The following is a 115343-nucleotide window of genomic DNA, read 5'->3' on the forward strand; positions in this document are numbered from 1 at the left end:
ATGAAGAATCTGCGGCTGGTGGTGATCAAGGGTGGGAGCGAGCCTGCTCGCGATGGCGGCGGCACATTCAACATCTCTGGTGACTGATACACCGCTATCGCGAGCAAGCTCGCTCCCACAGGGGATCTGTGGTGAATGAAGAATCTGCGGCTGGCGGCGATCAAGGGTGGGAGCGAGCCTGCTCGCGATGGCGGCGGCACATTCAACATCTCGGGTGACTGATACACCGCTATCGCGAGCAAGCTCGCTCCCACAGGGGATCTAAGGTGAATGAAGAATCTTCGGCTGGTGGCGATCAAGGGTGGGAGCGAGCTTGTTCGCGATGGCGGCGGCACATTCACATCTCTGGTGACTGATACACCGCTATCGCGAGCAGGCTCGCTCCCACATGGGGATTTGTGGTGGATGATCGATCGCGCCCAATACGCCACTGTTCCCGTCGGACGACGATGCAGGCAAGATGAAGGCCTGCAAGTCAGAACACAGGAAGCTGATCGTGACCGAAGCGTTTATTGTCGTTCAAACCGCCGAACAAGCCGTGGATCGTCTGGCGGCCCTGCACGAGCGTGCGACCACTGCGCTGAACCAGGCGCTCAAGCGGTACCTCAAGGATCGCATCGAGCCGGATGCCGAACAGCGGGCGTTGTTTCGCTATCCCGCCCTGCGCCTGACCTATCACTGCCATGGCGAAGTCCCGCAAACCACCCGCGCCTACGCCAAGGTCCAGTTGCCGGGCACCTACAGTGTCACCGTCACCCATCCGGCTGCGTTCCGTAAATACCTGCTGGAGCAGTTGGTCCCGCTGATGCACGACTTTACCGTCACCGTCGAAGTGGGTGTCAGCGAGCAGAACATCCCCTATCCCTACGTGGTGGAGCAGGGTGATGAACTGGCCGGCTCCGGTGTGACTGCCGCGGTGCTGGCGCGAGTGTTCCCCAGTACCGACCTGTCGGCCGCCACCGATGGCATTGCCGACGGCCTCTACGACTGGGAAAACACCGACCCGCTACCGCTGGCTCTGTTTGACGCGGCGCGGGTGGACTTTTCCCTGCGTCGGCTGGTGCATTACACCGGCAGCGACTGGCGCCATGTGCAGCCGTGGATCCTGCTGACCAACTATCACCGTTATGTGGATCAGTTCATTGTCCATGGCTTGGAGCAACTGCGCAGTGACCCGCGTTTTGTGCGCATGGTCCTGCCGGGCAACGTGATCATCGAAAAGAGCATGGACCACGGTGAAGCCTCGGCGATCGCCGCGGGCGTGGTCTGGCACCGCTACCAGATGCCGGCCTATCACCTGCAGGCCAGCGACGGCCACGGCGTGACCCTGGTGAACATCGGCGTCGGGCCGTCCAACGCCAAGAACATCACCGACCACCTGGCCGTGCTGCGCCCCCACTGCTGGCTGATGATCGGTCACTGCGGTGGGCTGCGGCAGTCCCAGACCATCGGCGACTACGTGCTGGCCCACGCTTACATGCGTCGCGATGGCATCCTCGACCGGGTCGTGCCGCCGAATATTCCGATCCCGGCCCTGGCTGAAGTGCAGATGGCCTTGCAGCAAGCGGCGGCGAATGTCACCGGTGAAAAGGGCGACGAGCTGAAGAAGCGCCTGCGCACCGGCACTGTGCTGACCTACGACGACCGCAACTGGGAATTGCGCTGGGCCCAGGAGCGTCCGTTGATCAACCTGTCCCGCGCCGTGGCGGTGGACATGGAAAGCGGCACCATCGCCGCTCAGGGATACCGCTTGCGGGTGCCGTACGGCACGTTGCTTTGTGTCTCGGACAAACCGCTGCACAGCGAGATCAAATTGCCGGGTTCGGCCAACGCGTTTTACGAACGGGCGGTCAACCAGCACCTGAAGATCGGCATCGCGGCGCTGGACCTGTTGCGCAACGAACTCAACTCGCTGCACTCGCGCAAGTTGCGCAGCTTCGACGAGCCGCCGTTCCGCTGATGAACTGATCCCGGTTGAAGGGGCAGTGGTTATTTAACGGTCGGGCCACTAGCATGGTCGGCCCAGACCGTTAGATGTTGTGTTTGCCATGCCTCGTCCGCCACGTCCCGCTTCCCGCCGCCCTGGCGCGAAACCTCCCGCATCCGCCCCGCGCCGTGTGGCCAAGGCCCCGCCGGCCGAGCCGAGGCTGATCCTGTTCAACAAACCCTTCGATGTGCTGACGCAGTTCAGTGACGATCAAGGGCGGGCGACGCTCAAGGACTTTATCGACGTGCCCGGCATTTATCCCGCCGGGCGGCTGGATCGCGACAGCGAAGGGTTGCTGCTGCTGACCAACGACGGGCAGCTGCAGGCCCGCATCGCCGACCCCCGGCACAAACTGGCCAAGACCTATTGGGTGCAAGTAGAAGGCGAGCCCAGTGCCGAGCAATTACAGCGTCTGTGCGATGGCGTGGAACTGAACGACGGCATGACCTTGCCCGCACAAGCGCGACAACTGGACGAACCGCAACTATGGCCGCGCAACCCGCCGGTGCGCTTTCGTAAGAGCGTGCCGACCAGTTGGCTGGAACTGGTGATTCGCGAAGGGCGCAACCGTCAGGTACGGCGCATGACCGCCGCGGTGGGCTTGCCGACATTGCGTCTGGTGCGGGTCAGGATCGGTGACTGGACGCTTGAAGGGCTGGATCAGGGACAGTGGAAGGAAGTGCCGGCGCGGTTATAAGGTGCCGGTCTCGATCAGGCCGATCACCACGCTCTTGATGACGAATGCCGCCACGCCCAGTCCCAGCACGAAAAACAGGATGAACGAGCCGAAACGCCCGGCCTTGGACTTCTTCGCCAGATCCCAGACGATAAAACCCATGAAAATGATCAGGATGCTGACAAGGCCAGTCATCATCCACTCTTCGAAAACCACAGGATCCATCGAAACACTCCGGCGTGGGCGAGGTTGAAAAGGCGGGGCGAGTATACGGCATGGAAAGAGGGCGAAGGATTGGGCTGCGACGGTGTGTCGCAGCTATTCATCGCCTGGGCTGACGCAGCGGTGTTCTCTTCAGTCGTGGTGGACGCCGGCCCGCTTGAGCATCTGTTTGCAGCGTTCGGACAAGTGAAACACCCGCAGGTGCTTGCCGGCCTTGCTATAGCGTTCACGCAGGGTCTTGAGCGCCGCGATGGCCGAATAGTCGACAAAGCTCAAGTGACGGCAGTCCAGGGTCACCTGGGACGGATCGTTGGCCGGGTCGAACTGGTTGAGAAAGGGCGTGGTCGAGGCGAAGAACAGGGTGCCGTGCAGGCGATAGAGCTTGCTGCCGTCCGCTTCCAGATGCGTATCGGCGTACAGCTCCCGGGCCTGTTGCCAGGCAAAGTTGAGCGCCGCAATGATAATGCCGCACAGCACGGCGGTGGCCAGATCGGTGAATACCGTGATGGTCGTCACCGCGATGATCACCAACACGTCATTGACGGGCACTTTGTTGATCACCCGCAGCGAGGCCCAGGCAAAGGTCTGCTGGGACACCACGAACATCACGCCTACCAGCGCGGCCAATGGGATGCGTTCGATCAACGGCGACAGAAACAACACGAACAGCAGAACCATCACCCCGGCAATCACGCCGGATAACCGGCCGCGCCCGCCCGAACTCAGGTTGATCACGGTCTGGCCGATCATCGCGCAACCGCCCATGCCGCCGAACAGTCCTGAGGCCATGTTGGCCGCGCCCAACGCTACGCACTCGCGGTCCGGGTAGCCGCGGCTCTCGGTGATCTCGTCGGTCAGGTTCAGGGTCAGCAGGGTTTCCAGCAGGCCGACCATCGCCATCACCACCGCATAGGGCGCGATGATCCGTAAGGTATCCAGGTTCCAGGGAATGTCCGGCCAGACAAAAGCCGGCAGGCCGCCGGCGATATGCGCCATATCACCCAGGGTGCGGGTCGGCAGCCCGAAAAAGTACACCGCTAGGCCAACCCCCAGGATCGCCACCAGGGCCGGCGGAACACTGCGGGTCAGGCGTGGCAACAGGTAGACGATGGCCATGGTCAGCGCCACCAGGCCGATCATCAGGTACAACGGGCCGCCGCTGAGCCAGGTCTCGCCACTCTTGAAGTGCTCCAGTTGCGCCAGCGCAATGATGATCGCCAGGCCGTTGACGAAACCGAGCATTACCGGGTGCGGCACCATGCGCACCAGTTTGCCCAGCCGCAACAGCCCGAACGCCATCATGATCAACCCGCCCAGCAGCACAGTGGCCAGCAGGTATTGCACGCCGTGTTGCACCACCAGCGCGACAATCACCACGGCCATCGATCCCGCCGCGCCAGACACCATGCCTGGCCGCCCGCCGAACAGCGCGGTCAGCGTGCAGATGATGAAAGCGCCGTACAACCCCATCAGTGGGTTGAGATGAGCCACCAGGGCGAACGCGATGCATTCGGGCAGCAAGGCAAAAGAAGTGGTGAGGCCGGCGAGGGCGTCGGCGCGAAGACGTGCTGGTTTCATGATTGTCCTGGCGGGGCAGCGCCTGAGAGTCGACTGCCGTGGGCGTGGTGCAAAAACAGGGTGGGGATGGTACGGAATTGAGTGCGGTGCGGCCAGTGGTTGGTCGTCGTGTGGATGATTTCGGGGCGGCTTCGCAGTGCGCAAGGCGCACGCTTCCTCGCCACGGGAGACGGCCAGGGATGAAAATCCTGCGCTGAATTTACATGGCAGGTGGTGAGCGATGTCCGTCAGCGACATTTCTTGTCTGTGTACGAAAATTACTTTCAGCGCGTTTGAAGATTAATCCTCGAAATGATTTATGAGTTTCACAAACACAACGACGTGACCCCATTCGAGGAGTAACGCATGGCCCCTGCATTCGGTTATTGGCTGTTGGTCTACGCGGCCATCGCCATCATTGCGCTGATCGTTTTGATCGCTCGATATCGGCTTAATCCGTTCATTGTCATTACGCTGGTGTCCATTGGCCTGGCGCTGCTGGCCGGGATGCCGCCGTCCAGTGTGGTCGGGGCGTATGAGGCGGGCGTGGGCAAGACCCTGGGGCACATCGCGCTGGTGGTGGCCTTGGGCACGATGCTCGGCAAGATGATGGCCGAGTCCGGCGGGGCCGAGCGCATGGCGCAAACGCTGATCGAGCGCTTCGGCGAGCGCAACGCCCATTGGGCGATGGTGTGCATTGCCTTCCTGGTGGGGCTGCCGTTGTTTTTCGAAGTCGGCTTCGTGCTGCTGGTGCCCATCGCGTTCACCATTGCCCGGCGCGTGGGCGTGTCGATCCTGATGGTGGGGTTGCCGATGGTCGCCGGTCTCTCGGTGGTGCATGCCCTGGTGCCGCCGCACCCGGCAGCGATGCTGGCGGTGCAGGCGTTCCAGGCCTCGGTGGGGCAGACCTTGCTGTACGCGATTCTGATCGGTATTCCTACCGCGATCATTGCCGGCCCTGTGTATGCCAAGTTCATCGTGCCGCGCATCCAACTGCCGGACGATAACCCGCTGGAGCGCCAATTCCTCGACCGCGAGCCCCGCGCCAATCTGCCAGGTTTCGGGATAACCCTGGGGACCATCCTGCTGCCGGTGGTGCTGATGTTGATCGGCGGTTGGGCCAACCTGATTTCCGAGCCGGGCAGCGGCTTCAATCAGTTCCTGCTGTTCATCGGCAACTCGGTGATTGCCTTGCTGCTGGCGACCCTTCTCAGCTTCTGGACGCTGGGCCTGGCCCAGGGCTTCAACCGTGAGTCGATCCTCAAGTTCACCAATGAATGCCTGGCGCCAACGGCCAGTATTACGTTGCTGGTGGGCGCTGGCGGTGGTTTGAACCGGATCCTGGTGGACGCCGGAGTCACTCAACAAATCGTCGGCCTGGCCCAGGAATTTCAATTATCGCCACTGGTCATGGGCTGGCTGTTCGCCGCCCTGATGCGTGTCGCCACCGGCTCGGCCACGGTGGCGATGACCACGGCCTCCGGTATCGTCGCCCCCGTGGCGATCGGTCTGGGCTATCCCCATCCCGAGCTGCTAGTGCTGGCCACCGGCGCCGGGTCGGTGATCTTTTCCCACGTCAACGACGGCGGCTTCTGGCTGATCAAGGAATACTTCAATATGACCGTCACTCAAACTTTCAAGACCTGGACCGTACTCGAAACGCTGATCTCCCTGGTTGCGTTCGGCCTGACCCTAGGACTTGCGCGCTTGCTTTAATCGCAGCGCTCCAACACAGGTGCCGTCATGGACATCCTTTACCAGATTCGCTCCCGTCAGGATTCCTTCAGCGCCGGCGAAGGAAGAATCGCCCGGCTGATGCTCGACGACGTAGGGTTCGCCGCCTCGGCCAGCCTGGATGAACTGGCCCAGCGGGCCGAAGTCAGCAGCGCCACGCTGTCACGGTTTGCCCGTACCGTTGGCTGCCGCGACCTGCGGGACTTGCGCCTGCAACTGGCCCAGGCCAGTGGCGTCGGCAGCCGGTTTCTCGACCCCGCCGGCGCGCCCGAGCAATCGGCGTTTTATGGGCAGATCGTCGGCGATATCGAGACGACCCTGCGTCAGCACCTGTCGGCATTCGAAGAGTCTCGGTTCAGCGACGCGGTCCGGATGCTCGGCAAGGCGCGGATGATTCACGCGTTCGGGCTCGGCGGTTGGTCGGCGTTGTGCGGCGAGGAGTTGCAGGTACGGCTGGTGCGTTTCGGCTACTCGATTGCCGCCTGCCGGGATCCGGTGATGATGCGCATCACCGCCACCTCATTGAGCCAGGAGCATTTGGTCATCGCCTGTTCACTCACCGGCATCACCCCGGAACTGCTCGGCGCGGTGGAACTGGCGCGCAGTTATGGTGCGCCCATCCTGGCCATCACCCGCGCCGACTCACCGTTGGCCCGACTGGCCGATGTAGTGTTGCCGCTGCAAGGCGCGGAAACCTCGTTCATTTATAAGCCCACGGCGGCGCGCTACGGCATGCTGCTGGCCATCGATGTACTCGCCACCGAGCTTGCGCTGGCCCACCCCGAAGACAATCAAGAGCGTCTGCGGCGAGTCAAACTCGCCCTGGACGATTACCGCGGCGGCGACGATCACTTGCCGCTGGGAGACTGAGATGCTGTACGACACGCTTATCCGCAACGCACGGGTCATCGATGGCAGCAACACTCCCGGTTACAGCGCCGACGTGGCGATCCGTGCCGGTCGCATCGAGCGCATCGCCGACCTGCGCGATGCCCGGGCAATCGAAGAAATAGACGCCGCCGGCCGGGTGCTGGCTCCAGGGTTCATCGATGTGCACACCCACGACGACACGGTGGTCATTCGCCAGCCGCAGATGCTGCCCAAACTCAGCCAGGGCGTGACCACGGTGATTGTCGGCAATTGCGGTATCAGCGCTTCGCCGGTGAGTTTGCGGGGCGAGCCGCCGGACCCGATGAATTTGCTCGGCACCGCCCAAGCGTTCGTCTATCCGCGTTTCGATGATTATCGTTCGGCGGTGGAAGCAGCCACGCCGGCGGTCAACGTGGCGGCGCTGGTGGGGCACACGGCGCTGCGCAGCAACCACATGGATGATTTGTTGCGCACCGCCAGCGTGAGAGAAATCGCCGCCATGCGTCAGCAACTGCGCGAAAGCCTGGAGGCCGGCGCGCTGGGGTTATCCACCGGCCTGGCCTACGCCAACGCATTTTCGGCCTCCACCGATGAAGTCATGCAACTGACCCAAGAGCTGAGCGCATTCGGTGCGGTCTACACCACCCATCTGCGCAGCGAATTCGAACCGGTGCTCGAGGCCATGGACGAAGCGTTCCAGATCGGCCGTCACGCTCGCAGCCCGGTGATCATTTCCCACCTCAAATGTGCGGGTGCCGGTAATTGGGGGCGCAGTCCGCAGGTGCTCGCGGCGCTGGAGAATGCGGCGAAAACCCATCCGGTCGGTTGTGATTGCTACCCCTATGCGGCCAGCTCCTCGACCCTGGATCTCAAGCAGGTGACCGATGCCCATCGCATCACCATCACCTGGTCGACGCCTCATCCGCACATGGGAGGGCGCGATCTGGCTGACATCGCCGCCGAATGGAATGTGCCGCTGCTGGAGGCCGCGCGGCGCCTGCAACCGGCCGGCGCGGTGTACTACGGCATGGACGAAAGCGACGTACGACGAATCCTCGCCCACCCGTTGTCCATGGTCGGCTCCGACGGTTTGCCGGAGGATCCGTTTCCGCATCCGCGCTTGTGGGGGGCTTTCCCGCGGGTGCTGGGGCATTTCAGCCGAGACATCGGGCTGTTTGCGTTGCACACCGCCGTGCACAAAATGACCGGCCTGTCGGCGGCGCGCTTCGGCCTGAAGGACCGTGGGGAAGTTCGGGAAGGGCATTGGGCGGATCTGGTGTTGTTCGATCCTCATACCATCAGGGATGTCGCCGATTTCAACGAGCCGCAACGGGCCGCCGAAGGTATCGATGGGGTTTGGGTCAACGGCGTCTTGAGCTACCGCGAGGGCCGGGCGAATGGGCGCAGGCACGGGCGGTTTCTGGCGCGAGAAGGGGATCTACGCCGTGGATTCAGTTCGTCACCCGGCGCTTGAGAGGTGGAAACACAATGGAATGCCCTTGTGATCTGCTTCTCAGTGGTGGCATTGCGATATTAAAGAAGCCGGTGATATAGCCGAAGCAATGAGTTCAACCCATCTAAACTGGGTCTTTTCAGGGAGCAACCCATGAGCTTCGGTAAAACCACCCCGATCCTGCGGATCTTCGATGAAACCAAGGCATTGGCGTTCTATGTCGACTTCCTGGGATTTACCGTCGACTGGCAACATCGCTTTGGTGACGATTTTCCGCTGTACCTGCAAGTCTCTCGCGACGGATGCGTGCTGCACCTGTCCGAACACCATGGCGACTGCACCCCGGGCTCGGCACTGCGTATCGAAACGGATGAACTGGAAGCTTTCCAGGCGCAACTGCTGGCCAAGCAATACCCCTTCGCCCGCCCTCAGATTCAGGCCATGCCGTGGGGTAGCCAGGACATGACGGTGGTCGATCCGTTTGGCAATCGGTTGGTGTTTACCAATGGGATTAGTGTGTAACGAGGTTGGATACATTGATGGGCGAGCGGGGGCGTTGGGCTAGATCTGCCGCCACGTGTCGAAAGAGCCAAGGTGATGGATCTTTTTGACTGATTGTAATGACATTGCGCAAAGCGCCCATTTCTTCCGGGAAATGGGCGCCTGCCATGATCAAACCCGGAAGTGACTCACCATCATCTGCAACTGATTACCCAAGCGGGCCAGTTCAACACTGGACGCTGCGGTTTCTTCGCTGGCGGCGGCGGTCTGTTCGGACACGTCGCGTACGTTGATGATGCTGCGGCTGATCTCCTCGGCCACGGCGCTTTGCTCTTCGGCGGCGGCAGCGATCTGCTGGTTCATCGACTGGATGTTCGACACTGTGCGGGTGATGTTTTCCAGTGAGACGCCGGCCTTGCGAGTCAGGGCTACGCTGCTGTCGGTGAGGCTGCGGCTGTTGTTCATCACGGCGGCCACTTGTAGGGTGCCGTTCTGCAGACCGGCCACCAGGCCTTCGATTTCCTCGGTGGACTTTTGGGTGCGCTGGGCCAGGCCACGGACTTCGTCGGCAACCACCGCGAAGCCACGACCGGCTTCACCGGCGCGCGCCGCTTCGATTGCCGCGTTCAGGGCCAACAGGTTGGTTTGTTCGGCGACGGCCTTGATCACGTCCATGACACTGCCGATCTTGTCGCTTTCCTGTTGCAGCACGGTCATGGCGTCGGTGGAGCGCTCCACTTCACTGGCCAGGCGCTCGATCTGGGCGATGGCTTCGTTGACCACCTGGTCGCCGGCACGGGCTTCACCGTCTGCCGCGGCGGCTGCCTGGGATGCCTCTTCGGCGTTGCGGGCAACTTCCTGAACCGTGGCGGTCATCTCGTGCATGGCGGTCGCCACCTGATCGGTCTCGACTTTCTGGCTGTTGACGCCGGCGCTGGTCTGCTCGGTTACTGCGGACAATTGTTCGGCAGCACTGGCGATCTGGGTCACGCCATCACGGATGCCGCTGATCAAATCGCGCAGGGTCACGCCCATGCGTGCGATGCCCTGTTGCAGTACGCCCAGCTCATCGCGACGGGTGACGATGAGGTTGTGCGAGAGGTCGCCACTGGCAATGCGATCGACCACGGCCAGGGTTTCGCGCAGCGGTCGGGTGATCTGGCGAGTGATGATGACCGCCGCGATGATGCCTACCAGCAACGCCAACAACGTGCTGACCAATTGCAGGGTGCGGGCCTGGGCGCTTTCGGCATCGCGACGGTCGAGCTGGATCTGATACAGCTGTTCGCTCAGGGAGACGATGGTCGTGCCCTGGTCGGTCATTTCCTTGCGAGCCTGCGCCGCCTCGGCAATGGCCAGGGTGAAAGCCTGGACGGAGCTGCGGTATTGAGTCAGGGCAGCTTCGAGCTGACGCAGCTCACCTTGCCGGGTGCTGGCGAAATACGCATTCAGCGGTTGGAGCGAAGCGAGGGCGGCGTCCAGTTGGGCGACGGCCTTGCGTTCGTTTTCGGGGTTGCTGTTGGCGGTGTAGCCGCGCACTTCATAGCGGGCCAACATGAACGCCTGCTTGGCCTCGGTGATGGCCTGGTACTGTTCCAGGCGCTGGTCGCTCGAGAGCATTTGCTGAACGTCGGTATTGATCGTCTCGATCAGCTGGTAAGCGGTCCCGGCGTTGGCGGTCATCGCGTCGCGGGCGGTGTTGGCGCTGCGGTAGGCGTTGCGCATTTTGTTCAGGGACACCTGATAGGCGCTGATCGTCGCGCTCTGCTCCTTGAGCAGCTTGACGTTTTCCGGGCTCTTGAAGCTGCTCAGCAGCGCGTTCTGTTGCGCAACGAAACTATCGAGGGTGGTTTGCACATTCTGTGCGGCGGTCTCGTCGCCATTGGTGAGCATGTATTGCAGGCGCACGACCCGAAGCTTGGTCAAGCCGGCATTGAGCTTGGTGATGTCGCTCATCCAGTTGCTGCGGTCGATCAGCCCTCCCAGGCTGGTCCAACTGGTCAGCGCCAGGACGCAGGTCAGTACCAGCACCAGGCCAAAGCCCAGGCCCAGTTTCATGTTGACGCTAATGTTGCCAAACCAGCTATTCATCATATTCCTCCAGGAACGTTGTGCTGCTTGATCGTCGGTACGCTGGAAGATTGTTGTTTTTGAGCCAGCTAAAACGTGTAACAGGGCTGTATCGGCTGCCGACTCTGGATCTGAAAGGATTTTTTTGGAGTGTCAGGCATTGGCTGGAGAACTTGCTGCGCGCCTCAGGGTTATCCTGAATTCCAGGCAAAAAAAAGCCCGCGGGAGGGCGGGCTAAAACCTTAGTTTCTTGAATGAGCGAGGGGACTTTACCCAATCACGCGAACGCGTGGGGTGAAGAAAAGTTCATGAGAGGCGGGTGGCAATGAGCAGAGAACGAAGCCCTCAACCTGGATCAGATTGAGGGCTTCTCTCAGCGCCTGACAACCTCACCTCAGATCAAACCGATCCAGGTTCATCACCTTGACCCACGCCGCGATGAAGTCGCTGACGAACTGCTCCTGCGCATCTGCGCTGGCATACACTTCGGCCAGGGCCCGTAGTTGGGCGTTGGAGCCGAAGACCAGATCGACACGAGTGCCGGTCCATTTGACCTGACCGGTCTTGCGGTCGCGGGCTTCGAACGTTTGCTGGTCGTCTGAGAGCGGTTTCCATTCCACGCCCATGTCCAGCAGGTTGACGAAGAAGTCGTTGGTCAACGCACCTGGCCGTTGGGTGAAAACCCCATACCGGGTTTGGCCGACATTGGTCTCGAGCACGCGCAGGCCGCCGATCAGTGCGGTCATTTCCGGTGCACTGAGGGTCAGCAGTTGCGCCTTGTCGATCAGCAGTGCCTCGGCGGATACGCGATACCTGCCCTTTAGGTAGTTGCGAAAGCCATCGGCGATGGGTTCAAGAAAGCCGAACGACTCGACGTCGGTCTGCTCCTGGCTGGCGTCCATACGCCCCGGCGAGAAAGGCACCGTCACGCTGAGCCCGGCATTCTTCGCCGCCTGTTCAATGCCGGCGCTGCCAGCCAGCACGATCAGGTCCGCCAGGGAGATTTTTTTACCACCGGACTGGGCACCGTTGAACTCGTCCCGGATTTTTTCGAGAGTCGCCAGCACCTGCGCCAATTGTTCCGGCTGGTTGGCCGGCCAATCTTTCTGCGGGGCCAGACGCAGCCGGCCACCGTTGGCACCGCCGCGCTTGTCGGAGCCACGGAAGCTGGACGCGGCCGCCCAGGCGGTGGACACCAGTTGTGAAACCGACAGGCCCGAGGCCAACAGTTTGCTTTTAAGGGACGCGATGTCGCTGTCGTTGACCAGAGCATGGTCCACTGCCGGGATAGGGTCCTGCCAGAGCAGCTCTTCGTTGGGCAGTTCCGGGCCGAGGTAGCGCGAGAGCGGGCCCATATCGCGGTGGATCAGCTTGAACCAGGCCCGGGCGAAGGCGTCGGCCAATTGGTCCGGGTTCTCCAGGAAGCGCCGTGAGATTTTTTCGTAGATCGGGTCGAAGCGCAGCGCCAGGTCGGTGGTCAGCATGGTTGGATTGCGACGCTTGGACGGATCGTGGGCGTCTGGGATGATGCCCGCGCCAGCACCGTTTTTCGGGGTCCACTGATGCGCACCGGCCGGGCTCTTGGTCAGCTCCCACTCAAACCCGAACAGGTTCTCCAGATAATTGTTGCTCCAGCGAGTGGGCGTGGTGGTCCAGGTCACTTCCAGGCCACTGGTGATGGTGTCGGGGCCTTTGCCGGTGCCGAATGCGTTCTTCCAGCCCAGGCCCTGTTGTTCCAGGCCGGCGGCTTCAGGCTCGGCGCCGACATTGTCCGCAGGCCCTGCGCCGTGGGTCTTGCCAAAGGCATGGCCGCCGGCAATCAGGGCCACGGTTTCTTCATCGTTCATCGCCATGCGGCCAAAGGTTTCGCGGATATCCAGCCCCGCAGCGACCGGGTCCGGTTGACCCTCGGGGCCTTCCGGGTTGACGTAGATCAGCCCCATCTGCACGGCGGCCAGCGGGTTCTCCAGATTGCGCCCCAGATCGGTACGGCTTTCTTCATTGCCCGGCTCGGCCACCAGTTGTCCTTCGCCGGGATCTTGCATCGCGGCTTTATCCGGCTTGCCGTAGCGGGTGTCGCCGCCCAACCATTTGTTTTCGGAACCCCAGTAGACGTCTTCGTCCGGCTCCCAGACGTCGGGACGACCGCCGGAAAAACCGAAGGTCTTGAAGCCCATGGATTCCAGCGCGACGTTGCCGGTGAGCACGATCAGGTCGGCCCAGGAGATGTTGCGACCGTACTTCTGCTTGATCGGCCATAACAGCCGGCGCGCCTTGTCGAGGCTGACGTTGTCCGGCCAGCTGTTGAGGGGCGCAAAACGCTGTTGGCCGGAGCCTGCGCCACCGCGCCCGTCGCCGGTGCGGTAAGTGCCGGCGCTGTGCCAGGCCATACGGACAAAGAGCGGGCCGTAGTGCCCGAAGTCCGCCGGCCACCAGTCCTGGGAGTCGGTCATCAACGCATTCAGGTCATTTTTCAGGGCCTGGAAATCCAGGCTTTTGAATGCTTCGGCGTAGTTGAAATCCTCGCCCATGGGGTCGGACAGCGGGGAGTGTTGGTGCAGGATTTTCAGATTCAGCTGGTTGGGCCACCAGTCACGGTTTGTGGTGCCACCACCCGCAGCATGATTGAACGGGCATTTCGATTCGTTTGCCATGAGGAGCTACCTTGGTCGTATTCATCCAGCTATCCAGCCCGAGCGGGCTCTATAGCGACAGGTGAAAATCAATACGTAGATGCAGGGCTCACAGTTCGCTCATGATCGTTCGGCCTTCCGGCAATCGACGTCGATTGCCCGCATCGTGGCCCACGGCAAGCCCAGTACGTTTCGAACGCTTTCGTATCTCTTATCAGGTCTGATCCGGCCAGCTTACGCTGGCGCTGAATCAAGGCTAGTCTTTCTGTGGCAGATCGCTAATAGCCGCAGTATTAATGGTTAATAGGCAGATTCTTTTACCCGGCTTGCCGGTCGAGGCAGATGATAGGGCCAGCGCTTGGTTACGGGAGAGGACCGGACCATGAACGAACGCCCCCGCAGCACGGCCATCCACGAAGCCGGCCACGCCTTGGCTTTTTGGTGGAACGGCCAGCCTATAAAACGCGTCACCGTACGCACCCGGGCTGAAGCCCGCGCGGGACCGATGTTCGACCTGCTCGGTCACCCGCAACACGCCGAAGGGTTAGTGGAGGCCGATTACCTCGTCCTGCGCCCGGCCTTCACCGCCCGGGGAATTGCTGAATATTTGCCATCGATGGTCGACTTTATTGAACGCGACCTGATCCATTGCTTTTCAGGGCCTGTGGCCGAAGCGATCTACCGACATCGCCAATCCGACCGGCTGTTCCGAAGCAGTGGCCGCGCAGACCTCGTCCGCGGGCATGAACTGATCAGCCTGCTGCCCCCACGCCTGTTGCTCGACGCCGAATCCCGAGCCATCGCCCGTAGCAGTTGCCTTGTGCATCGTTACTGGTTTGCCGTCCGCGCGGTGGCGGACCTTTTGCAGGAGCAGGGGGCGATCGAGGGAGAGACCGTCACCGCACTGCTGCACGAGATTACTGGGGAGGCGCCGGTGCGGTTGGGGAATGAGGTGAGGAGTCTTGATGCTTGAGTTGTAGCGGATGATGTAAAAGCTTGGTGATGCCGGGGTTTGTGGGGGGAGCGTTGGCTGTGGCAAGCGGCAACCGAGCGGCTTACCATGCCAAGTAGAGGCCAAGGGAGCGAACTCATGCAAACGCTCAAAGTTGCAATCGCCGGATTCGGCGGCGTCGGACGTGCCACAGCCGACCTGCTCCTGTCCCGACGCGAGCGCTATCGCCAGGTTTACGGCGTGGACGTTAGCCTGGTCGCGGTGTGCGGATCACGTGCAGGCCTGGCTGACGCGAACGGCCTGCACGCGCATCAGTTGAATGCACTGCAGGCGGGTCTTTCAGGGCCGGATTTCGTGATGGCGAGCGGCGCAGACGTTCTTATCGAGGCAGGGCCGAGCGATTTTCGCAGCGGCGAGCCGGGTCTTGCCTACCTTCGTACGGCGCTGTCGGCCGGTCTGGACTGCATCGTTATATCGAAGGGCGCTCTGGTCCACAGCGGGCGACAATTGCGCGAACTCGCGCAGGCCTCGGGGGCGATGCTCAAACTCAGTGGTGCAGCCGCTGCCGCCCTGCCGACACTCGATCTTCTCGACCATAGCCTGGCCGGCTGCAAGGTGCTCGCCCTCGAGGGCATCCTCAATGCCACGACCAACTACCTGCTTGACGCCATGAGCACACAGGGCCTCAGCTTCGATGCGGCGTTGCGTGAAGCGCAGGCAGGAGGGTTCGCCGAAGCTGACCCGCGCAACGACACGGAAGGCTGGGATACCGCGTGCAAGCTCCTGCTACTGGCCAACTTCGGTCTTGGTGCCGATCTGACGATGGACGACCTGGTGGTCGATGGCATTCAGTCAGTCACGGCAGAGCGCATCGAGGCGTGGCGCGAGAGGGGGCTCGTTCCCAAGCTGATCGCCAGCCTCACCTGCGCAGACGGTGTTATCCGCGCCAGCGTCGGCATCAAGGCCTATCCGCTGTCCGACCCGTTCGCCCACGTCAGCGCAAAGAGCAAAGCGATCCGTATCAGCAGCGACGCAATGGGCGAGACGCTGGCAATCGGCTGTGGCGCTGAGCCGATCGCCACCGCAGCGGCCGCGCTGAAGGACCTCGAACACATCCTCATGGCCAGGACTGCTCGGTACTCATCTCTTTCGCAACCCCCATCCTGACCCTGCGTACCTTGCCACTGTGCCGCAATCAGGCCTTCTCCCATGGGCCAAACGTACTCGGTCTGCAGTTTTTCATCCCGAAGTCCGTGGCGCACGATTCGAGCACTGGTTACTGGGGCATGCGAGTGGGCTGGCCACGTCAGGCATGGACCCTGTCAAGAAGGGCCCGTAGAAACCAACGGCCCTAAAGCCACACATTCACCGCATAAATGTTCCAGAACCGTAAGCCTGTCCAATTCGCAGGCATCCGCTCTGGAGATAGTACCCATGGCTTTCAGCAAGATTGAGGGACTGAGGGCCTACTAAAAATTGGCCTATCTACGACATCGCCATGACTGCAGCACTGCGTTTACGCCATGGCGATCATCAGCATTCACGCGCGAACACACCAGGTGATTGAAATGACCAATCCAAAACTCGAAGTGCTGACACCAAGCAATTGCCAAGTGATCTTCATCGATCAACAGCCGCAAATGGCATTTGGGGTACAAAGCATTGATCGGCAGACATTGAAGAACAACACCGTGGGCCTGGCCAAGGCCGCGAAGATTTTCTCTATTCCAACCATCATCACCACGGTCGAAACAGAAAGCTTTTCGGGTCATACCTATCCGGAATTACTGGCCGTTTTTCCTGAGGCACCGATCCTTGAGCGTACCTCGATGAACTCCTGGGACGACCAGAAAGTACGCGATGCGCTGAAAAAGAATGGCCGTAACAAGGTGATCGTCTCTGGCTTGTGGACCGAAGTCTGCAATACGACTTTCGCACTGTCCGCGATGCATGATGCCGGCTATGAAATTTATATGGTGGCCGACGCCTCTGGCGGTACCAGCCAAGCTGCGCACGATTACTCCATGCAACGCATGATTCAGGCTGGAGTTGTCCCAGTGACCTGGCAGCAAGTTCTGCTGGAGTGGCAGCGTGACTGGAAGAACCGCGATACCTACGACGCCGTTATGGCATTGGTCAAAGAGCACTCTGGCGCATATGGCATGGGCGTCGACTACGCCTACACCATGGTGCACAAGGCTCCTGAGCGGGTAACACACGGGCCGACGCTGGAGCCTGTTGCGGCGAAGATCTGACCTCTGTCGGGTCGGCACTATAGGTCGACCCGACTTCAAATCAGTTCGGGTCTACCCGCCGTAACGGAGCTGGCTGGATTCGAGTGATCGCCAGGCGCCTGGCTCAACCCACAACGCCACGAGGAATGATCATGAGTGAAGATCTGTCAGACAAAGGCCGTCGCCGGTTTCTCGCTACCAGCTCCGTTCTCGGAGCCGCGGGCGCACTCTGGTCTGCCCTGCCTTTTGCCGGCTCCGCCGGCAGCTCTTTCGCCAACCCTGCGGGAGGTTCCATGGAAGCCGATCTGATTCTTTACAACGGCCGTCTGCACACCGTGGATCGTGAAAAGCCGCAAGCAACAGCTGTGGCCATTAAGGACGGAAAGTTCATCGCCGTGGGCAGCGACGCAGAGGCCATGGCGGTCCGCGGTGATGCGACCCAGGTTGTCGACTTGCAAAAGCGTACGGTGATCCCAGGTCTCAATGACTCGCACCTGCACCTGATCCGTGGTGGCCTGAATTACAACCTGGAACTGCGCTGGGAGGGTGTTCCATCTCTCGCTGACGCGTTGCGGATGCTCAAGGATCAGGCTGATCGCACGCCTGCTCCGCAGTGGGTTCGGGTCGTGGGGGGCTGGAATGAATTCCAGTTTGCCGAGCGTCGCCTGCCTACCCTGGACGAATTGAACAAGGCCGCACCAGATACGCCGGTATTCGTTCTGCACCTTTATGACCGCGCCCTCCTGAATCGGGCGGCACTGCGCGTTGTCGGCTATACCCGCGACACGCCTAATCCGCCGGGCGGAGAGATTGTCCGCGACAGCAATGGCGATCCCACCGGCATGCTGGTAGCCAAACCCAACGCGATGATTCTTTATTCGACCTTGGCCAAGGGGCCAAAACTGCCGCTGGAATACCAGGTCAACTCGACACGCCAGTTTATGCGCGAACTTAACCGCCTTGGCGTGACCAGTGCCATCGATGCTGGTGGTGGTTTTCAGAACTATCCGGACGACTATGAAGTGGTCCGCGAGCTGGCCAAGCACAACCAGTTGAGCGTGCGCATCGCCTACAACCTGTTCACCCAGAAACCCAAGGAAGAGCTGACCGACTTCAAGAACTGGAGCGCCATGGTCAAGCCTGGCGATGGCGATAACTTCTTCCGGCACAACGGTGCCGGCGAGATGCTGGTGTTCTCTGCCGCAGACTTCGAAGACTTCCTTGAACCTCGGCCTGACCTTGCGCCGACTATGGAGCAGGACCTGGAACCCGTGGTCCGTCACTTGGTCGAGCAGCGCTGGCCGTTCCGGCTGCACGCGACCTACGACGAATCCATTTCGCGAATGCTCGATGTGTTCGAGCGAGTCAATCGCGACATTCCGTTCAATGGCCTGCCATGGTTCTTCGATCACGCTGAAACCATCAGTCCGAAGAACATCGAGCGGGTACGCACCCTTGGCGGTGGCATTGCCATTCAGGACCGCATGGCCTTCCAAGGCGAGTATTTCGTCGACCGCTACGGCAGCAAGGCCGCCGAACAGACCCCGCCAATTCAACGCATGCTGGCTGAAGGCGTTCCAGTTGGTGCAGGGACTGATGCAACTCGCGTCTCCAGCTACAACCCCTGGACCTCGCTTTATTGGCTGGTCAGCGGCCGAACCGTTGGAGGGCTGGAGCTGTACCCCAACGGCCTTTCGCGTGACACCGCCCTGCAGCTCTTTACCCATGGCAGTGCCTGGTTTTCGTCAGAGCAAGGCAAGAAGGGCCAGATCAAGATCGGGCAACTGGCCGACCTCACGGCCCTGTCGGCGGACTTCTTCAGTGTCGAGGAAGAGGCGATCAAGTGGATCGAGTCGGTGCTGACCGTCGTCGACGGCAAAGTGGTCTACGGCGCCGCGGAATTCGACCAGCTGTCGCCGCCGAGCCTGCCGGTCATGCCGGACTGGTCACCGGTTGCCAAGGTACCCGGCCACTGGCGTCCCGCTTCACCGCTGCTGACTCAGGTGCATCAATGCTCAGGCCCTTGCGCGGTGCATGCGCATAGCCATGACAAGGTGCGTCGGTCATCCGTACCCGTCAGTGACTACCAAGGTTTCTGGGGTGCCTTCGGCTGCTCCTGCTTCGCTTTCTGAACATGGACACGACTATCGAAAAGCGCTCCCCCTGGAGCGCGCTGCGCCATAGCACTTTCCGCTGGCTATGGCTGGCCAGCATTGCCTCCAACATCGGCACTTGGATGCACGAAGTAGGGGCCGGCTGGTTGATGACGACGCTGTCAGCCAGCCCCATGCACGTTGCCTTGGTGCAGGTTGCAGGCTCCGCGCCGATGTTCTTTCTTGCTCTTCCAGCGGGAGCCATGGCCGACATCGTCGACAAGCGTCGCTACCTGCTTATGGTGCAAGTGTGGATGGCCGCGGTGGCGATGCTCCTGGCTCTGCTCACGCTAAACGGCATGATGACCGTCGCGCTGCTGCTCCTCCTGACCCTGAGCATGGGCGTGGGGACTGCACTGATGATGCCGGCCTGGTCAGCTTTGACGCCCGAACTGGTCGACAAGCGCGACCTCGGTTCGGCCATCGCCCTGTCCAGCCTTGGCATCAACGTCGCCCGGGCAATCGGACCGGCAATTGCCGGGGTACTGGTCAGCCTCACCGGCCCCTGGGCCACCTTCGCGCTGAACGCCGTATCGTTCCTCGCGGTGATGGCGGTGCTGTATACCTGGAAACGCGAGCAGACACCTGCGTTGTTCCCGGCGGAACGGCTGCTCGGTGCCATGCGCGCAGGCTGGCGCTACAGCCGCAGCTCCCAGCCGTTGCAAGCGGTGCTGGTGCGGTCGGCGGCGTTCTTCGTCGGTGCCAGTGCCGGCATGTCGCTGCTGCCGCTGATCGTACGCGCTGAACTGAACGGCAGCGCCAGCGATTTCGGTCTGCTGCTCGGCAGTGTCGGCGTCGGTGCAGTGCTCGGCGCTACTTTACTGCCGCGCATCCGTGATGCGGTGAACCCCGATCACCTGGTGGCCGGCTCCAGCCTGCTCTACGCCCTGGTGCTTTGCGCGCTGGCCGGGGTGCGCAACCTGTACTGGCTTATACCGGTGATGATGATCAGTGGCGCGGCCTGGATCGCCGTGTTATCGAGCCTGCAAATGGCAGCACAGACTTCCGTACCCAACTGGGTGCGGGCGCGGGCACTGTCGGTATACATCCTGGTGTTCTTCGGCAGCATGGCGGCCGGCGGCGCGCTGTGGGGCTTCGTCGCCAGCCACCTGTCGATCAGCCTCACCCTGCTGATCGCTGGCGGGGTTCTGCTGGTGGGCATCGTACTGACCCTGCACTTCCATTTGCCGGTCACCGAGACCGAAGACCTGGCCCCGTCCCTGCACTGGCCTGCACCGATCCTTGCCGATGACCAGGACCAGGAACGCGGTCCAGTGATGGTCACCCTTGAGTATCAAGTCGACCCGTCGCAGGCAGAACAGTTTCGCCTTGCCATGCTGGATGTACGCAGCATGCGAATGCGCAATGGTGCCTTTTCCTGGGGGCTGGTCCAGGACAGTGAGCATCCGCAACGTTGGCTGGAGTTTTTCTTTGATGAGTCCTGGCTTGAACATCTGCGCCACCACGGCCGGGTAACCCGTGCCGAACAACGCATCGAGGCTGCGGCTCGCCAGTTCCAAGCGGTCGGGGTCGCCATACGCATTCATCACTACCTGACCCCCACTAAGTCCCACACCTGAGCGCATTCACAAAGGAGTCAACGCATGAACTGCAATGACATGCGCAAGGTGGGTCTCAATCTGCTGATTCTTATTGAGGCGTTGATGCACGAGCGCAATCTCACTCGCGCCTCGGAAAAACGCTTCTTATGGGATCAGGGATGAATACAACCGTGCTATTCATACATGGCGAATGGCTGTCTGCCGCCGCCTGGGATAATTTCTCCAGTCGCTATCGGGCATGCGGCTACACCTGTATTGCGCCACCTTGGCCCTTATCGGAGGGGCCGCCAGAGAGGCTGCGCAGCGCGCCACATACCGATTTCCCGCGGCTTGGGATCAGACAAATTATTGAGCACTATGCTGCGCTGATTCGGCGCATGCCTCAGCCGCCCTTGCTGATTGGCCACTCGCTGGGCGGTCTGCTCGTTCAGATGCTGTTGGATCGTGGTCTTGGCTGTGCCGGCATTGCGATTGCAGCGATACCCCCTCGCGGGGTAATACCGCGCTTGAGCGTTCTCTCCAGGGCGATACCCATGCGCATGGCTTGGGGCAGTTGGAAGCGAGTCATGTATTTTCCGCTACGAGACTTTACCCAACAATTTACCCGGGCTATGGCGATCCAGGATATTGCGCTGCTATATGCAAACCATATCGTGCCAGCACCGGGGCGAATTTTCTTTGAAGCGGCTTTCGGTATTGGCACCTATGTCGATTTTGCCAATGACCGCAGAGCACCGCTGCTGTTGATCGCCGCCGAGAACGATCACAGCGTACGGCCATGCGTGGTGACGTCGAACTATCGGCACTACAACCGCTCTGCGGCCAGCACCTCGCTCAAGTGCTTTGCCGGGTACAGCCATTGGCTCATCACCGAACCAGGTTGGGAGCAAGTAGCTGACTACACAATTGAATGGGCGCAAACTCAGCTGGGTCGTTTTTGATTTTTTTCAGGTTCGCGCGGTGATTAGCGTATTGGGATCTTACCCAACCAAACAGCAGTTGCTCACCCCAGGAAATCGCTGGCGCACATGCACGGCGTTGGCAATCCATATGCTGTTGGTTTGCCTGCCATGGTTCAGTACGACGGCAACGGCCTCCGACTACTTACTGGACACGCTGGAGCACCACCGTTGGACCGTCGCTGATGAGGGACCTAGCCAGGTAGGGGCTTTGGCCCAGACCCGAGACGGTTATCTCTGGCTCGGAACCAACGATTCGCTCTATCGCTTTGATGGTCTGGACTTCGCGCGCTATACCCCGCCAGACGGTAACCCGCTTGGCATCATTTCCGTACTCAAGGCGGAGGATGAGGGCTTGTGGGCCGGTCTCCGTACTGGGGGCATAAGCCTGATCACCGACACGGGCATAACCACTTACCCAGTCAGCGCTGGGTTGCCTGGCGGAGTGGTCTATAGCATCGCCAAGGATCACAGTGGCGCAGTCTGGATCGCCGCAAATGATGGTTTGGCACGGTTTGACGGTAACGCCTGGCAACGTATCGGTACCGACTGGAACTTTCCGGGACGACATGCCCGCGCGGTACTCCTCGACCGCGATGGAACGCTATGGGCAGCCAATGAAGATCGCCTGTTCTACCTGCCGTCGGGTGCCCGAGCGTTTGTCGATGCAGGCATTGCGGTGGGTTGGGTGAGTCAAATGGCTCAGGCTCCAGATGGGGCCATCTGGATGGCCGAACGATATGGCGGTTCGCTGCGCCGAATCGTGCCAAGCGAAGGCGATGCGGCGACCCAGGTGACCGTAATCGACGGTGCTAATGGTTTGTTATTCGACAGTGCCGGGGCGATATGGGTGGGTACCAGCGGTAAGGGCGTTCGCTATGTGCCAGCCTCTACCAGCCGCAACGCTCTATCGATAACTGACGCCCTCGATCACCAAGAAGCGTTTATGGCCAAGGATGGCTTGAGTGCAGATAACGTTCTTCCAATACTCGAAGATGTCGACGGCAATATTTGGGTGGGCACTAGCGCCGGACTAGACCGTTTTCGGCCAAGTGCTATGGTCTCGGCCGCATTTCCACACAACGCCCAGAATTTCGCATTGGTTGCCGGTGCGGCAGGCAGTGTCTGGGCAGGTACCAGCAACCTACCTGCAATGCGCCTGAGCAGTACGGGGTTGACCACTCTGGATATACCGGCACCGATTAGTAATGCCTTCGGTGATGCTAACGGTGATATCTGGATGGCTGGCAGCAATGGTATCTGGCGTGCGCAAGGAGACAAAATCGAGCGAGTTGCCTCATTGCCAACTCAGGATGCGCTTGACTCAGCCGTACGCGCGATGACTCTCGATCAGGCGGGCGACCTGTGGGTTTCGATCAACCGCAAAGGGTTGTTCGTTCTTCGAGACGGACGTTGGTCAATCGTTGCCCCGCCTAATGCTGATCCAAGCCAGTTAATGCCTGTCAGCGCTACCACTGATCCTCTTGGCAGGCTCTGGTTCGGCTACCGCAATAACCTGATTGTGACTCACGACGGCAAGGTACAACGACACTGGGGGGCGGACGAAGGCTTAAAGGTTGGTCATGTCACCGCGATGCTACATCAGGGCCATCTCACCTGGGTTGGTGGCCAGCGTGGAGTGGCCTTCTTCGATGGTGAGCGCTTCCACAGCCTTCATCTACCGGACAATGGACTGTTCGACAATATCTACGCGATTCTAGCCGTACCTCCCAGAGAACCTGAAGGCGACGGTAGCTATGATCTCTGGCTCCACGGCAAAGCCGGGGTCTATCAGTTGACCGCTCGTGAATTAAAGCGCGCCATCGCTGACCCGCTATATCAAATAAGTTACCGCAGCTATGAGGTGATTGGTGGCCTGGCCAACGACCCCCACCAAGTACTCCCATTACCCACTGCAGTGCGTAGTACGGATGGACGTCTATGGTTTAGCACCAGTAAGGGCGTGACCTGGATCGATCCAACTCGCTACGTGCAGAGTAAAGCCGCCCCCAAGGTAGTTATCCAATCATTCAATGTCGATGGTAAGGAACCCCCACCCAGTGAGTTGTCACGGCTGGGAGCAGAGCCAAGAAGCATCGAAATCTCTTACACAGCGCTCAGCCTCTCAGGTATGCAAGGCTTGCACTTTCGCTATTTGTTGGAGGGGTTCGACACAGACTGGCAGCAGGCGGGTTCAAAACGTAGCGCCATCTATACGGGGCTCGGCCCCGGAGATTATAGGTTCCGCGTATTAGCCTCCAATCAGGATGGGCTACTGAGCACCGAAGAGGCCGTGCTGAGCTTCAGTATTCGGCCAGTCTTCTACCACACCCCACTGTTTATCGTATTGAGCGGTCTAGCAGTGGTAAGCGTTTTGTGGATGCTGCATCGCTTCAATATTCGCCGTTCAGCCCAGAATCTGCGGGACCGCCTCGAGGAGCGACACGCCGAGCGCGAGCGAATCGCCCGTGAACTGCATGACACCCTACTTCAGGGTGTGCAGGGCCTTATGTTGAGTTTCCAAGCCGCCACTGAGCAAATACCCAGTACTCATCCGGCTCGAGGCAGAATGGAGAGAGCGCTAGACCGTGCAGATCAGGTTTTGGTGGAGGCACGAGAGCGGGTGAATAATCTGCGTGATCTGAACGAGCCTGCTCTGAACCTGATCGATGCATTTGCCGCTGTCACGAGTGAGCTGCAGCTAGAAGGCAGTACGCGCTTTACCCTGAGCAGCCACGGCACGCCACTGCCGCTGCACCCTATAGTCGGTGAAGAAAGCTACCGGATAGGCTGTGAAGCGATCATGAACGCCTTTCGACATGCCAATGCGCAGAACGTGGAAATCCAGATCGTCTACACCAAACACGCATTTCAGCTGAGCGTTGGCGATAATGGTAGCGGCATCAACCCACAGTATCTGCCGCCCAATATCCGCCCCAATCACTGGGGCTTACACGGCATGCTGGAGCGGGCCGAAAAAATCGGCGGACGGCTGTCTATTCAAAGAGGAGCCCACAGCGGCACTGAAATTCAACTGACTGTACCCGCGGCAACGGCCTATCGACGTATCCCGCGACGACTTAGCCAGTGGCTACGTGTATTGACCCAATTGAGGCCCTGAGTGTGCACCCAGAGAATGAACAGATACGCGTGCTGGTCGTCGATGACCACCCTCTGCTGCGCGAGGGTATAGCCGCCGTCCTTGAAGCCCAATCAGACATAGCGCTGGTCGGCGAGGCGACCAATGGGCACGAAGCGCTTCAGCTATTTCGCTTGCTGCGCCCGGACGTCACCCTGATGGATCTACAAATGCCCGAGATGGATGGCATCGAGGCGATTCATGCCATTCGCGCCGAGTTTCCTTGCGCACGCATTGCCATTCTGACCACCTATCGGGGTGATGTACGGGCCTTACATGCAATCAAGGCGGGAGCTATCGGCTACTTATTGAAAAGTAGTCTACGCAAGGAGTTGCTGGATGCCATCCGCTCTATTGCTGCAGGCAACAACCATTTCCCGGCAGAGATAGCTGTTGAACTGGCTGATCACCTAAGCCACGACTGCCTGACCGCTCGTGAAATCCAAGTTCTGCAATGTGTGGCAATGGGTAAACCCAACAAGCAAATCGCCGCGGAACTCATGATCACGGAAGACACCATCAAGGGGCATTTAAGAAATATCATGGACAAGTTGGGTGCCAGCAATCGCACCCATGCGGTCACTCTCGGCATTCAGCGCGGCATCATCACTGTGTAATACCCCACTTTTGAGGGGGGCGCGCGCCCCCCATTGTTGTCTTATGTGCGATCAGTGCACGGCGTAGCATGGCGCCATGGACATAAAGATCCACAGTGGAGCACCACCATGCGTGCCACCTTGCATGCCGTTACCCCGGCAACTGCAGTAGACAGCCAGACTCAGCGCTGTATTTCCGACGAGGCTTATGACGGCGTCATGCAATTGCTTAGAGATGCTCAAGCGCACCTGAGCATTGACCGTGACTCAGCCTGCCTATGCCTGACCCGCGCCCTGGTCATGTTGCAAAAGAGCGATAGTCAGTTAAAAAGCCGCCATGGCTGCCTATCCAATTGGCAAACTAAACGGGTGGTTGACCACATTGACGCTAACCTCGACTCATCAATACGCACAAATCAGTTGGCTGCTGTTCTCAGCCTGAGTGTCAGTTACTTCTCGCATGCTTTCAAAAATACCTTTGGTGTAACGCCGCTGGTCTACGTCGCACGTCGTCGCATCGAGTCTGCGCGTCAGATCATGCTCACGACCGATTCCTCGCTGACCGACATCGCCCACAGCCACGGATTCTGTGACCAATCCCATTTCATCCGTACCTTCCGCCGCCAGATCGGGGTTACACCTCAGGCTTGGCGACGTTTGTGCGATGCCGGGTTATACGAGGAACAGACCAGTTCCACCCCCAGAGCACTGGCCATTGTCAGGGCCTCAGCGTGCAACGCATAGCGCAGGGCTATCGCCTTCGGATATCGAAGCGCAAGGGCTAGCCGCCAGCGCTCATCCAAATTGCGGAGTTCGAAACAATGAGCCTAGAGGCCTTCGCTGCGGCAGGCGGATGACTGTGAGTTGGAAATCGTATGCCATCAGGGCGAGTACGTTGCTTGTATCGCATCAAAGCTGCACGGCTAGTCGAGCAGCGTCAGGGTGACGACGAGTACGCCGTCGGAGGAGATGGTACGGCCGTCACGGCCGCCGGTGGCTTCTGCATAGGCACGCTAAGCAATGGTTTGAATCGACATACGCCGGCTTTCAAAAAAGCTGAAGGACACCACGAAAAAGATCACCAGCACCACAAATGGAATACGCCTTGGAATACATTTCAAAATGGATCTGCGTGAAGTGCTATGGAGCTCGATGGCGCTGAAAGCCCCGTATTTACTGGATTTCAGGCACAAAAAAGACGTCCGTGGACGTCTTTAGATGATGAAATGGTGGAGCCGGGGGGATTTGAACCCCCGTCCGCCAGTACTCCGCTGTCGGTACTACATGCTTAGCCGTGTCTATTAAGTTAACCCTCAGCGACCCGACGGGCAGGGTGCTTTGGGCGAGTTGTGTAAGTTTTAGCCGATTCGTCCACAACGTACTGCACGGCGATTCCGTTCTATATGACAATCACTTTGGGTTTACGGACATCCCCTGGTGATTGCTGGACCCGAAGGTACCAGAAGGGAAGGGCTAAGGCTGCTTACGCAGCGAGAGCGTATTCCCCGTAGGTTTCGTCATTGGCAACTATAGGAAGTTGCAACAGTGGATTTACGAGTTCTGTTACCAACTCGGCATGCACCTAAAGTTTCGCAACCGGCGTCGAATCCTAAACGGCCCCGAGCCTGTAGCTCCGTGAATCAGCTGGAGCGACAAGCCTGTGCAGTGTACGCCAATACGCGGCTGAGGCCAACCCGCAGGTTGGCCTGACGCGAGCTTACTGCTGATCGCCTTTGGTGTTGTTCTCCAGTTTTTGCAGGACCTGGGTGGTCAGCGAGATGCAGTTTTCGATGCCTTTCTCGGTGCCTTTGGCCTGCTCGGCCTCGGCTTCGGTCACTTTGGAGTTAACCTCGGTCTTCAAGTCTTCGCTCATTTGTTGAGCGGTGGTCATATTGGTTTCAATTTTTTTTAGCTGGGTATCACAGAGGTTCGTGTCCGCTGCAAACACCGGAGAGGCCAACAGTGCCGCGGAAATGAACAAGCCAGCAAATGCGGTGTGCTTCATGTGGATCTCCTTGAACGTATGGTCTCGGTGCTGGCGGATGGACGTGGCCAGGCCCGAGTCAATAAAGGGCCCGACGGCGTCGGGCCTATTCAAGTGACTACAGCGAAACGCAGGAATTCGATTTTTCTTCGGGTGCGATGGGGAGCCCCTCAGCGTCGGCGAATTTGGGCCGGGTGACGCGATCCACCAGATACACCAGGCCGTGGTAGTCGATTTCGCCATGGCGCGTCAGACCGATCTCGCAGGTGCGGCTGGTGGAGACGCCTTCGCTGCAATACTGCACCGCATCCTTGAGCGTTCGCAGTGAGTGGGCGTTGAGCTCCGGTGTGGTGAAGCCTTTGTCTCCGGCAAAACCACAGCAGTGGATGCCTTCGGGGATCACGACTTGCTTGCTGCATTTGCGCGCCAAGTCGATCAGTGCCTGGCTCTCGCCCAAGTGCTGGGTACTGCAAGTGACGTGTACGGCAATCGGTGCATCCTGCGGGGTGAATTCGAGACGGTCCATCAAGTGCGTACGAATGAAACGCACCGGGTCGTACAGGTCCAGTCGAACATTTCCCAGGTCCTGGATCAGACGCAGCGTGCAAGGGCTGGTGTCGCAGTAGATCGGGTCGATCCCGCCACGGCTGGCGTGGAGCAGGGCGCCGATCAACTCCTGGCGCTTGTGCTCGGCCTGTTCCGCGTAGCCTTTGGATGCGAAAGGCTGGCCGCAGCACAGGCTGTCCACGTTGTCTGGAAAGACCACCTGATAACCGGCTTTTTCCAGCAGTCGTTGGGTTTTTTCATACAGCGACATCTGTTCTTTGTCACCCGCCGCCGGCGCCATGGCGCGCGACACACACGCGGCCAGATAGACCACGCGCGGGCGTTCGTCGCAGACGGCAGGGCTGAAGCGAATGGCTTTTTCCGGCTGCGGCATGGCGTTGTCCCACTGGGGAACCTGACCCTTCGACAGCCGGGTCAGGCCGGCTGACAGGCGGGCCAGTCGCGGCGCGCCCAGCAGCATTCGGGCACCGTTGGCGACGTGCAGGGTAAAGCGTGCGCCTTGCAGGGCGATGGCGAAATTGCTTGCCAGCCAATCGGCGGTTTTCGTACGTGTTGCGCTGCGGCTACGGAGTTTTTTCACCAGCTCGCCGGTGTTGATGCCGACCGGGCAACGTTGTGCGCATAACCCGGTGGCGGCGCAGGTGTCGATGCCGTGGTATTGGTAGGCCGTTTCCAGCGCTGAAGTGTCGATGCCTGCGCGCTTTTTCGCCTGGATGTCCCGCCAGATCACGATGCGTTGGCGCGGGCTCAAGGTCAGGTCTTTGGACGGACAGACCGGCTCGCAGAAGCCGCACTCGATGCACTTGTCCACTATCTCGTCGGCCGCCGGCAGCGGCTTGAGGTGCTTGAGGTGAATTTGTGGATCTTCGCTGAGCACCACGTCCGGGTTGAGGATGCCGTTAGGGTCGAGCAGGCGTTTGAGTTGCCACATCAACTGGTAGGCGTCGCTGCCCCACTCCAGTTCGACGAATGGCGCCATGTTGCGGCCGGTGCCGTGTTCGGCCTTCAACGAACCGCCGAACTCCACCGCCACCAACTGCGCCACGTCATCCATGAATGCTTGATAGCGCGCAACTTCTTCGGCGTTGTTGAAGCCTTGGGTGAAGACGAAGTGCAGATTGCCTTCCAGCGCGTGTCCGAAAAGAATCGCTTCGTCGTAGTGATGTTTGTCGAACAGCTCAATCAGGCGGTTCACGCCAAGGGCCAGTTGCTCGACCGGAAAGGTCACGTCTTCGATGATCACCGTGGTCCCGGTTTTGCGTACCGCGCCCACCGCAGGGAAAGTGTCTTTGCGGATGGCCCAGAGTCGCGCGTTTTCTCGCGGGTCTTCGGTGAAGTCGACCTGTTTTTCCACGGGGAAACCGGCCAGCGATGCCATGATCCGGGCCAGTTGCTCTTGCAGCAAAGATGACGAAGCTGCGCGGGATTCAATCAGCAGGGCGCAGGCATTTGTCGACAGATGCTGTACGAAATCCGGCATGCCCGGTTTGTCCTGCACCGAACGCAAGCTGCGCCGGTCCAGCAGCTCCACCGCCGATACCGGTTGGCTTTTCAACACCGTGACTGCATGGCAGCAGGTTTCCACGTCCGGGAAGACGATCAGCGCCGAGGCTTTGTTCGGGTGATCGATGACGGTGTTGTAGGTCACCGCGCTGATGAAGCCGAGCGTGCCTTCGGAACCCACCAGCAGGTGGCTCAAGATATCCACAGGCTCGTCGTAATCCACCAAGGCATTGAGCGACAGGCCGGTGGTGTTTTTCAGACGGTATTTGTGGCGAATTCGAGCCGCCAGTTCGGTGTTGGCGCGGGTCTCGCGGCCAAGGGTTGCCAGACGTTCCAGCAGTTCGCCATGGCTTGTACGAAAGGCCGCCACGCTGGTTTCATCTTCAGTGTCCAGACGGGTGCCATCGGCCAGTACCAGGCGGATGCCGGCGAGGGTGTGATAGGTGTTTTGCGCGGTGCCGCAGCACATGCCGCTGGCATTGTTGGCGACGATGCCTCCGATCTTGCAGGCGTTGATCGATGCCGGATCGGGGCCAATCTTGCGGCCGAACGGTGCCAGCCAGGCATTGGCCTGGGCGCCGATCACGCCGGGCTGCAAGCGGATCTGCATGCCCTCGCCGCGAATTTCGCGAGCGTTCCAGTTATCCCCCAGCACGATCAGTACCGAGTCGCTGATGGCTTGCCCGGACAGGCTGGTGCCGGCGGCGCGGAAGGTGACCGGCACCTGGTCGCGTTGGGCCAGTTGCAGCAGTGCTACCACTTCATCTTCGGATTCGACGCGTATCACCAGTTTCGGAATCAGCCGATAGAAACTGGCGTCGGTGCCGAAGGCCAAGGTCGACAGCGGGTCGTCGAAACGGCGCTTTGGCGGGATCAGCTGCTGTACGTCGCGCAGGAAAGGGGCCGGAAGCGTCATTGGTCCTCCAGAATCAGAACCACCAGATCCTTCGGACCATGGGCGCCATAGGCCAGTACCTGTTCGATGTCGGCCGTCTTGGAGGGACCCGAGACCAGCAGGGCGTTGGTGGGCATGCCCTGGGCCCAGGCGAATTCCTGTTGCACTTCATAGAAGTTGTCGCGGATTTCGCTGGCCTTGAGCAAAGCAAAATGCACCGGCGGAACCAGGCTCATCAACCGCGGTTCTTCCCGCGTCGGCCAGAGAATCAGGCTGCCGGTTGCCGCGATTGCACCCAGGGTCCCGGTCAGGCTGGCGGGGGTGTCGTTGAACAGTTCGGCTTTCCATTGCTCGACAGGCCGGTCGTAGGCCTTGAGCGTTGGCAGCTCGGGATTGTTCGCCCAGAACTGTGTGATTTTTTGCCCGTGAGGCGTCGTCGGGGCGATGAGCAGGCTGGGTAATTGACGGTCGCGCAGCAACTGCGCCAGCAGCGCCGGCCAACCTTCGCCAGACGTCAGATGGATCTCGGTGTGCACCGCTTCCATCAGTTTGCGCAGTTGAGCGATGCGCTCCTCGGGGGCGTAGCGATAGGTTTTCGTCACCAGGTCGACATCGAAGTTGTCGGCCACTGGTGTGGTGCCGGTCAGACTTTTACGCAGCTTGGCGAGGATATTGTCCTTGGCGCTCATCGACGGTCTCCCTGCTGGTTCAGGTGTTCGCGGGCCAGGTCATGCAATGAGCGGGCGGCGGGTTTGGGGGCGCTGTGGTTCTGCGTCCATGGGCCGACGTTGTCGGGCGTCAGGGCGCGCAGGCGCGTGGCGAGGAAAGCGAACAGCCGATACAGGCGCGGCGAACTGTTGAGTCGGGCCCAGGCATTCCAGATGAAGCGCTCCTTGGGCGAATACTTACTGCCCTGGCCACGCATCACCGGGTTTGGACTGTCCGGTGCCTTGACGTTTTCTTCGCGCAGGCGCCGCAACAGCGCCGGAATTGGAATCTTCACCGGGCACACTTCGCCGCAGGCACCGCACAGTGAAGAGGCGCTTGGGTGGTCCGGCACTTTGGCCAGGCCCACCATGTGCGGCGTGATGATTTTTCCGATAGGCCCCGGGTAAACCTCGCCATAGGCATGACCACCGATGCGGGTGTAGACCGGGCAATGATTCATGCAGGCGCCGCAACGAATGCAGTTCAGGGTCTGGCGCAGTTCGCTGTCGGCAAATGCCTGGCTGCGCCCGTTGTCCAGCAGGACCAGGTGCACTTGCTGGGGGCCGTCCAGTTCGTCGGCCTTGCGTGGGCCGGAGATCATGTTGACGTAGGTGGTGATCGGCTGGCCGAGGGCCGAGCGGGTCAGCAGCGAGAGCAGCGGCACCACGTCCCGCAGGTTCTCCACGACTTTTTCGATGCCGGTCACGGCAATGTGAACCGGTGGCACGGTGGTGGACATCCGCCCGTTGCCTTCGTTTTCCACCAGCAGCAACGTGCCGGTTTCGGCCACGGCGAAGTTGACGCCGGATACGCCGATGTCAGCCTCGAAGAATTTCTGCCGCAAGACCTTGCGACCGATCTGAATGAGTTGGTCAACGTCCTTGGTGTACTCCACGCCAAGTTTGTCGTGGAACAAGGACGCGACCTGACCGGCGTTCTTGTGGATCGCCGGCATAATGATGTGTGAAGGCTTCTCGTGGTCGAGCTGGACGATGTATTCCCCCATGTCGGACTCGAGACATTCGATGTCCCGACCCTCGAGGAAATGGTTCATCTCCATCTCTTCGCTGACCATCGATTTGCCCTTGATCACTTGCCGCGCCTCGTGAGCGCGGATGATCGAGAGGACGATGCCATTGGCTTCGTCCACCGTTTCCGCCCAGTGTACTTTCACACCGTTGCGGGTCAGGTTGGTTTCAAGCTGCTCGAGCAGGTCGGGCAACTTCGATAACGCACGAGCGCGGACGGCATTGCCCAGCACTCGCAGATGTTCTCTTTCGTGGGCATCGCTGAAGGACGCTGCCCGCTTGGTCATCAGTGAATCCATCGCTGTGCGAAAGTTGTTTCGCAGTTGCGTGTCGTCCAGTGCCTTGTGGGCCCTGGCGCGAAAATCTTCCTGCACCTCAACGGTCGGAATCAGCGTCGGTGTGCTCATACGACACCCCCGGTGCGCTGCCAGAGGAAGCTCGCCAGGTGCTGCCCCCGTAATGCTTGCTGCTGTTTCTCCAGGGCGCCATTGATATTCATCAGGCAACCGCAGTCGGCACTGACGACCTGGTGCGCGCCGGATTCCTTCAGCGCGCGGGTCTTGTCGGCCACCATCGCGCCGGAAATATCCGGCATGCGAACGCTGAACGTCCCACCAAACCCACAGCATTCACTTTCATGGCTGTGTTCGACTCGCTCCACGTTGTCCAGCTGCGCCAGCAAGGCGCGGCCATGCAAGTGGGTGTTCATTTCCCGTCGTGCCGAGCAGGAGGTGTGCAGCGCGACCTTCACCGGTTCGCCACTGTCGTTCAACTGCACCTTGCAGACAAACAGCAGGAACTCGGCCAATTCATAGGTCCTGGCCGCCAGGGCCTGGACCTGTTTGAGCGTATCGGGTTCGTCCTTGAACAGGTCGGCGTAATGCTCGCGCAGCATGCCGGCACAGGAGCCCGACGGCACCACCACCGGATAATCCCCGGCAAACAACGCCAATTGCGCCCGCGCTACCGTCCGGGCCTGCTCGGTGTAACCGGAGGTGTACGCCGGTTGCCCGCAACAGGTCTGCCCTTGCGGGTAGTCCACCCGTATCCCTTCGCGCTCCAGAAGATGAATCGCATCCATCCCGGCTTCGGGATAGAACAGGTCCACCACGCAGGTTCCGAACAGGTAAACCCGTTCGGGCTTGTTGCTGGGGTACTGCCGAGGCTCGGGCAATGGCGGGGCGACACGGGTCGCATTCGGCACGGCGTTGTAAAAAAGCTCGCTCATCAGGCGTGTCTCCGGGTGGTCCCGGTTATCCGTCCGCTGAGGCTGCTGAATATAGATAAGGAATCTTTCAGCAGCCTTGCAGACCCGGTTATCAATAGCAGACGCCGAATCGTGGTTCGGCGTCGTTCTTTTTCGGTGTTAGCTGTCGTGCTTAGTGCACCAGCATGCCGGTGAACCAGTAGGCCTGGGCCAAGGTGATCAAGCCCACGATCGTTGCAAAGAATAGGCTGTGTTTCAGGGTGAAACGGAACAGATCCGATTCCTTGCCCACCAGGCCGGTCGCAGCGCAGGCCACGGCAATGGACTGTGGCGAAATCATCTTGCCGGTCACGCCGCCACTGGTATTGGCTGCGACCAGTAATGTGTCGTTGACGCCGATCTGGTGCGCGGTGGTGGCTTGCAGTGAGCCGAACAGCGCGTTGGACGAGGTATCGGAACCGGTCAGGAATACTCCCAGCCACCCCAGGAAGGGCGAGAAGAACGGAAACGCCGCGCCCGTGCCGGCCAATACCAGGGCCATGGTGGACGACATGCCCGAGAAGTTGGTGACGAAGGCGAACGCCAACACCATGCCAATGGACAGGATAGGCCAACGCAGCTCGTAGAAGGTTTCTTTTAAAGTGGTAAGACCAGTTCTGAGGTTGATCTTCAGCACCAGCATCGAGATCAATGCGGAAAAGAAAATCGCCGTGCCGGTGGCGGAAATCGGATCAAGTTTGAAGATCGCCGGGATGGCTGTTGGATTGGTCACGATCGGCGCGACCTTGATCACCATCTGATCCAGGTGCGGGATGGCGAAATTGAACACCCAGCCGTACATCGATCCGCCCGGGGCGAACATCGCCTTGAACGGTTTGAGCGTCCAGATCGTCACCAGCACGGTGAGGATCAGGAACGGTGACCAGGCCTTGAGGATTTCTCCCAGGCTGTAAGGGGACGCCACGGTGCTGCGTGGCTGGCCGAAACCGCCGACGCTGGCGGTAATGGTTGCGCTGGAGGTGGCGCCGGCAATCTGGGCACCTGCGGTGCGTTTTGGCTGCCAGATTTTCAGGAACAGAGTCAGGGAAACCAGGCTGGCCAGGGCAGATGTGATGTCCGGCAGTTCCGGGCCGATGAAGTTGGAGGTGAAGTATTGGGTGATGGCGAAGCTCAAGCCTGCCACCAGCGCCGCCGGCCAGGTTTCCCGAACGCCGCGCAGGCCATCCATCATGAACACCAGCCAGAACGGTACAAACAGCGACAGCAATGGCAATTGACGGCCCGTCATGGCGCCGATCTTGAACGCGTCGATCCCGGTGACCTGGCCGGCCACGATAATCGGAATGCCCAGGGCGCCGAAGGCCACGGGGGCGGTGTTGGCGATCAAGCAAAGGCCGGCGGCGTACAGGGGATTGAAGCCCAGGCCGACCAGCAGCGCCGCGGTAATCGCTACCGGCGCGCCGAAGCCGGCGGCACCTTCCAGAAATGCCCCGAAGCAAAAGCCGATCAACAGCACCTGCAGGCGCTGGTCATCGGTGATCGACAGCACCGAGCTGCGGATCACTTCGAACTGGCCGCTCTTGACGGTCAGTTTGTACAGAAACACCGCCGCGACGATGATCCAGGCGATAGGCCACAGGCCATAGGCAAAACCATAACCGGCAGCAGCGAACGCCATGTCCGCCGGCATTTGAAACGCGAAGATCGCCACGGCAATCGCCAAGGCCAGGGTGATGCTGCCGGCCACATGTCCCTTGAGGCGAAACACCGCAAGGGCCAGGAAGAAAAATACGATGGGGATGACGGCCGCAAGTGCGGACAAGCCGAGGCTGCCGAGCGGGCTGTAGAGCTGTTGCCAGGTTTGCATAGTGGGTGGGCCCCTAATTGTTGTTGGTCAGGCACTGGTCAGCGTTTTTGGATAATTGGTAAGACCAATTTACAAGCGCTGTCGGCTAGGGTAAAAGCCTTGGTTGTCGCATGTCAATTTGCCGCTCTGAAACTTTCGTCGAATGAGTGCGGCCGATGGCATCTGATCTGTGGGTCGAAGTGGCTTGTGGAGGGTGTCGGCGGGGCGCGGATAGGCGAGAATAGAGAGCCCGGCGAGCCGTCGGGATCGTGGAGAGTCGAGTTATGGGGTTTGATCAGATTCGTCAGCGCCGTTTGTCTGACGATATTGTCGAGCGGCTTGAAGGAATGATCCTTGAAGGCACGCTGAAGTCCGGCGAACGCCTGCCCGCCGAGCGTGCCTTGGCCGAGCAGTTCGGTGTGTCACGCCCTTCGTTGCGCGAAGCGATTCAGAAACTGGCGGCCAAGGGTTTGCTGGTCAGCCGCCAGGGCGGCGGCAACTATGTGGTGGAGTCGCTGGGCTCAACCTTCAGTGATCCCCTGTTGCAGTTGTTGGAAAGCAATCCTGAAGCGCAACGTGATTTGCTGGAGTTTCGTCATACGCTGGAAGCTTCCTGCGCTTACTACGCGGCACAGCGGGCCACGGACGTGGACCGCGAGCGACTGACGGCTGCGTTCGAGGAGCTTCAGGATTGCTATTCACGCCATGAAAATGTGAGTCGGGCTGAGGAGGGCGCGGCGGATGCGCGGTTTCACCTGGCCATCGCCGAAGCCAGTCACAATGCAGTGTTGCTGCATACGATTCGGGGTCTGTTCGATCTGCTCAGGCGCAACGTCGTCACCAACATTGGCGGCATGTACAAACAGCGCAGCGAAACCCGAGACATGCTGATCAGTCAGCATCGGGAGTTGTACCAGGCCATTATGGGCGGGCACGCCGAGCAGGCGCGGGAAGTCTCCAGCCGGCATATTCTGTATGTGCAGGAGGTGTTGGAAGAGGTGCGTCAGGAAGTGCAGCGGGTGGCGCGGGCAGAGCGGCGCAAGGGGATGTAGTCAGTGGGTTCTATAGTGATTGGACCCCTGTGGGAGCGAGCCTGCTCGCGAAAGCGGTCTGTCTGACACATCAAGGTTGCATGTGCCTCCGTCATCGCGAGCAGGCTCGCTCCCACATTGGATCTTCAGCGAACGCATAACCCAGGCGAAAGAATCAGTCTTCCTTGCCCTTGTTGCGTACCGCGCGTTGCAGCTCGCGACCGGCGTCGCGTTCGCGCTCGGTATCACGCTTGTCGTATTCCTTCTTGCCTTTGCCCAGTGCAATTTCGCATTTGATCAAATGCTTGCTCCAGTACAACGACGTGCAGACGCAGGCATAGCCTTTTTGCTGCACGGACGCGAAGAGCTTTTCCAGCTCGCGCTTGTTGAGCAGCAGCTTGCGCGAGCGTGTCGGATCGGCGATCACGTGGGTGCTGGCGGTGGTCAGGGGCGTGATATGGCTGCCCAGCAGCCAGGCCTCGCCGTCCTTGAGCAGCACATAACTGTCGACCAGTTGCGCCTTGCCTGCACGTAAGCTCTTTACTTCCCAGCCGGCCAGGACCATGCCAGCCTCGAAACGTTGTTCGATGAAGTAGTCGTGTCGCGCTTTTTTATTTTGCGCGATGGTCCCTGTGGGGTGTTTCTTCTGTTTAGCCATAGGGGCGGCATTATAGGCAGTTGCGGGCGTGTCGGCTACGGTGAAGCTACGTGCTTGAGCAGGTTGAATGAATCCCGGACAATGCGGCCTCTTTTTCGAACGCTTGGGCGTGATCACGATGTCGACAGACAAGGTTTCTGTCCACGGCAGTTGGGCTAGCCGCTGGGTCTTCATATTTGCCGCAACCGGTTCGGCCGTGGGGTTGGGCAGTATCTGGAAATTTCCCTACATGGTCGGCGTCTATGGTGGCGGTGCCTTTGTATTGATGTTTCTGGCGTGTATCGCGCTCATCGGCGCGCCGGTGATGCTGGCCGAAACCCTCATCGGTCGTCGCGCCCGGCAAAGCCCGGCCAATGCCCTGAAGGTGCTGGCAGTGGAGGCCGGGCACTCGGCCAAGTGGTCGTGGGGCGCGTTTGCCGGAATGATCACGGCGCTGCTGATCCTGTCTTTCTACAGTGTGGTCGGCGGTTGGTCGCTGGACTACATCATCGATATGGGGCGTGGGGACTTTCAGGGGGTGACACCCGATCAGGTCGGCGCCTACTTTGGTGATGTGATCTCCGATCCCTGGCGGCTGACACTTTGGCATACGATTTTCATGCTGCTTTCTGCGGTAGTGATTGCCCGCGGGGTGGTTGCGGGGCTTGAGCGCAGCCTGCGAATAATGATGCCGCTGCTGTTCGTGATGATCCTGGTATTGCTGGGCTACAGCATGACCACCGGGCACTTCATGGAAGGCGTTCACTTCATGTTCGATTTCCAGCCGGAGAAAGTCATGGATGGCCTGCTGCCGGCCATGGGGCATGCGTTTTTCTCCCTGAGCGTGGGGGTGGGCTCGATCATGATCTATGGCGCCTACATGCCCAAGAGTGCCTCGCTGACCAAGACCGTTGTAGGTGTCGCGCTGCTGGATACCTTTGTATCGTTGCTGGCCGGGCTGGCGTTGTTTCCGATTGTTTTCGCCGCCGGCCTGAACCCCAGCGAAGGGCCGGGGCTGATGTTCGTCAGCCTGCCATTCGCTTTCGGCAACATGGCATTTGGTCAATTCATGGGGGTGGTATTTTTTCTCCTGGTGGCCATTGCTGCCTGGAGTTCGGCCATTTCCCTGCTGGAACCCATGGTCGCTTATCTGGTGGAGCGAACCCGGCTCAGTCGCGCCTGGGTGACGTTCTGGCTGGCCTTTACCTGTTGGTTCGTTGGCCTGGGGACGGTGTTTTCCTTCAATATATGGAAGCAAGCGAAGTTTTTCGTGAACGAAGGCGGGATGTTCCATCTCTACCAGTGGGGAGCAACCGGAGGGCTGGATTTCTTCGGCGTGATTGATTTCTTCACATCACGGATCATGCTGCCGCTGGGTGGTTTGTGTTTCGTGGTGTTTGCAGGATGGGTCATGGGGCGTGAGGCGGTGCGTGACGAATTGTCGTTGCGCAGCCCTGTACTGTTTACCTTGAGCCTGTTCTTGATGCGCTATGTAGCGCCCATCGGCATTCTTGTAGTGTTTGCCGCCCAGCTGTGGAAGTGACGCTTACATGACGACACATATTCAACGCTCGGCCTTGCTGCCCTATCCGGCGCAGGCGTTGTACGACCTGGTCAACGATGTGGCAAGTTACCCGCAATTTTTGCCTTGGTGCTCGTCCGCCGAAGTGCTCGAAAGCTCTGAAGCCCATATGCGCGCCAGGCTCAATGTCGCCAAGGGCGGATTGAGCCAGCACTTTGTCACGCGCAACACCCTGGTGCCTGGACAGTCCATTGAAATGAACCTGGAAGAGGGGCCTTTCAATCAGCTCCACGGCGTCTGGGTGTTCAAGGCGCTGGGAGAGAAGGCCTGCAAGATCAGCCTGGATCTGTCGTTCGACTATGCAGGTCCGTTGGTGCGAGCCACGCTGGGGCCGTTGTTCAATCAGGCGGCCAATACCCTGGTCGACGCGTTCTGCCAGCGCGCCAAGCAAAACGCCGAGCTTGCCCGTTGATTGAGCTGGAAGTGGTGTATGCCGGCGTCGATCGTCAGGTCTTGCGCGTATTTTCCGTGCCGGAAGGCACCAATGTTCGGGCGGCATTAGAGGCGTCCGGCATTGCTGCTGAGTTTCCGCAACTGGATCTGGCCACTTGCCCGGTGGGGATTTTTGGCAAGGTGGTTGCCGATCCGGATCGCCAGGTGGTGCAGGCGGCTGATCGACTTGAAATTTATCGACCGTTATTGGCAGATCCAAAAGAGATTCGGCGGCTGCGCGCCGCCAAGGCCGCCCAGGCGCGCCAAGCTGATCAATAGTCAGCTCTGAATTGCAGGCAATAAAAAACCCGGTAAGCCGGGTTTTTTATTGAGCAATTTATTGCGGCGAAGTATCCAGTGGTTCTGGCGTCGGGACCGGTACGGTCTCGACGTTGTCCACGTCCTTCTGGATCTGATCGAGCAACGAGCCTGGCTTGACCGGTTTTTCCGGTTTCGGCTGCTCGGCATTCTGGGTTGGGTCGGTCACCGTAGTGCCGCTGTCCTGGCCCATAATGGCCTCGTCGCGGCTCACGCCGGGCATGAAATCGCCAGACAGGCTGACAAGTTGGTCATTGGCGTTGAAGATAACGCTGATGCGTTCCTGTTGGCGTTCACCACCACCTGGTTGCAGGCTGTACAAATAATCCCAGCGATCGGCATGGAACGTGTCGGTCAGCAGAGGGTTGCCCATGATAAACCGTACTTGCCGACGGGTCATTCCCGGGCGTAACTGGTCTATCATGTCCTGCGTGACGACATTGCCCTGCTGGATGTCGATTTTGTAAACCCCGGGGAATGAACAACCGGCGAGTGCGAGCAGTCCCACAAAGGTGAAACTGGTTAGCAAGAGCTTGGTGTTTTGCATCGGTGGGCGACTTCCACTATCTTGGCTGGGACAACGTAAACGCCGATCATACCCGCATTAAGAGAAGCTGCGAAGCAGCATCGCGAGAAAGCTGACCATGGTTGAAAATAGCGAACTACGCAAAGCCGGCCTCAAAGTGACCCTGCCACGGGTCAAAATTCTGCAGATGCTCGATTCCGCCGAGCAACGCCACATGAGTGCCGAGGATGTCTACAAGGCGCTTATGGAAGCTGGCGAGGACGTCGGTCTGGCCACGGTTTACCGTGTCCTGACTCAGTTCGAGGCGGCGGGGCTGGTGGCTCGTCACAATTTCGATGGCGGTCATGCGGTCTTTGAATTGGCCGATGGGGAACATCACGACCACATGGTGGACGTGGAAACCCGTGAGGTCGTCGAATTCACTTGTCCGGCAATCGAAAAGCGCCAAAAGGAAATTGCTGAAGAGCATGGCTTCGAGTTGATCGATCACCATCTCGTCTTGCATGTGCGCAAGAGAAAGCCGGTTTAAAAGCTGTTGAAACGCAAAAAGGCGACCCCAGGGTCGCCTTTTTGCGTTTGGGCTGTTCAGATTTTTGCCGCGACGACCATTTTTTTCGCGTGAGCCAGGGACTCCTTGGTGAGGTCGATGCCGCCCAGCATCCGTGCCACTTCTTCCACGCGCTCGTTCTTGTTCAGCTTGGACACGGCGGTGCGAGTGGCGTCCTCGTCACGCACCTTGTGCACAAATAAATGCTGGTGTCCTTGGGCTGCGACCTGGGGCAGGTGAGTCACTGTCAGCACCTGGCCGCGCTCCCCGAGTCGACGCAGCAACTGGCCGACAATTTCCGCCGTAGGGCCGCCAATACCCACGTCCACTTCGTCGAATACCAGCGTCGGCACACGCGAGGTCTGTGCGGTGATGACCTGGATGGCCAGGCTGATGCGTGACAACTCGCCGCCGGAGGCGACTTTGGCCAGGGCCTTGAGCGGTTGGCCAGGGTTGGCGCTGACCAGCAACTCCACCTGCTCCAGCCCGTTGGGCTGAAGCTCGTCCCCCGCGTTGGGGTGCAGCTCGATGGTGAAGCGCCCGCCGGGCATGCCCAGGCGCTGGATTTCCTGCTCAACGGCACTGGCCAGCCCGGTCGCGGCCTGCTGACGCAGCTCACTGAGCTCCCTGGCTTTTTCCTGATAATGACGGGCATAGGACGCCAGTTCGTCTCCCAGGCGCTCAATGGATTCGTCGTTAGCGTTCAGGGTTTCCAGCTCTTCAAGCAGGCGTTGCTGCAGTTCGGCGACATCGGTTGGCTGAACGCGGTGCTTGCGCGCCAGCGTATAGATAGTGTCCAGGCGTTCTTCCAGATATTGCAGGCGCGCCGGGTCGGCGTCGAAATGATCCAGAAACCGGTTCAGCTCCCCGACGGCCTCCTCGACCTGGATCTGTGCGCTCGTGAGCAGATTGGTCGCTTCGCTCAGGGCACCTACCGAATTGTTGACGCTGGACAGCCGGTTCAGGCTGGCGGTCAGCGCATTGAGCACGTTCCCCGAGTCGCTTTCACTGCATTGCTCGACCACTTGCCGGCAAATGCCCAGCAGCGTTTCGGCATTGGTGAGGTTCTTGTGTTCCTGTTCCAGTTCCGCCAGCTCGTTTTCACCCAGGGCCAGGTTCTCCAGCTCTTCGAGCTGATAACTCAGCAACTGGTGGCGGGCACGTTGTTCGTCGCCGGAGTTGGAGAGGCGATCCAGTTCCTGGCGGGTCTGGCGCCACCGCTGGGCGGCCAGTTGAACCTGGCGGGCCAGATCGGTGGCGCCGGCGTATTCGTCGAGCAGGCGGCGATGGGTCTCGGTCTTGAGCAGGGACTGGTGTTCATGCTGGCTGTGAATGTCGATCAGCAGCTCGCCCAGGGCCTTGAGGTCGCCGAGGGGGCAGGGCGTACCGTTGATGTAACCCCGGGAGCGGCCTTCGGCGGTGATGACCCGGCGCAATATGCACAGGCCGTCGGTATCCAGGTCACGCTCCGCCAGCCAGGCGCTGGCCTCGGGGATGTCGATCAGGTCGAAGGTGGCCAGGATGTCGGCCTTGTCCGCACCGGGGCGTACCACGCCGCTGTCGGCGCGATCGCCCAGCGTCAGGCCCAGGGCGTCGAGCATGATCGATTTGCCGGCACCGGTTTCACCGGTGATCACGCTCATGCCTCGATCGAGTTCGAGGTCGAGGTGTTCGACGATGGCGTAGTTGTGTACGGACAGGTGCACCAGCATAAAGGCCGCTCCCAGGCTTAGGTCTGGTTATTTATACAGTGTTTTGTTTCGGCCTGACAATGCCTTCGCTTAGCTCGATTTGCTTGGGTGGATGACTTTCTTAGTGCCGGGAGGAATGAATATGCAGGGGGTTTTTGTAAGGTTAATTCGTCGGACCGCCCTTGAAGCTGAAAAACACGGCCCCATATACCGGGGCAGAAGCGCGAGTCGAGCTCGCGGACGAAGTTGAAAGGAGAAATCTATGGCTGACGAACAGACGCAGGACACGCAAAATCTAGACGCCAATCAGGCTCCCCAGGATTCGGGTGACGACCTGGCGGCACGTGTACAAGTGCTCGAAGAGCAACTGGCCGGTGCGCAGGATCAGGCGCTGCGTGTAGCCGCCGACCTGCAGAATGTCCGCCGTCGCGCCGAGCAAGATGTTGAAAAAGCTCATAAATTCGCCCTGGAGCGGTTCGCAGGCGACCTGTTGCCGATCATCGACAGTCTGGAGCGCGGCCTGGAGCTGTCCAATCCGGACGACGAAAACATTCGTCCGATGCGTGAAGGTATCGAGCTGACCCTGAAGATGTTCCAGGACACGCTCAAGCGCTATCAGCTTGAAGCCATTGATCCGCATGGCGAGCCCTTCAATGCCGAGCACCATCAGGCCATGGCGATGCAGGAAAGTGCGGACGTCGAGCCCAACAGCGTATTGAAGGTTTTCCAGAAGGGCTACCTGCTCAACGGTCGCTTGCTGCGCCCGGCCATGGTTGTGGTCAGCAAGACGCCGGCGCCGGTTTCGCCTTCTATTGATGAGCAGGCTTGAAATTTAGCGCAGCGGCCCCATTTAGAAGTCAAGCGTTTAAGTGCTACCGCAGTTAGCCACCACTGCTGCGGCAACAAAATCCAAGTTCCGGGAGAGTTAACATGGGCAAGATTATCGGTATCGACCTGGGGACCACCAACTCGTGCGTCTCCGTGCTGGAAAACGGCAAGGCCAAAGTAATTGAAAACGCTGAGGGCGCGCGTACTACGCCGTCGATCATCGCGTACGCCAACGATGGCGAAATTCTGGTTGGCCAGTCGGCCAAGCGTCAGGCAGTGACCAATCCGCATAACACCCTCTACGCGGTGAAGCGTCTGATCGGTCGCAAGTTCGACGAAGAAGTCGTTCAGAAAGACATCAAGATGGTGCCTTACAAAATCGCCAAGGCTGACAACGGCGACGCCTGGGTTGAAGTGAACGGCCAGAAAATGGCGCCGCCACAGATCTCGGCGGAAATCCTGAAGAAAATGAAGAAAACCGCCGAAGACTATCTCGGCGAAGCGGTGACCGAAGCGGTCATCACTGTTCCGGCCTACTTCAACGACAGCCAGCGTCAGGCGACCAAAGACGCCGGCCGCATCGCGGGCCTGGACGTCAAGCGCATCATCAACGAACCAACCGCGGCCGCTCTGGCTTACGGTATGGACAAGGCCAAGGGCGATCACACCGTGATCGTTTATGACCTGGGTGGCGGTACCTTCGACGTCTCCGTGATCGAGATCGCTGAAGTCGATGGTGAGCACCAGTTCGAAGTACTGGCCACCAACGGTGACACCTTCCTCGGTGGTGAGGACTTCGACATTCGTCTGATCGACTACCTCGTCGACGAATTCAAGAAAGAAAGCGGCATGAACCTCAAGGGTGACCCGCTGGCCATGCAGCGTCTGAAAGAAGCTGCCGAAAAAGCCAAGATCGAGCTGTCCTCGAGCCAGTCGACCGACGTGAACCTGCCGTACATCACTGCAGATGCCACGGGGCCGAAGCACCTGAACGTGAAAATCTCCCGCGCCAAGCTCGAAGCGCTGGTGGAAGACCTGGTTCAGCGCACCATCGAACCTTGCCGCATTGCAATGAAGGACGCCGGTATCGACGTTGGCTCGATCAACGACGTGATCCTGGTCGGCGGCCAGACCCGTATGCCGCTGGTTCAGAAGCTGGTAACCGATTTCTTCGGTAAAGAAGCGCGTAAAGACGTGAACCCGGACGAAGCCGTTGCCATGGGTGCCGCCATCCAGGGTGCTGTTCTGGCCGGTGACGTGAAAGACGTTCTGCTGCTCGACGTCAGCCCGCTGACCCTGGGTATCGAAACCATGGGTGGCGTGATGACTGCGCTGATCGAGAAAAACACTACGATTCCTACCAAGAAATCCCAAGTGTTCTCGACCGCCGATGACAACCAGAACGCCGTGACCATTCACGTGCTGCAGGGTGAGCGCAAGCAAGCCGCGCAGAACAAGTCCCTGGGCAAGTTCGACCTGGCCGAGATTCCGCCAGCTCCACGTGGCGTGCCACAAATCGAAGTGACCTTCGACATCGACGCCAACGGCATCCTGCACGTTGGTGCGAAAGACAAGGCCACCGGCAAGACCCAGTCGATCGTGATCAAGGCCAACTCCGGTCTGTCCGAGGAAGAAATTCAGCAGATGGTTCGCGATGCTGAAGTCAACGCCGAAGAAGACCGCAAGTTCGAAGAGCTGGCCAGTGCCCGCAACCAGGGTGATGCCCTGGTGCACTCGACTCGCAAGATGGTCGCTGATGCTGGCGATAAAGTGACCGCTGAAGAGAAAACTGCCATCGAGGCAGCTGTGGTTGCTCTTGAAGCGGCTGTCAAAGGTGACGACAAGGCGGCCATCGAGGCGAAGATCGAAGAACTGTCCAAGGTCTCCGCTCCAGTGGCTCAGAAGATGTACGCCGAGCAGGCTCAGCCGGCTGAAGGCGCAGCGCAGCAAGGCGAGTCGGCCGAAAAAGCCGATGATGTCGTTGATGCCGAGTTCGAAGAAGTGAAAGACCACAAGTAATCGCTTGTTGGTCGGCCGGTTGACTGCATTTGTGCGGTGACTGGTAGGATGTCGCCGCGCGGGAGCTTGCTCCCGCGTTGGCGTGTCTGGAGTCAGTGAATTTTTACAGCATGCGACAGCGTTCGGATGCTGGCGGCGTGATCGGGAATGCTCCTGCTTTCCGAGCGAGAGACGCCGCGTTTTGGCCGGTTCCCTGGCTGAAAGATGTGGGTTTGTACGGAAAGTCGCACTTTTCGTTCAAGGCCCAAGACCAGGATCGTTGAATTGACGTGAGTTGGGTCCGGGCCTGTATTGGGGCTCAACGAGTTTGGCAAGGTTCAGGAGAGGTTTGCCGGACGTCCTATAAGAGTGCAAAGACTAATGGCAAAGCGTGACTATTACGAAGTATTGGGTGTCGAGCGTGGTTCAAGCGACGCGGACCTGAAAAAGGCCTACCGTCGTCTGGCAATGAAGCACCACCCGGACCGTAATCCCGACGACAAAGCGTCGGAAGAGTTGTTCAAGGAAGCCAATGAGGCTTACGAAGTACTGTCCGATTCCAGCAAGCGTGCGGCTTACGACCAGTACGGTCATGCCGGTGTCGACCCGAGCATGGGCGGCGGCGGTGCCGGTTTTGGCGGGCAGAACTTCTCCGATATTTTTGGCGACGTGTTCAGCGACTTCTTCGGTGGCGGTCGCGGTGGTGCTCGTGGCGGCGCCCAGCGCGGCAGCGATTTGCGCTACACGCTGGAGTTGAACCTGGAAGAGGCGGTGCGCGGTACCACCGTCAACATCCGCGTTCCCACGCTGGTCAATTGCAAGCCGTGTGACGGGTCGGGCGCCAAGAAGGGCTCCTCGCCCGTCACCTGTCCGACTTGCGGCGGCATCGGTCAGGTGCGCATGCAACAGGGTTTCTTCTCTGTGCAGCAGACCTGTCCGCGTTGCCATGGCCAGGGCAAGATCATTTCCGATCCGTGCGATTCCTGCCACGGCGAAGGGCGCGTCGAAGAGTACAAGACGCTGTCGGTGAAAGTGCCGGCCGGTGTCGATACTGGTGACCGCATCCGTTTGTCTGGCGAAGGCGAGGCGGGTGCCCAGGGCGGTCCGACTGGCGACCTGTACGTGGTCATCAACGTGCGTGAGCACGCGATCTTCCAGCGCGACGGCAAGCATCTGTTCTGCGAGGTGCCGATCAGTTTCGTCGATGCGGCCTTGGGCGGTGAGCTTGAGATCCCGACCCTCGATGGTCGCGTGAAGCTGAAAATCCCCGAGGGCACGCAAACCGGCAAGCAATTCCGGATTCGCGGCAAGGGTGTTGCGCCGGTACGTGGCGGCGGTGCGGGTGACCTGATGTGCCGTGTTGCGGTGGAGACTCCGGTCAATCTGAGTCGGCGTCAGCGCGAATTGCTGGAAGAGTTCCGCAGCTCGCTGGCGGACGATAACAGCCACTCCCCGAAAACCACCGGTTGGTTCGAAGGCGTGAAGCGCTTCTTCGGCGATCTGTAAGGAGCTCGCATGCGACGTATAGCTGTGATGGGCGCTGCCGGGCGCATGGGCAAGGCGTTGGTCGAGGCGGTGCAGCAGCGCTCGCCGCTCTCGGGTCTGACAGCCGCTATCGTCCGGCCCGACAGTACGCTGGTCGGTGCTGATGCGGGCGAGCTGGCCTCCCTGGGGCGTATCGGGGTGCCGATGTCCGGTGGCCTGGAAAAGGTCTTGGATGAGTTCGATGTCCTGATCGATTTCACCCTGCCGCAAGTGATGCTGAAAAATCTGGCCATTTGCCGCAAGCATGGCAAGGCCATGGTCATTGGCACGACCGGGCTGGATGCTGCGCAAAAGCAGTTACTGGCCGAGGCTGGCAACGATATTCCGATCGTTTTTGCGGCGAACTTCAGCGTGGGTGTGAATCTGTCGTTGAAGCTGCTGGAGATGACGGCTCGGGTTCTGGGTGACGATGCGGATATCGAAATCATCGAGGCTCACCACCGGCACAAGATCGACGCGCCTTCGGGCACGGCCCTGCGCATGGGCGAAGTGATTGCCGATACCTTGGGTCGCGATCTGCAGAAGGTGGCCGTCTACGGACGCGAAGGGCATACCGGTGCCCGTGAGCGCGACACCATCGGTTTCGCCACGGTTCGTGGTGGTGATGTGGTGGGGGATCACACCGTGCTGTTCGCCACAGAGGGCGAGCGTCTGGAGATCACTCACAAGGCGTCAAGCCGCATGACCTTCGCCAAGGGTGCGGTGCGTGCCGCGTTGTGGCTGGATGGCCGCCCGGCTGGTCTGTACGACATGCAGGATGTTCTCGACCTGCGTTGATGTTTCGGTGTGCTGTCTGGCAAACCTTTTGCCAGACGCAGCGCCAGAAAGCGGGGTTCAGGTTATACTGAGCCCCGTTTTACACCGCCTCGCGACGACCTGTCGCATTCCCCTGCCTTTAAGGCTCATTAGCGGTGGACCAAAAAAGCCTTTTTCTGTAAGCTACAGCTTTAGTGTGTCCACTAAAAGCGCGCAGAATAATTCAGTGAACAAGCGGGGTGACGTGTCCATACGTCACTCCGCTTTTTTACAACCTGCGATCGCCCTTTCAGGCTTTATTTACGGGAGGTCTTCTTGACTAAGCCAGCCATACTCGCCCTTGCTGATGGCAGCATTTTTCGCGGCGAAGCCATTGGAGCCGACGGCCAGACCGTTGGTGAGGTGGTGTTTAACACCGCAATGACCGGCTATCAGGAAATTCTTACCGATCCTTCCTACGCCCAGCAAATCGTTACTTTGACTTACCCGCACATCGGCAACACCGGCACCACGCCGCAAGATGCCGAGTCCGATCGTGTCTGGTCCGCTGGCCTGGTCATCCGTGATCTGCCGCTGGTAGCGAGCAACTGGCGTAACACCATGTCCCTGTCCGACTACCTGAAAGCCAACAACGTTGTGGCAATCGCCGGTATCGACACCCGTCGCCTGACCCGCATCCTCCGCGAGAAGGGCGCGCAGAACGGCTGCATCATGGCCGGTGACAACATCACCGAAGAAGCCGCCATCGCCGCTGCCCAGGGCTTCCCTGGCCTTAAAGGCATGGATCTGGCGAAAGTCGTCAGCACCAAGAAGCAGTATGAGTGGCGTTCCACGGTCTGGGACTTGAAAACCGACAGCCACGCGACGATCGAGGCTTCCGAGCTGCCGTACCACGTGGTTGCGTACGACTACGGCGTCAAGCTGAACATCCTGCGCATGCTCGTGGAGCGTGGTTGCCGCGTGACCGTGGTGCCGGCGCAAACCCCGGCGGCAGATGTCCTGGCCCTCAATCCTGACGGCGTGTTCCTGTCCAACGGCCCGGGTGACCCCGAGCCTTGCGACTACGCTATCCAGGCGATCAAGGACGTGCTGGAAACCGAGATCCCGGTGTTCGGCATCTGCCTCGGTCATCAGTTGCTGGCCCTCGCTTCGGGCGCCAAGACCTTGAAGATGGGTCACGGCCACCACGGCGCCAACCACCCGGTCCAGGACCTGGATACTGGCGTGGTGATGATCACCAGTCAGAACCACGGCTTTGCGGTGGATGAGGCGACCCTGCCGGCAAACGTGCGGGCGATCCACAAGTCGCTGTTCGACGGCACGCTGCAAGGCATCGAGCGTACCGACAAGAGCGCATTCAGCTTCCAGGGCCACCCTGAAGCGAGCCCTGGCCCGAACGATGTAGCGCCGCTGTTCGATCGCTTCATCACCGAGATGGCCAAGCGACGCTGACCGCGTGAAGCCTGAGGGCGGCCCCGAAACCGGTGGTCCCCTTGGGCGCTGCAAAGATTGTTCGACGGCCTAGCCGACTGACCTGCGGATTTGAGTGACAAACCCATGCCAAAACGTACAGACATAAAAAGCATCCTGATTCTCGGCGCTGGCCCGATCGTGATCGGCCAGGCCTGCGAATTCGACTACTCCGGCGCCCAGGCCTGTAAAGCCCTGCGCGAAGAGGGCTATCGCGTCATCCTGGTGAACTCCAACCCGGCCACCATCATGACCGACCCGGCCATGGCCGACGCCACCTACATCGAGCCGATCAAGTGGCAGACCGTTGCCAAGATCATCGAGAAGGAGCGCCCGGACGCACTGCTGCCGACCATGGGTGGCCAGACTGCATTGAACTGCGCCCTGGACCTGGAACGTGAAGGCGTCCTGGAGAAGTTCGGTGTGGAAATGATTGGCGCCAACGCCGACACCATCGACAAGGCCGAAGACCGTTCGCGCTTCGACAAGGCGATGAAATCCATCGGCCTGGACTGCCCACGCTCGGGCATCGCCCACAGCATGGAAGAAGCCAACGCCGTCCTGGAACGCCTCGGCTTCCCGTGCATCATCCGTCCGTCCTTCACCATGGGCGGCACCGGTGGCGGCATCGCTTACAACCGTGAAGAATTCGAAGAAATCTGTGCCCGTGGTCTGGATCTGTCGCCGACCAAAGAGCTGCTGATCGACGAATCCCTGATCGGCTGGAAAGAATATGAAATGGAAGTTGTCCGCGACAAGAAGGACAACTGCATCATCGTCTGCTCCATCGAAAACTTCGACCCGATGGGTGTGCACACCGGTGACTCCATCACCGTCGCACCCGCCCAGACGCTGACTGACAAGGAATACCAGATCCTGCGTAACGCCTCCCTGGCGGTACTGCGCGAGATCGGCGTGGAAACCGGCGGCTCCAACGTCCAGTTCGGCATCTGCCCGAACACCGGTCGCATGGTGGTCATCGAGATGAACCCGCGGGTATCCCGTTCCTCGGCCCTGGCCTCGAAAGCCACCGGCTTCCCGATCGCCAAGGTCGCGGCCAAACTGGCTGTGGGTTACACCCTGGACGAACTGTCGAACGACATCACCGGTGGCAAGACCCCGGCGTCTTTCGAGCCGTCCATCGACTACGTCGTCACCAAGCTGCCACGTTTCGCCTTCGAGAAATTCGCCAAGGCCGACGCCCGCCTGACCACTCAGATGAAGTCGGTCGGTGAAGTCATGGCCATCGGCCGGACCTTCCAGGAATCCCTGCAGAAGGCTCTTCGCGGTCTGGAAGTAGGTGTTTGCGGCCTCGATCCGAAGCTGGACCTGAGCCACCCGGACGCCATGAGCGAGCTCAAGCGTGAGCTGACCGTGCCGGGCGCCGAGCGGATCTGGTACGTGGCGGACGCCTTCCGTGCCGGCATGACCGTCGAGCAGATCTTCGGCATGAACATGATCGACCCTTGGTTCCTGGTGCAGATCGAAGATCTGATCAAGGAAGAAGAGAAGGTCAAGACCCTGGGCATGTCCAGCATTGACCACGACACGATGTTCCGCCTCAAGCGCAAGGGCTTCTCCGACATGCGCCTGGCAAAACTGCTGGGTGTGACCGAGAAGAGCCTGCGCAGTCATCGTCACAAGCTTGAAGTGTTCCCGGTCTACAAGCGCGTGGACACTTGCGCCGCCGAATTCGCCACCGACACTGCTTACCTGTACTCCACGTACGAGGAAGAGTGTGAAGCCGCGCCGTCGACGCGTGACAAGATCATGATCCTGGGTGGCGGTCCTAACCGGATCGGCCAAGGCATCGAGTTCGACTACTGCTGCGTGCACGCGGCACTGGCCCTGCGCGACGACGGGTACGAGACCATCATGGTCAACTGCAACCCGGAAACCGTGTCCACCGACTACGACACCTCTGATCGCCTGTATTTCGAACCAGTGACCCTGGAAGACGTGCTGGAAATCGTCCGTGTCGAGAAGCCAAAAGGCGTGATCGTCCAGTACGGTGGCCAGACCCCTCTGAAACTGGCGCGTGCCCTTGAAGCGGCCGGTGTGCCGATCATCGGGACCAGCCCGGATGCCATCGACCGCGCCGAAGACCGTGAGCGCTTCCAGCAGATGGTTGAGCGTCTGAACCTGCGTCAGCCGCCTAACGCTACCGTGCGCAGCGAAGACGAAGCGATTCGCGCCGCCGCCAAGATCGGTTACCCGCTGGTGGTGCGGCCGTCCTATGTACTGGGCGGTCGGGCGATGGAAATCGTTTACCAGGAAGACGAACTCAAGCGCTACCTGCGCGAAGCGGTTCAGGTGTCCAACGACAGCCCGGTGCTGCTGGACCACTTCCTCAACTGCGCCATCGAAATGGACGTGGATGCGGTCTGTGACGGCAAGGACGTGGTGATCGGCGCGATCATGCAGCACATCGAGCAGGCCGGTGTTCACTCCGGTGACTCCGCTTGTTCGCTGCCGCCTTATTCGTTGCCGGCCCACATCCAGGACGAAATGCGCGAGCAGGTCAAGAAAATGGCCCTGGAGCTGGGCGTGGTCGGCCTGATGAACGTGCAACTGGCCCTGCAGGGCGAGGACATCTACGTCATCGAAGTCAACCCGCGCGCGTCCCGTACCGTACCGTTCGTCTCCAAGTGCATCGGTGTGTCCCTGGCGATGATCGCTGCACGGGTCATGGCCGGTAAGACCCTGAAAGAGCTGAACTTCACCAAGGAAATCATTCCGAACTTCTACAGCGTCAAAGAAGCGGTGTTCCCGTTCGCCAAGTTCCCTGGTGTGGACCCGATCCTCGGCCCTGAAATGAAGTCCACCGGCGAAGTCATGGGCGTGGGCGATACCTTCGGCGAAGCTTTTGCCAAGGCCCAGATGGGCGCCAGCGAAGTTCTGCCAACTGGCGGCACGGCGTTCATCAGCGTGCGTGATGACGACAAGCCGCTGGTTGCAGGCGTGGCCCGTGATCTGATCAACTTGGGCTTCGAAGTGGTCGCCACAGCCGGTACCGCCAAGCTGATCGAGGCGGCTGGCTTGAAGGTGCGCCGCGTGAACAAGGTGACCGAGGGGCGTCCGCACGTGGTCGACATGATCAAGAATGACGAAGTCACGCTGATCATCAACACCACCGAAGGTCGCCAGTCGATCGCCGATTCGTATTCCATTCGTCGCAACGCGCTGCAGCACAAGATCTACTGCACCACGACCATTGCTGCGGGCGAAGCTATCTGCGAAGCGCTCAAGTTCGGTCCCGAGAAGACCGTGCGTCGCTTGCAGGATCTACATGCAGGATTGAAGGCATGAGCATAACCAAGTACCCGATGACGGTTCAGGGCGCGAAGGCCCTGGAAGAAGAACACGCTTTCCTGACCAAGGTCGAGCGTCCGCGCTTGAGCCAGGCGATTGGCGAAGCGCGTGAGCTGGGCGATCTCAAGGAAAACGCCGAATACCACGCTGCCCGCGAGGAGCAGGGTATGGTCGAGGCGCGAGTCCGTGATATCGAAGGTCGCATGCAGAATGCCGTGATCATCGATGTCACGACGATCCCGCACACTGGCAAGGTCATTTTCGGCACCACAGTGGAAATCGCCAACGTTGAGACTGATGAAAGCGTCACTTACCAGATCGTTGGTGAGGACGAGGCGGACATCAAGCTTGGCAAGATTTCCGTCGGCTCCCCCATTGCTCGTGCCTTGATTGCCAAGGAAGAGGGCGATGTAGTGGTTGTGAAGACGCCGGGTGGTGTCATCGAGTATGAGATTGTCGAAGTCCGTCACATCTGAGCGAAGGCGTCCGCTGCGAGCCGGCGCCATGATCTGGCAGCTCACCCAGATGTTGTGGGTGGGCGGCGTCTGGTTGTTGCACGTCGGTTTGCTGCCGGTGCTGGGTCGAATCGGCCTGGCACCGCTGCTCATCGATGAAATCGCAGCTATGCTGACGTCGCTTCTGGTGGGTTTTTCCTCGGCATGCGTAGTGTTTCAGGCTTTGGTGCTGGTTCAGGCCGAGGGCCTTGACAGTCTATGGCGCGACATTCGTGGGCAGTTGCTGCTCATGTCGTTGTATGCGTGCGGGATGTTTCTTGCTGTACGTCTCGGCTGGCCGGATGCGAGCCTGTGGCAGGTATTCAGCTACCTGGTGCTGGGTTTTTCCGGGTTGGTGCTGGTGTTGCAACCGGTACCCGGATGGAGCAGCAGGGTGCGCGAAGCACACCCTTGACCCTTTGGCATTACTTGAAGCGGTGAACGTTCGACAGTTGCTTGTTGACGCTGAAATTCTTGCGATAAATCAGTGCCATCTTGCCGATGACCTGCACCAGGTCTGCCTTGCCGGTCTTGCACAGTTCGGCAACGGCAGCCAGGCGGGCTTCGCGATCGAGAATATTGAGCTTGATCTTGATAAGCTCATGATCGCCCAAGGCGCGTTCCAGCTCAGCTAGAACACCTTCAGTCAAACCGTTGTCAGCCACAGTCAAAACCGGTTTCAGATGGTGGCCAATGGATTTGTATTGTTTCTTCTGCTCTTGAGTGAGCGGCATAATCTGACCCCTGCGTCTGATCTTGTAAAAAGCGGCGGCCAGTTTACCCGAGCGAGTCCGGGACCGCCCAGTTAATCACGACCCGTTTTATTTTTTAGAGGTGGCCCGTGGCCCGTTCCAAGACTAGCCAGAACTGGCTCAGAGAGCATTTCAACGATCCGTACGTCAAAATGGCGCAAAAAGACGGCTATCGTTCTCGTGCCAGCTATAAATTGCTCGAAATCCAGGAAAAGGATCGTCTGATCCGCCCTGGCATGACCGTGATCGACCTTGGCGCCGCGCCGGGGGGGTGGTCTCAGGTGACCAGTCGTCTGATCGGCGGTCAGGGGCGATTGATTGCTTCCGACATCCTGGAAATGGACAGCATCCCCGACGTGACCTTCATCCAGGGCGATTTCACCGAAGACGCCGTGCTGGCGCAGATTCTCGAGGCTGTCGGAAATACGCAGGTTGACCTTGTGATTTCCGATATGGCCCCCAATATGAGTGGATTGGCGGCTGTCGACATGCCTCGAGCAATGTTCCTCAGCGAGCTGGCCCTGGATCTTGCCGGGCGGGTGTTGCGCCCAGGTGGTGATTTTTTGATCAAGGTCTTCCAGGGTGAAGGTTTTGATGAGTACCACAAGGGGATGCGCAAGCTGTTCGACAAAGTGCAGATGCGCAAGCCATTGTCGTCGCGCGATCGCTCTCGTGAGCAGTATCTGCTGGCGCGGGGCTTCCGGGGAATTGAAGGCGCAGCCAGTGATGAGCGTCTTTGATAAAGGCCGATAGTTTTTTTTGTCTCGCCTTGCAAGAGCCGTGTTACGAAAATTACGCGGTCAGAGTTTCACAAAGGGTTACAGACGGCGCCTGCCAGAGTCGTAGGTAATGTAGTAAGTTAGGCCGGTGAATATCATGCGAAGCGCGCGCCAGTAGCGGAGCTTGCTTCAGAGGGTAGTTAATTGAACGATATGGCAAAGAATCTGATCCTGTGGTTGATCATCGCCGCTGTCCTTGTGACCGTGATGAACAACTTCTCCAGCCCTAACGAGCCGCAGACCCTCAACTATTCCGACTTCATCCAGCAAGTCAAGGATGGCAAGGTCGAGCGCGTTGCCGTCGATGGTTATGTGATTACCGGCAAGCGCACCGATGGCGACAGCTTCAAGACCATTCGTCCGGCGATTCAGGACAACGGCCTGATCGGCGACCTGGTGGACAATCATGTCGTGGTCGAAGGCAAGCAGCCTGAGCAGCAGAGCATCTGGACCCAGCTTCTGGTGGCCAGCTTCCCGATCCTGGTGATCATCGCGGTGTTCATGTTCTTCATGCGCCAGATGCAGGGCGGTGCCGGTGGCAAGGGCGGGCCGATGAGTTTCGGCAAAAGCAAGGCCCGACTGCTCTCTGAAGACCAGGTGAAGACCACCCTGGCCGACGTCGCCGGGTGCGATGAGGCCAAGGAAGAGGTCGGCGAGCTGGTTGAATTCCTGCGTGATCCGGGCAAGTTCCAGCGCCTGGGCGGCCGTATCCCGCGCGGCGTGCTGATGGTTGGTCCTCCGGGTACCGGTAAAACCTTGCTGGCCAAAGCGATTGCCGGCGAAGCCAAAGTGCCGTTCTTCACGATTTCCGGTTCCGACTTCGTGGAAATGTTCGTCGGTGTGGGCGCCAGTCGTGTGCGTGACATGTTCGAACAGGCCAAGAAACACGCGCCTTGCATCATCTTCATCGACGAAATCGACGCTGTCGGTCGCCATCGTGGCGCCGGCATGGGTGGTGGTCACGACGAGCGCGAGCAGACCCTCAACCAGTTGCTGGTCGAGATGGACGGTTTCGAAATGAATGACGGCATCATCGTGATTGCCGCCACCAACCGTCCGGACGTGCTCGATCCTGCGCTGTTGCGTCCAGGCCGTTTCGACCGCCAGGTCGTGGTGGGGCTGCCGGACATTCGTGGTCGCGAACAGATCCTCAAGGTTCATATGCGCAAGGTGCCGATGGGTGACGACGTCGCTCCGGCAGTGATCGCTCGTGGTACACCGGGTTTTTCCGGTGCCGACCTTGCGAACCTGGTCAACGAGGCGTCGCTGTTCGCTGCTCGTACCGGCAAGCGTGTCGTTGAGATGAAAGAGTTCGAACTGGCCAAAGACAAGATCATGATGGGCGCGGAGCGCAAATCCATGGTCATGTCCGAGAAAGAAAAGCAGAACACGGCGTATCACGAGGCGGGTCACGCGATCGTTGGTCGTGTGGTGCCCGAGCATGACCCGGTCTACAAGGTCTCGATCATCCCGCGCGGTCGTGCCTTGGGTGTGACCATGTTCCTGCCGGAAGAAGATCGTTACAGCCTGTCCAAGCGTGCGCTGATCAGCCAGATCTGTTCGCTCTACGGCGGCCGTATTGCCGAAGAAATGACACTGGGCTTTGACGGTGTAACCACCGGCGCGTCCAACGACATCATGCGTGCCAGCCAGATCGCCCGGAACATGGTCACCAAGTGGGGCCTGTCCGAAAAACTGGGCCCACTGATGTACGCCGAAGAAGAGGGTGAAGTGTTCCTCGGTCGTGGTGGCGGTGGCCAGCACGCAAGCTTCTCTGGCGAGACGGCAAAGCTGATCGACTCTGAAGTACGCAGCATCATCGACCAGTGCTATGGCACCGCCAAGCAGATCCTCACGGATAACCGTGACAAGCTCGACGCCATGGCTGATGCCCTGATGAAGTATGAAACCATTGATGCCGAGCAGATCGACGACATCATGGCAGGTCGCGAGCCTCGCGAGCCTCGTGACTGGTCGGGCGGCGGCACCGGTACGTCCGGTACGCCTCCGGCGGTACAGGGCGAGCGTCCGGAGACACCGATCGGCGGTCCGGCTGCTGACGTTTAAGGCTTGAAATGACTTCTGTTCAGTCCTCAACCCGGTTGCCTTGCGGCAACCGGGTTCTTGATTTGTCCCATGTCCATGTCATGGGCATTCTCAATGTCACTCCCGATTCCTTTTCCGATGGCGGTCGATTCAGTCAGCTTGATGCTGCGTTGCGGCATGCCGAGGCGATGGTCGTCGCCGGCGCAACGCTGATCGATGTCGGCGGTGAGTCGACCCGGCCAGGCGCGCGGGCAGTCTCGCCCACCGAAGAGCTGGAGCGGGTGGCGCCGATTGTCGAGCGCATTCATCGCGAACTTGATGTCATCATCTCGGTGGATACATCCACGCCCGCGGTCATGCGTGAGACTGCACGGCTTGGAGCGGGGGTGATCAACGACGTTCGCTCCTTGCGGCGCGATGGTGCCCTGGATGCCGCAGCGGCTACGGGGTTGCCGGTGTGTCTGATGCATATGCTGGGCGAGCCCGGAACGATGCAGGACGACCCGCACTATCATGATGTGACCAGGGAAGTCGGAGAGTTTTTGGTGGAGCGCCTGGATCAATGTGCCGCCGCAGGTATTCCTGCGCAGCGGATCATTCTTGATCCCGGGTTCGGCTTTGCCAAGACGCTGGCTCACAATCTGAGCCTGTTCAAACATATGGAAGCCTTGCATACCCTGGGGCGGCCCCTGTTGGTCGGGGTTTCGCGAAAGAGCATGATAGGCAATGCCCTGGGTCGTCCCGTGGGGGAGCGCCTGTACGGCGGTCTTGCGCTGGCGGCCCTGGCTATTACAAAAGGCGCACGCATATTGCGGGTGCATGATGTGGTCGAAACGATGGATGTTGTGCGGATGATCGCAGCAGTGGATTCAGCCGAATAAGAATGACGGAGCACTTATGAGCAAGAAATACTTTGGCACCGACGGTATTCGTGGTCGGGTCGGCGAATACCCCATTACCCCTGATTTCATGCTCAAGCTCGGCTGGGCTGCCGGTATGGCATTCCGCAAGATGGGCGCCTGCAAAGTGCTGGTTGGCAAGGACACGCGAATTTCCGGCTACATGTTCGAATCGGCGCTCGAGGCCGGCCTGACTTCGGCGGGCGCCGATGTGATGCTGCTCGGTCCGATGCCGACGCCGGCCATTGCCTACCTGACGCGTACGTTCCAGGCCCAGGCAGGTATCGTAATCAGTGCTTCGCACAACCCGCATGATGACAACGGCATCAAGTTCTTCTCCGGCCAGGGTACCAAGCTGCCGGATGATATCGAGCTGATGATCGAAGAGCTGCTGGACGCGCCGATGACTGTGGTTGAGTCGAGCAAGATCGGTAAAGTGTCGCGGATCAACGATGCGTCAGGTCGTTATATCGAGTTTTGCAAAGGCAGCGTGCCCACCGGTACGAGCTTTTCGGGTCTGAAAATCGTCGTCGATTGTGCTCATGGTGCGACCTATAAAGTCGCGCCAAGCGTATTTCGCGAATTGGGAGCAGAGGTTGTCGTGCTCTCCGCCCAGCCTAACGGGCTGAACATCAACCACAACTGTGGCTCCACTCATACCGAGGCGCTGCAAGCGGCCGTGCTGGCCGAGCAGGCTGATCTCGGGATTGCCTTTGATGGTGACGGTGACCGGGTTCTGATGGTTGATCACACTGGCACTGTCGTCGATGGTGATGAATTGCTGTTCATCATTGCTCGCGATCTGCACGGGCGCGGCAAGCTGCAGGGCGGTGTGGTGGGGACGTTGATGAGCAATCTCGGGCTCGAGTTGGCCCTGGCGGACCTGGATATTCCCTTCGTGCGGGCCAACGTCGGTGATCGCTATGTGATCTCGGAGCTGCTGGAGCGCAATTGGGTGATCGGTGGCGAGAACTCCGGGCATATTGTTTGTTTTGACCACACCACCACTGGCGATGCGATTATTGCTGCCTTGCAAGTGCTGATGGCACTCAAGGCGCGCAATGAAGGGCTTGCGCAGTCGCGTCAGGCGTTGCGCAAATGCCCGCAGGTGCTGATTAATGTGCGTTTCGGCGGTGGTGCGAACCCTCTGGAGCATGCGACGGTCAAGCAAGCCAGCGAGCGCGTAACGCAGGCTATGGCCGGGCGTGGGCGCGTGCTATTGCGCAAGTCTGGTACCGAGCCGTTGGTGCGGGTCATGGTCGAAGGCGAGGATGAAGCACAGGTCCGCGGTTATGCTGAAGAGCTGGCGAAGCTTGTTAGTGAAGTTTCTGCCTGAATTCGGCTTGCCAGTCATCAATCGGTTGGGTAACATCTGCGCCCACTTTGACCGACGAGGTACAGCATGCGTCGCCCTATGGTAGCTGGTAACTGGAAGATGCACGGTACCCGCGCCAGCGTCGCTGAGCTGATCAAAGGCCTTCGTCATCTGGCCTTGTCAAGCGGTGTTGACGTCGCGGTATTCCCGCCTTGCCTGTATATCAATCAAGTGGTTGATGGTTTGAAAGGCAAGTCGATTGCGGTTGGTGCGCAGAATTCCGCGGTGGAATCCATGCAGGGCGCGTTGACCGGTGAAATTGCGCCGAGTCAGCTGGTGGATGCAGGTTGTTCCCTGGTTTTGGTCGGGCATTCCGAGCGCCGCATGATCATGGGCGAGCAGGACAAGACCTTGATCCGCAAGTTTGCTGCGGCCCAGGCCTGCGGTCTGATTCCGGTGTTGTGCATAGGTGAAACCCTTGTGCAGCGTGAAGCCGGTAAGACCCTTGAAGTTGTCGAGCGTCAGCTGGGCAGCATCATCGAGGAGCTGGGTGTCGGTGCTTTTGCAAAGGCGGTCATTGCTTACGAGCCGGTCTGGGCCATTGGCACCGGGCTGACTGCTTCGCCGCAACAGGCGCAGGATGTGCACGCCGCCATCCGCGCGCAGTTGGCGGCAGAGAATTCTGAAGTGGCACGAGGTGTGCGGCTTCTATACGGCGGCAGCGTGAAGGCGGCCAATGCGGTCGAACTGTTCGGCATGCCGGATATCGATGGGGGGCTCATTGGTGGAGCGTCCCTGAATGCAGATGAGTTCGGTGCGATCTGTCGCGCCGCGGGAAACTGAAAAAATGCTGGAAACAGTCGTAGTCGTTTTTCATCTGCTGGGTGCATTGGGTGTAGTTGCCCTGGTATTGCTGCAGCAGGGTAAAGGTGCGGATGCTGGTGCGTCTTTCGGTGCAGGTGCTTCAAATACTGTGTTCGGAAGCCAAGGTTCCTCTACCTTTCTTAGTAAGTTTACTGCTATACTTGCCGCCGGTTTCTTCATAACCAGCTTGGGGTTAGGTTACTTTGCTAAAGAGAAGGCTCAAGAGCTGACTCAAGTAGGTTTGCCAAATCCAGCAGTGTTGGAAGTACCAAAGCAACAACCGGCTTCTGATGATGTACCGGTGCTTCAAGAGCAACAGTCGGCCAATCCGGCGACTGACGTGCCTCCAGCTCAAGAGCAGAAGTAAGAAGGTTTCAAACGCTGTATTGCCGAGGTGGTGGAATTGGTAGACACGCAACCTTGAGGTGGTTGTGCCCATAGGGTGTAGGGGTTCGAGTCCCCTTCTCGGTACCAATTATCAGGAGAGCCCGCGATTGCGGGCTTTCTTGTAGGTGGAAGGGTTACATTGACCCTGTAAGGGATCGGTCGTATACTTCCGCCCCAGCTTTGTCGCGGGATGGAGCAGTCTGGTAGCTCGTCGGGCTCATAACCCGAAGGTCGTCGGTTCAAATCCGGCTCCCGCAACCAGTTTCAGGGGCCCCTTCCAAGGGGCTTTTTGTTAGCTGGACACTTTATAACGCCGCTGTTCAACGGCGTTTCAGGGATGGGCTATTCGCCCATTTTTTTTTATTTGCACAGCATGCACAAACATGCACGAGGGGGTTCAGGTGTCGAGCAAGCTAGAACAGTTGCAGGCCTTGTTGGCCCCGGTGGTCGTGGCCCTTGGCTATGAATGCTGGGGTATTGAGTTTTCGGCTCAAGGTCGCCACTCACTGTTGCGCGTTTATATCGATAAGGAAGGCGGCGTATTGGTGGATGACTGCGCCATCGTCAGCCGTCAGATCAGCGGTGTATTGGATGTCGAAGATCCAATCACTTCCGAATACACCCTTGAAGTTTCCTCGCCTGGCATGGAACGCCCTCTGTTCACCCTTGAACAGTTCGCTTCGTTTGCCGGTGAACAAGTGAAGATCAAGCTGCGCTCGCCCTTCGAGGGTCGACGCAACTTTCAAGGCCTTCTGCGCGGTGTAGAAGAGCAGGATGTCGTGGTGCAGGTAGAAGACCATGAGTTCCTGTTGCCGATCGATATGATCGACAAGGCCAACATTATTCCCAGTTTTGACTGATACGTGCCAGATACTGCGGATCCCGCGGATCCAATGGCTTGCGAAAGGCGAGGCGTACGATGAGCAAAGAAGTACTGCTGGTTGTTGAGTCGGTATCCAATGAAAAGGGCGTACCGGCTAACGTTATTTTTGAAGCGCTGGAGCTGGCTCTGGCCACTGCTACCAAGAAGCGGTTTGAAGACGAAGTTGATTTGCGTGTGGAAATCAATCGCCACACCGGTGCCTATGAGACTTTCCGTCGCTGGACGGTCGTCGAAGAAGCCGACCTGGACGATCCGGCTATCGAAACCTGGCCAAGCAAGGTTGCAGAAACGCATCCTGGCGCCAAGGTAGGTGATGTAGTCGAAGAGAAGATCGAATCCATCGAGTTCGGTCGTATTGCTGCGCAGACCGCCAAGCAGGTCATTGTGCAGAAAGTTCGCGAAGCCGAGCGTGCGCAAGTCGTCGATGCTTATCGCGAGCGCCTGGGTGAAATCATCTCCGGCACCGTGAAGAAAGTCACCCGCGACAACGTGATTGTCGACCTGGGCAACAACGCTGAAGCGTTGCTGGCTCGTGAAGACATCATTTCTCGCGAAACTTTCCGGGTTGGCGTGCGACTGCGTGCGCTGCTCAAGGAAATCCGCACCGAGAACCGGGGCCCGCAGCTGATCCTGTCGCGTACCGCGCCGGAAATGCTGATCGAGTTGTTCCGCATCGAAGTGCCGGAAATTGCTGAAGGCCTGATCGAAGTAATGGCCGCCTCCCGTGATCCGGGTTCGCGTGCCAAGATCGCGGTCCGCTCCAAGGACAAGCGCATCGACCCGCAAGGTGCCTGCATTGGCATGCGTGGTTCGCGTGTCCAGGCCGTATCCGGCGAGTTGGGCGGCGAGCGTGTGGATATCGTCCTGTGGGACGACAACCCGGCTCAGTTCGTGATCAACGCCATGTCGCCTGCTGAAGTGGCGGCAATTATCGTCGACGAAGATGCCCATGCAATGGACATCGCCGTTGGCGCAGACAATCTCGCTCAGGCCATCGGTCGCGGTGGTCAGAACGTGCGTCTGGCTAGCCAATTGACTGGCTGGACACTGAACGTGATGACCGAATCGGACATCCAGGCTAAGCAGCAAGCTGAAACCGGCGATATCCTGCGCAACTTCATCGAAGAGCTTGAAGTCGATGAAGAACTGGCGCAGGTGCTGGTGGATGAAGGCTTTACCAGCCTGGAAGAGATTGCCTACGTACCGGTGGAGGAAATGCTCAACATCGACGGCTTTGACGAGGACATCGTCAACGAGCTTCGCGCTCGGGCCAAGGATCGTTTGTTGACCAAAGCCATCGCTACTGAGGAAAAGCTGGCAGACGCCCATCCGGCCGAAGACCTGCTCTCGCTTGAGGGCATGGACAAGGATTTGGCGATGGAACTGGCGGTGCGCGGCGTAATTACCCGCGAAGACCTGGCCGAGCAGTCTATTGACGATCTGCTCGACATCGACGGCATTGACGATGATCGTGCCGGCAAGTTGATCATGGCCGCCCGAGCCCACTGGTTCGAGTAATTAGGCGCGGCCTGAGGAGAGAAGTGCATGACGCAAGTCACGGTGAAACAACTGGCCGATGAGGTCAAAACACCGGTAGAGCGCCTGTTGCAGCAGATGCGTGAGGCAGGTCTGCCGCACACCGCCGCCGAGGAACATGTGACCGACAGTGAGAAGCAGTCCCTGCTGACTCACTTGAAGAGCAGTCACAAGGCGAAAGTGGAAGAACCGCGCAAGATCACTCTGCAGCGTAAAACCACCAGCACCCTGCGTGTTGCCGGTAGCAAAAGCATCAGCGTTGAAGTACGCAAGAAGAAAGTCTTCGTACAGCGCAGCCCGGAAGAAATCGAAGCCGAGCGCAAACGCGAACTGGAAGAACGTCGCGCAGTAGAAAATGCTGCACGTCAGAAGGCTGAAGAAGAAGCCAAGCGTCGCGCCGAAGAAGAAGCGCGTCGCCAGCCTGCTGCTGCGCAATCCGCTCCGGCCGAAGCCGTTGCGGCTCCAGTCCCGGCAGCCGAGCCAGTGCGTGAAAGCGCGCCGGTCCCGACACCCGCTCCAGCACCTGCGGCCGATACCCGCAAGCGCGATGAACAGCGTCGTCCGGACAAACCACGTGCCGACGACAACCGTCGGGGCAGTGGCGATGGCGAGCGCAAAAACGCTCCTCATCGTGCTTCGGTCAAGGAAAAGGCGCCAGCGCCACGCGTTGCGCCACGTACCACCGACGAAGAAAGCGATGGCTTCCGTCGTGGCGGTCGCGGCAAGGCCAAGCTGAAGAAACGCAACGCCCACGGTTTCCAGAGCCCTACCGGCCCTGTCGTGCGTGAAGTGAAAATCGGCGAGACCATCACTGTGGGCGATCTGGCCCAGCAGATGTCGGTCAAGGCTGCTGAAATCATCAAGTTCATGTTCAAGCTGGGTACGCCGGCCACCATCAACCAGGTACTGGATCAGGAAACTGCCCAACTGGTTGCTGAAGAGCTGGGCCACAAAGTGACCCTGGTCAGCGACACGGCCCTGGAAGATTCCCTGGCCGAGTCCCTGAAGTTTGAAGGCGAGGCGGTTTCCCGTGCTCCGGTCGTGACCGTAATGGGCCACGTTGACCACGGTAAAACCTCCCTGCTCGACTATATCCGTCGTGCGAAGGTTGCGGCAGGCGAGGCGGGTGGTATCACCCAGCACATCGGCGCCTACCACGTTGAAACCGACCGCGGCATGGTGACGTTCCTCGACACCCCAGGTCACGCTGCGTTTACCGCAATGCGTGCCCGTGGTGCCAAAGCGACCGACATCGTGATCCTGGTGGTCGCAGCGGACGACGGCGTGATGCCACAAACCATCGAAGCCGTTCAGCATGCCAAGGCAGCTGGCGTCCCTCTAGTGGTTGCGGTGAACAAGATCGACAAGCCGGGCGCCGATCTCGATCGCATCCGTAGCGAACTGTCGGTTCACGGCGTGACTTCCGAAGAGTGGGGTGGCGACACTCCATTCGTACCGGTCTCCGCGAAGATGGGTACTGGCGTTGACGAGCTGCTCGAAGCCGTTCTGTTGCAAGCCGAGGTTCTGGAACTGACTGCTACACCTTCGGCTCCTGGCCGTGGCGTGGTCGTCGAATCGCGTCTCGACAAGGGCCGTGGCCCGGTTGCGACCGTTCTGGTTCAAGACGGTACCCTGCGCCAGGGCGACATGGTGCTGGTCGGTTCGAACTATGGCCGCGTGCGCGCCATGCTCGACGAGAACGGCAAGCCCATCAAGGAAGCAGGTCCTGCTATCCCGGTCGAGATCCTCGGCCTGGACGGCACTCCGGACGCTGGCGACGAGATGAGCGTTGTGGCTGACGAGAAGAAAGCCCGTGAAGTGGCTCTGTTCCGTCAAGGCAAGTTCCGCGAAGTCAAACTGGCTCGTGCTCACGCCGGCAAGCTGGAAAACATCTTCGAGAACATGGGCCAGGAAGAGAAGAAGACGCTCAACATCGTCCTCAAATCCGACGTCCGTGGATCGCTGGAAGCGTTGAACGGCGCCTTGAATGGCCTGGGTAACGACGAAGTGCAAGTGCGTGTGGTCGGTGGCGGTGTCGGTGGTATCACCGAATCCGACGCCAACCTGGCACTGGCCTCCAACGCTGTACTGTTTGGCTTCAACGTGCGTGCCGATGCCGGCGCTCGCAAGATCGTCGAGCAGGAAGGCCTGGATATGCGTTACTACAACGTGATCTACGACATCATCGAAGACGTCAAGAAAGCCCTGACCGGTATGCTGGGCAGCGATGTTCGCGAGAACATCCTGGGTACCGCTGAAGTGCGTGACGTGTTCCGTTCGCCGAAGTTCGGCGCGATCGCCGGTTGCATGGTGATCGAAGGTGTCGTTCACCGTAACCGTCCAATCCGTGTACTGCGTGAAGACATCGTTATCTTCGAAGGCGAGCTGGAATCCCTGCGCCGCTTCAAGGATGACGCTTCGGAAGTCCGCGCTGGCATGGAATGCGGTATTGGCGTCAAGAGCTACAACGACGTCAAGGTCGGCGACAAGATCGAAGTCTTCGAGAAGGTCCAGGTTGCTCGCAGCCTCTGACTCGCGTACTTCAAGAGCCGCACCGGGCAGTCGCATGAACATGCGCTGCCTCTCAGGCGGACTCTAAACGCAACGCCCGGTCTGGCTTTTGTCAGGCCGGGCGTTTGCCGCTTTCAGACCTCACGGGTTTGACCGTGGGGCAGTAACAGGTAACAAGACATGGCAAAAGAATATAGCCGTACCCAACGAATCGGCGATCAGATGCAGCGCGAGCTGGCCCAACTGATCCGTCGCGAAGTCAAAGACCCGCGCGTCGGCCTGGTCACCATTACCGCAGTGGAAGTCAGCCGTGACGTCGGTCATGCAAAGATTTTCATCACCGTGATGGGGCAGGACAGCGCCGAAGAAATCGCCCAAAGCATCAAGGTGCTCAACTCGGCTGCCGGTTTCCTGCGGATGCAGTTGGCCCGGGAGATGAAGCTGCGCAGCGTTCCACAGTTGCACTTCCACTACGACGAAAGCGTCGTGCGGGGCGCGCATCTGTCGGCCCTGATCGAGCGCGCCGTGGCTGAAGACAGTCAGCACCCGGTTGCGGCTGAACCCGAAGACACCAAGGAGTAAATGGTGGCTCAGGTCAAACGTATCCGCCGTAACGTCAGCGGCATCATCCTGCTCGACAAACCGCTGGGGTTCACCTCCAACGCGGCGTTGCAGAAGGTTCGCTGGCTGCTCAATGCCGAGAAAGCCGGGCACACCGGCAGTCTCGATCCGCTGGCTACCGGCGTGTTGCCACTGTGTTTTGGCGAGGCGACCAAGTTCTCTCAGTATTTGCTCGATTCGGACAAGGGTTATGAAACCCTGGCGCAACTGGGCAAGACCACCACCACGGCGGACGCCGAAGGTGAGGTGTTGCTGGAGCGGCCGGTGACCGTTGGTCAGGCTGATATCGAGGCTGTGTTGCCGGGTTTTCGCGGACAAATCAGCCAGATACCGCCGATGTACTCTGCTCTCAAGCGTGATGGCCAGCCGTTATACAAACTGGCCCGTGCAGGCGAAGTAGTGGAGCGTGAACCGCGTTCTGTTACTATTGCGCGCTTGGAATTGCTGGCCTTTGACGGTAATACTGCGCGGCTGGCAGTCGATTGCAGCAAAGGCACCTATATCCGCACCCTGGTGGAGGATATTGGTGAAAAGCTCGGCTGTGGTGCGTACGTGGCCGAACTGCGACGGACCCAGGCCGGACCTTTCACGCTGGCCCAGACGGTCACGCTGGAAGAGCTCGAAGCGGTACATGCCGAAGGCGGCAACGAAGCGGTTGACCGTTTCCTGATGCCATCGGACAGCGGCCTGCTGGACTGGCCACTGTTGCAGTTCTCCGAGCACAGCGCGTTCTACTGGCTCAACGGCCAACCGGTACGTGCTCCGGATGCACCGAAGTTCGGCATGGTACGGGTACAGGATCACAATGGCCGCTTCATCGGTATCGGTGAAGTGAGCGAAGACGGGCGCATTGCGCCGCGTCGACTGATTCGGTCGGAATGACCGGAACCAGCCTGTGTAACAGCAGGTTGGCGAGTGTGGCTGTTAACAGGCACGGTCACTACTCATTTATAGATACAGGGATTTGTCCCTGGCCTGTTGGTACGGTTTCCTTGGGAACGGTACCTTACAAGAGGAAAGCCACATGGCACTCAGCGTTGAAGAAAAAGCTCAGATCGTGACCGACTACCAGCAAGCTGTTGGTGATACTGGTTCGCCAGAAGTGCAAGTTGCACTGCTGACCGCCAACATCAACAAACTGCAGGGTCACTTCAAGGCCAACGGTAAAGATCACCACTCCCGTCGTGGTCTGATCCGCATGGTAAACCAGCGTCGTAAGCTGCTGGATTACCTCAAGGGTAAGGACGTAAGTCGTTACAGCACCTTGATCGGTCGCCTGGGTCTGCGTCGCTAATCAGCGATTGCGCTATGAGGTTGGTTGTCTGCCTGTTGCCTGCGTTTTGCGCCGGCAGCCGGCAGGCTCCCAGCCTCAAGTTTTATCTGGACAGTCGTTGGGCCGATTCCCCGCACTGCCCAAGAATTTCGCAAGAAGACAAGTTCCCCAAGAGCCACAAAGAAGGTAGGACACCGTGAACCCGGTAATCAAAAAATTCCAGTTCGGTCAGTCGACCGTTACCCTCGAGACTGGCCGTATCGCCCGTCAGGCCTCCGGCGCAGTGCTGGTCACCGTTGACGACGACGTCAGCGTATTGGTGACCGTTGTCGGTGCCAAGCAAGCCGATCCAGGCAAGGGCTTCTTCCCTCTGTCTGTCCACTACCAGGAAAAGACTTACGCTGCCGGTAAGATCCCTGGCGGTTTCTTCAAGCGCGAAGGCCGTCCTTCCGAGAAGGAAACCCTGACTTCCCGACTGATCGACCGTCCGATCCGTCCGCTGTTCCCAGAAGGCTTCATGAACGAAGTGCAGGTTGTCTGCACCGTCGTTTCCACCAGCAAGAAGACTGATCCGGACATCGCTGCGATGATCGGTACTTCGGCCGCGCTGGCGATCTCCGGCATTCCTTTCGATGGTCCGATCGGCGCTGCCCGTGTTGCGTTCCACGAAAGCACCGGCTACCTGCTGAACCCGACCTACGAGCAACTGAAAGCTTCGAGCCTGGACATGGTCGTGGCCGGTACTTCCGAAGCCGTGCTGATGGTTGAATCCGAAGCCAAAGAGCTGACCGAAGACCAGATGCTGGGCGCTGTACTGTTCGCCCACGACGAGTTCCAGGTGGTGATCAACGCCGTCAAGGAACTGGCCGCCGAAGCCGCCAAGCCAACCTGGACCTGGGCTCCACAAGCCGAAGCCACCGAACTGCTGGGCGCGATCCGTGCCGAGTTCGGCGAAGCGATCTCCCAGGCTTACACCATCACCGTCAAGGCCGATCGTTATGCGCGCCTGGGCGAGCTGAAAGACCAGGTGGTTGCCAAGCTGTCCGGTGAAGAAGGCCAGCCGACTGCCGCTGAAGTCAAAGCCGCTTTCGGTGAAATCGAATACCGCACCGTTCGCGAAAACATCGTCAACGGCAAGCCACGTATCGACGGTCGCGACACTCGCACCGTGCGTCCGCTGAACATTGAAGTCGGCGTTCTGCCAAAGACCCACGGTTCGGCGCTGTTCACCCGTGGCGAAACCCAGGCCCTGGTCGTTGCAACACTGGGCACCGCCCGTGACGCGCAACTGCTGGACACCCTGGAAGGCGAGAAAAAAGACCCGTTCATGCTGCACTACAACTTCCCTCCGTTCTCGGTGGGCGAGTGTGGTCGCATGGGTGGCGCCGGTCGTCGCGAAATCGGTCACGGCCGTCTGGCCCGTCGTTCGGTCCAGGCCATGCTGCCAGCCGCTGACGTGTTCCCGTACACCATTCGCGTGGTATCGGAAATCACCGAGTCCAACGGTTCGAGCTCCATGGCTTCGGTCTGCGGCGCTTCCCTGGCCCTGATGGACGCCGGTGTGCCGATGAAGGCTCCGGTTGCCGGTATCGCCATGGGGCTGGTGAAAGAAGGCGAGAAGTTCGCCGTCCTGACCGACATCCTGGGTGACGAAGACCACCTCGGCGACATGGACTTCAAAGTGGCCGGTACCGCCAAAGGCGTGACCGCACTGCAGATGGACATCAAGATCAAGGGCATCACCGAAGAGATCATGGAAATCGCCCTGGGCCAAGCCCTGGAAGCGCGCCTGAACATCCTCGGCCAGATGAACCAGATCATTGGTCAGTCGCGTACCGAGTTGTCGGAAAACGCTCCGACCATGATCGCGATGAAAATCGACACCGACAAAATCCGTGATGTCATCGGTAAAGGCGGCGCGACCATCCGTGCGATCTGTGAAGAAACCAAGGCTTCGATCGACATCGAAGACGACGGCTCGATCAAGATCTTCGGCGAAACCAAGGAAGCGGCAGAAGCAGCACGTCAGCGCGTCCTGGGCATCACCGCAGAAGCCGAGATCGGCAAGATCTACGTGGGCAAGGTTGAGCGCATCGTCGACTTCGGCGCGTTCGTCAACATCCTGCCGGGCAAGGACGGTCTGGTTCACATCTCCATGCTGAGCGATGCTCGCGTCGAGAAAGTGACCGACATCCTCAAAGAAGGTCAGGAAGTGGAAGTGCTGGTACTGGACGTGGACAACCGCGGTCGTATCAAGCTGTCCATCAAGGACGTAGCGGCAGCCAAGGCGTCGGGCGTTTAATCACCCCCTCGCTTAGCCGCTGAACAAGCAAACGCCCCGACTGGTTCGGGGCGTTTTGCTGTGTGCGGGAAATCACCGTGTCGCAGGTTGCCTGGCCATAAGCTCAGTGCTAGGTTTAGCCCACCGCCCGTGTAGCTCAGCCGGTAGAGCAGCGCACTCGTAACGCGAAGGTCGCAGGTTCGATTCCTGTCTCGGGCACCATGAACAAAATATGTTAAGGCCTTGGAATGGTGTCCGTTCCGGGGCCTTTTTGCTTTTATGTATCAGGTTTCGTTGAGGTTTCATAAATTTTGTAAGTCAGTGAGTAGGTGTGATCGGAGGGTTTTGGTAAACCGAGGTACATCTAGATATATGCGTAAATCCCATAAAAATTTGTGCCTCGGTGGGACAAAATTGGGACAAATCTGTCATGGTCCTTCTGATCGATCCGGATTCGTCAATCAGCGCTCACGTTAACTGACGGGGCTGTACCACTTGGTGTTATCGGTAACGTGGCTTATGATCCGGGATATTGAGCTTAGGCTCGATACCCTTCGAGGTAGTCAACCTCGAATGTGATCCAGGATGAGTGGGAGGCTAGGACTGTGAATGTTCTGGCGCTTTCCGGACGGGCGATTAATCCGCCCATGCTGCCCAATGGGTGTCCCAAGAAAGCTAAGCTGCCGCGGATTCAACCACTCAGGGATCACTGGACGCTAACGCGGCAGTTGAGCCACCCCAAAGGTGAGATAGGGGATCGGCAAAAGTGAACATGCGACACAGCGCCGGGGTAGCGTCCGGTAAAGAGTCTCGGGGTGTAAGGGCATGCGAGTGACCTTACTCAATCCTGCCGCTGACATGGCAAGGCCACCCTTAGACTCCCGAAATCAGGCCCTAGTCTTGCGGGCGTTGTTAGGAAGTGCTGTTTCCTCCAACGCCTTATAGAGCCTCACCGCAACTCGCGTATTGGCGTCGTCCCAAGGGACGACTGCCTTCTACGCATGAGGTGCGGCATGGCCGTCTTTCCAATAAGCACGCTTGAATTCCTATGCAAAAGCTATCCGCCAACGCTTACCGTTGAGCAGGTCAGCGAAATCACGAGTGAACAGCCTCAGACCATTCGTAATTTGGTTAGCCAGGGGCGCTATCGCATTCCTTCCTTCAAAATTGGTCGCAAGCGTGTTTTTCGGCTGGTGGATGTTGCTGACTTCATTGACAGGCAATTCCAAGCTGACCCCAGCCATCCGAGTCATTTAAAACCCCGGCGCGGTAGGCCCACCAAAATTGAGCAAATGGCACGGCGGCGTGCGGCAGAGGATGTACTGCCGCTGGCTACGCTCGTGAGTGGAGGCTGAGTTATGGGGGCCAGCCTATCATGTCGTTCGCTCCTAAATGCCGATACCGAAAGGTTTGATGAGGCGGGGTATTACGCAGGACTTGTGCTTGCTGGCATGGACGCCGAAACGGCTGCAGTAATTGCAGCCAGGACAGCAGCAATAAAGGCGATGCAAGTTGCACCTGTAAAAACAGATGGATCAACACGATCGGCGAAGCCAGCGCGCATTCCTGGGCTCCGTCCAGCCGCTGATATTGCCCTACGAGGTTTGTCGTCTCTGCCTCCAGAGCCCAAGACAGCGCCCATAGCAAAGCAAACGCGTATTCACTCTACTAAGGCGGCCAAGGCAAGCGCAGCGAAGGCAGCGGATCTTTTTGATACTGCCCTTGCGATCCAGAACCAAGAGGCGTCAGCGGCCGGCCAGATTGGATATATGGCGCGCGCTATGATCTGGGCATCAATGCCGCATAAGAAAATTGATGGGGCATTTTACAAGCGCGACAACGGCCTCGCCTCCATCACCATGTTGGTGGACCCTGATATTGGCCTTCCGTATGGCAAGCTACCGCGACTCATTTCCGCGTGGTTAACACGGGAGGCAAAGTTGACCGGATCGCGTGAATTGAAGCTTGGTCGGAGCTTTAATGAATTCGTCGAGAAGCTCGGCCTGTCAACGAGTGGGGGGCTACGTGGCGATACCTCTCGACTGAAGATGCAGGCTACGAAATTGTTTAGCACCACTATTTCGCTAAAAGCGCATCAGGGTGAGGATTTTTCCTACAAGAACGTCGCGCTGTCGGATGAGGGCATACTCCGTTGGGGTCAGAAGAACCCCGGTGGAGGTTCGCTTTGGGAGAGTACGATTACCCTGTCGGAAGCATTCTACCGGGAGTGTATGGACTGCGCCGTGCCGTTCGATCTGCGCGTATTGCACTGCTTGCGATCACCCCTGGCGATAGATCTGTATTTATGGCTGACGTGGCGCATGTTCATTCTTCGACGGCCAGCCCTGATTCCATGGGACGCTCTGCGCTTTCAATTTGGCGTAGGCTACGCGACCACTCCCCAGGGGATGGCGCATTTCCGCGCGGAGTTCAATCGCTGTTTGCACGACGTACATGTGCTGTATCCGGCTGCCCGGCTTTCGTCTGAACGGGATGGGTTACGGCTGCTTCCAAGTCCGCCTCATGTTCGAGCGCTTCCATAGAGCTGTAGAGACCGTCCCAGCGGAACGTCGTTAAGTCCGGATGTGGTAGCGATCCATTGAGGTGCCCTGTGGATAAAGCCAGGCGTTTTCGCTGAAACGCCGATATCGCTACGCTGAAGCTCCGATATAGGGTTGCTGAAACACCGATACGATGACGCTGAAACGCCGATAAGAACTTTGCTGATTCGAGGTTCTACTTATTGATTTATAAAGAAAATTTAGATTTATTCGGCTTCGGCAAGTAGCTTTCAAATAAACAAATATCAACAGTTATTTATCTCCTCTCCATCATGAAGCAAGACGAAACTGTTGGTAGTGAGGCGTGAGCGCGTTTGAAGGCAACCGTCTGAGTTCGGCAGATCCACGCTTCGCGTGGGCAACCCCTTCGGTTGCATCCCGCGTCCTATCCTTGCCGGACTGGCGGCAGGGGCAGGTCCTGCGGCTTCGCCTGGTTCCTACCCCTGGCGCTAGGCTGGGACGCTTGCAGCTGTATCAAGGGTAAAGGCTGCGCCCATCATCCTCGCCCGTTCGGTGCTCGCCCTGACGGGCTCCGCTCCGCTGCGGCCTCCGGTGATGCCCTTGACACATCTTCCAGCTGAGACGGCGCTGTAGAGCCTACAAAATCACTCAAATCCAGATCGCCGTTTACAAAAGCCTGAGCGCGAGCTTCATCTTCGGTACCTAGGCTAAAACCCGAAAGCTCGATCGATGCTCGAGCATAATCGACCGCTTCCTGCCTGCGCTTTCGCTCCTCGTCGGAAATTGCATTGCGTAGCTTCATATGATCACTCTGAAATACCGAGAACAGGTTAATAACAAGACAAATTCAGCGCGGACTCAGAGGGTCAAGGGCGGTACCGCAAGCCGCAGCCCGCGAAGCGGGACCGGGTGAGGATGCCGGCGAAGCGGACCCTTGACGCGCTTTCCACGATGACCCTATTGGCTGGGTTGCGGGAGGCGTTACCCCGCAGCCCTGCCACCCGGCGAGGGGCAGGAAGTCCAGAGGGGCAGAGCCCCTTTGGGTAAGCCCAGCAGGGCGCGCAGGACGAACGCACATATAGCCAAGGAGAGTCGATGAAGGACGATTAGTCTCGTCCAATCCCTCCACCCTTGGCGGGTCCCCAGTTCTTGCCGAGGTTCTCCATGATGTGCTGCCGATAGGCAGGGTTCCACATCGAGTTACCCGCCGCCAGATGATTAAGCCGGCCCCCCGTGACCATCATCCCACTTTGCAAATCGCGGCGCGTGCTTGGTCGGTTCAAAACCTGGGTAGCGGGCGAGGCCGCTGCCTGGGTGACTTGTCGGAGCGTGATACCTGCCGAGGACATGCCGCCGGCCAAGGCCGCCGCCGCTTCAAATGCCTTCTGCAGCAAGAACAGGGTGACACCCGTGACGATCAGGATTTCAAGCATCGTGGCGATAGGGTGGTCAGTAGTGGAAGCCAGAACCGTGGCCGTAAGCGTACTGAAAAACTTCATGCCCATGCCGAGAACCGTTGTCACGAGAGCGATTTGCATGATGTAGGTCATGATCTGACCGAACCAGCTATCAAACCATTTAGCAGTGACGGGAAACATCAGCATGGCGATGAAGAACGGGCCGATTCCGAGCATGACGGTAAGCATGATCTTGGAAACGATGACCATCGCGCCGGCAGGAACGGCGACTAAGAGCGTGGCGAGATAGATGATGACGGCGTTCAGAAAGTCATAAGCCGCCATGGTGTATTCATACCATTGCCGTTTGCCCATTTTTTCGAGCATGTCGCCGCCGATCTTGAAGCCATCCGTGACTGCTTTATCAAGCACCTGATAGACCGAGGTTGCCTGCGTACTGCTACCCGATGCCGAGAAGGCATCAGCCACGCCGGTTTCCAAGCCGCGCAGGGCTTCGACAACCCATAAAAGGTATGTCGGGGCACTCATCGCCAAGCCGCTAATGACAATGAACTTTCCGCACGTTTTCATAAAATTGGAGGAGGGCGCTTCGACATATCCGAAGATGATGGCGAACCCCATCAGGACGAACGTCAGCGTTCCACCGTAGATGAAAACGTCGGTGAACATGGAAATGACGTTGCCCGAAGTGACCTGAACGAACGTGTTCAGGGTCATGTCGATACTTTCGCCAATCCACTCGAAAATATTTGATTCGATTGCCATTTCACTTTCCCCCTTCGAGCGCGTTTATCGGGGCGTGCTTCGTGTAGCCGCGCTTTTCAACGGTCAGATGGTTTGCCGCCGTAACGGCATTGATGCAGTTCGGGGAGGCGTTTAGTTCTCCGGGGTTTGCCTTGCACTTGGCAATCATCGCCGAGCGCTCGGCCTCATGGATCTTGTACCAAACGACAGTTTGAACAGGCGTGTTCTCGCCGCAGCCAGCCAGGACGGCCGCGACGACCAGGGTGATAGAGAGCTTTTTCATTTGCGGACCTCGCGCGTTTCGGCGTCGATAGTTCGGCCGTTGAATTGCCGGGCTTCGTGCTGTTGCAGCACGTCCAATGCGTGGGCCAGCTCGGCCGCGTCGATGATGCGTAGCGCCGCGACGGTGCGCAGAGCGCTTTCTCGTGTGCCTGCCCAATGGCCGGCGAAGCGTTGGCGAGAATTGCGCAGCACAAACACGCAGCCGCTCAGGCAGGCCACGGAGATCAAGGCCGCCATGCCGGGGGCAATTGGGGCCGACTGACGCGGTAGCGTGATACCGAACCAATCTACTGCCGCCACCAGGAACGGAACGATGGCGAGGGTTGCGGCCAGAATGTCGCCTTGAACAAGGGACGGTGCGCGGCGGCCGACTTCACGCGAGAAGCCCATGCGATCAATGCAGAGCCACCACCGCCGCATAAACAGAAGCGTGAAGAAGCAAGCAGCCAGAACAGGGGCGTGAATATAGGAAATCATGGTGTGTCCCTCACTTGTCCAGCAGGTTGAAAGGCTGGTGCTTCGTGTATTCACGATTAGCCAGAACCTTGGCATTGATTTCACGCTGCCGTTGCTGCTGTAGACGGTCCTCGGCCTGCGCCACCATTTGGTACATCTGGAGCTTGGTTTGCTCGTTCTGGATCATGGCTTGCTCGGCCGCGATCCGGCCTTGCAGCTCCGCGATGGCCTTGGGGTCCTGGGTCTGGCTGATGCGGCCCATCAGTCCATCAATTTGCTGCAAACGGCCTTTGGCTTTGTCGTAGGCGTCCAGGGCGAAAGCTTTATCCTGAGCACCTTTCACGGCCTGCGCTTCGCAGCTCGTCCGCTGCGCCGCGACAGCGAAATTGGCACATGCGTCATAGACCTTGTTGTCGTTGTAGATTTGGCCAGCTCGCCCGCTCAGGCCGGAATAGCCGCCGGTTTTTACGCTGTCATAGACGGCTTGCCAGTCTTGGGGTAGGTAGTCTCGTAGTTCTGGATTGTCCATGATGCCGCCCATACCACGCGATCCGGTGATCGACTGGTATTGCTGCTTCATCTGGTCAATCTGCGACGTCATCTGCTCGACTTGCTGCGCCCAGCGCGCAGTATTGGCCGCGAACTCGGCCATCGTCATCGGCGAATCACTTGCTTGGGTGGTTACTGTTACAGGTATTTGCGCGAATGCTGCTGAAGGCACCGCAATGCCTACGGCCAAGAACCAAGAGGGTAAGGGATTTTTCATATTCGCCACTCCAAAGGTTGGGGGGCGAACGCAGGATCGTACTGTTCCGATCTGTCGGTCTGTTTAGGAACCGCGCCCGGCACGCTGAGCGTTCTTGGGGCGACTAGGCGGCCATTCTGTTCATGGTGGTCAGGCCCTTCTTCTCAGGCCGGCACCCGGTACGCGCGAGGCGTTCTTGGGGCGGTTCAGCGCTCGCTAGGAAGCCAAAATTATGCATTCTGGCGTGCAACATTTTCCCATTTTGGCTAGGGGATGTCGATCATGCAAAAACGTTTAGTCAGCAATTTTCTCGCAATTTTAATGAGCGCGCTTTCCGGTCGCAAATTTCGTCATGACGAAGAAATGCCAAGGTATGAGGACTAGTGCAGGATAGGCTAACCGCCGGTAAACTACGCGCGTACTCGCGTGCTTTGGTCCCCCCGTGTGCTGGTCGTTAAAGCTATTGGCAGGTATTTATGGAGCAACAGTCCCCGTACTTGAACGTGTATCTAGGCTCAACCAAAGGACCATGGGTCGACTACTGCAAAGCCCTGGGCAAGAAGCCCGGCGCTGCCATTAAAGAGGCTATCGAGCAGCAGTTGACGAAGGCCGCAGCAAATCCACAGCCGAAGACCTATCACCAGACACGGGAAGCGCCGGCCGCTGAACCCAAGGTTCGCTTTGAAATCCTGTTGACCGAATCCGAAAAGCAGGCAATCCGAGAGCGGGCAAACATCGAACGGTGTTCTATGCGTCGCTGGATCGTTGACGCTTGCCGGACTGGTCTCACGCACGAACCACAGTTCGGCATGACGGAAATCGACGCTTTGGGCGAGTCGAACTATCAGCTACTTGCTATCGGCCGTAACCTGAATCAGATCGCCCGCCGATTGAACGAAGGTAAGCACGCCAAAATCACGGTCGAGCAGATCGAGAAGCTAAGTCGCATCATCGACAAACACACGGATACGGTAAGCACTGCCATTCGGGCCAGCCTTGAGCGGTGGAACATCGAATGAGGCGCGTACTTGATGGCGTCATAAAGGATTGGGGTGAACGCCTGGACTACGGCCGGGTCAAGGTCGTCAGGGTAAGAAACGTTCGTAGTGGAGTGTCTAGAGCAGACCGGCCCGAGCCAAGGCCGAGCGAGCCGGCGACGCGCGAGAAGTCGCTCGCACTGTCAGTAACGCCCCGCGGTGAGGGTGAAGATTCGGGCTGCGGACAAGGATTTCAGCGGTCGGATGGGGACGCTTTGGAAGAATCGGCCTTTTCAACAGAATCGACCAAAAGCAGCCCCTCAAAAGCCGCGGGCGAACATCAAGTCAGAGCTTCGGAGGATGGGTTTCTGCTTTGATCATGAGCCAATACATAACCTTGCGCTGTCAGTGTGGCCGTCAGGTATCGTAATCCATCGCGCATGACTGACCTTTAACCGTCATCGACTAATCTCAACCACTGACAAAGCTCAAAGACGGGATGTCATGGGGCGCGTTGGGCTCAAAAAGATTTTTCTTGTCCTTTTGGATGACTCAAGCCATTGGCCGTAAATGGAATGACCGACTACAGCTCGGCGGATTTTTGTTTAAGGAGGGTCAAAAGTGGACTAGGCTACCCCGCAGGCCAGCCACCCCGTTACAAATAGCTTCGCATGCAGATGAACGTTGATTGGGAATGGAGTCCTGCATTATGAAAACCAAAGTGCGAGACGGGTTATTGCGAACTGTTTAGCTGCGATAGGTTAAGTCGACGACTAAACAAGTTATGAGTCAGCAATAATACAAGGCGGTATGAAATGGCGAATGGTAAAATTCTTCGGCAGCTGTTCAGAGCAGGCACAGCGGGCGATGCGAATGCATTTCGGCTCGCGTCAAAAGCCGTTATTGAGGAAGAGCGGCAAAAGCAGCACCATCTGCTAGCGAATGATCTGGAACAGATTCTCTACGGCGGCGATTCGAGCGTACGGACAGCGGGAAGCCCGCAACGTGCCCATTATGATGTTCCTGTCGATAAAGAACGCGGCCTACCGCTGCTGGATATCCGATCGCCCAAGCGGTCACTCGATGAAGTGATTCTTCCCCCGAGCAGCTCTGCGGCCTTGGAGGAAATTCTTGAGGAAAACAGACGGGCTGATGTTCTACGCAGTTATGGAATGAAGCCTGCTGGTAAGGTCATCTTCTTCGGTCCCCCAGGATGCGGGAAGACCTTGGCGGCTGAAGTCGTGGCCTTTGAGCTCGATCGACCTCTTGCCATCGTACGCTTAGATGCTCTGGTCTCCTCTTTCCTGGGCGAGACTGCCGCAAACCTTCGAAAGGTTTTCGATTTTATTGCCCAGCATCCGTTTGTGGTCCTATTCGATGAATTCGATGCTATTGGCAAAGAACGCGACAACAGCAGTGACCATGGCGAGCTGCATCGAGTAGTAAACGCTGTGCTTCAGATGATGGACTCATACGAAGGTAGTAGTTTGATTATCGCCGCTACGAATCATGAGAAGATCCTCGACTCGGCTATTTGGAGGCGATTTGATGAGTCCATCGAATTCCCCCTTCCGGATGAGAAACAGCTGAAAGAAATTTTGCATCTGAAGCTGCGGGGAATTCGCCGTCAGTTTGAGATTGACGACAGAGAAGTATTGAAGGAGTTTAAGGGTAAGAGTGGAGCGGACGTCGAGCGCGTAATACGCCGTGCAGCAAAACGGATGATCCTGCGGGAGCAAGAGTTTTTGACTATCAAGGAGCTGAAGAGCGCCCTTGCTAGGGAAGACCTCAGGAAGTCATAAACATCAGCCCTCAGGGAAGAAACTGTGGCTACCTATAAGCACCTGAACATTGCGCGCGAGGTACTGGATAACCAGCGCCGGACGAAAAACCCTCCCCATTTCGTGACCCGCGGAGATCTTCGTGGGCATGGACAAAAACTGAATGGCTACTTCGCAACAGCTGAAGGCCAAGCCAGAAAGCAAATCGGCTCCTCTGCGAGCTCTCCCTTCGTCCTCAAACTGACATACGAGGGCGCTCTTACGTTCGCCAACTTGTCACACCACGGGTTGGAATTCATAAGCCAAGAAGACAAACAGCTTTGCGTGGTGTTTGCGACGGAGGCTGGCTTGTCCATGTTCGCCGACCACCTGAAAAAGTTGGGTGTCTTGGGCGCCAGCTTGACCTACCGCCAGATCCTGGAAGCGATCGAAGGGGTCGAGGCGTGGTCCGCAGAGGATCGCAAGAGCTGGGCGCTCAAGAATATCGGCCTTCCAAGCACTCCTAGCTTTAAGCTTGACGTCGAACTTTGGCCTGTTGATGTGGCGAACCACCCTAACCGCATCCGGCTCACAACTGCCTTCGAAGGCTGGCTAGAAAGCCAGAAAATCCGAAAGTTCGACAAGATCAATCTGGACAGTTTGCTGTTGTACCGAGTTGAAGTCACCACAGGCCAGGCTCAACTGCTGCTAGATCATCGCGATGTGCGACTGGTAGATCTCCTTCCTGCAACTGGGATCAGCATTCGCCAGCTGAATCGCGACATCAACGAGCTCCCTCGAAACATTCCTTCCCCCGCGGCTGATGCAGCTCGGGTCTGCATTTTGGATAGCGGTATCAATGGGAACCATCCGCTATTGAAGTCGGCAATGGCTGAGAGCGCCTCTTTTATCGATGGTGAAGGAGATGATGATGAAGTAGGCCACGGCACGGCTGTGGCCGGTGTGGCTCTATATGGCGACGTGGAAGCTTGTGACAAGTCGAATTACTGGCGGCCAGAGTTCTGGATCTACAACGGGAAGGTAATGAAGAAGTGTCCGCATACCGGAAATGCGGTTTATGACGAGCACTCGCTTGAGGCGTCCCTGACCAGGGCTGTCGAGTATTTCGTTGACCTCGGCTGCAGGATCTTCAATCTCTCGCTGGGTAACAGCCATGCTCCGTATGATGGTACCCATGTCCGCGGTCTCGCCTACATCCTGGATGTTCTCTCTAGGCGCCACAACGTCTTATTCGTAGTTTCGACGGGTAACTTCTGTGGATCGGATAACCCGCCAACGCCCATTAACAGCTGGCGAGACGAGTACCCCGAGTATCTGGTAGCAGAACAGAGCGCTATCATCGATCCTGCGCCCGCTATGACGGTACTGACGGTGGGAAGCATCTCTCGGCACAACGCCACTTACGACGCTCAGCGGTTTCCTGAAATCCAGCAGCTCTCACCAGCTTCAGAAAATCAGCCGTCACCCTTCACCCGACATGGCCCCTCAGTAAAAGGCGCCTTCAAGCCGGAACTCGTCGCCGCAGGCGGCAATCTCGCAAGCCCAATGAGGCGGGCCAACGAGCAGTGGCGCTCTGATATGCACGGGCTAGGGGTACTCACCCTCAATCACCAGGTGATCGGCAACACGCTGTTCAAAGAAGTGAGTGGTACTAGCTTCGCGGCACCTTACATCACTCATTTGGCTGGACGTTTGCTGAACGAGTATCCAGCCGCATCTGCCAACCTGCTTCGTGCCATGTTGGTCAATCAGGCATATCTGCCCAATCAAGTCATCTCCACTTTCTCAGATGAGTTCAAGAAGGCCTACAAGGAGGATAAGAACACCTACAACCGCGAGGTAGCGCGCGATGTAGCAGGCTATGGCTCTGTGAGCGAAAGCGATCTCTTCAGGTCCTCCGATAACGTCGTTGTTCTGATGTCGGAAGAGAACATCGAAAACGATTCATGTCAGTTCTTCGAGCTTCCACTTCCGTCCGATTACCTGCGCTCCGCCCGCGCGACACGGGAGCTCTCCGTGACACTTGCCTATTCACCTGCGGTACGTACCACTAGGATCGATTATCTGGCTACTCAGATCAGCTATCGCTTGGTTAAGGGCACTTCGCTGGATGACGTTCAGAAGCACTTCAACCAATTGAAGAAAGCCGAAACCGAGACGCGAAACGACGACGCGACCACCAATCGTGACATCTCTGCTCAAGCGCGCAGCCGCGGTACAGTGCAGTCCTCGCGTTGGACCTTTAAACAGCGCAAGCCAAATGAAAAATGGTATGTGGTAGTGATCAGGCAGGATCGCGAGTGGAGCCATCCTGATGTACTGGACAAAGAGCCTTACGCGTTGGTGGTTACCGTAGCGGATCGGGAAAACGAGAGCGCAAAGCTCTACACTCAGATCCATGCTCTGATTCAGCAGCAGGTCCAAGCAAGAGAGCAGCTGAGGGCAGCGACACGCTTGCAAAACAGAGGTTAAGTCTGCGGGAGCCTGTAGCCGAAGGTCGGGGCTCCCTCTCTTTTTCGCAGTGCTTCGCCAGCAGCTTTCTCCCTTCACGCCGTAATTTTCACCAGGAGCCGTTACGGCGCGGTCTGCGAGCCCGCGGAACACCTGCAGTTCTAAGTGGCATTTAATTTGGTGGTGTGATATCAATTGGCCACGACGTTTTTTTACGCTAAAGCCAGATAAATAATTCAGGTGGATATCCAGGGCGTAAAAATAGCCGAAGTATAGATTTTATAAAGCTGCTTTTTTGTATGTGTGGCAAGGTAGATTTTTTACAATAACAGTGCGTTTTCGAACGCGATAGGGATATGGCTTATGAGCGATAATATAAATAGGCGCAAGGCCGCAATGGTTCTCCATGAAATGGAGCAAGCGCTTGGGAATTTCGTCATTGATACCGAGTTAGATGTTTCGAGGTTTCCAGAACAGCTAATTCAAGATATAGCCAGCAGGGAGAAAGATAGCAATCGACAGTTTGACGGAACCAAGGTCAAGGATGTTGTAGAAGCAACGTATCTCGACGAATTATTTCAAATACTTACCGAGCTTACAAAAGATACCTCGATTAACAACTACCTTGTTTCATTTCGGGAACTGTTCATAAGATATGAGATATATGGTGTCAGGAACTCTGTATCTCATCCGAATCGACGTTTTATAGACCCTTACTGGTACAAGCTCGCCACCGTAGCGTCTGATCCAATTATTGATATCCTAGGGATGGATTCTGTACGTCGCGCTTTAGCATCGGCCGAAAGAAATGAGATTGTAGATCCACCTGAAGAATGGTTGTCTAAGTCGATCTGGCAAATCCGAAACAATATGCCAGATAGATTTGATCATGCTATAACGGGGCTAGTTGGTCGACAAAAGGAAGGCGGAGATTTACTTAAGCTTCTGAAGAATCCACGAGTTAATACCGTGGCGATCGTTGCTCCAGGGGGGCTTGGTAAAACAGCACTAGCTTTAGATCTTCTAGATAAGCTAGTTAAATTGCCAGAAACCGGATCTTGGTGCGATTGCTGTGTTTTCATTTCAATGAAGACGGAGATGCTGACCGCCGAAGGACTCAAGAAGCTAGACGCAGTTGAAACGATTGAAGAGATTCAAGCAAGTATATTAGACGAGCTAAATGCAATTTTTGAAGGTGATTGCACTTCCTTCGAAGATGCTATGGTTGCCTTCGAAGCATCAAAAATCGTTCTATTCATTGATAACCTTGAAACGCTGCTTATTGACTATCCGAAAGAGTTTGAAGAGTTCAATCATTCCCTACCTCAGTCCTGGCGACTACTGGTCACTAGTCGGATTTCAATTAACAATGCAAGTATAATTAGCTTGGAGCCATTAAAGCCCAAATCTGCTTCGCTCTTGGCAAGAGTTTATTCATCACGGAGAGGTGGCGGAAATATTCCAGAAGAAAAGTTGGAAGAGATCGCTAGCAAGTGTCATTGTAATCCACTGGCCATACGATTAACGCTTGATCTTTTTCTCGCAGGCAAAGATATACCTCAATCTATTAGTGTGGCCAACAAAGAGATCGCTAATTTCTCCTATAATAATTTGATTGAAAGTCTTTCTAATACATCTATTAAAATACTGGAGGCGCTTTTCGTTGCGGGGAACAGCGGACGCTCCGATTTGTGTGAGCTTTTGGCTCTTTCGCGAGATGAACTCGCTTCTGGAATATCGGAGCTTAGCAATACGAGCTTGTTGGGAAGGGAAATTACAGATGACGGAGAAGTGTTCAATTTAAGCGGCTCAATAACTGATTTATTGCTGACGAATCCAAAAAATATAACTGTGCGCCGCGATATTCAATCTCTAGTGAGTAGGCGCAAAGCTCAAGCTCGAGAAATTGATGCGAGACAAGTACATCAAAAAATTCCTCACCATCGCTGGGACTTCATTCCGCCGGTCTTACATCAGAATCTAAAGATATTGCTTACGGATTTTAATAAATCTATGCAAAAGTTCTATCTTAAGCCGGAAAAGGCTATTCTTTTAAGTCGAAAGTTTTCTGAGGTTGATCATCTGTATGATGTACATGCGATCTTTAATCGTGACTACGGAAAAATTTATGAATCACTGAACGCCAAAGAGCTTGCGGCTGCAAAATATCTTAAGGCTATTTCGCAAGATCCAGAAGATCCGAATAATAAACTTTTCCTTGCAATGCTTCATCACTCTATGGGCGAGTATGAGGAGGCACGTGATATTTATAATGAGCTTATAGATAGTGGTTGGGGTGAAGAGGTTGATTCTGACGCATCGGTGGCAGTAGAAGTTGTTAATGGTCGTTTACTAACTTTGCTTTATGATCATAAGCATGATCGTATTATTGACGAGACGGTAGAGTGGAAAACTAAAGGGAAGCTCAGGGGGGTATATGGTGCGTTCAGAGCTAGTGCCTTAAAGCGGCAGGCAGAGGCTACTGCGGCAGATGATCCTCAGACTACTTCACAGACTCTGCAGCGTGCTATAAAAATTCTTGACGATGTATTCAGGAATGATGGTTATTCAAAAAGCATCTGCTTGCTGGCAAAGAATATATTCAATGAGCTAGCGTTCCTATTGAATAGGAAAGAGTATAAAGAAAACGCAGAGTTTGCGAATGCAACGTTGAACTTCATTAGTACTCATCTTATAAATTCTACAGAGCACGTCAAATATCGTGAGAGTGATTATGTTTACCAATTGGTAAAGAGCCTGTCTAAATTGAATCTACCTAACAACCCGTTCAAAGATAATTTTTGGACTCAGATCTCGTCTATTGGGTCGCACGACGATTTGGATGAGGTGGAAGCACAAGACAAAGACTTAACAATTACCACCGTCACTCGACTTCCAAAGGGAAGAGCCGGGGGAGCCAACACCTTTCTTTTCGCTGTTTGCGATAAGAGAGTTGAGTACTTCATCCATTTTGATAATTTAACCAATAGTGATTTTCAAACTTGGAAAAAATTGAAAGTGGGGGCGCGGCTAGGGGTGAAAGTTGCCGCTGATCACTACCAAGAGAAAGGTCGAGCTTTAAAAGTTACTGAGGTTCACATATTGTCATAAGCGCCATCGGTGTTAGACGAGATCACTGATCTCCGCGAATGTTTGTTTGCAATCGTACAGCCCAGAATGGTTTTCATTCTGGGTTTTTGCAAGCGTGGCTTGATAGCGGAATGATCCAGATATGCCAGCGGTTCTGAAGAGTGTCCTCAATCAGCGAGAAATGATCTAGTCTTTCCCCACCATCACTCAGGACAAAAGCCATGTGTGGAAATTCAGGGGTAAACATCGCCACCGCAGATGCTATAACGTTGCTCCTGCACAATCAGCACGCCTTAGCTGCTGCTATTGAAGAAGTTATTAAGCTGCTCTCAGGGGAGAGAGCAGAAAGCATCGCCGATAACGCGATGACAGCAATGCAAACCTTGGACACAAATATGCAAGCGATCACAGATGCCATCATGCGAATACGTAAATCGTAGGTATGTGACCCCAGCATTGGCCATACGGAATATAAGAGCTGGTCTTCTATTACGCTAACCGCTTAGCTAGGTCCTTAGCCCTTGGATGGTAGTAGCGCATCAACATGCGTGGCTCTTTATGGCCAGTAATTTTGGTCAGCTCATGCATCGGAAATATTTCCGCCAAGCGAGACGTCGCTTCGTGCCGTAGGTCATGGAATCGAAGATCGGTGAGGTACCTTTGCGCTGGCCGGGTCTTGGCTTCCTGGCATTCGGCCTCATAGAATCTTCTGGCACGTGTTACTGCCCTTTCAAATGCTCGTGTGACCGCATCACTTCGAATTCGAAAAACTCTAGTGTCGTTACTTTCGTGTGGCTCTTTGCTGGTGGGAATCAGTGATTCAAGGATTGCCACTGCTTTCGAGGAAAGGGGCACGTCTCGTGAGTCTCCGTTTTTGGTTCTTGGTAGGTGTGCGACTCGATCCCTTAAATCAATATGTTCCCAGCGGAGGCTAACGATTTCACTTCGACGCATCGCTGTCTCAACGGCGAGTTGGATTATAGAGGGAAGGGAGCCAGATTCTGTAGCCGCGATGATGCGCTCTAGCTCATCGTCGGTTGCGCTTCGGCTAGGGCTTTGTTCTTTGCCTTCCTCGGCGGAAACAGGAAGCCCGCTTCCTATGACCATGTCCGAACAGCTTGTTGTGAAGAGGCGTCGCGTACGCGCATTGTTGGGTTGCGGTTTGCGTACAAGCTCAAGGGGATTGCTAAGGCTCTCCATGCCCCATTCCTTACGAGCGACGTTGAATACGTGGGAAAGCACTTGGAATCGTCTTAATACGGTGGCGGGTTTCACGGACTTCAGCCATTGATCACGTAACTTGGCGATATCAGAGCTGCGGATTGTCGGCATCGTTCTCATGGCAAGCTCGCTGGCCTTCCAAATTCGCAGCACTGAGCGCTCGGCTACCTCTCCTTTTTTATGGGGGGTGATTTCTCGCTCATAACGGCTCAACGCTTCATAGAGCGTGGTAGCTTCAGCTTCAGTGCGGCTGACGAACGCCCCTCGATCTATTTGATGCTCAATGGCCCTGGCCCATTCTTCTGCATCGGCCCGAGTGTTGAAGGTTTTTACCTGGTCAGGGTAGCCTCTGCGACGAACACGCGCTTGCCATTGCAGTTCGCCGCGTTTACGGAAGCTAGCCATACTGTTTATCCTCAATGATGCCAGCCACAAGTGGGACAGAATTGGGACAATAAAGCCAAGTGCTGTCCTCTCCAGAGGCTGAGGTTGCCTACAAACTGCTTGTAGACTAGGCTACCGAGATTCCTTGGAATGTCGAGTTCAGTCACTCGTAACGCGAAGGTCGCAGGTTCGATTCCTGTCTCGGGCACCAGGTTCTTCTCACTTGCGGTTGTTGCACAGGCTTGTGTCTCTGTTAGGATTCCCTTGTCCCAAAAAGCACACACATTTGTTTTCAGATGATCCCCGAATGGTTCTGAAGGCCAGATAAACCGGGCTTCACACGGTTTTTTGCGTCAGAGAGATCCTTGATGATCCAGATCCATCTTCCATTCCCCAGATCAACGAGAACGCCATGACTGCTAAAGCATTGACCCAGGAAGCCAGACACGAAGAAGCACTGAAGAAGTACGTGCTGGATGCGCCCCAGTTGCTCGAAGAGATCAAGGACCTGAGCGCCGACGATCAAAAAGACCAGATCCAGTGGGCGTTCGAGGATGAGGCCGAAGCCCAGGGATTACAGCCTTGGGAGTTGACGCTCAAGTACACCAGCACACCTGAAGAGTTCGAGGAACAGCGCCTTGCCTTGCACAAGGAAGCGGCCGAGGTACTGGGTGTGGAATGGGATGAATACTGCGAGATGAATAATCTGGTGGTCTGATAAAAACGCCAGCCTTTTGAGGCTGGCGTTTTTTGTTGTCAGAGACTGAGCCGCATCGACAGGTCCACCGCTTTCACATCCTTGGTCATTGCCCCGATCGAGATGTAGTCCACCCCGGTCTCGGCAATGGGGCGCAACGTGCTTTCGTTGATCCCGCCGCTGGCCTCCAGCTTCGCCTTGCCGCCGTTCAGGCGTACGGCTTCGCGCATGTCATCCAGGCTCAGTTCGTCGAGCATGATGATGTCGGCATTGGCCGCCAGCGCTTCTTTCAATTCAGTCAGGCTTTCCACTTCGATTTCCACCGGTTTGCCCGGTGCGATCTTGTGGGCGGCGGCAATGGCCTGGGCGATGCCGCCGCAGGCTGCGATGTGGTTTTCCTTGATCAGGAAGGCATCGTAGAGGCCGATGCGGTGGTTATGGCAACCGCCACAGGTGACGGCGTACTTCTGGGCCAGGCGCAGCCCTGGGAGGGTTTTGCGAGTGTCCAGCAGCTTGACCTGGGTGTCGGCCACAAAGTCGGCCAAGTAGCGGGCTCGGGTGGCCACGCCAGAAAGCATCTGCAGAAAGTTCAGCGCGCTGCGTTCGCCGGTCAGCAGCGAGCGGGCCGGGCCTTCGAGGTGGAACAGCGCCTGGTCGGGGCTTGCCCGGTCGCCATCGCGTACTTGCCAATGCACGGCGACGCGCGGATCCAGTTGCCGGAACACGGCATCGACCCAGGCCGTGCCGCTGATGACTGCGGCTTCCCGGGTAATGATGGTGGCTTTGGCCAGGCGTTCGGCGGGGATCAGTTGCGCGGTGATGTCGCCGCTGCCGATGTCTTCGAGCAACGCGCGGCGCACGTTGGCCTCGATTTCGGCGGTCAGATCGGCGAGACGTAGATTCGGCATAACGGGCTCCACAAACAAAGTGGCCCGATTATAGGGCCAGTGGCTTGTCTCACAAACAATGTTCCTTATGGGTGACGGCGCCGGACGTCTGCGCCAGGCATCGAAACCTGCATTTGGTCGCATCCTCGCAACATTTCCCCGATTGTCCGGTCACTTATTGCGGAGTATTTCGACCTGGGTCACAGAGTCTGCTGGCATGACCGGGTTCTTTTACCAGATAATCCGCCTTTCGATTGACGTCATGGCTTTGACGTTTCGAGCGCAAGAGCACCCTTTCAGGAGACCAGGATGCACAACGACGGGAATGTAGTGCCCTTGCACAAGGTTTCTACCGATCAGGCGAACCGTTCGCCGCTCGCCCGCCTGCCTGTGATTCTGCTTCAGGTGCGCGACAAGGCCGCCCAGCAGTTGCGCCTTGGTTTGCAGGGGCTGTTCGACAATGCCGACGACACGCTGTTTGAAATGGCCGATCGGGCGCGCAACGATGTCGATCAGAACCTGTTCTTCGAAGCCATGCGGGACTTGCGCCTCAAGCGCAAAAGCATTGAGCGCGAATTTATCGAGCAGTTTTTCGAAGCCTTTGTCAGCCTCGCCCAATACGATCCGACCCAAGCCACCTTGGCGCCGGCGCACGCCTCCGGCCCTCAGGTTCAGCGCACGCATGATGACCTGGAGCGCCATCTGGCGGTGGAGGCCATGGTCACCCGTGTGCTCAGTCGCGATAGCGTGGCTCTTGAGCAACTGACTGCACGGCTCAGCGTCTTGCTCACCAGGCCGCTGGCAAACCAGCAGAACCCTTTGAGCCCAGCGCTGCTGTGTGAAAACTTTCTACAGGCCGGTCGCAACCTGGGGGTGGAGATCAAGGTCAAGCTGATCTTGCTCAAATTGTTCGAGCGCTATGTGCTCAGCGAGTGCGATCAACTGTATACCGAGGCCAACCAGTTGCTGGCCGCTACGGGCATCCTGCCGGATCTCAAGATTTCACCCTCGCGACGAGCGTCGGATCGCGCCGATGAGGCCCCGCGTACCAAGACTGAAAGTGCCGGCCCCAAGGCCGCCGAAGTCGATGACAGCGTGCAGGAAGTATTTGCTGCGTTGCAGAAACTATTGATGCAGGTGCGTGGCAGCGTGGCGCCGACTCTGGAGGCCAGCGCACCGGCCCAACCGATCTCGACCCGTGATTTGCTGCGCCTGCTCTCCCATTTGCAGCAGTACGTGCCGGCGCCTGCCATCGAGGATGAGTTCGACCTGCGCAGCCAACTCGAACAGCTGCTGACCCGGGTCAGCGTCAGAAGCGGCAAGTCGCGGGTGGTCGACGACGCCGATGAAGACGTGATCAACCTGATCTCGATGATGTTTGAATTCATCCTCGACGACCATAACCTGCCGGACTCCTTCAAGGCGTTGATCGGCCGTCTGCAGATTCCGATGCTCAAGGTTGCGGTGCAGGACAAGAGCTTTTTCAGTCGGGGCAATCATCCGGCCCGACGGTTGCTCAATGAAATCGCCGCTGCTGCCACGGGCTGGGGCGATTGCGACGACCATCAGCGCGACAGCCTCTATCTGCGCATTGAACAGGTGGTGCAGCGGTTGTTGAATGACTTTGTCGATGACCCGGCGATCTTCTCTGAATTGCTGGCCGATTTCCTGGCCTTCACCAGCGATGAAAGACGTCGCAGCGAATTGCTCGAACAGCGTATTCGTGACGCCGAAGAAGGTCGGGCTAAGGCCGAACTGGCGCGCCTGCGCGTCGAAGGCGTGCTGAATCAGGTCATGCTGGGCAAAGTGTTGCCGCAAGCGGTGGTGGAGTTCGTGCAGCACGCCTGGAGCCAGGTGTTATTGCTGACCTGCTTCAAGCACGGCAAATATTCAGCCGAGTGGCAGGCCGACGTTTTGACGCTGGAAGAACTGATCTGGAGCGTCCAGCATCACGAAGAACCGGATGCCGGCCTGCGCTTGCTGACGATAGTGCCGCAGCTGCTCAAAGCCTTGCGTGAAGGCCTGAGCCGTTCGGCGTTCGACCCGTTTGCCACCAGCGAGTTTTTCAGCGAGCTGGAAACCCTCCACGTGCTGGCCCTCGAACGCATGGGACAGGCAACGGAACAAACCCAGTCGTTCAATTCGCCGGTCATGGTCCAGGTCTCGGAGAAAATTGTCCTGCGCACCGCTCAAAAGGCCCCGGAAGACAGTGCGGCGGTGCACTTGCCGGCCGATGATGTGGGCCTGCTTCAGGTCGATCAGTTGCGATTGGGAAGCTGGGTTGAGTTCCAGGAGGACGATGACAACAGCCTGCGTTGCAAACTGGCGGCGATCATCGAGGCCACCGGCAAATATGTCTTCGTCAACCGCACGGGCCTCAAAGTGCTGGAGCACAGCCGCACCAGCCTGGCCCTGGAATTTCGCCGAGGGACGGCGCGTCTGTTGGACGACACCTTACTGTTCGACCGGGCGCTGGAATCGGTGCTGGGCAATCTGCGTCAGCTCAATCGCGGCAAGTGATCGCACAGCCAGGGCCGATCGCGGCATACTGGCGGCATTCACTGACGTCATCGAAGGAACCTGTATGCAGTTGGACCCCGCCAGTGGTTGGTGCGATGGCGTGCGGCATTGCCCATCACCCAACTTCAATGCGCGCCCCGAAGGCGAAATTTCACTGCTGGTGATCCACAACATCAGCCTGCCGCCGGCACAGTTTTCCACGGGCAAGGTGCAGGAGTTTTTCCAGAATCGTCTGGATGTCACGCAACACCCCTATTTTGCCGGTATCGCCGATCTGCGTGTGTCTGCGCATTTTCTGATCGAGCGTGACGGCGCGATTACCCAGTTTGTCTCCTGTCTGGATCGTGCCTGGCACGCGGGCGTTTCGTGCTTTGAAGGGCGGGAGACGTGTAACGATTTTTCCCTGGGCATCGAGCTGGAAGGCACCGACGATCTGCCCTTCACTGACGCGCAATATGCCGCATTGGTCTGCCTGACCCGGCAGTTGCAGGCGGCGTTCAAGGCGATCACGCTGCAGCGCATCTGCGGGCACAGCGACATCGCCCCGGGTCGCAAGACCGATCCGGGACCGGCATTCGACTGGGCGCGCTACCGCGCTGCCTTGATAGAAGGGGAAGGGCAATGAGTTTTCTGGTGCTGCTGCTGGCGATCTGGATCGAGAAATTCTCGGCGTTGCGCCATCGGATCCAGCGTGACGGCGGTTGGCTGCGCGAACTGAACAAACTCGAGACGAACCTACGCTGGGTCAATCGGCCCTGGCTGGTGCTGGTTGTGCTGGTCCTGCTGCCCGTGGCGCTGCTGGCGTTGCTACTGTGGGTATTGGAGCCGGTGGCCTATGGTCTGCTGGCACTACCGGTGCATCTGCTGGTGGTGATTTACAGCCTCGGTCGAGGGGATCTGCTCGCTGACCTGGGGCCGTTTCGTGACGCCTGGCGACGGGAAGACCTGCAGGCGGCCGACCATGTGGCCAAGCGCGACCTGAATATCGAGGCCGATAGCGGCGAGCAGTTGCTGGAGCGGGTCCAGGGGCATCTGCTGTGGCAGGCCTATCAGAGTTTTTTCGCGGTGATTTTCTGGTATTTCCTGCTGGGGCCGGTCGCGGCGCTGAGCTATCGCCTGCTGGCGCTGGCCGCCGAGCACAGTCAGAACCCCGGCGTGGCCGAGCGGGCGACGCAGTTGCGCCATGCCTTCGATTGGGTGCCGGTGCGGTTGCTGACCGCGAGCTTCGCCCTGGTGGGCAACTTCGTGGCAGTCAGCCGGGTCATGCTGCATGAGTTGCTGAACTGGAACATCAGCGCAGCAGACCTGATCGGCAAGGTCGGGCTGGTGGCCGGCGAGATTCCCGACCCTGTCGCGGGCCCGGACGGCATCAACAGCCTGGATCGGCTGTGGGAGCTGTTATTGCGTGCGGCGGTGCTCTGGTATGCCGGGTTTGCATTGTGGACAGTGCTGGCTTAGGCAAACGCACGCTCTGTGGCGAGGGGATTTATCCCCGCTGGGATGCGCAGCAGCCCCATTGATTGCGGGCTTTAAGATAGCTAGGGGCGGCTTCGCGCCCCAGCGGGGATAAATCCCCTCGCCACAAGAACCGTGCCACGGCTCGTCGTTAACCTTAAGTTACAAATCTTCCCGCCGATTTAGGCTATACAGGGACAGCGCCCAAATAGTGGCTATCTGCTGTCTCTGTGCGCCTGCCCATAAAAACAAGAAATACAACCGGGAGACTTCCTTGTGAAGAGTTTGCTCTGGCCCGCCGTCGCGCTGATGAACCGCCTGAGCTTCGGCATGAAGTTCAGCCTGATCAGCGTGTTGTTCCTGCTGCCGATGCTGGTGACCAATTTCTTTTTGGTGCGCGATTCCTATCGCGAATTCCAGGGCACGCAAGTGGAGCTGCAAAGCCTCGATCTGCTGGGCAACAGCCTGACCCTGCGGCGCGACCTGGAAACCCTGAACAATCTGGTGCAGATCAATGCCAGCCTCGGTCAGTCCGGCAAGGCCGGGGACGTGGAAGCGAAGATCGGCACCCTTGAAAAGCAGGTCCTGGCGCGGTTGCAGAGCTTGAAAGCCATGGCCGTCGATCCTGAACAGGTCAGCGCGTTCGATGCCAAGCGCGACGAAATGATTGCCGCTTTCAAGGCCCAGCAGGCCGAGCGCTCCCTGCAAAGCAAAAGCGCACTGATTGGCAAGCTGCTCAACAGCGCGCAGATGTTCAGTCAAATCATCGCCAGCCAGGCTGGCCTGAGCCGCGACAACCAGGGCGACATCCGCCAACTGAGCGAATTGATCATCAGCGTGACCCCCAACGTGACCCAAACCCTGGGTGAGGGCCGTGCGCTGGGTGCAGCGTCCCTGGGCCTGGGCTTTCTCAATTCGGCGTCGAGCACCCGGTTCGACGAGTTGCTGGGGCAAATCGAAAAGCTGCAGGGTGAATATGACCTCAAGCTTCAGGACGCCCTGGGTTCCAGCAAGGCGGCCGAGCAGGCGCTTGCCAGTCAGGCCGAAGGCAGCAAGGCAACCTTGAAGAAAGCCGGTGAACTGATCGAAGAACAGGTGGTGATGGCCGACACGCTGGATGCTCCATGGCTGCCGTTTTACGAGCAGGTCAGCAGTCTGATGGAGCAAACCTACCGACTGAACGACGTAACCCTGGGTTTTCTGGATGTTCAATTGCAGCATCGCCTGGAGCAGAACCGCAGCCACATGGTGCTGCAAGCCGTTGCGCTGGTCGCCGTATTTCTGCTGATCTTTTACCTGTACGCCGGCTTCTACGCCTCAACCCGCACCACCCTCAAACATCTCGGCGAGATGATGGACAAGGTCGCAGCGGGCGACATGACGGTCAACTTCGTGGCGCGCAGCAAGGATGAGTTGGGGGAGTTGGGTGAAGTGTTCAATGGCACGGTGGCGAAGATCCATGACCTGATCGAACAGGTCGGCCGGACCGTTGCCGAGGTCGAGCGCCAGGCCGGGCAGGTGGAGGCGGTGTCGGCCCAGAGCAACCAAGCCGTGTCCGGGCAGCGCAGCCAGATCGAACTGGTCGCCACGGCGATGAACCAGATGTCGGCCACCGCCCAGGAAGTGGCTCGTAGCGCCGCCGCGGCGGTCAGTAGCGCCCACAGCGTGAACGACGAAACCCTCAGCGGGCGCGGGCTGGTGGAGTCACAGCAGAGCAGCATCGTGCGTTTGGCTAGCGAGATCGATCAGTCGGTGCAGGTGATCAATCAACTGGCGACTGACAGCCAGGCCATCAGCCGTGTGCTGGACGTGATCAAGAGCATCGCTGAACAGACCAACCTGCTGGCGCTCAACGCCGCGATCGAAGCCGCACGGGCCGGAGAGCAGGGGCGCGGTTTCGCGGTGGTGGCTGACGAAGTGCGGACCCTGGCCAAGCGCACCCAGCAATCGACCGAAGAAATCGAAGAAATGATCACCCGCCTGCACGGCGGCGTGGGCGCTGCCGTCAAAGCCATGGGCACCAGCCATGAGATGGCCAGTGGCACGGTGGGGCAGTCGGAAAAGGTCCAGCAGGCGCTGGAAAATATCCTCGGCGCCGTCGGTATGATCGTCGACCAGAACCAGCAGATCGCAGCAGCGGTGGAGCAGCAGACGGCCGTGGCCCATGACATCGACCAGAACATCGTCGAGATCAATCGCGCCGGTGAACGCACCGCCGAAGGCGCGCACCAGACCGAGGACGCCAGCCGTGAGTTGTCCGCCCAGGTGGTGCAGCTCAAGCAGTTGATCAATGCGTTTCGGGTGTAGTTAAAGGATGGTGCTCACCACCGATCCAATGTGGGAGCGAGCCCGCTCCCACAGGGGGTCACCAATTGAATAATTGGCGGGCGTTGGTCGTGCTGGCCTCTGCCAACTGATCAGGGCTGATCGCCATGATCCCAGCCAGCGCTTCACAAATGGCCGGCAAATGCGCCGGGCTGTTGCGTTGGCCGGGGAACATCGCCGGGGCCATGTCCGGCGAATCGGTTTCCAGCACCACCGCGTCCAGCGGCAGTTTTGCCAGTACCCGATGCATGCGCAGGGCCTGAGGCCAAGTGGCGGCGCCACCAAGGCCGAGCTTGAAGCCGAGCTTGATGTACTCGCGAGCCTCCTCAAAACTGCCAGCGAAAGCGTGGATAATCCCCCCGCGCTTGAGGTCAATGCGCTTGAGGGTGGCGATCACGGCGGCATGGCTGCGGCGCACGTGGATCAGCGCCGGCAATTGGAATTGCGCCGCCAGTTGCAGTTGCGCCTCGAACAATGCCTGCTGGCGCTCCCGGTCCAGGGTTTGGATGAAGTAGTCCAGACCGATTTCCCCCACCGCGCACAACTGCCGATGCCCAGCCAGGCGGATCAGCCATTGGCGCAATTGCCCCAGATCATCGGGGCGATGCTGGTCGAGATACACCGGATGCAGGCCTAGCGCGGCGTGCAGGTCCGGGTCGCCTTGCACCAGATCCCACACCCGTTGCCAGTTATCCCGATACACCCCCAGCAGCACCATCTGCCGCACGCCCAAGGCGCGGCTTTCGGCCAGCAGCGCCGGGCGATCCGCATCGAAGTCGGGGAAATCCAGATGGGTGTGGGTATCGATCAGTTCCATGCTTCAATCCTGAAGAATACTCAGCCCTGATGAATGCGCTGCTTGAACGTGCGTGCGATGGCCTGCACACCGGGTTGGTAATCATCGTTTTCGATGGCGGCCAGGGCCAGCGCCAGGGCCTTGTCGGCGATCAGTTGGTGCTGCTGGGACATGGCGTTGACCGGCAGCGGCAGGAAGTCCAGCAGTTGCGTATCACCAAAGGTGCCCAACCGTAGCGGGCGCGACTTGAGCGGGAAGTCGTGCAGGGCGTCGAACACCCCTTGCAGCAGCACATAGGAGGTGGTGATCAACGCATCAGGCAGGTGCCCCAGTCGCGCGAGCAATTCGTCCATCAACTGGCGACCGCATTCACGGCTGAACGACTCGCCGTGCTCGATCAGCACCTGGCCTTCGAAACCGGCCAGGGCTTCGTTGAACCCGGCGGTGCGTTCCTGGCTGATGCTCAATTCGGGCCGGGCGCTGATCAGCGCGATCTGGCGGGGATTGGTTTCCAGCAGGCTACGGGTCAGTTGCAGGCTGGCCTGGCGGTCATCGCTGATCACCGAGCAGAAGTGCGCAGGCTCCATCACCCGGTCGATGGCGATGATCGGGATACCCTTGGCCTGTAACTGGCGATAACTGTCGTCCCCGGCAGGCAGGCAACTGGCGACAATCAGCGCATCGCAGCGCCGGGCGCGGAACAGTTGCAACAGTTGCCGTTCGCTCTCGGGCGCATCGTCGGAGCTGGCGATCAGCAATTGATAGCCCCGCGCTCGGGCACCCTGTTCCAGCAGTTTGGCGATGCGGGCGTAACTGGGGTTTTCCAGGTCCGGCAGGATGAAACCCAGCGTGCGCGTATGCCGGCTGCGCAACCCGGCAGCCTGGGGGTTGGGCGTGAAGCCATGCTCCTCGACCACGGCGCGCACGCGTTCGACGGTGGCGCTGCTGATGCGTTGCTGTTCGGCCTTGCCATTGATGACATAGCTGGCGGTGGTCACGGACACACCGGCCAACTGGGCGATATCACTGAGTTTCAACCCGGTTTTCCTTGTTTTTTCGAGTTTGCCCCGACAATGAGGGGCATCCTACCCGATTCAGGACGACGGTTACTGTCGCGACGGCGGCGACAAGTTGCACTTCAAGGATGAGAGATTATCGAGTAACGTGCCAATCTTTCTAGATTAAACGTTTCAGCAGGCGTATTTTCAAGGTTAGCAGGATTTTTTGGCCCGTCTGCCGCGATAGCGCCAAAAGCCGTCCTGTAACGCTAAGCTGATTCATTCAAAACAATACCTGGCGCCAACCCGACGCCAAAAAGGAGAAAGCATGCTCGAGCTCACTCTAGAGCAGATATCCATGGCCCAGACGGCTGTGGATAAAGACGCCGCGCTGCAATTGCTCGCTGACAAACTGGTGGCCGATGGCCTTGTAGCCGAGGGTTACCTGGCCGGCTTGCAGGCTCGCGAGGCCCAGGGCTCGACCTTTCTTGGCCAAGGTATTGCCATCCCCCACGGCACCCCGCAAACCCGCGATCTTGTGTACTCCACCGGTGTGCGCCTGTTGCAGTTCCCCGACGGTGTGGACTGGGGCGACGGTCAGATCGTTTACCTGGCGATCGGTATCGCGGCCAAGTCCGACGAACACTTGCGTCTTTTGCAACTGCTGACCCGCGCCCTCGGCGAGACCGACCTGGGCCAGGCCCTGCGCCGCGCAGGTTCGGCCGAAGCGCTGTTGAAGCTGCTGCAAGGCGCGCCACAGGAACTGGCCTTGGATGCGCAGATGATCGGCCTCGGCGTGTCGGCCGACGATTTCGAAGAGCTGGTCTGGCGCGGTGCCCGTCTGCTGCGCCAGGCCGACTGTGTGAGCAACGGCTTTGCTGGGGTGTTGCAGCAGGTCGAGGCGCTGCCATTGGGCGATGGCCTGTGGTGGCTGCACAGCGAACAGACGGTCAAGCGTCCGGGCCTGGCCTTCGTCACGCCGGACAAGCCCATCCGTTACCTCGGTCAGCCCTTGAGCGGTCTGTTCTGTCTCGCCAGCCTCGGCGAGGCTCACCAGGCTTTGCTCGAAAGGCTTTGTGCGTTGTTGATCGAAGGTCGCGGTCATGAACTGGGGCGCGCCACCAGCAGCCGCAAGGTGCTGGAAGTGTTGGGCGGCGAACTGCCCGCCGATTGGCCCAGCGCCCGCATCGGCCTGGCCAATGCCCATGGTTTGCACGCGCGTCCGGCGAAGATCCTCGCGCAACTGGCGAAAAGCTTCGAAGGCGAGATCCGCGTGCGCATCGTCGACGGCCAGGACAGCGCCGTGTCGGTCAAGAGCCTGAGCAAATTGCTGAGCCTGGGCGCTCGTCGCGGCCAGGTCCTGGAGTTCATCGCCGAACCGAGCATCGCCGCTGACGCCTTGCCGGCGCTGCTGGCCGCCATCGAAGAGGGCCTTGGCGAAGAAGTCGAGCCGCTGCCGCCACCGAGTGCGCCTCAGCAAACCACCATGGCCGAGGTTGCTGCCGTCGTGCTGGCGCCCGAATCCGGTAGCTTGATCCAGGCCGTTGCCGCCGCTCCGGGCATTGCCATCGGCCCGGCCCACATCCAGGTGTTGCAGGCCTTCGAGTATCCATTGCGCGGCGAATCAGCGGCCATCGAGCGTGAGCGCTTGCAAAACGCCTTGAACCAAGTGCGCCGCGACATCGAAGGTCTGGTCGAACGCGCCAAGGCCAAGGCCATCCGCGAAATCTTTATCACCCATCAGGAAATGCTCGATGACCCGGCGCTGACCGACGAAGTCGACACTCGATTGAAGCTGGGCGAGAGTGCGCAAGCGGCGTGGATGGGCGTGATCGAAGCGGCTGCCAAAGAACAGGAAGCGCTGCAGGACGCACTGCTCGCCGAACGTGCCGCCGACCTGCGGGACGTCGGTCGGCGTGTGCTGGCGCAATTGTGCGGCGTCGAAACCCCGAGCGAACCCGAGCAACCTTACATTCTGGTGATGGACGAGGTTGGCCCGTCCGACGTCGCCCGTCTGGATCCCGCCCGCGTAGCGGGGATTCTCACCGCGCGCGGCGGCGCCACCGCCCACAGTGCCATCGTCGCCCGAGCCCTGGGGATCCCGGCGCTGGTGGGGGCCGGTGCGGCGGTGTTGCTGCTGGCGCCGGGCACTTCACTGTTGTTGGACGGCCAGCGCGGTCGCCTGCACGTGGACCCCGACGCGCCTACGCTGCAGCGGGCCACCGAAGAGCGCGACACCCGTGAGCAACGTCTCAAGGTCGCAGCCGAACAACGTCATCAACCGGCGCTGACCCGTGACGGTCACGCCGTGGAAGTGTTCGCCAACATTGGCGAGAGCGCCGGTGTCACCAGTGCGGTGGAGCAGGGCGCCGAAGGCATTGGCCTGTTGCGCACCGAACTGATTTTCATGGCTCATACCCAGGCTCCCGATGAAGCGACTCAGGAAGCCGAATACCGCAAGGTGCTCGATGGCCTGGCCGGGCGACCGCTGGTGGTGCGTACCCTCGATGTGGGCGGCGACAAACCGCTGCCGTACTGGCCGATCGCGAAAGAGGAAAACCCGTTTCTCGGCGTGCGAGGCATTCGCCTGACCTTGCAACGTCCGCAGGTCATGGAGGCGCAATTGCGCGCCTTGTTGCGTTCTGCCGACAACCGTCCGTTGCGGATCATGTTCCCGATGGTGGGCAGCGTCGATGAGTGGCGTCAGGCCCGGGACATGACCGAGCGCCTGCGCCTGGAGATCCCGGTGGCGGACCTGCAACTGGGGATCATGATCGAGGTGCCGTCCGCGGCATTGCTGGCGCCGGTGCTGGCCAAGGAAGTCGACTTCTTCAGTGTCGGCACCAACGACCTGACGCAATACACCCTGGCCATTGACCGCGGTCACCCAACCCTTTCGGCTCAGGCTGACGGCCTGCACCCGGCGGTGCTGCAACTGATCGACATCACCGTGCGTGCCGCCCATGCGCATGGCAAGTGGGTCGGCGTGTGCGGTGAGCTGGCGGCCGACCCTTTGGCGGTGCCGGTGCTGGTGGGCCTGGGCGTAGACGAGCTGAGTGTTTCGGCCCGCAGCATTGCCGAGGTCAAGGCGCGGGTACGCGAAGTGAGCCTGGCGCAGGTACAAATCCTCGCCCAAGAGGCCTTGGCCGTGGGCAGCGCCAATGACGTGCGCGCATTAGTGGAGGCGCTGTAATGGCCAAGATCCTTACCCTGACCCTCAACCCGGCGCTCGACCTCACGGTGGAACTGGCGCGCCTGGAACCCGGTCAGGTCAACCGCAGCGATGCCATGCACAGCCACGCCGCCGGCAAGGGCGTGAACGTGGCCCAGGTGCTGGCTGACCTCGGCCACACTGTGACCGTCAGTGGCTTTCTCGGTGAAGACAACGCCCAGGCGTTCGAAACGCTGTTCGCCCAGCGCGGTTTTGTCGACGCCTTTATTCGCGTCCCAGGGGAGACCCGCAGCAACATCAAGCTGGCCGAGCAGGACGGACGCATCACAGACCTTAACGGTCCAGGTCCGGTGGTTGATGACGCCGCGCAGCAAGCGTTGCTTGAGCGACTGGAACACATCGCCCCGGGTCACGATGCCGTGGTAGTGGCGGGCAGCCTGCCCCGGGGCGTCAGCCCGCAATGGTTGCAGGCGCTGATCATTCGCTTGAAGGCACTGGGCTTGAACGTGGCCCTCGACACCAGCGGCGAAGCCTTGCGCGTCGCCCTCGCGGCGGGGCCGTGGCTGATCAAGCCAAACACCGAGGAACTGGCCGATGCGCTGGGTTGCGACGTGGTGAGCGAATTTGCCCAGGCGGAAGCGGCGCAACGATTGCACGCCCAAGGCATTGAGCATGTGGTGATTTCCCACGGTGCCGACGGCGTGAACTGGTTCAGTGTCGGTTCGGCGCTGCATGCCTCGCCGCCCAGCGTCACTGTCGCCAGTACCGTGGGGGCCGGCGATTCGCTGCTGGCCGGCATGCTGCATGGCCTGCTCAGCGCCGATACGCCGCAACAGACCCTGCGCACCGCCACGGCCATCGCCGCCATGGCCGTGACGCAGATCGGTTTTGGCATCCATGACACCGCGTTGCTGGCGTCGCTTGAACAGGGCGTGCGCGTGCGCCCCCTGACCGAACAATAAGAGGGTTCGCAAGAATGAAATTAGCCATTGTGACGGCCTGCCCGAACGGCATGGTCACCAGTGTGTTGTGCGCCCGCCTGCTGGACGCGGCAGCCCAGCGCCAGGGTTGGAGCACCAGCGTGGAAGTCCATGACGCGGCCCATCCGGAGCGCCAATTATCGGCGGCGACCCTGGAAGCGGCCGAGTGGGTGTTGCTGGTAGCCAGCGGCCCGGTGGATATGTCGCGGTTCGTCGGCAAACGTCTGTTCCGCAGCACCCCGGCCCAGGCCTTGCAGGATGTCGATTCGGTGCTGCGTCGCGGCGCCGAAGAGGCCAAGGTTTTTGTCGAGTCGGATGTGCTGGAAGAGGCACCTGCGGTTTCGGCTGAGCGGGCTCCTCGTCTGGTCGCCATCACTGCTTGCCCAACCGGCGTGGCCCATACCTTCATGGCCGCCGAGGCGTTGCAGCAGGCAGCGAAGAAGCTCGGTTACGACTTGCAGGTGGAAACCCAGGGCTCGGTGGGCGCCCGCAATCCGTTGAGCCCCGAGGCCATCGCCGAGGCCGACGTGGTGCTGCTGGCCACCGACATCGAAGTCGCCACCGAGCGTTTTGCCGGCAAGAAAATTTATCGCTGCGGCACCGGCATTGCCTTGAAGCAGGCCGAAGCCACCCTGAACAAGGCGCTTGCCGAAGGCCGCCAGGAAAGCGCGTCGGGCGGTGCCAGTGCTGCGGCAAAAACGGAGAAGACCGGTGTCTATAAGCACCTGCTGACCGGCGTGTCGTTCATGTTGCCGATGGTGGTGGCCGGTGGTCTGTTGATCGCCTTGTCGTTCGTGTTTGGCATTACCGCGTTCAAGGAGCCCGGCACGCTGGCGGCGGCGCTGATGCAGATCGGCGGTGACACCGCGTTCAAACTGATGGTGCCGTTGCTGGCCGGCTACATCGCCTATTCCATCGCCGACCGTCCCGGCCTGGCGCCCGGCATGATCGGCGGGATGCTCGCAAGCACCTTGGGCGCGGGGTTCATCGGCGGGATCATCGCCGGTTTCCTGGCCGGTTACGCGGCCAAGGCGATCAACCGCTACGCGCGCCTGCCCCAGAGCCTGGAAGCGCTCAAGCCGATCCTGATCATCCCGTTGCTGGCGAGCCTGTTTACCGGTCTGGTGATGATCTACATCGTCGGCAAACCGGTGGCGGGCATGCTGGATGGCCTGACCCATTTCCTCGACAGCATGGGCACCACCAACGCGATTCTGTTGGGTGTTTTGCTGGGGGCGATGATGTGTGTCGACCTTGGCGGGCCGATCAACAAGGCCGCCTATGCGTTTTCCGTGGGACTGCTGGCGTCGCAAAGTTATGCACCGATGGCGGCGGCCATGGCCGCTGGCATGGTGCCGCCGATTGGCCTGGGCATCGCAACCTTTATCGCCCGTCGCAAGTTTGCCCAGACCGAACGCGAGGCCGGTAAAGCGGCGCTGGTGCTGGGGCTGTGCTTCATCTCCGAAGGGGCGATTCCGTTCGCCGCCAAGGACCCTTTGCGGGTGATCCCGGCCAGCATCGCCGGCGGCGCACTGACCGGTGCGCTGTCGATGTACTTCGGCTGCAAACTGATGGCGCCTCACGGTGGCTTGTTCGTGATGCTGATCCCCAATGCCATCAACCATGCGTTGTTGTATTTGCTGGCGATTGTGGCGGGGAGCCTGCTGACGGCGGTGTCCTATGCGCTGCTCAAGCGGCCGGAAGTGGTGGAGATGGCGTTGGAGCCGGCCAAGGCCTGATCACTTAAGTTTGAACAATGAAAATTCCCTGTGGGAGCGAGCCTGCTCGCGATAGCGGTGTATCAGTCGACAATGGGTTGCCTGATACTCTGCAATCGCGAGCAGGCTCGCTCCCACAGTGGTTTTGGGGTGTTCACAAGATCCCTGTCACGCCTGATTAACACTGCCATGCTTAAGTTTCCCCATTTGGGGGAAACACCATGAGCGAATTTGACCTGGGCCGTCGCCGTGTGATGCAAGCCGTGGGTGCGGGGTTGTTGTTGCCGGGGCTGGCGCCGGCGGTGATTGCCTCAGTCAAGGATCGCCCGGTGCTCACCGATGGCGTGCAGTCTGGCGATTTGCAGGGCGACCGGGCGATGATCTGGAGCCGCTGCGACCGCCCGGCCCGGATGGTGGTGGAATGGGACACCCGCAGCCAGTTGCCCAACCCGCGGCGTTTCGTCTCGCCACTGGTCGACAGCCGCAGCGATTTTACCGCTCGGGTCGAGCTCACCGGGCTGCCGCCTGACCAGGCGATTTTCTACCGCGTGCATTTTGAAGACGCCCAGACCGGCGTCGCCAGTGAGCCCTGGCTCGGTCACCTGCGCAGCGTCCCGCAGTTCAAGCGCAACATCCGGTTTGTCTGGAGCGGCGACACCGTCGGCCAGGGCTTTGGGATCAACCCGGACATTGGCGGCATGCGCATCTACGAAGCCATGCGTTTGCGCCTGCCGGATTTTTTTATCCACAGCGGCGACACCATCTACGCCGACGGTCCGGTGCCGGCGCAGATCACCACCGAAGGCGGGCGCATCTGGCGCAACCTCACCACTGAAGCCAAGAGCAAGGTCGCCGAGACCCTGGACGAGTATCGTGGCAACTACCGCTACAACCTGATGGACGAGAACGTGCGCCGCTTCAACGCCGAAGTGCCGCAGATCTGGCAATGGGACGATCATGAGGTGGTCAACAACTGGTCGCCGGGCAAGCAACTGGATGAACGCTACCAGACCAAGGATATCCACAGTCTTGTGGGCCGTGCGCGGCAGGCCTGGCTGGAATACGCCCCCATGCGCTTGCAGAAGGCCGACGGCGGCGGGCGGATCTACCGCAAGCTCGCTTACGGGCCGATGCTGGATGTGTTCGTGCTGGACATGCGCAGCTACCGCGAAGCCAACGACGCCAACCTCGGCGGGGCCAAACCCTTTCTCGGTCGCGAGCAGTTGGACTGGCTCAAGGGCGAACTGAAGCAGTCCCGTGCCCAGTGGAAAGTCATTGCTGCCGACATGCCCATCGGCCTGGGTGTGCCCGACGGCGAAGTCAGCCCCGGCGTGTCGCGCTGGGAAGCGGTCGCCAACGGTGATCCGGGGCCGGCCCAGGGCCGTGAACTGGAGATCGCCGAGTTGCTCGGCTACCTACGCAAGCATCAGGTGCGCAACTACGTCTGGCTCACCGCTGACGTGCACTATTGCGCCGCCCACCATTACCACCCGGAACAGGCCGCGTTCCAGGATTTCGAACCCTTCTGGGAGTTTGTCGCCGGGCCGTTGAATGCCGGCAGCTTCGGGCCTAATCCTCTGGACAAGACGTTCGGTCCCGAAGTGGTGTTCCAGAAAGCGCCCCCGGCGCAGAACACGTCGCCGTTTGCCGGATACCAGTTCTTTGGCGAGGTGAACATCGATGGGTCGAGCGGGGAGATGAGCGTGGTGTTGCGGGATCTGGAGGGCGTGGCAGTGTTCGAGAAGAAGTTGCAGCCGGTCTGAGTTTCAAGTACGCCACCAATCAATGTGGGAGCGAGCCTGCTCGCGATGCGCTGTGTCAGTCGACAAGAGTGCCGTCTGATACTCCGCTATCGCGAGCAGGCTCGCTCCCACAGAGGGCAGTGTTTTAGCGGGTGGCTTGTCAGTAGACATCCCGCCGGTACCGGCCCTGTTCGATCAAGCGCTCCACTGCCGCGGCGCCGAGCACGTCGTTGAGCACCTGATCCACGCCCGACGCCATGCCCTGCAAGCTGCCGCAGACATAGATCGCCGCACCATCGACCAGCCATTGCTTGAGCAGGGCCGAGGATTCGCGCAGGCGGTCCTGGACGTAGATTTTCTGTTCCTGATCCCGGGAAAACGCCAGGTCCAGGCGTTCCAGATCGCCGGAGGTCACCCATTCCTGTAACTCATCACGGCAGTGGAAATCATGCTCGCGCTGGCGCTCGCCGAACAGCAGCCAGTTGCGCTGCATGCCCTCGGCCACCCGCGCCTTGAGCAGGCTGCGCAGGCCGGCCAGACCGGTGCCGTTACCCAGCAATATCATGGGCACGCCTTGAGGCGGCAGATGGAAGCCGCTGTTACGGCGTACCCGCAGGCTGATGGCGCTGCCCAGCGGCGCATGTTCGGTGAGCCAACCGGAGCCGATACCCAGGTTGCCGTCGGCGTGACGTTCCTGGCGCACAATCAGTTCCAGCAGGCCATCGGCGGGAATCGAAGCGATGGAATATTCGCGCAGTGCCAGTGGCGCCAGGGCATCCACCAGGGCCTGGGCATGCATGCCCACCAGATGGGCGCGATTTTCCGGCAGTTGGCGGTTGGCCAGGGCCTGATCGAGGCGCTGGGGCAAGCCATCGACCTGCACGCGAGCAACGCCGGCGATGCCCAGGCCCTCCAGGAAATGGTCGATGGCCGACAGGTCATTGCGCGGCAGGATTTCCACCAGGTCACCGGCCAGCCAACTGCTCGGGCCGGGCGCGGTGAGGCCCAACAGATACACGCCTGAGCCGCTGCTCTCGGGGTTGAGCAAGGTGCGCTGGTGCAGGGTCCAGTTCTCGAAACTGGGCGCCTGCCAAGTGTCCAGCGGAGCCTGGCCGGTCAGTTCGGCCAATTGCTGTTGCCAGTGACGCAAGGCGTAAGGGTCGCAACTGTCGACTTCCACCGGAGCGAACAGGGTCTTGCCGCCGTGCTCCGACAGCCAGGTGTGCAGGCGTCGGGCGAAGCCGCAGAAGTTTTCGTATTGCCGATCGCCCAGGCCCAGCACCGAATACTGCAGGCGCTCCAGGCTCATGGCCCGACCCAACACGTTGCGCTCGAAACCCCGGGCGCTGTCCGGTCCTTCGCCGTCGCCAAAGGTGCTGACGACGAACAAGGCGTGGCTGCAATTGCTCAGCTCCTGCTCGCTGACACCGGCCAGCGGCTGGACCTTCACCGGCAAACCGGCAGCCTGGAGCTGGCCGGCGGTCTGCCAGGCCAGTTGCTCGGCGAAACCGCTCTGGCTGGCGAACCCGATCAGCCAGGCGGGCGCATCGCTGCGGTTGGCACCCAGCTCCTGGCGGGCATTCTTGATTTGGCGCTTCTTGCGGCGACGGTCCAGGTACAGCAACCAGCCGGTGATGAAAAACAGCGGCATGGTCAGCGCGGCGACCGTCACCAGGATCCGCCCGATCAGGCCGAAATAGCTGCCGATATGCAAGGCGTAGACGCTGGTCAGCAACTGCGCCTTGAGGCTCTTGTCGCTGTAGCGGCTGTGACCACTGATGACACCGGTGGCCGGGTCGAGGATGAGCTGGTTCAGCGCCCGGTCATGAGGCGAGTTTTTCAGCAGGTAGAACACCGTTGCCGGTTGCCCGGCCACCGGCGGCATGCGCACGTTGTAGGCGATCAGGCCAGGGCCCGCGGCGCTGTAGATGCTGCTCCACATGGCCCGATAATCGGCCACCGGCGGCGGGCCGCTCGGCGCTGGGCCGCGGTTGCGCACCCGTTCTTCTTCGGGGGAATCGGAGAGCAGGTGGGTCACGCCTTTGTTGTACCAATCGTAGGACCAGGTCAGGCCGGTCAGGGCCGCCAGCAGATAGAACGCCAGGCACCAGGTGCCCGCCACCGAGTGCAGATCCCAGTTGAAGCTGCGGCCTTTTTTCGCCCAGTCGAGGGTCAGCCAGGCACGCCAGCTTTTCCATTGGCGTGGCCAGCGCAGGTACAGCCCGGACAGGCAGAAAAACACCAGGATCAGCGTGCAGGCACCGGTAATCTGTCGACCCACATCCTCCAAGGCCAGGACGCGATGCAGCCTGAGTATCAGAGCGAAGAGATCCTGGCCCACCACATCGCCCATGAATTGTGCGTTGTACGGGTTGAAATAGCGCATGGGCCCGCGCTTTTCCCCAGGCGGGGCGGCGAAAATTGCCCGTGCGGCGTGGCCGCTGTCGGTCTCGACCCAAAGCATGGCGACGGTTTTACCGGAAGCGGCCTCGATCTGTTGCACCAGCTCGGCAGGCGGCAGGACGCCTTCCGGTTGTTTCGGGACCATCAACACCTGGGGGTTCAACGCCCGCAGGATTTCGTCCTGAAACGACACCGCGGCACCGGTAATGCCCATAAACGCCAGGACCAGCCCGGCGCTGATGCCGAAAAACCAGTGCAACTGGAACAGGGTTTTCTTAAACACGTCACTCGCCTTTCAGTCATTGCTGTTCATCATGGCGCGCATGTTATCGAGAACCATTCATAAACACACATAAAAGCCACATGATTCAGACAAGCCTGAAGTCAATAGCATTGCGCTGATGGGCGCGTTTTGCGCTATTGCAAAAAAGCCCGTGACACAGTCACGGGCTTTCGGGTCCAGCGACCAGCGAATTACACGTAGAACGACTTCAGCGGCGGGAAGCCATTGAATTCCACCGCGCTGTAGCTGGTGGTGTAGGCACCGGTCGACAGCCAGTACAGACGGTCACCGATGGCCAGGTTCAGCGGTAAACCGTACTTGTAGTTTTCGTACATGATGTCGGCGCTGTCGCAAGTAGGGCCGGCGATGACCACTTCTTCCATCTCGCCTTTCTTCTCGGTCCAGATCGGGAACTTGATGGCTTCGTCCATGGTTTCGATCAGGCCGGAGAACTTGCCCACGTCCGTGTACACCCAGCGCTCGACGGCGGTACGGGATTTACGGGCCACCAGCACCACTTCGCTGACCAGGATGCCGGCGTTGGCGATCAGCGAACGGCCCGGCTCCAGGATGATCTCCGGCAGTTCGTCGCCGAAGTCTTCCTTGAGGAAACGGATGATTTCCTCTGCGTAGGTTTCCAGGCTGTTGGTGCGGGTGATGTAGTTGGCCGGGAAGCCACCGCCCATGTTGATCAGCTTCAACACGATGCCGTCTTCTTCTTTCAAGCGCTCGAAGATCACTTTGACCTTGGCGATGGCCGCGTCCCAGACGCTGATGTCACGCTGTTGCGAACCGACGTGGAAGGAAATGCCGTACGGCACCAGGCCCAGGTCGCGGGCCAGGATCAGCAGGTCCATGGCCATGTCGGTCTGGCAGCCGAACTTGCGCGACAGCGGCCAGTCAGCGGTGGTCGAGCCTTCGGTAAGAATGCGCACGTAGACTTTCGAGCCCGGCGCGGCCTTGGCGATGTTGCGCAGGTCGGCTTCGGAGTCGGTGGCATACAGGCGTACGCCCTTCTCGTAGAAGTAGCGGATGTCCCGGGATTTCTTGATGGTGTTGCCGTAGCTGATCTGATCCGGGCCTACGCCACGGCTCATGACTTTATCCAGTTCATAGATCGAAGCGATGTCGAAGTTCGAGCCTTTATCCTTGAGCAGGTCGATGATTTCCACTGCCGGGTTGGCCTTGACGGCGTAATAGACCTTGGCGAATTCGAAACCTGCGCGCAGGTCATCGTAGGCCTGGGAGATCATCGCGGTGTCGATCACCACGAACGGGGTTTCCTGCTTGTCGGCGAACGCCTTCATTTTCTGAAAGGTCTCGCGCGCGAAATAATCTTCGACCTGGATCGACATACTTGGGACTCCTACTGGCAAACATCAGGATCAATGGGTGTAAGGGCAAGCAGCCCTCGTGAACGTCCTCCGTATCCCCACTTTGGTTCGCCTACTTCCCAAGGCATGTCGCCGAAAGCAAAAAGGCCACGGGATGCTTGATTCCCTTGGCCTTGCTGTCTCGTCGTCAGTACTTGAGCCGGATGGATCGTTTCCAGCATGGACGTTCGGCGCGAACTTTAGGGCGTGAGGGGCCTGAGATCAACAAAAAATGTCGCGTTTTTGCACTCATTCGTCGTGCGGCCCGCGACAGCTCCTGATGTAACCGACCTGTGTGACAGTCAGATGTTCCTCGGCAATGCGACACAGGCCTCCAGGTTGGCCATTTGCACATGGCAGCTTGGAAGGGCGTTTCATGGCAGATCATTTGTTGACTGATTGGCGGCCGGTTATGAGGAAATCGTTTAAACAGATCTAAAAAACTGTAAGTGTCGACAGTGGGCGCGACGAAGCGATCATCGAATACTCAAGACTCCAGTTGTACTCGCCGCTGAATAAAACCGGTGTTGGGTTTATGCCGGGAACGCAGGTTATTAGGCGGGATTGCATAACTGATTGAGCTGAGCGATGAAAAGCTCTAGGAGAGAGTCATGCGCAAGCGTCGGGTCATACGGATATTAAACATTTCTTTGTTTCTCGGTTTTGTATCGGGCTCCAGCCTGTTGCAGGCAAGCCCTGGCACCGATACGGCCAAATTGATGGAGTACTGGTATCGATTGACCGCACGGGATTGTGGAAGTGGCAGGTTGGCGTCTGATTGCTCTGGCTTGATACTTCGAGGGATCGCCAGTAAACAGAGTTATTTGCCGTGGGATCCCAGTCCGTTATCGCAGAGCCTGGAAGCGGGGGGCACCGGTATAGCGGCCGGAGGTACATCGGTTTCATATTTAAGAAAAGATGTTGAGTACAATGGGCTGGGTATGCTCAGGTTCAATGGCTTTGCCTTGGTGCCCAATGATTTTGTGAATGAAAAGACGCAATTCAAAATCAAAGTATTGTGTGCCTTTCCTATTGATTCCTGGACGAATTATCGAAACAACAGCGGCTGCGGCGATTATCAGGAGAACGGGAACTCCCTCGGCGTTGTCGAGGACTATTGCCAGAAGCTGGGCATCAGCAATGCCAAGGCGTGGATGGAGCACTATGACCGTCAAACCCGAGACCCTGAAGCCACGAAAGCGCACAAGTTTCAATGCGGCTTTGATACCACGAGAGACTACTTCGGTACCTACAACAAGGCTGATGCATTCAATACGTTTGTCGAAGCACGAAAAATTTTGGCCAATGATCCTGAGGAAAAGGACGATGCGATCCATACCCAGTCGGAGCTGCGAATTGAAACCTGGCCACCTAATAAACACTGGAAAAGGGACTGGGGCAGTCAGGCACGGGTGAAGTTTGATGCGCCTGTCGCCAGTGACAGCGACTCAGCAAAAGCCACGTATCTGGAGCTCCCTATCGCTGCTTTTATTTATGAGAGTGGTATTGATTACATTGACAGGACTACAAAGACTTTTACGTCTCGTGAGTTTGCTCGAGATGATCAGCGCCGATGGGTAGAGCAAGACAATACGTGGAAGCCGATCATAAAAATACAATTTCCGAACTCGATCGCTGAGGACGCGAAATTTGCTTACTACCCCGCCGATCAGCATGTTCAACCCCCGGTGGATAGTCGTTCCTGCGATAACTACATAGAAAAGATCGAGTGGGATAACAATTATGTAGAACCCGTATTGGGAAAAATTTCATCGCTTAAGGTCACGCCTACGGCCTGCGGAAGAAAAGCCGGCGTAGGGAAAACCAATGTCGTGCTGGCCGAGCTGGCGATCAAGGCTGCTGCCCTTGATCCGAATCGCAAGGACTGGAATTTCGATAACATGGGCAGCAGCATGCGCCGTCAGTTGGCCTGCCATCTTGATTCCCCCGATATCGCCGAGAATAAACCTACGTGGAGCCTTGAGCCCGCTCGTCCCTATGTGGCCCACGATGTGATTATTAAATTGCCGGGTGATAACCGGTGTAATCCTCATTGAAAGGGTCAGATCAGCCTGCTGACCCGACCGGGATACTCAGGGCGACGAACATGGCAACTCTCACGCTAAAAAAATCAGCAAAGCTGTTGATTCTACTGGGCAGTCTTTGTGTTTTGCCGCTGTCCTTTAGCGAAGCGCTCGTGGCCACGAGCGTGCAATCAGGAGAAGCAACCGCAGCCGCCTTGACCCGCAACTACTACGACACCGCGGTCAACTGTGGCGCTGCCACGGCACCGGCTTTTTTATGCACGGGTGTCGTGGCACGCACGACCAACGCAGGAAACTTCGATCCTTGGGACCATAGCGAATTTTCCAGGACCAGCGGCGCGGTTTCATTTTCCTACCTGAGGGCCGACGCCAAGTTTGGTGGTGCGCCATGGGGCAACAACGAAGCCCGGCATGGCTATATTTTTTATCCCACCTTCCGGGCTCCGCAGGGAAAAATAAGGCCCTCGATCATCTGCTATTTTCCCTACGATGGCGCGACGATCTATCGCAGCAAACCGGGCGCCCACGGTTGCCGTGACAGCATTACTCAGTTCGTCTATCCCCTGAGTAAACCCTGTAATGAACAGAATATTTTCACTGCCAGGGCCTGGCTGACCCATTTTCGAAGGGTCAGTTACGGAAATCCTGCCAGTTGCGCGTGGATGCTCAACGATGCGTTGAATGAGCAAGCCGTGGCTAACTTCAATGCGGGATTGCAAGTCAGAAAACTTGTTGAGCTTGAGGCAGGGGGCGCCGATTTTAATTTCAAGAATCACAACGAGCTTCGCATCGAAGCCTGGCCGGAAAAAAATCCGGCTGCGCTGCCCATCCAGGCGTTTTTCTGGATCACCGGCTCAAATGATCTGGAAGCCTCCCGAATCGACCAAAAAAAATATCATGAGCGCACCAACGGTCTTTTTATCCCCATCGTTCGCGTCACATTGCCTCCTAGCCCACAAGGTCATTTCAGTTTCCAATATGTGAGTGCGGACCAGGCGATCTCCCCGGTTATCCCGATGCCCGCTTTTGCTGCACCCACCATTCCCAAGGCTTACAGCACAGTCTCTGGCGACCGTCTGAACACTCAGGATATCTATAGGGATGAATACCTCATCGTGCAATTGCCCACCGAAGCAATTGCCGCCTCCGATATCTTGAGCGTTCGGTGGGGAGGCCGGGTGCCATACAGCAGTCCGCCGGTCGCATACGGCGAGCTTCCCGCGAACAAACAGGTGCTGATTCCCCGCACTGAGGTCGTCGATAGCATCGGGCTCACCGTACCGGTGAGCTACACCATCAAGAAAAGCGGTGCCGGTGAAACCCTGGAGTCTGGGGTGCGGTTTCTGACCATCGATCCCCAGGCGCTGGTGCTTCCGGCACCCAGTTATGCCTCGGGGACAGTCACGGTCAACTCTCCAGCTCCGTCGGGCTCGACCCTGCGCGTACGTGTCGTGGGGGAAACCCTCCTTGATACGGCCCATCAGCTGGTTACGGCCGGTAAGCCCAACTCTTTCGTTCTTGACCCGACCTGGGTCTCGAAACACAAGGGAAAAACGGTGCTGATCAATTATTCGGTGTTTACCAAACTCAGCCCGCAGTGGTTGTTTTCCCAAGTGCTCCGGGTCCAGCTATAAACGTCAGGCCAACGCTGTCTCGGCTGGCGAAACAATACTGGTCTTACCCCCACGGGACTTGCCGGAGCTCAGGTACTCGGCAATCGATTCCTGGGTCACCTCCCCGAGGAATACCCGCTCGGCATCCATCACCGGCAGCCACGAACGGTTGAACTCGTACATGCGCGACAACAGGATCCGCAGGTGTTCGTCGTACGCCGCTGTGGCGTTGAATTCGCTCAGGTACTGCGAGCAGGCGCCGGTCTGACGGTGCAAGTCGCGGCGTCGTACAAAGCCCAGGGCCTTGTTCTCGGCGCAGGTCACCACCAGGTAGCGACGGTCATGTTCGTCCATCAACTCCAGCGCCTCGGCCACCGGTGTCTCGGGGCTGACCGATGGCGCATTGTCCGCCGCGTCTTCAGCGCGGACCAGCAACAAGCGCTTGAGTGTGCTGTCCTGGCCGACAAAGTTGCTCACGAACTCGTCGGCAGGATGCGCCAGCAGCGTGTCGGGGTGATCGAACTGGATCAGCTTGCCGGCGCGGAAGATCGCAATCTTGTCGCCCAGCTTGATGGCTTCGTCGATGTCGTGGCTGACCATGATCACGGTCTTGTTCAGCGCCCGTTGCATCTCGAAGAACTCGTTCTGGATCATCTCACGGTTGATCGGGTCCACTGCGCCGAAGGGTTCGTCCATCAGCAGCAGCGGTGCATCGGCCGCCAGTGCGCGGATCACGCCGATCCGTTGCTGCTGGCCGCCCGACAGTTCACGGGGGTAGCGATGCAGGTACTGCTTGGGTTCGAGCTTGATCATGCTCATCAATTCGCGGGCGCGGTCGTGGCATTTCTGCTTGTCCCAGCCCAGCAGGCGCGGGACCACAGTGATGTTTTCCTCGATGGTCATGTTCGGGAACAGGCCGATCTGCTGGATCACATAGCCGATGTTGCGACGCAGGGTCACTTCGTCCAGGCCGGTGGTGTCTTCGCCGTTGATCAAGACCTTGCCCGAAGTGGGCGCGATCAGGCGGTTGATCATCTTCAGCGTGGTGCTTTTGCCACAGCCCGATGGCCCGAGGAACACGCAGATCTCGCCTTCGTTGACGGTCAGGCTCACCGAGTCCACGGCCTTGACGTCCTTGCCGTTGCTTTTGAAGGTTTTGCTGAGGTTTTGAAGTTCGATCATTTGAGGAGTCCTTTTGGGGTCAGCGAGCGTTGCAGCCATTGCAGAAGCAGGTCGGCGAAGATGGCCAGGAGACTGACCAGCACGGCGCCGACGATCAGCATCGACATGTCGCTGCGGCTGATGGAAGCGAGGATGAGTACGCCCAGGCCACCGGCACCGATGGTGGCGGCGATGGTCATGACACCGATGTTCATGACCACGGCGGTGCGCACGCCGGCCAGGATCACCGGTACGGCGATGGGCAGCTCGACCATGCGCAGGCGCTGGCCGAAGGTCATGCCGATGCCACGGGCGGCTTCGCGGATGCCCGGTTCCACGCCGGTCAGCGCCAGGTAGGTGTTGCGCATGATCGGCAACAGGGAATAGAGGAACACCGCGGTGATCGCCGGCATCGGCCCCAGGCCTTGGCCGAACGTGGAATAGACCGGCAGCAGCAGGCCGAACAAGGCGATCGACGGAATGGTCAGCAGTACCGTGGCGCTGGCCTGCAATGGGCCGGCGAGGGCCGGAAAGCGGGTCATGAAAATGCCCAGCGGCACGCCGACCACGATCGCCAGGGTCACGGCGATGCCCACCAGGGTGATGTGCTGCAAGGTCAGGTGCAGCACCAGCGGCCAGTCCAGATGGGAAAAGGCGTCAAGAAAATCCATGGCTTTTCCTCCAGGTCATTGGGTTGAGAGCAGGGAATGCTGGCGCAGGAAATCGGCGGCAACGGCGGAAGGGCTTTCGTGGTTGACGTCTACGCGGGCGTTGAGCTGGCGCATGGTTTCATCGTCAAACAGTTCGGCCAGGGGTTTGAGCTGCGCGGCCAGTTGCGGATTTGCATCCAGAGTCGTCTGGCGCACCACGGGCGCGGCGGTGTAGTCCGGGAAGTACTGCTTGTCGTCTTCCAGCAGTTTGAGTTTGAACGCGCTCAGACGTCCGTCGGTGGTGTACACCAGGCCGGCGAATACCTGGCCGTTGCGCAGGGCGGTGTAGACCAGACCCGCGTCCATTTGCCGGATGTTCTCGCGGGTCAGGTTCATGCCGTACAGCTCGACCATGCCATCCAGCCCGTCGGAACGGTTGGCGAACTCGGTGTCCAGGGCCACCAGGTGATGTTCATCGGCCTCGGCCCGTAACACGGTGTTCAATTGGCTGATGGTGTTGATCTGTGGATATTGCTGCGCGATTTTTTCCGGCAAGGCCAGGGCATAGGTGTTACTGAATTTCGACGGCGTCAGCCAGGTCAGGCCTTTTTTGGCGTCGAGTTCTTTCACTCGGGCGTAGGACTGGGCGCTGTCAAGTTTCTCCGTGATGTGGTTGTAGGACACCAACGACACGCCGGTGTACTCCCAGAGCAGGTCCAGTTGTCCACTTTCCTGGGCGCTGCGGGCTAGGTTGCTGCCAAGTCCGCCAGTGATCTGCGCGTCGTAGCCTTTGCCGCGCAGGTATTGGGCGGTGATTTCTGCCAGCAGCGTCTGCTCGGTAAACACTCGGGCGCCGAGGCGAATCAGCGGTTTTTCAGCGGCCTGGGCAAAACCTGCGAACAGCAGGACGCAGCCCAGTATCAAGCTCAACTTCTTCATAACGATTCCTTTATTGCAGCCGGGTCTATGCCGCTCGCAGACCGCGTTCCAGCCAGAGGCGGCTGGCCAGTGTCACCAGGCCGTCGAGCAGCAAAGCCAGCAGAGCGGTGCATACCGCGCCGAGCAGCAGTTGCGGCTGATTGTTCAAGGCGATGCCGGGGAAGATCAGGCTGCCAAGGCTGTTGGCGCCGATCAGGAACGCCAGGGGGGCGGTGCCGACGTTGATCGCCAGTGCCACCCGCACGCCTCCGATGATGATCGGCACGGCGTTGGGCAGTTCGACTTTCCACAGTACCTGGCGCGGGGTCATGCCGATGCCGACGGCGGCTTCCTTGAGGGAGCCCTGAACGTTTTTCAGGCCTTCGTAGGTGTTGCGCACGATGGGCAGCAGCGAGGCGAGGAACAGGGCGAAGATGGCGGGCCCGCTGCCGATACCCAGGAAGCCCAGGGCGATGGCCAGTACGGCCAGGGGCGGCACGGTGTTGCCGATGTTGAAGACTTGCATGAAGCGTTCGGCGCGCCCGACCATGGCGGGACGGCTGAGGGCGATGCCGGCGGGGATGCCCACGATCAGGGCCGCCAACATGGACGCCACAACGAGCATCAGGTGAGCTTGCAGGTAAAACAGTAAATCGTCGTGGTAACGCTCAATCGTATCGATACCGATCCAATAGACCAGCAGGGCCAGGAGAGCGACGACGATCGCGCCCCCTGTCAGCCCTTTGCCATAGCGGATAGCCACAGGCGGACTCCTTTGTATTTCAGTCGGCGCGCGCTTTCCCATGCGGCAAACCGTCAAGGTTGCCGGGAAAACGTTCGCGAGAAGCAGCTCTGTTCAGTGCCGGTAAAACGGCCTGTAAATTGAGCCATAAGCGCAGCCTCGTCAGGCTAACTTGCTGATTTTGCAGACCCTGACGAACAGCTGTATCAGGGTGGTGGACGTCTTCACGCGGCGAAAGGTTCCCACGTCAGGGGGCATTTGGCCACCCCGGATGTGCCCAATGGTTCGGTTCCTGGCACAAGTTGAGCTATAATCGCCGCCCTTTTTTGAATCACCTGCCAGGCGATTTCCCATGACCAAACAGGCCGCCGAAGTCGCGAAACGCCGCACTTTCGCCATTATTTCCCACCCCGATGCCGGTAAGACCACCATCACCGAAAAGCTCTTGCTGATGGGCAAGGCGATTGCGGTAGCCGGCACGGTGAAATCTCGCAAGTCCGACCGCCATGCCACCTCCGACTGGATGGAAATGGAAAAACAGCGGGGTATTTCCATTACCACGTCGGTCATGCAGTTCCCGTATCGCGATCACATGATCAACCTGCTCGACACCCCGGGCCACGAAGACTTCTCCGAAGACACCTACCGCACCCTCACGGCGGTGGACTCGGCGCTGATGGTCCTCGACGGCGGTAAAGGCGTCGAGCCACGGACCATCGCCCTGATGGATGTCTGCCGTCTGCGGGACACGCCGATCGTCAGCTTCATCAACAAACTCGACCGTGACATCCGCGACCCGATCGAACTGCTCGACGAGATCGAAGCGGTCCTGAAGATCAAGGCCGCGCCGATCACCTGGCCGATCGGCTGCTATCGCGACTTCAAGGGCGTGTACCACCTGGCCGACGACTACATCATCGTCTACACCGCCGGGCATGGTCATGAACGCACCGAAACCAAAATCATCGAGAAGCTCGACTCCGACGAAGCCCGCGCTCACCTGGGCGACGAGTACGACCGTTTTGTCGAGCAACTGGAGCTGGTGCAGGGCGCCTGCCATGAGTTCAACCAGCAGGAGTTCCTCGACGGCCAACTGACCCCGGTGTTCTTCGGTACCGCGTTGGGCAACTTCGGTGTCGACCATGTGCTCGACGCCGTGGTCGATTGGGCGCCGCGCCCGCTGGCCCGCGTCGCCAACGAGCGCACCGTGGAACCGGTGGAAGAGAAGTTCACCGGCTTCGTGTTCAAGATCCAGGCGAACATGGACCCCAAGCACCGCGACCGCATCGCCTTCATGCGTATCTGCTCGGGCAAATACGAAAAAGGCATGAAGATGCGCCACGTGCGCACCGGCAAGGACGTACGCATCGGTGACGCCCTGACGTTCTTCTCCTCGGAACGCGAGCAACTGGAAGAAGCCTTTGCCGGTGACATCATCGGTTTGCATAACCACGGCACCATCCAGATCGGCGACACCTTCACCGAAGGCGAAGCCCTGGGTTTTACCGGCATCCCGCACTTCGCCCCGGAACTGTTCCGCCGCGTGCGCCTGAAAGACCCGCTCAAATCCAAGCAACTGCGCCAGGGCCTGCAGCAACTGGCAGAGGAAGGCGCCACCCAGGTGTTCTTCCCGACCCGCAGCAACGACATCATCCTCGGCGCTGTCGGTGTGCTGCAGTTCGACGTCGTCGCCAGCCGTTTGAAGGAGGAATACAAGGTCGAGTGCTCCTACGAGCCGATCACCGTGTACTCCGCTCGTTGGGTCGAATGTGGCGACAAGAAGAAATTCGAAGAGTTTTCCAACAAGGCCGTGGAAAACCTCGCCTTGGATGGCGGCGGTCACCTGACCTACCTGGCCCCGACCCGGGTCAACCTGGCGCTGATGGAAGAGCGCTGGCCGGATGTGAACTTCCGTGCGACGCGTGAGCATCACTAAGCGCTGAGCTTTACACCCAGAACCCCGCACCGAAAGCTGCGGGGTTTTTTATTTCCACTTAACGACTGGGCACCACCAACCCCCGGTGGGAGCGAGCGTGCTCGCGATGGCGCAGTGTCAGTCAATCTCAAAGCTGCTGACCCACCGCCATCGCGAGCAGGCTCGCTCCCACACAGGAACTTCAGCGGGCAAAAAAATGTGTTCGGCACAGATCACTCTGTGGGAGCAAAGCTTGCTCGCGATAGCGGTGGGTCAGCTTGCGGGGGTGTTGAATGTGCCTTCGCCATCGCGGGCAAGCCTTGCTCCCACAAGGTTTCTGGGGTGGGTTGGTAAGTAGGCTCAGTTCATAACCGTTCGGGATAAACGTTATGCGAAACCATTCTGTCAGCGGACGGCATTTCTGCCTGTACATAGGCGTCTTATCTGAGGAACCGACCGTTCAGGAGCAGCGTTTCTTGAACGCCGTCAGGCTTGGGCTTTAACCAGAGAAAAAAAGGAATCGGCTATG

89 protein-coding genes, 3 tRNA genes, 1 other RNA gene and 3 pseudogenes (1 of these 96 running past the window's edge) are annotated in these 115343 nt (G+C 58.8%); 65 read left to right on the forward strand and 31 right to left on the reverse strand.

Features of this window, described 5'->3' with window-relative positions:
* Positions 1 to 460: 460 nt before the first annotated feature.
* Complete coding sequence (amn, locus tag PSEUDOMOFG3G_RS01875) at positions 461 to 1960, forward strand: AMP nucleosidase (RefSeq protein WP_160893475.1); 1500 nt, start codon at positions 461 to 463, stop codon at positions 1958 to 1960.
* 157 nt (positions 1961 to 2117) lie between these two features.
* A complete protein-coding gene (locus tag PSEUDOMOFG3G_RS01880) occupies positions 2118 to 2684 on the forward strand; it encodes a pseudouridine synthase (RefSeq protein ID WP_171061311.1) in 567 nt (188 codons plus the stop codon).
* Here PSEUDOMOFG3G_RS01880 and PSEUDOMOFG3G_RS01885 read toward each other — a convergent pair.
* Both PSEUDOMOFG3G_RS01885 and PSEUDOMOFG3G_RS01890 read right to left on the reverse strand, forming a co-directional pair.
* Positions 2679 to 2888 carry a DUF2788 domain-containing protein gene (locus tag PSEUDOMOFG3G_RS01885; RefSeq protein WP_047230243.1) on the reverse strand — a complete coding sequence of 70 codons (210 nt, stop codon included), beginning with the start codon at positions 2886 to 2888 and terminating at the stop codon, positions 2679 to 2681. The two genes, PSEUDOMOFG3G_RS01880 and PSEUDOMOFG3G_RS01885, sit on opposite strands and share 6 nt — an antisense overlap.
* 129 nt (positions 2889 to 3017) lie before the next feature.
* Positions 3018 to 4463 (reverse strand): SulP family inorganic anion transporter, encoded by a 1446-nt coding sequence (locus tag PSEUDOMOFG3G_RS01890; RefSeq protein WP_107321825.1) that lies wholly within the window; start codon positions 4461 to 4463, stop codon positions 3018 to 3020.
* A gap of 345 nt (positions 4464 to 4808) precedes the next feature.
* Between PSEUDOMOFG3G_RS01890 and PSEUDOMOFG3G_RS01895 the strand changes: the two genes are divergently transcribed.
* The 4 genes from PSEUDOMOFG3G_RS01895 (at position 4809) to PSEUDOMOFG3G_RS01910 (ending at position 9021) form a co-directional block, all read left to right on the forward strand.
* A complete protein-coding gene (locus PSEUDOMOFG3G_RS01895; RefSeq protein ID WP_047230241.1) occupies positions 4809 to 6158 on the forward strand; it encodes a gluconate:H+ symporter in 1350 nt (449 codons plus the stop codon).
* Between the two features lie 27 nt (positions 6159 to 6185).
* A complete protein-coding gene (locus PSEUDOMOFG3G_RS01900) occupies positions 6186 to 7046 on the forward strand; it encodes a MurR/RpiR family transcriptional regulator (RefSeq protein ID WP_047230240.1) in 861 nt (286 codons plus the stop codon).
* Position 7047: 1 nt separating this feature from the next.
* Positions 7048 to 8520, forward strand: a complete 1473-nt coding sequence (locus tag PSEUDOMOFG3G_RS01905; RefSeq protein ID WP_139049093.1) for an amidohydrolase family protein — start codon at positions 7048 to 7050, stop codon at positions 8518 to 8520.
* Between the two features lie 132 nt (positions 8521 to 8652).
* On the forward strand, positions 8653 to 9021 hold the full coding sequence (locus PSEUDOMOFG3G_RS01910; RefSeq protein WP_047230238.1) for a glyoxalase superfamily protein: 369 nt from the start codon (positions 8653 to 8655) through the stop codon (positions 9019 to 9021).
* Positions 9022 to 9171: 150 nt separating this feature from the next.
* On the opposite strand, the gene PSEUDOMOFG3G_RS28275 is transcribed toward PSEUDOMOFG3G_RS01910, so the two are convergent.
* From PSEUDOMOFG3G_RS28275 to katG, 3 genes and pseudogenes are all read right to left on the reverse strand, one after another.
* On the reverse strand, positions 9172 to 10035 hold the full coding sequence (locus PSEUDOMOFG3G_RS28275) for a methyl-accepting chemotaxis protein (RefSeq protein ID WP_373685060.1): 864 nt from the start codon (positions 10033 to 10035) through the stop codon (positions 9172 to 9174).
* Between the two features lie 42 nt (positions 10036 to 10077).
* Positions 10078 to 11094 (reverse strand): annotated as a pseudogene (locus PSEUDOMOFG3G_RS28280) (methyl-accepting chemotaxis protein); the annotation flags it as partial.
* Between the two features lie 365 nt (positions 11095 to 11459).
* On the reverse strand, positions 11460 to 13724 hold the full coding sequence (gene katG / locus PSEUDOMOFG3G_RS01920; protein WP_139049095.1) for a catalase/peroxidase HPI: 2265 nt from the start codon (positions 13722 to 13724) through the stop codon (positions 11460 to 11462).
* 361 nt (positions 13725 to 14085) lie between these two features.
* Between katG and PSEUDOMOFG3G_RS01925 the strand changes: the two genes are divergently transcribed.
* From PSEUDOMOFG3G_RS01925 to PSEUDOMOFG3G_RS01970, 10 genes and pseudogenes are all read left to right on the forward strand, one after another.
* Entirely contained in the window at positions 14086 to 14676 is a 591-nt protein-coding gene (locus PSEUDOMOFG3G_RS01925; protein WP_107321829.1) for a hypothetical protein, read from the forward strand.
* A 117-nt stretch (positions 14677 to 14793) separates the two neighbouring features.
* Entirely contained in the window at positions 14794 to 15822 is a 1029-nt protein-coding gene (locus tag PSEUDOMOFG3G_RS01930; RefSeq protein WP_139049096.1) for a homoserine dehydrogenase, read from the forward strand.
* Positions 15823 to 16223: 401 nt separating this feature from the next.
* Positions 16224 to 16910 (forward strand): hydrolase, encoded by a 687-nt coding sequence (locus PSEUDOMOFG3G_RS01935; RefSeq protein ID WP_047230248.1) that lies wholly within the window; start codon positions 16224 to 16226, stop codon positions 16908 to 16910.
* A 272-nt stretch (positions 16911 to 17182) separates the two neighbouring features.
* A complete protein-coding gene (locus PSEUDOMOFG3G_RS01940; protein ID WP_171061314.1) occupies positions 17183 to 19021 on the forward strand; it encodes an amidohydrolase in 1839 nt (612 codons plus the stop codon).
* Positions 19022 to 19023: 2 nt separating this feature from the next.
* Positions 19024 to 20622, forward strand: coding sequence for an MFS transporter (locus PSEUDOMOFG3G_RS01945; protein WP_139049098.1), 1599 nt, complete (start codon positions 19024 to 19026; stop codon positions 20620 to 20622).
* 24 nt (positions 20623 to 20646) lie between these two features.
* Positions 20647 to 20751: pseudogene (locus tag PSEUDOMOFG3G_RS01950) on the forward strand (LysR family transcriptional regulator); the annotation flags it as partial.
* An 11-nt stretch (positions 20752 to 20762) separates the two neighbouring features.
* The gene (locus tag PSEUDOMOFG3G_RS01955; RefSeq protein ID WP_139049099.1) at positions 20763 to 21545 is read left to right on the forward strand and encodes an alpha/beta hydrolase; all 783 of its coding nucleotides are present in this window, start codon (positions 20763 to 20765) and stop codon (positions 21543 to 21545) included.
* Positions 21511 to 24684 carry a sensor histidine kinase gene (locus PSEUDOMOFG3G_RS01960; protein ID WP_139049100.1) on the forward strand — a complete coding sequence of 1058 codons (3174 nt, stop codon included), beginning with the start codon at positions 21511 to 21513 and terminating at the stop codon, positions 24682 to 24684. The genes PSEUDOMOFG3G_RS01955 and PSEUDOMOFG3G_RS01960 overlap by 35 nt, the downstream gene beginning before the upstream one ends.
* A 23-nt stretch (positions 24685 to 24707) precedes the next feature.
* The gene (locus tag PSEUDOMOFG3G_RS01965; protein WP_218938993.1) at positions 24708 to 25319 is read left to right on the forward strand and encodes a response regulator transcription factor; all 612 of its coding nucleotides are present in this window, start codon (positions 24708 to 24710) and stop codon (positions 25317 to 25319) included.
* A 108-nt stretch (positions 25320 to 25427) separates the two neighbouring features.
* A complete protein-coding gene (locus PSEUDOMOFG3G_RS01970) occupies positions 25428 to 26042 on the forward strand; it encodes an AraC family transcriptional regulator (RefSeq protein ID WP_139049101.1) in 615 nt (204 codons plus the stop codon).
* 191 nt (positions 26043 to 26233) lie between these two features.
* Here the strand turns inward: PSEUDOMOFG3G_RS01970 and PSEUDOMOFG3G_RS27970 are convergent.
* The 8 genes and pseudogenes from PSEUDOMOFG3G_RS27970 to PSEUDOMOFG3G_RS02005 form a co-directional block, all read right to left on the reverse strand.
* Positions 26234 to 26335 (reverse strand): annotated as a pseudogene (locus PSEUDOMOFG3G_RS27970) (organic hydroperoxide resistance protein); the annotation flags it as partial.
* 190 nt (positions 26336 to 26525) lie between these two features.
* Positions 26526 to 26919, reverse strand: a transfer-messenger RNA (tmRNA) gene (ssrA, locus tag PSEUDOMOFG3G_RS01975).
* Positions 26920 to 27015: 96 nt separating this feature from the next.
* The gene (locus tag PSEUDOMOFG3G_RS01980) at positions 27016 to 27303 is read right to left on the reverse strand and encodes a hypothetical protein (RefSeq protein WP_139049102.1); all 288 of its coding nucleotides are present in this window, start codon (positions 27301 to 27303) and stop codon (positions 27016 to 27018) included.
* Between the two features lie 97 nt (positions 27304 to 27400).
* The gene (locus PSEUDOMOFG3G_RS01985; RefSeq protein WP_139049103.1) at positions 27401 to 30268 is read right to left on the reverse strand and encodes an FAD-binding and (Fe-S)-binding domain-containing protein; all 2868 of its coding nucleotides are present in this window, start codon (positions 30266 to 30268) and stop codon (positions 27401 to 27403) included.
* The gene (locus PSEUDOMOFG3G_RS01990) at positions 30265 to 30936 is read right to left on the reverse strand and encodes a lactate utilization protein C (protein WP_076383522.1); all 672 of its coding nucleotides are present in this window, start codon (positions 30934 to 30936) and stop codon (positions 30265 to 30267) included. Before PSEUDOMOFG3G_RS01990 ends, PSEUDOMOFG3G_RS01985 begins: the two co-directional genes overlap by 4 nt.
* The gene (locus PSEUDOMOFG3G_RS01995; protein WP_047229077.1) at positions 30933 to 32390 is read right to left on the reverse strand and encodes a LutB/LldF family L-lactate oxidation iron-sulfur protein; all 1458 of its coding nucleotides are present in this window, start codon (positions 32388 to 32390) and stop codon (positions 30933 to 30935) included. Before PSEUDOMOFG3G_RS01995 ends, PSEUDOMOFG3G_RS01990 begins: the two co-directional genes overlap by 4 nt.
* A complete protein-coding gene (locus PSEUDOMOFG3G_RS02000; protein WP_107321857.1) occupies positions 32387 to 33211 on the reverse strand; it encodes a (Fe-S)-binding protein in 825 nt (274 codons plus the stop codon). Before PSEUDOMOFG3G_RS02000 ends, PSEUDOMOFG3G_RS01995 begins: the two co-directional genes overlap by 4 nt.
* Positions 33212 to 33362: 151 nt before the next feature.
* Positions 33363 to 35057 carry a lactate permease LctP family transporter gene (locus tag PSEUDOMOFG3G_RS02005; protein WP_107321858.1) on the reverse strand — a complete coding sequence of 565 codons (1695 nt, stop codon included), beginning with the start codon at positions 35055 to 35057 and terminating at the stop codon, positions 33363 to 33365.
* A 263-nt stretch (positions 35058 to 35320) separates the two neighbouring features.
* On the opposite strand from PSEUDOMOFG3G_RS02005, the gene PSEUDOMOFG3G_RS02010 reads away from it, so the two are divergent.
* Positions 35321 to 36088, forward strand: a complete 768-nt coding sequence (locus PSEUDOMOFG3G_RS02010) for an FCD domain-containing protein (protein ID WP_047229074.1) — start codon at positions 35321 to 35323, stop codon at positions 36086 to 36088.
* Positions 36089 to 36242: 154 nt separating this feature from the next.
* Here the strand turns inward: PSEUDOMOFG3G_RS02010 and smpB are convergent, their stop codons facing one another.
* The gene (smpB, locus tag PSEUDOMOFG3G_RS02015; RefSeq protein WP_047229073.1) at positions 36243 to 36725 is read right to left on the reverse strand and encodes an SsrA-binding protein SmpB; all 483 of its coding nucleotides are present in this window, start codon (positions 36723 to 36725) and stop codon (positions 36243 to 36245) included.
* Between the two features lie 118 nt (positions 36726 to 36843).
* Between smpB and PSEUDOMOFG3G_RS02020 the strand changes: the two genes are divergently transcribed.
* The 3 genes from PSEUDOMOFG3G_RS02020 to PSEUDOMOFG3G_RS02030 are packed head-to-tail and all read left to right on the forward strand — an operon-like array spanning position 36844 to position 38997.
* On the forward strand, positions 36844 to 38247 hold the full coding sequence (locus tag PSEUDOMOFG3G_RS02020; protein WP_047229088.1) for a sodium-dependent transporter: 1404 nt from the start codon (positions 36844 to 36846) through the stop codon (positions 38245 to 38247).
* A 7-nt stretch (positions 38248 to 38254) separates the two neighbouring features.
* Positions 38255 to 38698: a type II toxin-antitoxin system RatA family toxin gene (locus tag PSEUDOMOFG3G_RS02025; RefSeq protein ID WP_047229072.1), complete on the forward strand. Its 444-nt coding sequence runs from the start codon at positions 38255 to 38257 to the stop codon at positions 38696 to 38698.
* Positions 38695 to 38997 carry an RnfH family protein gene (locus PSEUDOMOFG3G_RS02030; protein WP_139049104.1) on the forward strand — a complete coding sequence of 101 codons (303 nt, stop codon included), beginning with the start codon at positions 38695 to 38697 and terminating at the stop codon, positions 38995 to 38997. The genes PSEUDOMOFG3G_RS02025 and PSEUDOMOFG3G_RS02030 overlap by 4 nt, the downstream gene beginning before the upstream one ends.
* A 58-nt stretch (positions 38998 to 39055) precedes the next feature.
* On the opposite strand, the gene PSEUDOMOFG3G_RS02035 is transcribed toward PSEUDOMOFG3G_RS02030, so the two are convergent.
* Positions 39056 to 39583, reverse strand: a complete 528-nt coding sequence (locus PSEUDOMOFG3G_RS02035; protein WP_047229070.1) for an outer membrane protein assembly factor BamE — start codon at positions 39581 to 39583, stop codon at positions 39056 to 39058.
* Positions 39584 to 39680: 97 nt separating this feature from the next.
* Here PSEUDOMOFG3G_RS02035 and fur point away from each other — a divergent pair, with 97 nt between their 5' ends.
* Positions 39681 to 40091 carry a ferric iron uptake transcriptional regulator gene (gene fur / locus PSEUDOMOFG3G_RS02040; protein WP_076383526.1) on the forward strand — a complete coding sequence of 137 codons (411 nt, stop codon included), beginning with the start codon at positions 39681 to 39683 and terminating at the stop codon, positions 40089 to 40091.
* A gap of 56 nt (positions 40092 to 40147) precedes the next feature.
* Here fur and recN read toward each other — a convergent pair whose 3' ends face one another.
* Positions 40148 to 41821, reverse strand: coding sequence for a DNA repair protein RecN (gene recN, locus PSEUDOMOFG3G_RS02045; RefSeq protein ID WP_047229068.1), 1674 nt, complete (start codon positions 41819 to 41821; stop codon positions 40148 to 40150).
* A 241-nt stretch (positions 41822 to 42062) separates the two neighbouring features.
* On the opposite strand from recN, the gene grpE reads away from it, so the two are divergent.
* The 8 genes from grpE (at position 42063) to PSEUDOMOFG3G_RS02085 (ending at position 52618) form a co-directional block, all read left to right on the forward strand.
* Positions 42063 to 42629 (forward strand): nucleotide exchange factor GrpE, encoded by a 567-nt coding sequence (grpE, locus tag PSEUDOMOFG3G_RS02050; RefSeq protein ID WP_076383527.1) that lies wholly within the window; start codon positions 42063 to 42065, stop codon positions 42627 to 42629.
* A 101-nt stretch (positions 42630 to 42730) separates the two neighbouring features.
* Positions 42731 to 44647, forward strand: coding sequence for a molecular chaperone DnaK (dnaK, locus tag PSEUDOMOFG3G_RS02055; protein ID WP_047229066.1), 1917 nt, complete (start codon positions 42731 to 42733; stop codon positions 44645 to 44647).
* 360 nt (positions 44648 to 45007) lie between these two features.
* Positions 45008 to 46132 (forward strand): molecular chaperone DnaJ, encoded by a 1125-nt coding sequence (dnaJ, locus tag PSEUDOMOFG3G_RS02060; RefSeq protein ID WP_047229065.1) that lies wholly within the window; start codon positions 45008 to 45010, stop codon positions 46130 to 46132.
* Positions 46133 to 46141: 9 nt separating this feature from the next.
* Positions 46142 to 46948 (forward strand): 4-hydroxy-tetrahydrodipicolinate reductase, encoded by an 807-nt coding sequence (gene dapB / locus PSEUDOMOFG3G_RS02065; RefSeq protein ID WP_107321860.1) that lies wholly within the window; start codon positions 46142 to 46144, stop codon positions 46946 to 46948.
* Between the two features lie 294 nt (positions 46949 to 47242).
* Complete coding sequence (gene carA / locus PSEUDOMOFG3G_RS02070; protein WP_047229063.1) at positions 47243 to 48379, forward strand: glutamine-hydrolyzing carbamoyl-phosphate synthase small subunit; 1137 nt, start codon at positions 47243 to 47245, stop codon at positions 48377 to 48379.
* A 105-nt stretch (positions 48380 to 48484) separates the two neighbouring features.
* Positions 48485 to 51706 carry a carbamoyl-phosphate synthase large subunit gene (gene carB / locus PSEUDOMOFG3G_RS02075; RefSeq protein WP_047229062.1) on the forward strand — a complete coding sequence of 1074 codons (3222 nt, stop codon included), beginning with the start codon at positions 48485 to 48487 and terminating at the stop codon, positions 51704 to 51706.
* Positions 51707 to 51708: 2 nt separating this feature from the next.
* Complete coding sequence (gene greA, locus PSEUDOMOFG3G_RS02080; protein WP_027911987.1) at positions 51709 to 52185, forward strand: transcription elongation factor GreA; 477 nt, start codon at positions 51709 to 51711, stop codon at positions 52183 to 52185.
* A 28-nt stretch (positions 52186 to 52213) separates the two neighbouring features.
* Complete coding sequence (locus PSEUDOMOFG3G_RS02085; RefSeq protein WP_047229061.1) at positions 52214 to 52618, forward strand: hypothetical protein; 405 nt, start codon at positions 52214 to 52216, stop codon at positions 52616 to 52618.
* A 10-nt stretch (positions 52619 to 52628) separates the two neighbouring features.
* Here PSEUDOMOFG3G_RS02085 and PSEUDOMOFG3G_RS02090 read toward each other — a convergent pair whose 3' ends face one another.
* Positions 52629 to 52937, reverse strand: coding sequence for a YhbY family RNA-binding protein (locus PSEUDOMOFG3G_RS02090; RefSeq protein WP_003177852.1), 309 nt, complete (start codon positions 52935 to 52937; stop codon positions 52629 to 52631).
* A 107-nt stretch (positions 52938 to 53044) separates the two neighbouring features.
* Here PSEUDOMOFG3G_RS02090 and rlmE point away from each other — a divergent pair, with 107 nt between their 5' ends.
* From rlmE to PSEUDOMOFG3G_RS02180, 18 genes are all read left to right on the forward strand, one after another.
* Positions 53045 to 53695: a 23S rRNA (uridine(2552)-2'-O)-methyltransferase RlmE gene (rlmE, locus tag PSEUDOMOFG3G_RS02095; RefSeq protein ID WP_047229060.1), complete on the forward strand. Its 651-nt coding sequence runs from the start codon at positions 53045 to 53047 to the stop codon at positions 53693 to 53695.
* Positions 53696 to 53887: 192 nt separating this feature from the next.
* On the forward strand, positions 53888 to 55801 hold the full coding sequence (gene ftsH, locus PSEUDOMOFG3G_RS02100; RefSeq protein WP_047229059.1) for an ATP-dependent zinc metalloprotease FtsH: 1914 nt from the start codon (positions 53888 to 53890) through the stop codon (positions 55799 to 55801).
* An 8-nt stretch (positions 55802 to 55809) separates the two neighbouring features.
* Positions 55810 to 56661, forward strand: coding sequence for a dihydropteroate synthase (folP, locus tag PSEUDOMOFG3G_RS02105; protein ID WP_139049105.1), 852 nt, complete (start codon positions 55810 to 55812; stop codon positions 56659 to 56661).
* A 16-nt stretch (positions 56662 to 56677) separates the two neighbouring features.
* Complete coding sequence (glmM, locus tag PSEUDOMOFG3G_RS02110) at positions 56678 to 58015, forward strand: phosphoglucosamine mutase (RefSeq protein ID WP_139049106.1); 1338 nt, start codon at positions 56678 to 56680, stop codon at positions 58013 to 58015.
* 66 nt (positions 58016 to 58081) lie between these two features.
* Entirely contained in the window at positions 58082 to 58837 is a 756-nt protein-coding gene (gene tpiA / locus PSEUDOMOFG3G_RS02115) for a triose-phosphate isomerase (protein WP_047229056.1), read from the forward strand.
* A gap of 4 nt (positions 58838 to 58841) precedes the next feature.
* Positions 58842 to 59225, forward strand: a complete 384-nt coding sequence (gene secG / locus PSEUDOMOFG3G_RS02120; protein ID WP_047229055.1) for a preprotein translocase subunit SecG — start codon at positions 58842 to 58844, stop codon at positions 59223 to 59225.
* Positions 59226 to 59246: 21 nt separating this feature from the next.
* Positions 59247 to 59332: transfer RNA gene (locus PSEUDOMOFG3G_RS02125), tRNA-Leu, on the forward strand.
* A gap of 97 nt (positions 59333 to 59429) precedes the next feature.
* A tRNA-Met gene (locus PSEUDOMOFG3G_RS02130) sits at positions 59430 to 59506 on the forward strand.
* A gap of 140 nt (positions 59507 to 59646) precedes the next feature.
* Positions 59647 to 60105, forward strand: a complete 459-nt coding sequence (rimP, locus tag PSEUDOMOFG3G_RS02135) for a ribosome maturation factor RimP (protein ID WP_025211790.1) — start codon at positions 59647 to 59649, stop codon at positions 60103 to 60105.
* A 59-nt stretch (positions 60106 to 60164) separates the two neighbouring features.
* Positions 60165 to 61646 (forward strand): transcription termination factor NusA, encoded by a 1482-nt coding sequence (gene nusA / locus PSEUDOMOFG3G_RS02140; RefSeq protein ID WP_047229054.1) that lies wholly within the window; start codon positions 60165 to 60167, stop codon positions 61644 to 61646.
* Between the two features lie 27 nt (positions 61647 to 61673).
* The gene (infB, locus tag PSEUDOMOFG3G_RS02145; protein ID WP_139049107.1) at positions 61674 to 64196 is read left to right on the forward strand and encodes a translation initiation factor IF-2; all 2523 of its coding nucleotides are present in this window, start codon (positions 61674 to 61676) and stop codon (positions 64194 to 64196) included.
* Between the two features lie 159 nt (positions 64197 to 64355).
* Complete coding sequence (gene rbfA, locus PSEUDOMOFG3G_RS02150) at positions 64356 to 64757, forward strand: 30S ribosome-binding factor RbfA (protein ID WP_003177871.1); 402 nt, start codon at positions 64356 to 64358, stop codon at positions 64755 to 64757.
* Between the two features lie 3 nt (positions 64758 to 64760).
* A complete protein-coding gene (truB, locus tag PSEUDOMOFG3G_RS02155; protein ID WP_076383530.1) occupies positions 64761 to 65678 on the forward strand; it encodes a tRNA pseudouridine(55) synthase TruB in 918 nt (305 codons plus the stop codon).
* 142 nt (positions 65679 to 65820) lie between these two features.
* Positions 65821 to 66090: a 30S ribosomal protein S15 gene (gene rpsO, locus PSEUDOMOFG3G_RS02160; RefSeq protein ID WP_024684882.1), complete on the forward strand. Its 270-nt coding sequence runs from the start codon at positions 65821 to 65823 to the stop codon at positions 66088 to 66090.
* Between the two features lie 175 nt (positions 66091 to 66265).
* A complete protein-coding gene (gene pnp / locus PSEUDOMOFG3G_RS02165) occupies positions 66266 to 68371 on the forward strand; it encodes a polyribonucleotide nucleotidyltransferase (protein ID WP_047229052.1) in 2106 nt (701 codons plus the stop codon).
* Between the two features lie 125 nt (positions 68372 to 68496).
* Positions 68497 to 68572 (forward strand) — tRNA-Thr (locus PSEUDOMOFG3G_RS02170).
* Positions 68573 to 69363: 791 nt separating this feature from the next.
* Positions 69364 to 69705, forward strand: coding sequence for a helix-turn-helix domain-containing protein (locus PSEUDOMOFG3G_RS02175; RefSeq protein ID WP_171061312.1), 342 nt, complete (start codon positions 69364 to 69366; stop codon positions 69703 to 69705).
* Positions 69706 to 69708: 3 nt separating this feature from the next.
* Entirely contained in the window at positions 69709 to 70893 is a 1185-nt protein-coding gene (locus PSEUDOMOFG3G_RS02180) for a replication protein RepA (RefSeq protein ID WP_218951702.1), read from the forward strand.
* A 1085-nt stretch (positions 70894 to 71978) separates the two neighbouring features.
* Here PSEUDOMOFG3G_RS02180 and PSEUDOMOFG3G_RS02190 read toward each other — a convergent pair.
* Genes PSEUDOMOFG3G_RS02190 through virB5 form a run of 4 tightly spaced genes read right to left on the reverse strand, consistent with a single transcriptional unit; the run spans position 71979 to position 74538 of the window.
* Positions 71979 to 73055, reverse strand: a complete 1077-nt coding sequence (locus tag PSEUDOMOFG3G_RS02190; RefSeq protein ID WP_139049109.1) for a type IV secretion system protein — start codon at positions 73053 to 73055, stop codon at positions 71979 to 71981.
* Position 73056: 1 nt separating this feature from the next.
* Positions 73057 to 73317 (reverse strand): EexN family lipoprotein, encoded by a 261-nt coding sequence (locus PSEUDOMOFG3G_RS02195; RefSeq protein ID WP_139049110.1) that lies wholly within the window; start codon positions 73315 to 73317, stop codon positions 73057 to 73059.
* The gene (locus PSEUDOMOFG3G_RS02200; protein ID WP_139049111.1) at positions 73314 to 73793 is read right to left on the reverse strand and encodes a hypothetical protein; all 480 of its coding nucleotides are present in this window, start codon (positions 73791 to 73793) and stop codon (positions 73314 to 73316) included. Before PSEUDOMOFG3G_RS02200 ends, PSEUDOMOFG3G_RS02195 begins: the two co-directional genes overlap by 4 nt.
* 10 nt (positions 73794 to 73803) lie before the next feature.
* Positions 73804 to 74538 carry a P-type DNA transfer protein VirB5 gene (virB5, locus tag PSEUDOMOFG3G_RS02205; protein WP_139049112.1) on the reverse strand — a complete coding sequence of 245 codons (735 nt, stop codon included), beginning with the start codon at positions 74536 to 74538 and terminating at the stop codon, positions 73804 to 73806.
* Between the two features lie 455 nt (positions 74539 to 74993).
* On the opposite strand from virB5, the gene mobC reads away from it, so the two are divergent.
* The 5 genes from mobC (at position 74994) to PSEUDOMOFG3G_RS02230 (ending at position 83256) form a co-directional block, all read left to right on the forward strand.
* Complete coding sequence (gene mobC, locus PSEUDOMOFG3G_RS02210) at positions 74994 to 75536, forward strand: plasmid mobilization relaxosome protein MobC (protein WP_139049113.1); 543 nt, start codon at positions 74994 to 74996, stop codon at positions 75534 to 75536.
* Between the two features lie 773 nt (positions 75537 to 76309).
* Positions 76310 to 77296: an AAA family ATPase gene (locus tag PSEUDOMOFG3G_RS02215; protein ID WP_139049114.1), complete on the forward strand. Its 987-nt coding sequence runs from the start codon at positions 76310 to 76312 to the stop codon at positions 77294 to 77296.
* A 24-nt stretch (positions 77297 to 77320) separates the two neighbouring features.
* Positions 77321 to 79747 (forward strand): S8 family peptidase, encoded by a 2427-nt coding sequence (locus PSEUDOMOFG3G_RS02220; RefSeq protein ID WP_139049115.1) that lies wholly within the window; start codon positions 77321 to 77323, stop codon positions 79745 to 79747.
* 342 nt (positions 79748 to 80089) lie between these two features.
* Positions 80090 to 82837 (forward strand): NB-ARC domain-containing protein, encoded by a 2748-nt coding sequence (locus PSEUDOMOFG3G_RS02225; RefSeq protein ID WP_139049116.1) that lies wholly within the window; start codon positions 80090 to 80092, stop codon positions 82835 to 82837.
* A 200-nt stretch (positions 82838 to 83037) separates the two neighbouring features.
* Positions 83038 to 83256: a hypothetical protein gene (locus PSEUDOMOFG3G_RS02230; protein ID WP_139049117.1), complete on the forward strand. Its 219-nt coding sequence runs from the start codon at positions 83038 to 83040 to the stop codon at positions 83254 to 83256.
* Between the two features lie 49 nt (positions 83257 to 83305).
* Here the strand turns inward: PSEUDOMOFG3G_RS02230 and PSEUDOMOFG3G_RS02235 are convergent, their stop codons facing one another.
* Positions 83306 to 84442 carry a site-specific integrase gene (locus PSEUDOMOFG3G_RS02235; RefSeq protein ID WP_139049118.1) on the reverse strand — a complete coding sequence of 379 codons (1137 nt, stop codon included), beginning with the start codon at positions 84440 to 84442 and terminating at the stop codon, positions 83306 to 83308.
* A 391-nt stretch (positions 84443 to 84833) separates the two neighbouring features.
* On the opposite strand from PSEUDOMOFG3G_RS02235, the gene PSEUDOMOFG3G_RS02240 reads away from it, so the two are divergent.
* Positions 84834 to 85139 (forward strand): DUF6388 family protein, encoded by a 306-nt coding sequence (locus PSEUDOMOFG3G_RS02240; RefSeq protein WP_047229051.1) that lies wholly within the window; start codon positions 84834 to 84836, stop codon positions 85137 to 85139.
* Positions 85140 to 85177: 38 nt separating this feature from the next.
* Here PSEUDOMOFG3G_RS02240 and nadC read toward each other — a convergent pair whose 3' ends face one another.
* Positions 85178 to 86026: a carboxylating nicotinate-nucleotide diphosphorylase gene (gene nadC / locus PSEUDOMOFG3G_RS02245; RefSeq protein WP_047229050.1), complete on the reverse strand. Its 849-nt coding sequence runs from the start codon at positions 86024 to 86026 to the stop codon at positions 85178 to 85180.
* A gap of 288 nt (positions 86027 to 86314) precedes the next feature.
* Here nadC and PSEUDOMOFG3G_RS02250 point away from each other — a divergent pair, with 288 nt between their 5' ends.
* The 4 genes from PSEUDOMOFG3G_RS02250 (at position 86315) to PSEUDOMOFG3G_RS28285 (ending at position 92287) form a co-directional block, all read left to right on the forward strand.
* Positions 86315 to 88525, forward strand: coding sequence for a DUF1631 domain-containing protein (locus tag PSEUDOMOFG3G_RS02250; RefSeq protein WP_139049119.1), 2211 nt, complete (start codon positions 86315 to 86317; stop codon positions 88523 to 88525).
* Between the two features lie 64 nt (positions 88526 to 88589).
* Complete coding sequence (gene ampD, locus PSEUDOMOFG3G_RS02255; RefSeq protein ID WP_047229048.1) at positions 88590 to 89150, forward strand: 1,6-anhydro-N-acetylmuramyl-L-alanine amidase AmpD; 561 nt, start codon at positions 88590 to 88592, stop codon at positions 89148 to 89150.
* A complete protein-coding gene (gene ampE / locus PSEUDOMOFG3G_RS02260; protein WP_139049120.1) occupies positions 89147 to 89983 on the forward strand; it encodes a regulatory signaling modulator protein AmpE in 837 nt (278 codons plus the stop codon). Before ampD ends, ampE begins: the two co-directional genes overlap by 4 nt.
* A 1599-nt stretch (positions 89984 to 91582) precedes the next feature.
* Complete coding sequence (locus tag PSEUDOMOFG3G_RS28285; protein ID WP_373685061.1) at positions 91583 to 92287, forward strand: methyl-accepting chemotaxis protein; 705 nt, start codon at positions 91583 to 91585, stop codon at positions 92285 to 92287.
* A 58-nt stretch (positions 92288 to 92345) separates the two neighbouring features.
* On the opposite strand, the gene PSEUDOMOFG3G_RS02270 is transcribed toward PSEUDOMOFG3G_RS28285, so the two are convergent.
* Together PSEUDOMOFG3G_RS02270 and cra are read right to left on the reverse strand one after the other, a co-directional pair.
* Positions 92346 to 93122, reverse strand: a complete 777-nt coding sequence (locus tag PSEUDOMOFG3G_RS02270; protein ID WP_139049122.1) for a TatD family hydrolase — start codon at positions 93120 to 93122, stop codon at positions 92346 to 92348.
* A gap of 20 nt (positions 93123 to 93142) precedes the next feature.
* Positions 93143 to 94138, reverse strand: coding sequence for a catabolite repressor/activator (cra, locus tag PSEUDOMOFG3G_RS02275; protein ID WP_139049123.1), 996 nt, complete (start codon positions 94136 to 94138; stop codon positions 93143 to 93145).
* Between the two features lie 289 nt (positions 94139 to 94427).
* Between cra and ptsP the strand changes: the two genes are divergently transcribed.
* The 4 genes from ptsP to PSEUDOMOFG3G_RS02295 all read left to right on the forward strand — a co-directional run bounded on the left by ptsP (position 94428) and on the right by PSEUDOMOFG3G_RS02295 (position 101732).
* Complete coding sequence (gene ptsP, locus PSEUDOMOFG3G_RS02280) at positions 94428 to 97292, forward strand: phosphoenolpyruvate--protein phosphotransferase (RefSeq protein ID WP_139049124.1); 2865 nt, start codon at positions 94428 to 94430, stop codon at positions 97290 to 97292.
* Positions 97292 to 98233, forward strand: a complete 942-nt coding sequence (gene pfkB / locus PSEUDOMOFG3G_RS02285) for a 1-phosphofructokinase (protein ID WP_047229042.1) — start codon at positions 97292 to 97294, stop codon at positions 98231 to 98233. Before ptsP ends, pfkB begins: the two co-directional genes overlap by 1 nt.
* Before the next feature lie 14 nt (positions 98234 to 98247).
* Positions 98248 to 99990 carry a PTS fructose-like transporter subunit IIB gene (locus PSEUDOMOFG3G_RS02290; protein WP_107321866.1) on the forward strand — a complete coding sequence of 581 codons (1743 nt, stop codon included), beginning with the start codon at positions 98248 to 98250 and terminating at the stop codon, positions 99988 to 99990.
* A gap of 200 nt (positions 99991 to 100190) precedes the next feature.
* Entirely contained in the window at positions 100191 to 101732 is a 1542-nt protein-coding gene (locus PSEUDOMOFG3G_RS02295; RefSeq protein ID WP_139049125.1) for an alkaline phosphatase, read from the forward strand.
* Positions 101733 to 101871: 139 nt separating this feature from the next.
* Here the strand turns inward: PSEUDOMOFG3G_RS02295 and PSEUDOMOFG3G_RS02300 are convergent, their stop codons facing one another.
* Positions 101872 to 104397 (reverse strand): sulfite reductase flavoprotein subunit alpha, encoded by a 2526-nt coding sequence (locus PSEUDOMOFG3G_RS02300; RefSeq protein ID WP_139049126.1) that lies wholly within the window; start codon positions 104395 to 104397, stop codon positions 101872 to 101874.
* A gap of 191 nt (positions 104398 to 104588) precedes the next feature.
* The gene (locus PSEUDOMOFG3G_RS02305) at positions 104589 to 105752 is read right to left on the reverse strand and encodes a type III PLP-dependent enzyme (protein ID WP_047229038.1); all 1164 of its coding nucleotides are present in this window, start codon (positions 105750 to 105752) and stop codon (positions 104589 to 104591) included.
* Positions 105753 to 106381: 629 nt separating this feature from the next.
* Between PSEUDOMOFG3G_RS02305 and PSEUDOMOFG3G_RS02310 the strand changes: the two genes are divergently transcribed.
* Together PSEUDOMOFG3G_RS02310 and PSEUDOMOFG3G_RS02315 are read left to right on the forward strand one after the other, a co-directional pair.
* Positions 106382 to 107827 (forward strand): DUF2599 domain-containing protein, encoded by a 1446-nt coding sequence (locus PSEUDOMOFG3G_RS02310; RefSeq protein ID WP_139049127.1) that lies wholly within the window; start codon positions 106382 to 106384, stop codon positions 107825 to 107827.
* Positions 107828 to 107877: 50 nt separating this feature from the next.
* Positions 107878 to 109449, forward strand: a complete 1572-nt coding sequence (locus PSEUDOMOFG3G_RS02315) for a hypothetical protein (RefSeq protein ID WP_139049128.1) — start codon at positions 107878 to 107880, stop codon at positions 109447 to 109449.
* Between the two features lie 3 nt (positions 109450 to 109452).
* Here PSEUDOMOFG3G_RS02315 and PSEUDOMOFG3G_RS02320 read toward each other — a convergent pair whose 3' ends face one another.
* The 4 genes from PSEUDOMOFG3G_RS02320 to PSEUDOMOFG3G_RS02335 are packed head-to-tail and all read right to left on the reverse strand — an operon-like array spanning position 109453 to position 112962.
* The gene (locus PSEUDOMOFG3G_RS02320; RefSeq protein WP_139049129.1) at positions 109453 to 110610 is read right to left on the reverse strand and encodes a betaine/proline/choline family ABC transporter ATP-binding protein; all 1158 of its coding nucleotides are present in this window, start codon (positions 110608 to 110610) and stop codon (positions 109453 to 109455) included.
* The gene (locus tag PSEUDOMOFG3G_RS02325) at positions 110607 to 111260 is read right to left on the reverse strand and encodes an ABC transporter permease (RefSeq protein ID WP_139049130.1); all 654 of its coding nucleotides are present in this window, start codon (positions 111258 to 111260) and stop codon (positions 110607 to 110609) included. The genes PSEUDOMOFG3G_RS02320 and PSEUDOMOFG3G_RS02325 overlap by 4 nt, the downstream gene beginning before the upstream one ends.
* A 15-nt stretch (positions 111261 to 111275) precedes the next feature.
* Positions 111276 to 112178: a glycine betaine ABC transporter substrate-binding protein gene (locus PSEUDOMOFG3G_RS02330; protein WP_139049131.1), complete on the reverse strand. Its 903-nt coding sequence runs from the start codon at positions 112176 to 112178 to the stop codon at positions 111276 to 111278.
* Positions 112179 to 112203: 25 nt separating this feature from the next.
* Positions 112204 to 112962, reverse strand: a complete 759-nt coding sequence (locus tag PSEUDOMOFG3G_RS02335) for an ABC transporter permease (protein ID WP_223194354.1) — start codon at positions 112960 to 112962, stop codon at positions 112204 to 112206.
* A gap of 289 nt (positions 112963 to 113251) precedes the next feature.
* Between PSEUDOMOFG3G_RS02335 and PSEUDOMOFG3G_RS02340 the strand changes: the two genes are divergently transcribed.
* Positions 113252 to 114835, forward strand: coding sequence for a peptide chain release factor 3 (locus tag PSEUDOMOFG3G_RS02340; RefSeq protein WP_139049133.1), 1584 nt, complete (start codon positions 113252 to 113254; stop codon positions 114833 to 114835).
* A gap of 505 nt (positions 114836 to 115340) precedes the next feature.
* A protein-coding gene (locus tag PSEUDOMOFG3G_RS02345) for a hypothetical protein (RefSeq protein WP_139049135.1) crosses the window boundary here: on the forward strand, positions 115341 to 115343 show its 5' portion. It continues 243 nt past the right edge of the window; the window shows 3 of its 246 coding nt (coding positions 1–3); its start codon is at positions 115341 to 115343; the stop codon falls past the right edge of the window.

This window comes from Pseudomonas sp. FG-3G (assembly GCF_901007645.1).
Lineage (GTDB): Bacteria > Pseudomonadota > Gammaproteobacteria > Pseudomonadales > Pseudomonadaceae > Aquipseudomonas > Aquipseudomonas rhizophila.

Excerpts from the sequence above, each read along its gene's own strand:
- amn (WP_160893475.1), top strand. The coding sequence starts at position 461 with ATGAAGGCCTGCAAGTCAGAACACAGGAAGCTGATCGTGACCGAAGCG.
- katG (WP_139049095.1), bottom strand. The coding sequence starts at position 13,724 with ATGGCAAACGAATCGAAATGCCCGTTCAATCATGCTGCGGGTGGTGGC.
- PSEUDOMOFG3G_RS01890 (WP_107321825.1), bottom strand. The coding sequence starts at position 4,463 with ATGAAACCAGCACGTCTTCGCGCCGACGCCCTCGCCGGCCTCACCACT.
- PSEUDOMOFG3G_RS01955 (WP_139049099.1), top strand. The coding sequence starts at position 20,763 with ATGAATACAACCGTGCTATTCATACATGGCGAATGGCTGTCTGCCGCC.
- PSEUDOMOFG3G_RS01980 (WP_139049102.1), bottom strand. The coding sequence starts at position 27,303 with ATGAAGCACACCGCATTTGCTGGCTTGTTCATTTCCGCGGCACTGTTG.
- PSEUDOMOFG3G_RS02290 (WP_107321866.1), top strand. The coding sequence starts at position 98,248 with ATGAAATTAGCCATTGTGACGGCCTGCCCGAACGGCATGGTCACCAGT.
- PSEUDOMOFG3G_RS01910 (WP_047230238.1), top strand. The coding sequence starts at position 8,653 with ATGAGCTTCGGTAAAACCACCCCGATCCTGCGGATCTTCGATGAAACC.
- PSEUDOMOFG3G_RS02190 (WP_139049109.1), bottom strand. The coding sequence starts at position 73,055 with ATGGCAATCGAATCAAATATTTTCGAGTGGATTGGCGAAAGTATCGAC.
- PSEUDOMOFG3G_RS02310 (WP_139049127.1), top strand. The coding sequence starts at position 106,382 with ATGCGCAAGCGTCGGGTCATACGGATATTAAACATTTCTTTGTTTCTC.
- ampD (WP_047229048.1), top strand. The coding sequence starts at position 88,590 with ATGCAGTTGGACCCCGCCAGTGGTTGGTGCGATGGCGTGCGGCATTGC.
- virB5 (WP_139049112.1), bottom strand. The coding sequence starts at position 74,538 with ATGAAAAATCCCTTACCCTCTTGGTTCTTGGCCGTAGGCATTGCGGTG.
- secG (WP_047229055.1), top strand. The coding sequence starts at position 58,842 with ATGCTGGAAACAGTCGTAGTCGTTTTTCATCTGCTGGGTGCATTGGGT.
- nadC (WP_047229050.1), bottom strand. The coding sequence starts at position 86,026 with ATGCCGAATCTACGTCTCGCCGATCTGACCGCCGAAATCGAGGCCAAC.
- grpE (WP_076383527.1), top strand. The coding sequence starts at position 42,063 with ATGGCTGACGAACAGACGCAGGACACGCAAAATCTAGACGCCAATCAG.
- dapB (WP_107321860.1), top strand. The coding sequence starts at position 46,142 with ATGCGACGTATAGCTGTGATGGGCGCTGCCGGGCGCATGGGCAAGGCG.
- PSEUDOMOFG3G_RS01895 (WP_047230241.1), top strand. The coding sequence starts at position 4,809 with ATGGCCCCTGCATTCGGTTATTGGCTGTTGGTCTACGCGGCCATCGCC.
- dnaK (WP_047229066.1), top strand. The coding sequence starts at position 42,731 with ATGGGCAAGATTATCGGTATCGACCTGGGGACCACCAACTCGTGCGTC.
- PSEUDOMOFG3G_RS01985 (WP_139049103.1), bottom strand. The coding sequence starts at position 30,268 with ATGACGCTTCCGGCCCCTTTCCTGCGCGACGTACAGCAGCTGATCCCG.
- PSEUDOMOFG3G_RS02325 (WP_139049130.1), bottom strand. The coding sequence starts at position 111,260 with ATGGATTTTCTTGACGCCTTTTCCCATCTGGACTGGCCGCTGGTGCTG.
- ptsP (WP_139049124.1), top strand. The coding sequence starts at position 94,428 with ATGCTCGAGCTCACTCTAGAGCAGATATCCATGGCCCAGACGGCTGTG.
- ftsH (WP_047229059.1), top strand. The coding sequence starts at position 53,888 with ATGGCAAAGAATCTGATCCTGTGGTTGATCATCGCCGCTGTCCTTGTG.
- PSEUDOMOFG3G_RS02085 (WP_047229061.1), top strand. The coding sequence starts at position 52,214 with ATGATCTGGCAGCTCACCCAGATGTTGTGGGTGGGCGGCGTCTGGTTG.
- PSEUDOMOFG3G_RS02295 (WP_139049125.1), top strand. The coding sequence starts at position 100,191 with ATGAGCGAATTTGACCTGGGCCGTCGCCGTGTGATGCAAGCCGTGGGT.
- PSEUDOMOFG3G_RS02230 (WP_139049117.1), top strand. The coding sequence starts at position 83,038 with ATGTGTGGAAATTCAGGGGTAAACATCGCCACCGCAGATGCTATAACG.
- PSEUDOMOFG3G_RS02305 (WP_047229038.1), bottom strand. The coding sequence starts at position 105,752 with ATGTCGATCCAGGTCGAAGATTATTTCGCGCGCGAGACCTTTCAGAAA.
- PSEUDOMOFG3G_RS02335 (WP_223194354.1), bottom strand. The coding sequence starts at position 112,962 with ATGGGAAAGCGCGCGCCGACTGAAATACAAAGGAGTCCGCCTGTGGCT.
- fur (WP_076383526.1), top strand. The coding sequence starts at position 39,681 with ATGGTTGAAAATAGCGAACTACGCAAAGCCGGCCTCAAAGTGACCCTG.
- PSEUDOMOFG3G_RS01935 (WP_047230248.1), top strand. The coding sequence starts at position 16,224 with ATGACCAATCCAAAACTCGAAGTGCTGACACCAAGCAATTGCCAAGTG.
- PSEUDOMOFG3G_RS02320 (WP_139049129.1), bottom strand. The coding sequence starts at position 110,610 with ATGATCGAACTTCAAAACCTCAGCAAAACCTTCAAAAGCAACGGCAAG.
- PSEUDOMOFG3G_RS02215 (WP_139049114.1), top strand. The coding sequence starts at position 76,310 with ATGGCGAATGGTAAAATTCTTCGGCAGCTGTTCAGAGCAGGCACAGCG.
- PSEUDOMOFG3G_RS01925 (WP_107321829.1), top strand. The coding sequence starts at position 14,086 with ATGAACGAACGCCCCCGCAGCACGGCCATCCACGAAGCCGGCCACGCC.
- PSEUDOMOFG3G_RS02340 (WP_139049133.1), top strand. The coding sequence starts at position 113,252 with ATGACCAAACAGGCCGCCGAAGTCGCGAAACGCCGCACTTTCGCCATT.
- PSEUDOMOFG3G_RS01930 (WP_139049096.1), top strand. The coding sequence starts at position 14,794 with ATGCAAACGCTCAAAGTTGCAATCGCCGGATTCGGCGGCGTCGGACGT.
- PSEUDOMOFG3G_RS01970 (WP_139049101.1), top strand. The coding sequence starts at position 25,428 with ATGCGTGCCACCTTGCATGCCGTTACCCCGGCAACTGCAGTAGACAGC.
- PSEUDOMOFG3G_RS02175 (WP_171061312.1), top strand. The coding sequence starts at position 69,364 with ATGGCCGTCTTTCCAATAAGCACGCTTGAATTCCTATGCAAAAGCTAT.
- PSEUDOMOFG3G_RS01945 (WP_139049098.1), top strand. The coding sequence starts at position 19,024 with ATGGACACGACTATCGAAAAGCGCTCCCCCTGGAGCGCGCTGCGCCAT.
- PSEUDOMOFG3G_RS28285 (WP_373685061.1), top strand. The coding sequence starts at position 91,583 with ATGTCGGCCACCGCCCAGGAAGTGGCTCGTAGCGCCGCCGCGGCGGTC.
- infB (WP_139049107.1), top strand. The coding sequence starts at position 61,674 with ATGACGCAAGTCACGGTGAAACAACTGGCCGATGAGGTCAAAACACCG.
- dnaJ (WP_047229065.1), top strand. The coding sequence starts at position 45,008 with ATGGCAAAGCGTGACTATTACGAAGTATTGGGTGTCGAGCGTGGTTCA.
- folP (WP_139049105.1), top strand. The coding sequence starts at position 55,810 with ATGACTTCTGTTCAGTCCTCAACCCGGTTGCCTTGCGGCAACCGGGTT.
- PSEUDOMOFG3G_RS02035 (WP_047229070.1), bottom strand. The coding sequence starts at position 39,583 with ATGCAAAACACCAAGCTCTTGCTAACCAGTTTCACCTTTGTGGGACTG.
- PSEUDOMOFG3G_RS01885 (WP_047230243.1), bottom strand. The coding sequence starts at position 2,888 with ATGGATCCTGTGGTTTTCGAAGAGTGGATGATGACTGGCCTTGTCAGC.
- PSEUDOMOFG3G_RS02330 (WP_139049131.1), bottom strand. The coding sequence starts at position 112,178 with ATGAAGAAGTTGAGCTTGATACTGGGCTGCGTCCTGCTGTTCGCAGGT.
- PSEUDOMOFG3G_RS28275 (WP_373685060.1), bottom strand. The coding sequence starts at position 10,035 with ATGGGCGTGACCCTGCGCGATTTGATCAGCGGCATCCGTGATGGCGTG.
- PSEUDOMOFG3G_RS01900 (WP_047230240.1), top strand. The coding sequence starts at position 6,186 with ATGGACATCCTTTACCAGATTCGCTCCCGTCAGGATTCCTTCAGCGCC.
- carB (WP_047229062.1), top strand. The coding sequence starts at position 48,485 with ATGCCAAAACGTACAGACATAAAAAGCATCCTGATTCTCGGCGCTGGC.
- PSEUDOMOFG3G_RS02195 (WP_139049110.1), bottom strand. The coding sequence starts at position 73,317 with ATGAAAAAGCTCTCTATCACCCTGGTCGTCGCGGCCGTCCTGGCTGGC.
- pfkB (WP_047229042.1), top strand. The coding sequence starts at position 97,292 with ATGGCCAAGATCCTTACCCTGACCCTCAACCCGGCGCTCGACCTCACG.
- PSEUDOMOFG3G_RS02315 (WP_139049128.1), top strand. The coding sequence starts at position 107,878 with ATGGCAACTCTCACGCTAAAAAAATCAGCAAAGCTGTTGATTCTACTG.
- PSEUDOMOFG3G_RS01905 (WP_139049093.1), top strand. The coding sequence starts at position 7,048 with ATGCTGTACGACACGCTTATCCGCAACGCACGGGTCATCGATGGCAGC.
- PSEUDOMOFG3G_RS02235 (WP_139049118.1), bottom strand. The coding sequence starts at position 84,442 with ATGGCTAGCTTCCGTAAACGCGGCGAACTGCAATGGCAAGCGCGTGTT.
- PSEUDOMOFG3G_RS02250 (WP_139049119.1), top strand. The coding sequence starts at position 86,315 with ATGCACAACGACGGGAATGTAGTGCCCTTGCACAAGGTTTCTACCGAT.
- PSEUDOMOFG3G_RS02000 (WP_107321857.1), bottom strand. The coding sequence starts at position 33,211 with ATGAGCGAGCTTTTTTACAACGCCGTGCCGAATGCGACCCGTGTCGCC.
- PSEUDOMOFG3G_RS01990 (WP_076383522.1), bottom strand. The coding sequence starts at position 30,936 with ATGAGCGCCAAGGACAATATCCTCGCCAAGCTGCGTAAAAGTCTGACC.
- rbfA (WP_003177871.1), top strand. The coding sequence starts at position 64,356 with ATGGCAAAAGAATATAGCCGTACCCAACGAATCGGCGATCAGATGCAG.
- glmM (WP_139049106.1), top strand. The coding sequence starts at position 56,678 with ATGAGCAAGAAATACTTTGGCACCGACGGTATTCGTGGTCGGGTCGGC.
- PSEUDOMOFG3G_RS02005 (WP_107321858.1), bottom strand. The coding sequence starts at position 35,057 with ATGCAAACCTGGCAACAGCTCTACAGCCCGCTCGGCAGCCTCGGCTTG.
- PSEUDOMOFG3G_RS01995 (WP_047229077.1), bottom strand. The coding sequence starts at position 32,390 with ATGAGCACACCGACGCTGATTCCGACCGTTGAGGTGCAGGAAGATTTT.
- PSEUDOMOFG3G_RS02225 (WP_139049116.1), top strand. The coding sequence starts at position 80,090 with ATGAGCGATAATATAAATAGGCGCAAGGCCGCAATGGTTCTCCATGAA.
- PSEUDOMOFG3G_RS02020 (WP_047229088.1), top strand. The coding sequence starts at position 36,844 with ATGTCGACAGACAAGGTTTCTGTCCACGGCAGTTGGGCTAGCCGCTGG.
- mobC (WP_139049113.1), top strand. The coding sequence starts at position 74,994 with ATGGAGCAACAGTCCCCGTACTTGAACGTGTATCTAGGCTCAACCAAA.
- PSEUDOMOFG3G_RS02025 (WP_047229072.1), top strand. The coding sequence starts at position 38,255 with ATGACGACACATATTCAACGCTCGGCCTTGCTGCCCTATCCGGCGCAG.
- smpB (WP_047229073.1), bottom strand. The coding sequence starts at position 36,725 with ATGGCTAAACAGAAGAAACACCCCACAGGGACCATCGCGCAAAATAAA.
- ampE (WP_139049120.1), top strand. The coding sequence starts at position 89,147 with ATGAGTTTTCTGGTGCTGCTGCTGGCGATCTGGATCGAGAAATTCTCG.
- rpsO (WP_024684882.1), top strand. The coding sequence starts at position 65,821 with ATGGCACTCAGCGTTGAAGAAAAAGCTCAGATCGTGACCGACTACCAG.
- PSEUDOMOFG3G_RS02010 (WP_047229074.1), top strand. The coding sequence starts at position 35,321 with ATGGGGTTTGATCAGATTCGTCAGCGCCGTTTGTCTGACGATATTGTC.
- PSEUDOMOFG3G_RS02240 (WP_047229051.1), top strand. The coding sequence starts at position 84,834 with ATGACTGCTAAAGCATTGACCCAGGAAGCCAGACACGAAGAAGCACTG.
- PSEUDOMOFG3G_RS02200 (WP_139049111.1), bottom strand. The coding sequence starts at position 73,793 with ATGATTTCCTATATTCACGCCCCTGTTCTGGCTGCTTGCTTCTTCACG.
- PSEUDOMOFG3G_RS01940 (WP_171061314.1), top strand. The coding sequence starts at position 17,183 with ATGGAAGCCGATCTGATTCTTTACAACGGCCGTCTGCACACCGTGGAT.
- tpiA (WP_047229056.1), top strand. The coding sequence starts at position 58,082 with ATGCGTCGCCCTATGGTAGCTGGTAACTGGAAGATGCACGGTACCCGC.
- PSEUDOMOFG3G_RS02270 (WP_139049122.1), bottom strand. The coding sequence starts at position 93,122 with ATGGAACTGATCGATACCCACACCCATCTGGATTTCCCCGACTTCGAT.
- PSEUDOMOFG3G_RS02180 (WP_218951702.1), top strand. The coding sequence starts at position 69,709 with ATGGGGGCCAGCCTATCATGTCGTTCGCTCCTAAATGCCGATACCGAA.
- recN (WP_047229068.1), bottom strand. The coding sequence starts at position 41,821 with ATGCTGGTGCACCTGTCCGTACACAACTACGCCATCGTCGAACACCTC.
- nusA (WP_047229054.1), top strand. The coding sequence starts at position 60,165 with ATGAGCAAAGAAGTACTGCTGGTTGTTGAGTCGGTATCCAATGAAAAG.
- PSEUDOMOFG3G_RS02090 (WP_003177852.1), bottom strand. The coding sequence starts at position 52,937 with ATGCCGCTCACTCAAGAGCAGAAGAAACAATACAAATCCATTGGCCAC.